General features: G+C 46.2%; 108 protein-coding genes and 2 tRNA genes (2 of these 110 running past the window's edge). 54 read left to right on the forward strand and 56 right to left on the reverse strand.

Going from position 1 to position 115,343, the window contains the following annotated elements; all coding sequences use genetic code 11:
* Nucleotides 1-145, forward strand: partial view of a peroxide stress protein YaaA gene (yaaA, locus tag FTU67_RS03240; RefSeq protein WP_180061399.1) — the 3' end only. 635 nt of this gene lie to the left of the window's left edge; the window shows 145 of its 780 coding nt (coding positions 636-780); its start codon lies off the left edge, out of view; it ends in the stop codon at nt 143-145.
* Nucleotides 146-162: 17 nt separating this feature from the next.
* Complete coding sequence (locus FTU67_RS03245; protein WP_180061400.1) at nt 163-807, forward strand: metal-dependent hydrolase; 645 nt, start codon at nt 163-165, stop codon at nt 805-807.
* Nucleotides 808-883: 76 nt separating this feature from the next.
* Here the strand turns inward: FTU67_RS03245 and slyD are convergent, their stop codons facing one another.
* The 3 genes from slyD to FTU67_RS03260 all read right to left on the reverse strand — a co-directional run bounded on the left by slyD (nt 884) and on the right by FTU67_RS03260 (nt 4,226).
* Complete coding sequence (gene slyD, locus FTU67_RS03250) at nt 884-1,366, reverse strand: peptidylprolyl isomerase (RefSeq protein ID WP_163170257.1); 483 nt, start codon at nt 1,364-1,366, stop codon at nt 884-886.
* 134 nt (nt 1,367-1,500) lie between these two features.
* Entirely contained in the window at nt 1,501-2,787 is a 1,287-nt protein-coding gene (locus tag FTU67_RS03255) for an NAD(P)/FAD-dependent oxidoreductase (RefSeq protein WP_180056551.1), read from the reverse strand.
* 128 nt (nt 2,788-2,915) lie between these two features.
* Nucleotides 2,916-4,226 carry a D-alanyl-D-alanine carboxypeptidase family protein gene (locus tag FTU67_RS03260; protein ID WP_228289045.1) on the reverse strand — a complete coding sequence of 437 codons (1,311 nt, stop codon included), beginning with the start codon at nt 4,224-4,226 and terminating at the stop codon, nt 2,916-2,918.
* A 179-nt stretch (nt 4,227-4,405) separates the two neighbouring features.
* Here FTU67_RS03260 and FTU67_RS03265 point away from each other — a divergent pair, with 179 nt between their 5' ends.
* Nucleotides 4,406-6,109, forward strand: coding sequence for a M61 family metallopeptidase (locus FTU67_RS03265; protein WP_180061401.1), 1,704 nt, complete (start codon nt 4,406-4,408; stop codon nt 6,107-6,109).
* A 95-nt stretch (nt 6,110-6,204) separates the two neighbouring features.
* Here FTU67_RS03265 and paaI read toward each other — a convergent pair whose 3' ends face one another.
* A complete protein-coding gene (gene paaI, locus FTU67_RS03270; RefSeq protein ID WP_180061402.1) occupies nt 6,205-6,597 on the reverse strand; it encodes a hydroxyphenylacetyl-CoA thioesterase PaaI in 393 nt (130 codons plus the stop codon).
* Nucleotides 6,598-6,774: 177 nt separating this feature from the next.
* Nucleotides 6,775-7,560, reverse strand: coding sequence for an rRNA large subunit pseudouridine synthase E (locus FTU67_RS03275; RefSeq protein WP_045794865.1), 786 nt, complete (start codon nt 7,558-7,560; stop codon nt 6,775-6,777).
* A gap of 406 nt (nt 7,561-7,966) precedes the next feature.
* On the opposite strand from FTU67_RS03275, the gene icd reads away from it, so the two are divergent.
* Nucleotides 7,967-9,223 (forward strand): NADP-dependent isocitrate dehydrogenase, encoded by a 1,257-nt coding sequence (gene icd / locus FTU67_RS03280; protein ID WP_016659160.1) that lies wholly within the window; start codon nt 7,967-7,969, stop codon nt 9,221-9,223.
* Between the two features lie 289 nt (nt 9,224-9,512).
* On the opposite strand, the gene FTU67_RS03285 is transcribed toward icd, so the two are convergent.
* Complete coding sequence (locus FTU67_RS03285; protein ID WP_168379929.1) at nt 9,513-9,683, reverse strand: hypothetical protein; 171 nt, start codon at nt 9,681-9,683, stop codon at nt 9,513-9,515.
* A 216-nt stretch (nt 9,684-9,899) separates the two neighbouring features.
* Here FTU67_RS03285 and FTU67_RS03290 point away from each other — a divergent pair, with 216 nt between their 5' ends.
* The gene (locus tag FTU67_RS03290) at nt 9,900-10,469 is read left to right on the forward strand and encodes a M23 family metallopeptidase (RefSeq protein ID WP_005178963.1); all 570 of its coding nucleotides are present in this window, start codon (nt 9,900-9,902) and stop codon (nt 10,467-10,469) included.
* A 6-nt stretch (nt 10,470-10,475) separates the two neighbouring features.
* Here FTU67_RS03290 and FTU67_RS03295 read toward each other — a convergent pair whose 3' ends face one another.
* Nucleotides 10,476-11,654 carry a YbfB/YjiJ family MFS transporter gene (locus tag FTU67_RS03295; protein WP_005178962.1) on the reverse strand — a complete coding sequence of 393 codons (1,179 nt, stop codon included), beginning with the start codon at nt 11,652-11,654 and terminating at the stop codon, nt 10,476-10,478.
* A gap of 107 nt (nt 11,655-11,761) precedes the next feature.
* Nucleotides 11,762-12,340, reverse strand: a complete 579-nt coding sequence (locus tag FTU67_RS03300; RefSeq protein WP_005178960.1) for a flavin reductase family protein — start codon at nt 12,338-12,340, stop codon at nt 11,762-11,764.
* A 135-nt stretch (nt 12,341-12,475) separates the two neighbouring features.
* On the opposite strand from FTU67_RS03300, the gene FTU67_RS03305 reads away from it, so the two are divergent.
* Nucleotides 12,476-13,303 (forward strand): PhzF family phenazine biosynthesis protein, encoded by an 828-nt coding sequence (locus FTU67_RS03305; protein ID WP_005178958.1) that lies wholly within the window; start codon nt 12,476-12,478, stop codon nt 13,301-13,303.
* Nucleotides 13,304-13,424: 121 nt separating this feature from the next.
* Nucleotides 13,425-16,187, forward strand: a complete 2,763-nt coding sequence (locus tag FTU67_RS03310) for a pitrilysin family protein (protein WP_180061403.1) — start codon at nt 13,425-13,427, stop codon at nt 16,185-16,187.
* Nucleotides 16,188-16,328: 141 nt separating this feature from the next.
* Here the strand turns inward: FTU67_RS03310 and FTU67_RS03315 are convergent, their stop codons facing one another.
* Both FTU67_RS03315 and FTU67_RS03320 read right to left on the reverse strand, forming a co-directional pair.
* Nucleotides 16,329-17,396, reverse strand: a complete 1,068-nt coding sequence (locus tag FTU67_RS03315) for an amidohydrolase (RefSeq protein ID WP_160241186.1) — start codon at nt 17,394-17,396, stop codon at nt 16,329-16,331.
* Nucleotides 17,397-17,520: 124 nt separating this feature from the next.
* Complete coding sequence (locus FTU67_RS03320) at nt 17,521-17,916, reverse strand: DUF3144 domain-containing protein (RefSeq protein ID WP_005178954.1); 396 nt, start codon at nt 17,914-17,916, stop codon at nt 17,521-17,523.
* Between the two features lie 108 nt (nt 17,917-18,024).
* Between FTU67_RS03320 and FTU67_RS03325 the strand changes: the two genes are divergently transcribed.
* Nucleotides 18,025-18,657, forward strand: a complete 633-nt coding sequence (locus tag FTU67_RS03325; RefSeq protein WP_016659155.1) for a hypothetical protein — start codon at nt 18,025-18,027, stop codon at nt 18,655-18,657.
* A gap of 22 nt (nt 18,658-18,679) precedes the next feature.
* Here the strand turns inward: FTU67_RS03325 and FTU67_RS03330 are convergent, their stop codons facing one another.
* A complete protein-coding gene (locus tag FTU67_RS03330; protein WP_180061404.1) occupies nt 18,680-20,155 on the reverse strand; it encodes a CYTH and CHAD domain-containing protein in 1,476 nt (491 codons plus the stop codon).
* 113 nt (nt 20,156-20,268) lie between these two features.
* Nucleotides 20,269-21,726 carry an inorganic triphosphatase gene (locus FTU67_RS03335; protein WP_180061405.1) on the reverse strand — a complete coding sequence of 486 codons (1,458 nt, stop codon included), beginning with the start codon at nt 21,724-21,726 and terminating at the stop codon, nt 20,269-20,271.
* Between the two features lie 236 nt (nt 21,727-21,962).
* Here FTU67_RS03335 and FTU67_RS03340 point away from each other — a divergent pair, with 236 nt between their 5' ends.
* The 4 genes from FTU67_RS03340 to FTU67_RS03355 all read left to right on the forward strand — a co-directional run bounded on the left by FTU67_RS03340 (nt 21,963) and on the right by FTU67_RS03355 (nt 25,329).
* The gene (locus FTU67_RS03340) at nt 21,963-22,346 is read left to right on the forward strand and encodes a DUF962 domain-containing protein (RefSeq protein WP_016659152.1); all 384 of its coding nucleotides are present in this window, start codon (nt 21,963-21,965) and stop codon (nt 22,344-22,346) included.
* A gap of 538 nt (nt 22,347-22,884) precedes the next feature.
* A complete protein-coding gene (gene thiE / locus FTU67_RS03345; RefSeq protein ID WP_016659151.1) occupies nt 22,885-23,505 on the forward strand; it encodes a thiamine phosphate synthase in 621 nt (206 codons plus the stop codon).
* A gap of 42 nt (nt 23,506-23,547) precedes the next feature.
* Entirely contained in the window at nt 23,548-24,849 is a 1,302-nt protein-coding gene (gene hemL / locus FTU67_RS03350; RefSeq protein ID WP_104498526.1) for a glutamate-1-semialdehyde 2,1-aminomutase, read from the forward strand.
* 63 nt (nt 24,850-24,912) lie between these two features.
* Nucleotides 24,913-25,329 carry a heme-binding protein gene (locus FTU67_RS03355; RefSeq protein ID WP_180061406.1) on the forward strand — a complete coding sequence of 139 codons (417 nt, stop codon included), beginning with the start codon at nt 24,913-24,915 and terminating at the stop codon, nt 25,327-25,329.
* Between the two features lie 205 nt (nt 25,330-25,534).
* Here FTU67_RS03355 and FTU67_RS03360 read toward each other — a convergent pair whose 3' ends face one another.
* On the reverse strand, nt 25,535-26,167 hold the full coding sequence (locus tag FTU67_RS03360) for a hypothetical protein (RefSeq protein WP_160241190.1): 633 nt from the start codon (nt 26,165-26,167) through the stop codon (nt 25,535-25,537).
* Between the two features lie 205 nt (nt 26,168-26,372).
* On the opposite strand from FTU67_RS03360, the gene FTU67_RS03365 reads away from it, so the two are divergent.
* The 5 genes from FTU67_RS03365 (at nt 26,373) to FTU67_RS03385 (ending at nt 32,196) form a co-directional block, all read left to right on the forward strand.
* A complete protein-coding gene (locus FTU67_RS03365; protein WP_168384629.1) occupies nt 26,373-27,071 on the forward strand; it encodes a phosphopantetheine-binding protein in 699 nt (232 codons plus the stop codon).
* Nucleotides 27,072-27,212: 141 nt separating this feature from the next.
* Complete coding sequence (locus FTU67_RS03370) at nt 27,213-27,857, forward strand: RluA family pseudouridine synthase (RefSeq protein ID WP_168383871.1); 645 nt, start codon at nt 27,213-27,215, stop codon at nt 27,855-27,857.
* Nucleotides 27,858-27,996: 139 nt separating this feature from the next.
* The gene (rapA, locus tag FTU67_RS03375) at nt 27,997-30,834 is read left to right on the forward strand and encodes an RNA polymerase-associated protein RapA (protein WP_075166923.1); all 2,838 of its coding nucleotides are present in this window, start codon (nt 27,997-27,999) and stop codon (nt 30,832-30,834) included.
* Between the two features lie 185 nt (nt 30,835-31,019).
* Nucleotides 31,020-31,286, forward strand: a complete 267-nt coding sequence (locus FTU67_RS03380; protein WP_005178913.1) for a PAAR domain-containing protein — start codon at nt 31,020-31,022, stop codon at nt 31,284-31,286.
* Between the two features lie 109 nt (nt 31,287-31,395).
* Nucleotides 31,396-32,196: an alpha/beta fold hydrolase gene (locus FTU67_RS03385; RefSeq protein WP_016659144.1), complete on the forward strand. Its 801-nt coding sequence runs from the start codon at nt 31,396-31,398 to the stop codon at nt 32,194-32,196.
* Between the two features lie 20 nt (nt 32,197-32,216).
* Here the strand turns inward: FTU67_RS03385 and fabR are convergent, their stop codons facing one another.
* A complete protein-coding gene (gene fabR, locus FTU67_RS03390) occupies nt 32,217-32,843 on the reverse strand; it encodes an HTH-type transcriptional repressor FabR (RefSeq protein WP_228151050.1) in 627 nt (208 codons plus the stop codon).
* Between the two features lie 207 nt (nt 32,844-33,050).
* Between fabR and FTU67_RS03395 the strand changes: the two genes are divergently transcribed.
* The 3 genes from FTU67_RS03395 to FTU67_RS14170 all read left to right on the forward strand — a co-directional run bounded on the left by FTU67_RS03395 (nt 33,051) and on the right by FTU67_RS14170 (nt 35,879).
* A complete protein-coding gene (locus tag FTU67_RS03395; protein WP_075174390.1) occupies nt 33,051-34,121 on the forward strand; it encodes a ferredoxin reductase in 1,071 nt (356 codons plus the stop codon).
* Nucleotides 34,122-34,136: 15 nt separating this feature from the next.
* The gene (locus FTU67_RS03400; protein ID WP_005178901.1) at nt 34,137-35,231 is read left to right on the forward strand and encodes an acyl-CoA desaturase; all 1,095 of its coding nucleotides are present in this window, start codon (nt 34,137-34,139) and stop codon (nt 35,229-35,231) included.
* A gap of 573 nt (nt 35,232-35,804) precedes the next feature.
* Nucleotides 35,805-35,879 (forward strand): hypothetical protein, encoded by a 75-nt coding sequence (locus tag FTU67_RS14170; protein ID WP_257221831.1) that lies wholly within the window; start codon nt 35,805-35,807, stop codon nt 35,877-35,879.
* A gap of 229 nt (nt 35,880-36,108) precedes the next feature.
* On the opposite strand, the gene FTU67_RS03410 is transcribed toward FTU67_RS14170, so the two are convergent.
* Together FTU67_RS03410 and FTU67_RS03415 are read right to left on the reverse strand one after the other, a co-directional pair.
* Complete coding sequence (locus FTU67_RS03410) at nt 36,109-36,756, reverse strand: HAD-IB family phosphatase (RefSeq protein ID WP_160241192.1); 648 nt, start codon at nt 36,754-36,756, stop codon at nt 36,109-36,111.
* Nucleotides 36,723-37,928: a DUF1615 domain-containing protein gene (locus FTU67_RS03415; RefSeq protein WP_160232414.1), complete on the reverse strand. Its 1,206-nt coding sequence runs from the start codon at nt 37,926-37,928 to the stop codon at nt 36,723-36,725. The genes FTU67_RS03410 and FTU67_RS03415 overlap by 34 nt, the downstream gene beginning before the upstream one ends.
* Before the next feature lie 439 nt (nt 37,929-38,367).
* Between FTU67_RS03415 and FTU67_RS03420 the strand changes: the two genes are divergently transcribed.
* The 5 genes from FTU67_RS03420 (at nt 38,368) to FTU67_RS03440 (ending at nt 41,314) form a co-directional block, all read left to right on the forward strand.
* A tRNA-Met gene (locus FTU67_RS03420) sits at nt 38,368-38,444 on the forward strand.
* A gap of 175 nt (nt 38,445-38,619) precedes the next feature.
* Nucleotides 38,620-38,841, forward strand: a complete 222-nt coding sequence (locus tag FTU67_RS03425) for a hypothetical protein (RefSeq protein WP_005178882.1) — start codon at nt 38,620-38,622, stop codon at nt 38,839-38,841.
* A gap of 200 nt (nt 38,842-39,041) precedes the next feature.
* Nucleotides 39,042-39,251, forward strand: a complete 210-nt coding sequence (locus FTU67_RS03430) for a cold-shock protein (protein WP_005178879.1) — start codon at nt 39,042-39,044, stop codon at nt 39,249-39,251.
* Between the two features lie 230 nt (nt 39,252-39,481).
* Nucleotides 39,482-40,501, forward strand: a complete 1,020-nt coding sequence (gene dusB, locus FTU67_RS03435) for a tRNA dihydrouridine synthase DusB (RefSeq protein WP_257219151.1) — start codon at nt 39,482-39,484, stop codon at nt 40,499-40,501.
* A gap of 222 nt (nt 40,502-40,723) precedes the next feature.
* Nucleotides 40,724-41,314 (forward strand): hypothetical protein, encoded by a 591-nt coding sequence (locus tag FTU67_RS03440; protein WP_180061408.1) that lies wholly within the window; start codon nt 40,724-40,726, stop codon nt 41,312-41,314.
* 70 nt (nt 41,315-41,384) lie between these two features.
* Here FTU67_RS03440 and FTU67_RS03445 read toward each other — a convergent pair whose 3' ends face one another.
* The gene (locus tag FTU67_RS03445) at nt 41,385-42,428 is read right to left on the reverse strand and encodes a nitronate monooxygenase family protein (RefSeq protein WP_180061409.1); all 1,044 of its coding nucleotides are present in this window, start codon (nt 42,426-42,428) and stop codon (nt 41,385-41,387) included.
* Between the two features lie 209 nt (nt 42,429-42,637).
* Between FTU67_RS03445 and FTU67_RS03450 the strand changes: the two genes are divergently transcribed.
* From FTU67_RS03450 to FTU67_RS03460, 3 genes are all read left to right on the forward strand, one after another.
* Entirely contained in the window at nt 42,638-43,897 is a 1,260-nt protein-coding gene (locus tag FTU67_RS03450; RefSeq protein WP_005178869.1) for a putative DNA modification/repair radical SAM protein, read from the forward strand.
* The gene (locus FTU67_RS03455) at nt 43,897-44,676 is read left to right on the forward strand and encodes a TIGR03915 family putative DNA repair protein (RefSeq protein WP_152342434.1); all 780 of its coding nucleotides are present in this window, start codon (nt 43,897-43,899) and stop codon (nt 44,674-44,676) included. Before FTU67_RS03450 ends, FTU67_RS03455 begins: the two co-directional genes overlap by 1 nt.
* A 62-nt stretch (nt 44,677-44,738) precedes the next feature.
* Nucleotides 44,739-45,257: a hypothetical protein gene (locus tag FTU67_RS03460; RefSeq protein WP_005178855.1), complete on the forward strand. Its 519-nt coding sequence runs from the start codon at nt 44,739-44,741 to the stop codon at nt 45,255-45,257.
* Between the two features lie 47 nt (nt 45,258-45,304).
* On the opposite strand, the gene FTU67_RS03465 is transcribed toward FTU67_RS03460, so the two are convergent.
* From FTU67_RS03465 to ahpF, 4 genes are all read right to left on the reverse strand, one after another.
* Entirely contained in the window at nt 45,305-46,006 is a 702-nt protein-coding gene (locus tag FTU67_RS03465; RefSeq protein ID WP_005178853.1) for a VIT family protein, read from the reverse strand.
* Between the two features lie 92 nt (nt 46,007-46,098).
* The gene (locus FTU67_RS03470; RefSeq protein WP_005178851.1) at nt 46,099-47,310 is read right to left on the reverse strand and encodes a YeeE/YedE family protein; all 1,212 of its coding nucleotides are present in this window, start codon (nt 47,308-47,310) and stop codon (nt 46,099-46,101) included.
* Nucleotides 47,311-47,486: 176 nt separating this feature from the next.
* Nucleotides 47,487-47,831 carry a hypothetical protein gene (locus tag FTU67_RS03475; RefSeq protein ID WP_005178845.1) on the reverse strand — a complete coding sequence of 115 codons (345 nt, stop codon included), beginning with the start codon at nt 47,829-47,831 and terminating at the stop codon, nt 47,487-47,489.
* Between the two features lie 193 nt (nt 47,832-48,024).
* Nucleotides 48,025-49,590: an alkyl hydroperoxide reductase subunit F gene (gene ahpF / locus FTU67_RS03480; protein WP_180061410.1), complete on the reverse strand. Its 1,566-nt coding sequence runs from the start codon at nt 49,588-49,590 to the stop codon at nt 48,025-48,027.
* Nucleotides 49,591-49,886: 296 nt separating this feature from the next.
* On the opposite strand from ahpF, the gene FTU67_RS03485 reads away from it, so the two are divergent.
* Nucleotides 49,887-50,108 (forward strand): DUF1653 domain-containing protein, encoded by a 222-nt coding sequence (locus FTU67_RS03485; RefSeq protein ID WP_005178842.1) that lies wholly within the window; start codon nt 49,887-49,889, stop codon nt 50,106-50,108.
* Nucleotides 50,109-50,132: 24 nt separating this feature from the next.
* Here FTU67_RS03485 and FTU67_RS03490 read toward each other — a convergent pair whose 3' ends face one another.
* A complete protein-coding gene (locus FTU67_RS03490) occupies nt 50,133-50,342 on the reverse strand; it encodes a KTSC domain-containing protein (RefSeq protein ID WP_005178841.1) in 210 nt (69 codons plus the stop codon).
* 281 nt (nt 50,343-50,623) lie between these two features.
* On the opposite strand from FTU67_RS03490, the gene FTU67_RS03495 reads away from it, so the two are divergent.
* Nucleotides 50,624-51,724 (forward strand): putative zinc-binding metallopeptidase, encoded by a 1,101-nt coding sequence (locus tag FTU67_RS03495; protein WP_180061411.1) that lies wholly within the window; start codon nt 50,624-50,626, stop codon nt 51,722-51,724.
* 47 nt (nt 51,725-51,771) lie between these two features.
* Here the strand turns inward: FTU67_RS03495 and FTU67_RS03500 are convergent, their stop codons facing one another.
* Nucleotides 51,772-52,248 carry a hypothetical protein gene (locus tag FTU67_RS03500; protein WP_005178836.1) on the reverse strand — a complete coding sequence of 159 codons (477 nt, stop codon included), beginning with the start codon at nt 52,246-52,248 and terminating at the stop codon, nt 51,772-51,774.
* A 156-nt stretch (nt 52,249-52,404) separates the two neighbouring features.
* Nucleotides 52,405-52,968, reverse strand: a complete 564-nt coding sequence (gene ahpC / locus FTU67_RS03505) for an alkyl hydroperoxide reductase subunit C (RefSeq protein WP_005178834.1) — start codon at nt 52,966-52,968, stop codon at nt 52,405-52,407.
* 467 nt (nt 52,969-53,435) lie between these two features.
* On the opposite strand from ahpC, the gene hrpA reads away from it, so the two are divergent.
* The 16 genes from hrpA (at nt 53,436) to FTU67_RS03585 (ending at nt 71,964) form a co-directional block, all read left to right on the forward strand.
* Nucleotides 53,436-57,353, forward strand: a complete 3,918-nt coding sequence (hrpA, locus tag FTU67_RS03510) for an ATP-dependent RNA helicase HrpA (protein WP_180061412.1) — start codon at nt 53,436-53,438, stop codon at nt 57,351-57,353.
* Between the two features lie 30 nt (nt 57,354-57,383).
* On the forward strand, nt 57,384-58,499 hold the full coding sequence (locus FTU67_RS03515) for a beta-ketoacyl-ACP synthase III (RefSeq protein ID WP_016659123.1): 1,116 nt from the start codon (nt 57,384-57,386) through the stop codon (nt 58,497-58,499).
* A 10-nt stretch (nt 58,500-58,509) separates the two neighbouring features.
* Nucleotides 58,510-59,271, forward strand: a complete 762-nt coding sequence (locus FTU67_RS03520; RefSeq protein ID WP_180061413.1) for a lysophospholipid acyltransferase family protein — start codon at nt 58,510-58,512, stop codon at nt 59,269-59,271.
* 127 nt (nt 59,272-59,398) lie between these two features.
* Nucleotides 59,399-60,820 (forward strand): cysteine--tRNA ligase, encoded by a 1,422-nt coding sequence (gene cysS, locus FTU67_RS03525; RefSeq protein ID WP_127798772.1) that lies wholly within the window; start codon nt 59,399-59,401, stop codon nt 60,818-60,820.
* A 65-nt stretch (nt 60,821-60,885) separates the two neighbouring features.
* Nucleotides 60,886-60,961: transfer RNA gene (locus FTU67_RS03530), tRNA-Gly, on the forward strand.
* Nucleotides 60,962-61,270: 309 nt separating this feature from the next.
* Nucleotides 61,271-62,248 (forward strand): SIS domain-containing protein, encoded by a 978-nt coding sequence (locus tag FTU67_RS03535; RefSeq protein ID WP_005178820.1) that lies wholly within the window; start codon nt 61,271-61,273, stop codon nt 62,246-62,248.
* Between the two features lie 3 nt (nt 62,249-62,251).
* Nucleotides 62,252-62,791 carry an HAD family hydrolase gene (locus FTU67_RS03540; RefSeq protein ID WP_005178818.1) on the forward strand — a complete coding sequence of 180 codons (540 nt, stop codon included), beginning with the start codon at nt 62,252-62,254 and terminating at the stop codon, nt 62,789-62,791.
* A gap of 40 nt (nt 62,792-62,831) precedes the next feature.
* Nucleotides 62,832-63,374, forward strand: a complete 543-nt coding sequence (lptC, locus tag FTU67_RS03545) for an LPS export ABC transporter periplasmic protein LptC (RefSeq protein ID WP_016659120.1) — start codon at nt 62,832-62,834, stop codon at nt 63,372-63,374.
* Nucleotides 63,364-63,930, forward strand: coding sequence for a lipopolysaccharide transport periplasmic protein LptA (gene lptA, locus FTU67_RS03550; RefSeq protein WP_045794900.1), 567 nt, complete (start codon nt 63,364-63,366; stop codon nt 63,928-63,930). The genes lptC and lptA overlap by 11 nt, the downstream gene beginning before the upstream one ends.
* Nucleotides 63,930-64,673: an LPS export ABC transporter ATP-binding protein gene (gene lptB / locus FTU67_RS03555; RefSeq protein WP_005178814.1), complete on the forward strand. Its 744-nt coding sequence runs from the start codon at nt 63,930-63,932 to the stop codon at nt 64,671-64,673. The genes lptA and lptB overlap by 1 nt, the downstream gene beginning before the upstream one ends.
* Nucleotides 64,674-64,815: 142 nt before the next feature.
* Nucleotides 64,816-66,357, forward strand: a complete 1,542-nt coding sequence (locus FTU67_RS03560; protein WP_168406176.1) for a TolC family outer membrane protein — start codon at nt 64,816-64,818, stop codon at nt 66,355-66,357.
* The gene (locus tag FTU67_RS03565; RefSeq protein ID WP_163145711.1) at nt 66,354-68,492 is read left to right on the forward strand and encodes a type I secretion system permease/ATPase; all 2,139 of its coding nucleotides are present in this window, start codon (nt 66,354-66,356) and stop codon (nt 68,490-68,492) included. Before FTU67_RS03560 ends, FTU67_RS03565 begins: the two co-directional genes overlap by 4 nt.
* Nucleotides 68,489-69,673: an HlyD family efflux transporter periplasmic adaptor subunit gene (locus FTU67_RS03570; RefSeq protein WP_005178811.1), complete on the forward strand. Its 1,185-nt coding sequence runs from the start codon at nt 68,489-68,491 to the stop codon at nt 69,671-69,673. The genes FTU67_RS03565 and FTU67_RS03570 overlap by 4 nt, the downstream gene beginning before the upstream one ends.
* Before the next feature lie 102 nt (nt 69,674-69,775).
* A complete protein-coding gene (locus FTU67_RS03575) occupies nt 69,776-70,375 on the forward strand; it encodes a YigZ family protein (protein ID WP_005178810.1) in 600 nt (199 codons plus the stop codon).
* Complete coding sequence (locus FTU67_RS03580; protein WP_163170229.1) at nt 70,368-70,985, forward strand: DapH/DapD/GlmU-related protein; 618 nt, start codon at nt 70,368-70,370, stop codon at nt 70,983-70,985. The genes FTU67_RS03575 and FTU67_RS03580 overlap by 8 nt, the downstream gene beginning before the upstream one ends.
* Before the next feature lie 136 nt (nt 70,986-71,121).
* A complete protein-coding gene (locus FTU67_RS03585) occupies nt 71,122-71,964 on the forward strand; it encodes a universal stress protein (protein WP_005178808.1) in 843 nt (280 codons plus the stop codon).
* A 142-nt stretch (nt 71,965-72,106) separates the two neighbouring features.
* Here the strand turns inward: FTU67_RS03585 and FTU67_RS03590 are convergent, their stop codons facing one another.
* The 4 genes from FTU67_RS03590 to mutS all read right to left on the reverse strand — a co-directional run bounded on the left by FTU67_RS03590 (nt 72,107) and on the right by mutS (nt 76,920).
* Nucleotides 72,107-72,772, reverse strand: a complete 666-nt coding sequence (locus FTU67_RS03590) for an O-methyltransferase (RefSeq protein WP_005178807.1) — start codon at nt 72,770-72,772, stop codon at nt 72,107-72,109.
* 132 nt (nt 72,773-72,904) lie between these two features.
* The gene (locus tag FTU67_RS03595) at nt 72,905-73,627 is read right to left on the reverse strand and encodes a D-Ala-D-Ala carboxypeptidase family metallohydrolase (protein ID WP_005178806.1); all 723 of its coding nucleotides are present in this window, start codon (nt 73,625-73,627) and stop codon (nt 72,905-72,907) included.
* A gap of 130 nt (nt 73,628-73,757) precedes the next feature.
* Nucleotides 73,758-74,081, reverse strand: a complete 324-nt coding sequence (gene fdxA / locus FTU67_RS03600) for a ferredoxin FdxA (RefSeq protein WP_005178805.1) — start codon at nt 74,079-74,081, stop codon at nt 73,758-73,760.
* A gap of 205 nt (nt 74,082-74,286) precedes the next feature.
* Nucleotides 74,287-76,920, reverse strand: a complete 2,634-nt coding sequence (mutS, locus tag FTU67_RS03605; protein WP_160243024.1) for a DNA mismatch repair protein MutS — start codon at nt 76,918-76,920, stop codon at nt 74,287-74,289.
* Between the two features lie 207 nt (nt 76,921-77,127).
* On the opposite strand from mutS, the gene FTU67_RS03610 reads away from it, so the two are divergent.
* Nucleotides 77,128-77,280, forward strand: coding sequence for a hypothetical protein (locus tag FTU67_RS03610; RefSeq protein WP_155756624.1), 153 nt, complete (start codon nt 77,128-77,130; stop codon nt 77,278-77,280).
* Nucleotides 77,280-78,353, forward strand: coding sequence for a maleylacetate reductase (locus tag FTU67_RS03615; RefSeq protein ID WP_180061414.1), 1,074 nt, complete (start codon nt 77,280-77,282; stop codon nt 78,351-78,353). Before FTU67_RS03610 ends, FTU67_RS03615 begins: the two co-directional genes overlap by 1 nt.
* A gap of 75 nt (nt 78,354-78,428) precedes the next feature.
* On the opposite strand, the gene FTU67_RS03620 is transcribed toward FTU67_RS03615, so the two are convergent.
* The 17 genes from FTU67_RS03620 to FTU67_RS03700 form a co-directional block, all read right to left on the reverse strand.
* Complete coding sequence (locus tag FTU67_RS03620) at nt 78,429-80,432, reverse strand: triacylglycerol lipase (RefSeq protein ID WP_206896936.1); 2,004 nt, start codon at nt 80,430-80,432, stop codon at nt 78,429-78,431.
* 113 nt (nt 80,433-80,545) lie between these two features.
* A complete protein-coding gene (locus FTU67_RS03625) occupies nt 80,546-81,454 on the reverse strand; it encodes an ABUW_2363 family tetratricopeptide repeat lipoprotein (RefSeq protein WP_005178801.1) in 909 nt (302 codons plus the stop codon).
* A gap of 107 nt (nt 81,455-81,561) precedes the next feature.
* Nucleotides 81,562-82,371 carry a serine O-acetyltransferase gene (gene cysE, locus FTU67_RS03630; RefSeq protein WP_005178800.1) on the reverse strand — a complete coding sequence of 270 codons (810 nt, stop codon included), beginning with the start codon at nt 82,369-82,371 and terminating at the stop codon, nt 81,562-81,564.
* The gene (locus tag FTU67_RS03635) at nt 82,364-83,218 is read right to left on the reverse strand and encodes an RNA methyltransferase (protein ID WP_180061415.1); all 855 of its coding nucleotides are present in this window, start codon (nt 83,216-83,218) and stop codon (nt 82,364-82,366) included. The genes cysE and FTU67_RS03635 overlap by 8 nt, the downstream gene beginning before the upstream one ends.
* 29 nt (nt 83,219-83,247) lie before the next feature.
* A complete protein-coding gene (dnaE, locus tag FTU67_RS03640; protein WP_180061416.1) occupies nt 83,248-86,814 on the reverse strand; it encodes a DNA polymerase III subunit alpha in 3,567 nt (1,188 codons plus the stop codon).
* Nucleotides 86,815-87,087: 273 nt separating this feature from the next.
* Nucleotides 87,088-87,783, reverse strand: coding sequence for a methionine ABC transporter permease (locus FTU67_RS03645; protein ID WP_005178793.1), 696 nt, complete (start codon nt 87,781-87,783; stop codon nt 87,088-87,090).
* Complete coding sequence (locus FTU67_RS03650; protein ID WP_075174374.1) at nt 87,780-88,805, reverse strand: methionine ABC transporter ATP-binding protein; 1,026 nt, start codon at nt 88,803-88,805, stop codon at nt 87,780-87,782. Before FTU67_RS03650 ends, FTU67_RS03645 begins: the two co-directional genes overlap by 4 nt.
* Before the next feature lie 75 nt (nt 88,806-88,880).
* Nucleotides 88,881-89,750 carry a MetQ/NlpA family ABC transporter substrate-binding protein gene (locus tag FTU67_RS03655; RefSeq protein ID WP_075166892.1) on the reverse strand — a complete coding sequence of 290 codons (870 nt, stop codon included), beginning with the start codon at nt 89,748-89,750 and terminating at the stop codon, nt 88,881-88,883.
* 507 nt (nt 89,751-90,257) lie between these two features.
* Nucleotides 90,258-90,809 carry a GNAT family N-acetyltransferase gene (locus tag FTU67_RS03660; protein ID WP_180061417.1) on the reverse strand — a complete coding sequence of 184 codons (552 nt, stop codon included), beginning with the start codon at nt 90,807-90,809 and terminating at the stop codon, nt 90,258-90,260.
* Nucleotides 90,810-91,072: 263 nt separating this feature from the next.
* On the reverse strand, nt 91,073-92,356 hold the full coding sequence (gene purD / locus FTU67_RS03665) for a phosphoribosylamine--glycine ligase (protein WP_016659107.1): 1,284 nt from the start codon (nt 92,354-92,356) through the stop codon (nt 91,073-91,075).
* A gap of 155 nt (nt 92,357-92,511) precedes the next feature.
* Nucleotides 92,512-94,086 carry a bifunctional phosphoribosylaminoimidazolecarboxamide formyltransferase/IMP cyclohydrolase gene (gene purH, locus FTU67_RS03670; protein WP_005178775.1) on the reverse strand — a complete coding sequence of 525 codons (1,575 nt, stop codon included), beginning with the start codon at nt 94,084-94,086 and terminating at the stop codon, nt 92,512-92,514.
* A gap of 91 nt (nt 94,087-94,177) precedes the next feature.
* A complete protein-coding gene (gene fis / locus FTU67_RS03675) occupies nt 94,178-94,447 on the reverse strand; it encodes a DNA-binding transcriptional regulator Fis (RefSeq protein WP_001086304.1) in 270 nt (89 codons plus the stop codon).
* Nucleotides 94,448-94,815: 368 nt separating this feature from the next.
* Nucleotides 94,816-95,685 (reverse strand): DUF3426 domain-containing protein, encoded by an 870-nt coding sequence (locus FTU67_RS03680; protein WP_104491618.1) that lies wholly within the window; start codon nt 95,683-95,685, stop codon nt 94,816-94,818.
* A gap of 18 nt (nt 95,686-95,703) precedes the next feature.
* The gene (prmA, locus tag FTU67_RS03685) at nt 95,704-96,606 is read right to left on the reverse strand and encodes a 50S ribosomal protein L11 methyltransferase (protein ID WP_005178769.1); all 903 of its coding nucleotides are present in this window, start codon (nt 96,604-96,606) and stop codon (nt 95,704-95,706) included.
* A 117-nt stretch (nt 96,607-96,723) separates the two neighbouring features.
* Entirely contained in the window at nt 96,724-97,611 is an 888-nt protein-coding gene (locus FTU67_RS03690; protein WP_016659105.1) for a bile acid:sodium symporter family protein, read from the reverse strand.
* Between the two features lie 77 nt (nt 97,612-97,688).
* The gene (locus FTU67_RS03695) at nt 97,689-98,573 is read right to left on the reverse strand and encodes a bile acid:sodium symporter family protein (RefSeq protein WP_156189179.1); all 885 of its coding nucleotides are present in this window, start codon (nt 98,571-98,573) and stop codon (nt 97,689-97,691) included.
* A gap of 162 nt (nt 98,574-98,735) precedes the next feature.
* The gene (locus tag FTU67_RS03700) at nt 98,736-99,095 is read right to left on the reverse strand and encodes a hypothetical protein (RefSeq protein ID WP_005178766.1); all 360 of its coding nucleotides are present in this window, start codon (nt 99,093-99,095) and stop codon (nt 98,736-98,738) included.
* A gap of 261 nt (nt 99,096-99,356) precedes the next feature.
* On the opposite strand from FTU67_RS03700, the gene mnmG reads away from it, so the two are divergent.
* Entirely contained in the window at nt 99,357-101,237 is a 1,881-nt protein-coding gene (gene mnmG / locus FTU67_RS03705) for a tRNA uridine-5-carboxymethylaminomethyl(34) synthesis enzyme MnmG (RefSeq protein WP_016659103.1), read from the forward strand.
* 325 nt (nt 101,238-101,562) lie between these two features.
* Here the strand turns inward: mnmG and FTU67_RS03710 are convergent, their stop codons facing one another.
* On the reverse strand, nt 101,563-102,561 hold the full coding sequence (locus FTU67_RS03710) for a YafY family protein (protein WP_016659102.1): 999 nt from the start codon (nt 102,559-102,561) through the stop codon (nt 101,563-101,565).
* Between the two features lie 245 nt (nt 102,562-102,806).
* Between FTU67_RS03710 and FTU67_RS03715 the strand changes: the two genes are divergently transcribed.
* From FTU67_RS03715 to FTU67_RS03735, 5 genes are all read left to right on the forward strand, one after another.
* A complete protein-coding gene (locus tag FTU67_RS03715; RefSeq protein WP_016659101.1) occupies nt 102,807-104,357 on the forward strand; it encodes a circularly permuted type 2 ATP-grasp protein in 1,551 nt (516 codons plus the stop codon).
* A 20-nt stretch (nt 104,358-104,377) separates the two neighbouring features.
* Nucleotides 104,378-104,980 (forward strand): alpha-E domain-containing protein, encoded by a 603-nt coding sequence (locus FTU67_RS03720; protein ID WP_045794921.1) that lies wholly within the window; start codon nt 104,378-104,380, stop codon nt 104,978-104,980.
* On the forward strand, nt 104,977-105,756 hold the full coding sequence (locus tag FTU67_RS03725; RefSeq protein ID WP_005178754.1) for a transglutaminase family protein: 780 nt from the start codon (nt 104,977-104,979) through the stop codon (nt 105,754-105,756). Before FTU67_RS03720 ends, FTU67_RS03725 begins: the two co-directional genes overlap by 4 nt.
* Nucleotides 105,757-105,786: 30 nt before the next feature.
* The gene (locus tag FTU67_RS03730) at nt 105,787-106,521 is read left to right on the forward strand and encodes a proteasome-type protease (protein WP_005178750.1); all 735 of its coding nucleotides are present in this window, start codon (nt 105,787-105,789) and stop codon (nt 106,519-106,521) included.
* Nucleotides 106,522-106,617: 96 nt separating this feature from the next.
* Nucleotides 106,618-107,052, forward strand: a complete 435-nt coding sequence (locus tag FTU67_RS03735) for a BLUF domain-containing protein (RefSeq protein WP_016659098.1) — start codon at nt 106,618-106,620, stop codon at nt 107,050-107,052.
* 68 nt (nt 107,053-107,120) lie between these two features.
* Here FTU67_RS03735 and alr read toward each other — a convergent pair whose 3' ends face one another.
* From alr to cyoA, 10 genes are all read right to left on the reverse strand, one after another.
* On the reverse strand, nt 107,121-108,191 hold the full coding sequence (gene alr / locus FTU67_RS03740) for an alanine racemase (protein WP_180061418.1): 1,071 nt from the start codon (nt 108,189-108,191) through the stop codon (nt 107,121-107,123).
* A gap of 45 nt (nt 108,192-108,236) precedes the next feature.
* Complete coding sequence (gene dnaB, locus FTU67_RS03745) at nt 108,237-109,682, reverse strand: replicative DNA helicase (RefSeq protein ID WP_180061419.1); 1,446 nt, start codon at nt 109,680-109,682, stop codon at nt 108,237-108,239.
* Nucleotides 109,683-109,891: 209 nt separating this feature from the next.
* The gene (gene rplI, locus FTU67_RS03750; RefSeq protein ID WP_005178742.1) at nt 109,892-110,338 is read right to left on the reverse strand and encodes a 50S ribosomal protein L9; all 447 of its coding nucleotides are present in this window, start codon (nt 110,336-110,338) and stop codon (nt 109,892-109,894) included.
* 9 nt (nt 110,339-110,347) lie between these two features.
* A complete protein-coding gene (rpsR, locus tag FTU67_RS03755) occupies nt 110,348-110,575 on the reverse strand; it encodes a 30S ribosomal protein S18 (protein WP_004719336.1) in 228 nt (75 codons plus the stop codon).
* Nucleotides 110,576-110,586: 11 nt separating this feature from the next.
* Nucleotides 110,587-110,976: a 30S ribosomal protein S6 gene (gene rpsF, locus FTU67_RS03760; protein WP_005178734.1), complete on the reverse strand. Its 390-nt coding sequence runs from the start codon at nt 110,974-110,976 to the stop codon at nt 110,587-110,589.
* 296 nt (nt 110,977-111,272) lie between these two features.
* Nucleotides 111,273-112,151 (reverse strand): heme o synthase, encoded by an 879-nt coding sequence (gene cyoE, locus FTU67_RS03765; RefSeq protein WP_180061420.1) that lies wholly within the window; start codon nt 112,149-112,151, stop codon nt 111,273-111,275.
* Between the two features lie 10 nt (nt 112,152-112,161).
* On the reverse strand, nt 112,162-112,491 hold the full coding sequence (locus tag FTU67_RS03770; protein WP_171065104.1) for a cytochrome o ubiquinol oxidase subunit IV: 330 nt from the start codon (nt 112,489-112,491) through the stop codon (nt 112,162-112,164).
* Entirely contained in the window at nt 112,488-113,108 is a 621-nt protein-coding gene (gene cyoC / locus FTU67_RS03775) for a cytochrome o ubiquinol oxidase subunit III (RefSeq protein ID WP_005178726.1), read from the reverse strand. Before cyoC ends, FTU67_RS03770 begins: the two co-directional genes overlap by 4 nt.
* Before the next feature lie 4 nt (nt 113,109-113,112).
* Nucleotides 113,113-115,095: a cytochrome o ubiquinol oxidase subunit I gene (gene cyoB, locus FTU67_RS03780; protein ID WP_005178725.1), complete on the reverse strand. Its 1,983-nt coding sequence runs from the start codon at nt 115,093-115,095 to the stop codon at nt 113,113-113,115.
* A gap of 3 nt (nt 115,096-115,098) precedes the next feature.
* Nucleotides 115,099-115,343, reverse strand: the 3' portion of a protein-coding gene (cyoA, locus tag FTU67_RS03785) for a ubiquinol oxidase subunit II (RefSeq protein ID WP_005178724.1). 832 nt of this gene lie beyond the right edge of the window; 245 of the gene's 1,077 nt are visible here — the last part of the coding sequence; the start codon falls outside the window, past its right edge; its stop codon occupies nt 115,099-115,101.

Below are 115,343 nucleotides of genomic sequence, written 5' to 3' on the forward strand. Positions count from 1 at the left end.
TGGTTTGATGGCGCGCTATATCATCGAAAATAAAATTGAACGTGCTGAAGATTTAAAAGGCTTTAATAGCGATGGCTATTATTTCGATGCTGACAGCTCCCTAAAAGGTGAGCTGGTGTTTAAGCGAGATGAGCAAGCCGCATAAACAGGGGAGTGCGTGCCATGCAATCAGAACTTGCTGATTTTCAGTTGTATTGGCAACGCTGCGCTCAGCAGTTTTCGATGAATCGCTGCCAGACGCAGCAGCTGTATGCGCGGCTGCTGGCGGCCTATAGTGAGCCGCAGCGGCACTATCATGGCGTGCAGCATATTCTGGAATGTCTGCAGCATTTCGATCAGATTCGCACACAGTTGCAGCAAGCATCGCTGGTCGAGCTGGCGTTATGGTTTCATGATGCGGTCTATCATCCTAAAGCGCAGGACAATGAAGCACAAAGTGCGACATTGTGCCAGCAGTTATGTGCAGATTTTTTAACGGCAGCACAACTGGAAACCGTGAGCCGCTGGATTCTCGCGACCCGGCAGCATCAGCCCAGTGATGAGCCAGATTTAAATGCCTTGCTGGATATTGATCTGGCAATTCTGGCTGCGCCGCCAGTACGTTTTGCTGAATATCAGCAACAGATTCGTCAGGAATATGCCTGGGTCGAGCAGAATCTTTATCAGCCCAAGCGCCGTGCGGTATTGATGCAGTTTTATCAGATGCAGCCGCTGTATCAGACCCGGTATTTCCAGCAGCATTATGAAGCACAGGCCAAACACAATCTGGCCCAGGCTTTGTCTACAACGGGCGAATCAGCATCGTGATGGTTCATTCGTCCGCTAAACTTCAGGCATAAAAAAAGGCAAAGTCAGACTTTGCCTTTTCCATCTTGTCACAAGATTAGTGGTGATGACCGCCAACACCATGTACGTGACCGTGGTCTAACTCTTCTTGAGTCGCTTCACGGATTTCTACGATTTCAACTTCAAACGTCAGGTCTTGACCAGCAAGCGGGAAGTTTGCATCAACGATTACGTTTTCGCCTTCAACTGCTTTAACCGTTACGATCTGTACGCCGTCATCAGTTTGTGCTTGGAACTGCATGCCAGGCTGAATGCTGTCTACGCCTTGGAACATTTGCGCTGGAACTTCTTGAACCAGGTCAGGGTTGTATTCGCCATAACCTTCAGCAGCAGGTACGTTTACAGTGAATTTTTCACCCACAGTTTTACCTTCTAGGGCTTTTTCAAGACCAGGGATGATGTTACCCGCACCATGCAAATAGGCAAGTGGTTCACCTTGAGATTGGTCGAGAGTTTCACCCTCTGCGTTAGTCAATGTGTAGTGGAAAGTAACCACGAGGTCATTTGCAATAGCAGTCATGTTATAGATCCATTTAGTTTTCTAAGGGTACATCATAAAGTGAAAAGGCAAATTTGTTGAATACTTTTACTCAAAAAACTCACATTTGGCTTTTTTATGACATTTTCCCAGATATTGGGGCAGTCGATAAAATTTCAATGCAATTTTATTTTAGGGCCAATTTTTCTGCCGAGCATATCTTTGGCGGTCAGCACCCCGGCATGGGTATAGCCATGAATGGTGGCCTGATGCAGCCGGTATAAAGACACATACATCGACTTGGCGACTATGCCCTGTACATTGACCCGACCGAGTAATTCACCCACGGCCGTATGCTGGCTTAAAGAAATCAGCGAGCCTTTGTCGGAGAATTTAAACATCGGCAGTGGTTTACCATTCACGTGCTGGCTCAGGGCACGAACCAGAAAGCTGGCCTGCTGACTGGCCACCTGCGCACGCGGACCCAGCACCGGTTCATCGGCTTTGGGCTGGCAATGGGCACAATCGCCAAAGGCAAAAATGTTGGGGTCGGTATAAGTCTGTAAGGTGGCATAGACTTTTAAACGGTGCAGATGATCTTTTTCAAAATCATCCCACTGTTTTAAAATTTCCGGGGCCTGAATTCCGGCAGCCCAGACTTTAATTTCTGCTTCCAGCGGATTGCCTGCAGCAAAATAAACCTGTTCTTCATCGACCTTGGCCACCCGATGCTGGGTCAGCACTTCAATGCCAAAGCGCTCCAGCTGGGCTTGAGTATGTCGGGAAATTTGTTGTGACAGGGCCGGTAAAATCCGGTCGGCGGCTTCAATGAGCGTAATCCGAACCTGCTGCGGATCAATCCGGTTTAAACCATATTGGGCAAAGGTCTGTTTGGCTTGATACAGCTCTGCCGCCAGTTCAACACCGGTGGCACCGGCACCGATAATGGCAATATTCAGGGCGCGGCTTTGCGGCTGATTTTGGGCTTCTAAATATAGGTGCAGCAGGTCCTGATGAAACACCGTGGCCTGAGGCAGGCTGTCCAGAAAATGACAATGCTGTTTCACCCCTTCGGTATTAAAGTCATTGGAAGTAGAGCCCAGCGCCAGCACCAGCGTGTCATAGTCTACGTCGATCTGCTTCGGTGGCTGCTCTTTTTTGGAAAATTGCGGTGCCTGCAGCTGGATTTTTTTCTGGGTCCGGTCAATGCCAACCAGTGTGCCTAATATAAACTGATAATGATGCTGGGCAGCATGCACAAAATAGTTGGTTTCTTCCTGATGCGGATTGAGCGTGCCGGCTGCAATTTCATGTAGCAGCGGTTTCCAGATATGGGTCAGTTTCTGATCGACCAGAGTAATCTGTGCTTTGCCCGATTTACCCAGACGATGACCGAGTTGGGTAGCAAGTTCCAGACCGCCGGCGCCGCCACCGACAATCACAATACGATGTAATACTGACATGATGAACCTATATTGTTATTTTTAATGCAAGAACAGGCTCAATTTATGCCATCTCCCGGTTAGGAAAATGACTCAGATTGTTCGACAACTTACATCATGTAGCATTTCCACTGTGCTTGTTCACAGGATTAAACCAGCGGATAAGTTTTTGCTCCGGTTTCATCCTTAGAGGAGAAGCTAAACAGGCTTTTTAGCCAGATCAGCAATTTTTCAAACAGGCTGGCTTCGGCAATATGTACTTCTTCTTCCAGATGAATGGTATTGATCAGGCGGTTATTCTGATAAACATGCACAGTGGCCAGCTGCATCACCTGTGCCAGCGGGGCCGTCAGTAATTTTTCTTTTAGCTCGACATTCAAATGGGTTTCGGTCTGGGTTAAGGGTTCAATCAGTCGGGTCTGACCGAAGGTATCGTTAACAAACAGGCGCTGCTGGGTCACATCAAACTGTTTTAAATTAATCGCGCTATTTTCGCCATATAAAGACGTGGTGACAATTTTCGGTTGCTGCACTTCAACCTTGAACATTTTCAGGGTCGACTTTACCACTGGCAACTCAGCAATCAGCTGCTTGTTTTTTAAAGCCACTTCGTTGCGGGTGTAGGCATAACTGATGTTCATCAGTTGCTGGGCAATTTCAGCGCGTTTAAATGCACTTTTGGCACCCAAAACCACCACAATTAAACGCCGGTTCGGATCATCAAAATTCTGGGTGAGACGGTTGGCCGTCAGCGCCAGGTTATAACCGGCGGCACGGGTATAACCGGTTTTCAAGCCATCCACCGTCGGGTCCTGTTTGAGCAGAATGTTAGTGGCACGGTGATAACGCTGGTTATAGGTAAAACTGGTCTGTTTGGAATAAGCGAGATAATCCGGAGTGTCATTGACGACCGCCTGTGCCAGACGGGCCAGATCGGCCGCGGTAGAATAATGTTCCGGCATGGTAATCCCGGACGGATTCTGGAAATGGGTATGCTGCATTCCCAAGGCCTGTGCTTCCTGATTCATACGTGCCACGAACTGCGGTACGCTGCCAGAAATCCGTTCGGCCAGAGTTAGGGCGGCATCATTGGCAGACATCACAATTAAACCAGCTAGCAGCTGATCAACAGAAATCTGCTCACCTTCTTTCAGGTACATCTGGGATTCATCCCACATCACCTGTTTCACCACCGGCGTTGCAGTCAGCACATCTGCCGCGTTCAGCTTGCCGGCCTGAATGTCCTTGAGCACAATATAGGCCACCATCATCTTGGTCAGCGAGGCCGGGGCGCGCTGAATCTGGCTATTGTGTTCTGCAATGACCTGACCCGATTGTGGATCAAGCACGGTCCAGGCTTCTGCTTCAACCGTTTCAGGATTAAAAGATAATAAGGTGGCATGCGCAAGCGAGCTGCATAGCCAGCACAGCAGCGCAATCAGGTAGATGACACGTTTCAAGGGGATTCCTTTTTTAACCAGTCCGTTGGTCATAAACATAAAAATTTTAGGCATGCTATGCTTTTTTTTGCCGCCTGACTAGCGATAATTTTCGACAATGAAGACGACTGCGCATTGCATGACAAAAAAATGTTAAGCTAATTGATAAGTTATCTCTTTGATCTTTTATATCGCCCATTATGTTGCATTATCAAATCGAATTTGACGATTATCGTCAGCATCTTATTCATGTCACTTTGCGCTTTCTGGCCAATCCGACACAGGTTCTAGCTTTACCGACCTGGATTCCGGGCAGCTATCTGATTCGTGAATTTTCCAAACATATTGAAGCGGTCAAGGCCTATGATGAAGCCGGGCGTATTTTAAAAATCCAGAAATTTGAAAAGAACAAATGGCGTTTGTTTAATACCGATCATGAACTGATTACGGTGGAATATGATGTTTATGCCTACGACCTGTCGGTGCGTGGTGCCTATGTTGATCAGACCCGGTTATATGTCAATCCGGCCTGTGCCTGTTTAGGACTGGAAGGTCAGGAAGATAAAGCGATTGAAGTCGAAGTGTTCCTGCCAAACGAACTGAAACATTTCCAGCTGGCGACCGGACTGGTGGCCAAAAGTCTGGTGAAAGGGCGTTATACCTTAAAAGCCAAAAACTATGCCGAACTGATTGATGCGCCGTTTGAGCTGGCCGAGCAGACCCGTTTTAGTTTTGATGCAGCAGGCATTCCACATGAATTTGTGGTGTCGGGCAAACATGCCATGAATGCTGCGAGAATGCAGCAGGACCTGGAAAAAATCTGCGCCACTGAAATTGCCATGTTCGGTTCTGCACCGTTTCAGGATTATACCTTTATGACCATGGCGACCGGGAACAGTTATGGTGGTCTGGAGCATCCAAACAGTACCAGCCTGATTACCCCGCGCGATGACTTGCCAAAAGCCAATGAGCCGGAAGAGCCGTCGAAAGAATATCAGCGTTTTCTGGGGCTGTGCAGCCATGAATATTTCCACTCCTGGCTGGTGAAATTTATCCGTCCGGACAGCTTTGTCAATTATGACCTGAACCGGGAAGGTTACACCTCTTTGTTGTGGATTTTTGAAGGTTTCACCTCATATTATGATGACCTGATTTTATTACGCAGCGGTGTGGTTAATCAGGAGTCTTATATTGCTTTATTAAAAGCGCAGATTGACCGTTATTTGCAAAATCCGGGTCGGGCAATCCAAACCGTGGCTGAATCAAGCTTTGATGCCTGGGTGAAATTCTACCGTCAGGATGAAAACTCCAACCATGCCGGCACCAGCTATTACAACAAGGGCTGTCTGGTGGCCTTGTGTCTAGATCTTGGTTTACGTCTGCGTGGCTCCAGTCTGGATGAGTTAATGCGCAAGCTGTATGACAATGCGCAGCAGGGGATTCAGGTGCATGAGCGCACGATTTATGAATTGTGTCAGGAATTAACCGGTGATAGCTGGGCTGAGCAGATTAACCATCTGATTAACACCACTGAAGAGTTACCGCTGGATCAGCTGTTCCCGGAATTTGGTCTGAGCTACAATTTAAAAAATGACAAGCGTTTGCCATTGGGGCTAAAACTGGCCGATAAACCGGAAGGCGTACTGGTGCAAGCCGCACGCCGTGATGGTCAGGCAGCGCAAGCCGGTCTGTCGGCGCATGATGTGATTATTGCCATTGATGGTCTCAAAGCCAGCAGCAAACTGATCGAGCAGTATGCCAAACAGAGCGGCAGTTTTACAGTACATGCTTTCCGCCGTGATGAACTGATGCAGTTTGAAGTGAATGCGGCAGGTTCTGAGCTGACTGAAGTTGAATTAAAAGTCGAAGATCAGGCCAAACTGGATCGCTGGTTAAAAGTGTAAAATCACAGTCTGAAATCTATACTATAAAAAACCGATGCTCAGGCATCGGTTTTTTTATGCAGATCTATCGTCATAAACCCTATCGTAATCACACCTTATTTGATGATCAGGCGGGAAGTACCGCGAAACTCCGCCACAATCTGCTGCTTCTGGTTCGTGACCCGAATATCATAAATGCCGCTGCGGCCACTGCTGGCCTTATGTTCTGCCACCGCAGTCAGGGTATCGCCGAGCAGGCCCGGTTTTAAATAATGAATACCGCAGTGCTGACCCACCGCCGGATGTTCGCCGGTGTTGCAGGCAATGGCAAAAGCCGCATCCGCCAGCGCAAAAATCACCGCACCGTTACAGGTTTGATGGCCTTGTAAATGCTGCACGGTAATTTTTAATTCAATCTGTGCGCTGTGTTCACCAAACGACACCAAATGGGCGCCCAGATGCTGCATTAATCGGTCCTGATGAAACATGGGATTAACTTGCTGATCCATAGCAGACTCCTTTTTTAAGATACGTTTTATTTTAAATTTAAAATTATGTGAATCATAAATAGCATTGTGATGCTGAAAATACAAGCAAAAAAATAAGGCCCCGTTGGAGCCTTATTTTCATCGTCTATTCAACGCATCTTTGCAACAGCTTTTTTAGCTATACAGATGCCAGCCCCATTAACGGGCACGACGACCACGTGATTTGGTGTTGGGACGGGTGGTGCCATTGGTCTTGCGACGTGGCTTTTCACCTTCTTCCATTTGCCAGATGCGTGGTGTGCCGGATTTTTTCTTGGCGGTACCATCTTTGTTGACTTTTTTCTGCATCGGTTTGCCACCAGTGCCGCCCGGTTTCTTCACATAAGAACGTGAGCGATACGGCTGTTCGGCTGGTACATCTTTAAAGTCGCTATAGAGCAGTGGTTCAATTTCACGGGTTTCACCCGGTTGCAGGCCCAGCTGAACCAGATCAATCGAACCGATTTTGGTGCGAATTAAACGCAAAGTTGGGAAGCCGACCGCAGCGGTCATGCGGCGCACCTGACGGTTACGGCCTTCACAAATTGAAATTTCAGCCCAGGAGGTCGGCACTGAAGCGCGGTAACGTACCGGCGGATGACGTTCCCATAACCACTCCGGTTCAGCCACTTTAATCGCTTTGGCCGGCAAGGTCATGCCATCATTCAGTTCTACACCTTTACGCAGCTGTTCTAGCGCTTCTTCGGTAATGTCACCATCGACCTGGACCAGATAGGTTTTAAACTTTTTATTGGCCGGGTTGGTAATAAACTGGTTTAAACCGCCATGATCGGTCAGGAACATTAAACCTTCTGAATCCATGTCCAGACGACCGGCAATCCGCAAATCCGGATCGTCAATGAAGTCGGCCATGGTTGGGTGCTTTTCATCGGGACGAAACTGCGACAGCACATCATAAGGCTTGTTAAGAATAACTATTTTCACTGTAACCTGCTAAAAAATATAAAAAAATCTGGGTGTGATTCTTATGCTAACTGTAATAAAACCCGGCATGGGAGAGAAAGGGTGACAATGAGCAAAAAGAAGGTCCACAATATCCGGCTACTATAGCAGATTCTGTCTGATCTGCCTGAACTTTATGGCAAAGCTGAGCAGATGATTTTGATTGGAAATGTAAAACTTGCTGAGAGATGCCACAGGATATATGCCGATTTATTAAGCACAGAAATAAGGCCATTTCCCTTATAAATCCCGGGCTGGTTAAATTTTGATTAAACTGAAAAGATCATCGAGTTAAAAATACAATTAAGCAGACAGCCAAAAAAGACCGGTGCCGGGCAAGAATAGTATGGATTTGCCCGCCCACCAATCACAGGGAGTAGCAAGGATTATGGGTTATCAGAAAATCGTCGTGCCTGCAGATGGCAGCAAAATTACGGTAAATGCAGATTTATCCCTGAATGTGCCGAACAATCCGATTATCCCTTTTATTGAAGGTGACGGGATTGGGGTGGATATTACCCCGACTATGAAAGCCGTGGTGGATGCGGCAGTACAAAAAGCCTATGGTGGCAAACGTGCGATTGAATGGATGGAAGTGTATTGCGGCGAAAAGGCCAACAAGATTTATGGCACCTATATGCCGGAAGAAACCTTTGAGGTCTTGCGTGAATTTGTGGTGTCGATTAAAGGGCCGCTAACCACACCAGTTGGTGGTGGGATCCGCTCATTGAATGTGGCCTTGCGTCAGGAACTGGACCTGTATGTCTGTGTGCGTCCGGTACGCTGGTTTGAAGGCGTGCCTTCACCGGTGCAACATCCGGAACTGACCGATATGGTGATTTTCCGGGAAAACTCGGAAGATATTTATGCCGGGATTGAATGGAAAGCCGATTCACCGGAAGCGAAAAAAGTTATTAAATTCCTGAAAGAGGAAATGGGTGTCACCAAAATCCGCTTTGAAGAAAACTGTGGTATTGGGATTAAACCGGTCTCCAAAGAAGGCACTCAGCGTCTGGTGCGTAAAGCCATCCAGTTCGCGATTGATAATGACAAGCCGAGTGTGACCTTGGTACATAAAGGCAACATCATGAAATATACCGAAGGCGCCTTTAAGGAATGGGGGTATGAAGTGGCGCTGGAGCGTTTTGGCGGCGAATTGCTCGATGGCGGGCCGTGGGTGAAGCTGAAAAATCCGAAAACCGGCAAAGAGATTATGATTAAAGATGTAATTGCCGATGCCTTTTTACAGCAGATTTTAATGCGCCCGGCAGATTATTCGGTCATTGCCACCTTAAACCTGAACGGGGATTATATTTCCGATGCACTGGCGGCAGAAGTCGGCGGGATTGGCATTGCACCGGGAGCCAATATTGGCGGGGCAATTCATATGTATGAAGCCACCCATGGCACTGCGCCAAAGTATGCCGGGCAGGACAAGGTCAATCCGGGGTCGATTATTCTGTCTGCGGAAATGATGCTGCGCGATATGGGCTGGACTGAAGCGGCCGATCTGATTATCCGGGGTGTATCCGGTGCGATTGCAGCCAAAACGGTGACATATGATTTTGAACGCCTGATGCCAGATGCCACCTTGCTGCGCTGCTCTGAGTTTGGTCAGGCGATTATTGACAAGATGGACCAATAAAAACACTATCTATTCGGTGTAACCGCCCGCGTTTAACGCGGGTTTTTTATGCCTTATCTTCTCATCCATTTGTGTCAATGTAATGACAAGTAACCACAGTGATGCTTTGGGTGACTAAGGTAAAATAGTAAAACTATTTTCACTTGATTTGTAATGGATAATCCTGTGCCCAATTACATTGAGGCAATTTGATACAGCTTATGACTTGGGCAAAAAACAAAACCCGGTAGAGTAATACCTGTACATATTGTGCGACATATCGAACTGATACAGGAGTGATATGAAATGGCTAATCAACAAAACCAGCAGAATCAACAGAATCAGCAAAACCAACGTCAACAAAATCAGCAGCAGAATGACAATCAACGTCAACAGCAGCAACAGCCTCAGCAACAAAATCAAAAACAGAAAAACCAACGTCAGCAATGATGTCGCACCCCCAATTTAAAAACTTTTTCATCGCCTAAAGGCGCAGATAGGTTTTTAAATTGATTTACTGACAAAGGCTCTCATGATGAGAGCCTTTGTCATATCTATATAGCCCATGACGATCTAGATCGGAAAGCAGCGAGGAATCATCTCCAAACCCAGATCAGCAAAACCTGTACAAAAACCGTGTTTTATCTACCCCTGAGCAGACCTTAAGATCAAGTCATCCCTTGATGATGCAGTTGCCATGAATATCTTGATTTCTAAACGGCTCGCCGGTCTGGCGCTTGGCTTAAGTTTGAGTGTGCTGCTGGTCGGCTGTCAGCCACCGCCTTCGGGTGATGCCGCCGGTATGCGCTATCCGATGCTGTATCTGAAATTGCAACAGCAGGAATTCATGGCGCCTTTACCGGTCCCGGTAGAAGGTGTGCAGGCCAGGCAGATCAGTGATACCTGGGGTGCGGCGCGCAGTGAAGGGCGTCGGCATGAAGGCACTGATATTTTTGCCAAACGCGGCACGCCGGTACGCTCAACCACGGCTGGAATTGTATCGCGGGTGGGCACCAACAACCTTGGGGGTAAAGTGGTCTGGGTGATTGGTCCGGGCTTAAGCCATCATTATTATGCGCATTTAGAGGATTATGCAGCGGAGATTCAGGAAGGCGACTGGATTGAAGCCGGTGAAATCATTGGTTATGTCGGTAATAGCGGCAATGCTCAAAATACACCGCCACATTTGCATTATGGGATTTATCTCAGTGGTCAAGGCGCCGTGAATCCTTATCCCTATTTGGTACAAGAGCTGACCGATGAATAAGCTAAATCAGTTTACCTCGGCTGTGGAAACCGGTGTTTTGGTGGCCGGCAGGCTGCAAATAAAATATAGATTTCCCAGTGCCAGAACCGCACCGGCCAGTAAAAACTGCTGCGGATAGGACCAGCCGGCGACTTGTAAGCCGCTAAAGCTTAAGCCTCCTATCAGCTGCACGCTGGCAAAGCATAAAGTAGCCATGCCCCATAATTTTTTATAGGCCAGACCATACAGCTGGAGCAGGGTATAAGAGGTCAGAAACACCACCGCCGGATTCAGCAGGCCAGTAAAAAAGGAAGACAGAAAGGTCATCACTGACCAAGGGGCGATTGCCGCTAAAATGGCCGCCACATACAGGCAATACAGGATTTTCAGGGCTTTGAAATTGCCGAGCTGTTTTGCCAGAAAATAGGCACAGGCCGCTCCGCAGGCACTGCCCAGGCCATATAAAATCCAGTGGCTATTGATCCAGAACAGGCTGAGTTGTTGCACCTGACTTAAATAGTCAATCCAGAAGAGTGAGTGTGGTACATAGGAAAACGCGCTACAGCTATACACCAAGAGCAGGCTGGCAAAGACCTTTTTATTGATGGGCACAGCAGCAGCGCTTTGAGGCTGGCTTTGGATGTTAACCGGTAGGGCTTTGGGTTTGAGCAGGATTAAACCCAGACTGCACAGCACGGCAAAGGCACATAAAATCAGCCAGGCGCTTGAGGTGGAGATATGATCTAAATAGGGCAAAAATAATGTGGCGAGCAGCACACCAAGTCCGATGCCACTAAAACCAATCACATTAATTTTAAACCGATGCTGCAATTCACAGTGCTGCGCAACCACGCTCGGCGCCAGAATCATCAGCCAGCCACCGCAGATGCCGGACAATATTCGCCAGAACAGATACCAGCTGCCCTCAAAACCGGCGAACGCACAGCAGAATAAACTTAAACTGCCGAGAAAGGCCGCGGCCTGAATCCAGCTTAATAGCTGCCGGTTTAAGCGCATGGCCCAGACCGCACCAATTAAATAACCGAGTAAATTGGCGCTGCCTAACAGGCTGGCAAACTCGCTACTCCATTCAAAAGCCAGACGGGTACTGGGTAATAAGGCGGTATAAGAAAAACGAAAAATACCGATACCTAAACAGGTGGCCAGCAGTAAAAACAGGCTGAGGCGGCGTTGCTGTGCATCCATGCAGATTCCTTGCGCTTTTTATTATGCGTAAAATATTGTTGTATGGCGCGCGGGCTATTACAGTTGCGCGCTGATCTGGCCAATTTGTTTGCTAATCTAACAACTGTTTATTCCACTGAAACCGGCTGACCAATGCTATAAAAATGCCCGCCGGCAATATGGTGGATACTTTTCCATTCATCGGCCACTTCATGATAATACCAGTGCCCGTCACGAAATACCCGCTGATCGGCATAGGCTGTAATGACTTTGCCTATAAACAGGTCATGGGTTTGCTGGTTGTGCGGCTCCGGAATAAGTTCACAGATCAGCCAGGCGGCGCATCCGGCCACTGTCGGCACAGGAGAATGCTCAAACTGGAACAGCTCGACCCCACAGCGGTCCAGCTTGTTCGGCTCCTGAAACAGGCTGATGCTTCCCAGTTGATGCACCATCCTGAGCTGTTTTAAGGTCGGCACCTGCAAGGCAAAATAACCTGACTGTTCAATGATGGCACGGGTTTTGGTGCTTTTATCCAGCACCACTGTAACTTTGGCGGGATTAAACTCAAGCGCACAGGCCCAGGCTGCAGCCATGACATCGGTTTCTTGCTGATCTTGTGCAGACACCAGCACGGTCGGACCATGATTGATCAAACGATAGGCCTTTTCCAAAGGCACGGCTTGCAGATCAGCAGGGAGCGTCATATTTTTTATTCCTCAATCAGAGATCATTCCAGAGATATGCAGGAAAACAACAATTCTGCATTGTACCGGGTGTTAAAACTTATATCATTGATGCATGCTTGGGAAAAAGCACAAAATACAGCGGGAGACAGATTCATGAAAATGTATCAGGTTGATGCATTCACAACAGCATTATTTAAGGGAAATCCGGCCGCAGTAATAGTGGTCGAAGACTGGCTTGATGACGCTTTAATGCAGAATATTGCACTGGAAAATAACCTTTCCGAAACTGCCTTTGTCAAGCCGATGGATGCTGAAAATTTCGAGATTCGCTGGTTTAGCCCCACAGTCGAAGTGGATTTTTGCGGCCATGCCACTTTGGCCAGCAGCTTTGTACTGTTTAAGGATTATACCCGCGCCAAAACCATTCATTTTCATGTCAAAAATTTAGGTCTTTTTATTGTCACGCAAGATGATGATGGCAAAATCCGCATGAATTTTCCAACCCGTGTGCCGGTACTGCAAGATGAATTTCCGGCGCAATTGCTGGATGTGATTGATCAGCCGGTTAAGGAAGTCTATTTAAATGCACAGGCCTATATTCTGGTACTGGAATCTGAGCAGGCAGTGTTAGCCGCCCAGCCCGATCTGGCCAAAATCCGGCAGATTGCAGAGCTGCATCAGGTCAGCACCGCAATTACCGCGACAGACCTAGATGTGGCCTTGACCGCGCCCTCTCAGGACTATGACTATATTGCTCGCTACTTTGCCCCGCATAAAGGGATTGATGAAGATCCGGTGACTGGTTCCATGCATACCGGTCTGGCGCCGTTATGGGCAGAAAAAACCGGCAAAACTGAACTGGTGGCTTATCAGGCTTCGGCGCGAGGTGGAATGCTGTACTGTGCCTTACAAGCAGAGCAGCGTATTGAAATTTCCGGTTATGCCAAATTATATCTGGTGGCCGAGTTATTTTTAGATTAAAACAGAACAGGGAAATCACGCTGGGTATGCCGGTGATTTTCAAACATAAGTCACAACAACAAACAATTTAATGCTGCAGTCATGCAAGCGGCTGCAGCAGGTAAAAGGTATTGAAAAAATTATGTTAATGCGGTTTAAACAGCTCAGCCTGTCTTTGCTGATCATGGGTGTGGGGGCTACGACATTTGCCCAGCCGGTGTTGGTAAAATCTGAACAGCAGATTGAAGAATACCGGCTGGATAATGGTTTTCGGGTGATTCTGGCGCCGAATGCCAAAGAAAATAAAGTGGTGATGAGTACCATCTACTTTACCGGTTCCCTGAATGATCCCCAAGGCAAAGGCGGTATGGCGCATTTACTGGAACATCTGGCGTTTAAAGGCACCCAGAATGTCCCGGGAGATGAATTCCAGCGCCGTTTAAACCAGTACACCTTAAGCAATAATGCCAGCACCGATTACTACTCGACCAAATATCTGAACACCATCCGCCCAGATCAGACAGCCATTAATGAGATGATTTATCTTGAAGCCGAGCGTATGGACAAGCTGGTGCTGCAAGAAAAATTTGTGCCGGCAGAAATTGCGATTGTGAAGCGTGAACGCGAAGTGCGTATGGATCAGCCCTATGCGGTGTTAATGGATCAGGTCTGGAAAGCGGCCTATGGCAACCAGTATCTGGGCCGTTTACCGATTGGTGATCTGAATGAGTTGCAGTCGATTCAGATGCCGGAATTGCAGCGTTTTTATCGTAACTGGTATGCACCGAATAATGCCGTGATGGTGCTGACCGGCAAGTTTGATAAAGCGCAGGTACTCAAGCAGATTGATCAGCATTTTAGTCCGCTGGCCAAACGCCAGATTCCGGCACAGGTCAAGGTGCCAGTGCTGGATGCCCGTACCATCAAAAACCGGGATTTTTTAGTGCAAAAAGGCAGCCAGCTGGCCAAGTTCAATATCTATTTAAATGGTCAGAACGGCCAGCATAAAACCGCTCTGGCGTTGGCGCCGTATTTATACACCATGCAGCCGAGCGGGCATTTGTATCAGGGCATGGTTGAAACCGGTATCAGCACCATGGTGCAATCGACCACCTGGCTGGATCAGGATTTTAATCTGGTCTTTATGGGTGCCTTGTATGCACCGACTCATAATGCCAAGCAGGTTGAAACTGCCTTGCAGCAGGGTGTCGAGCAGGGCAAAAATTTTAATCAGACCGAGCTGAACCGGGTCAAAACCCTGATTCGTAATAGCCAGGACAGTCTGTTTAGCAATGCCAGTGCTCTTGCCGGTATGCTAAGTGATTATGTGGTATCGGAGCAGGGCAACTGGGCACAGTATTTTGTCCATCAACAGGAATTACAGGCCTTAACGGTGGATCAGGTCAATACACGTTTACAGCAATTCCTGATTCCTGAACATCGTATGCGCGGGCATATTCAGCCGACACCAGAAGAGCAGAAAAAGGCCCAGCAACAGCAGGCTGCTGAACCGCTGAAAACCCTCGATCAAATGGATGTACAGGCCGAGCCACTCAAAGACATCAGCAGCTATGAGCAGGAAATTCAGCAGTATCTGCACACATCCAAACAGGCCTTAAGCCAGACTGAAGCCAAAATCCAGCGTGGCACACTGGCCAATGGCATGAAATATGCACTGTTTCCCACCTCGACCCGGGACGATAAAACCTACGCCACCATTATAGTCGATTTTGGCAATGAAAAATCGCTGTTTAATCAGGGCGAGATTATTGACCTGATGGCCTATTTAATGCTGCGTGCCTCAGATCAGTACAGCCTGCAGGATATTGCCGACAAATCCATTGAAGCCGGCGGTTCGGCTTCGGCACAGGCCAATAGCAATGGTGTGGCCATTTCGATTGTGGCCAAAAAAGATAAATTTGATGAGTTTTTCAGATTTGTCTTGGAAATCATGAAAAAGCCGCTGTTTGAACAGGCCCAGTTTGATCTGATCAAGGCACAAAGTCTGGCCAGTCTGGACCGGCCGTATACCGAGCCGGAAACCGTGGCTGCCTTAAATATGGCACGTTTGATCGAGCGTTATCAGCCGGGAGATTTGCGTTATCACTTCGAGCCGGAATTTGCCAAGCAGCAGTTGACCCAGGCCAGCAATGAGAAAGTCAAACAGCTGTATCGGCAGTTTTTTGCCATGGATCATGCCCGGATTGCCATTACCGGCGATTATGAGGCCAAGCCGGTTCTCAAGCTGTTGCAACAGCAGTTTGCCACTTGGAACGGAGCACAGCCGTATCAGCGTTTAAGCGTGCCGTATAATAGCTATGCGGCGCAAAAACAGCATGTACTGTCCGAACAGCGTGAGTTTGGCAGTTATCAGGGCGTGATGACCCTGCCCATGGGAAATGATCATCCCGATGCAGCCGCATTAATGGTCATGAGTCATATTTTAGGGGACTCACAACTGACCTCACGTCTGGCGCAAGAGCTGCGTGAAAAAAATGCGCTGGTCTACAGTTTTGGCAGTTCGCTCAGTTTAAGCAGCTTTGAAAATTCCGGTGCCCTCAGTGTGAGTGCCAACTATACTGCCGGTAAAGCGGCGCAGTTGTCGCAGGCGGTACATAAAGTCTTTCAGGAGTTGCGCAAAAATGGCGTGACTGCACAGGAAGTAGCGGCGGCCAAGGCTGACATTCTGAAACAGCGTGTCACAGCGCTGGAAGATGAGCGCCGTATTCACCGGATGCTGGTGGCACAGCTGGAACTTGACCGTGATTTACCGTATAGGGAAAAACGTGATCAGGCCATTGCCCGACTCAGCAAAGCCGATATTGATGCGGTGATCCAGAAATATCTGCTGCCGCAACATTGGGTCGAAGTCATGGCTGATCAATATGGTCAGCCGGTAAAATAAGTGCTGATTACAGATCATTCATATAAAAAATCTTCCTAAACGGGAGATTTTTATGAAGCCGGTTATGTTGGCACTGATCCCATCTGCCAGCAATCCTTATAGGTGCTATGAGTAAGTATGAGGTGAATTTATCATAGAGAATTAGAGCCGATAGAATTGTTTGGCATTATCATGGAATACCTGCGCTAATGCCTGCGGATGATACGTCGCCACCACATCGCTAAAGGCATCAATAATCGTGACTAAGTCGCTACTGACCCGATCCATCGGGAAATTGGAACCAAACATCACCCGATACATACCAAAACTTTTTAGCGCATGCTGAATCAGCGGGGCAGTTAAATCAATGATTTCCTGTTTTGAGGCCAGCCGTTGCTGCTGATGAAACTGATGACCCAGTACCGGCATGAACAGCCCTGACAATTTGGTATAGACATTCGGGCAGCGCGCCAGTTCTGCCAGGTCTTCCTGCCAGCGAAACAGGATATTGTCGCGCGCAGTTTGGGTAATACCGGTATGCGAGCCGACCGGACCAAACAGACCGGCCGGTGTACCGAGGTGATCCAGCACAATTGAGGTTTCCGGAAACTGTTTTGCCAGGGCAATCACATCTTCCAGCTGGCTGGAATAGACCCAGGCATCAAAACTTAAATTATGCTGTGCCAGTAGTTCAAAGCCTTTCAGAAATTTTTTGTCACGGTATAAATGCGGATCATCGGCCCAGGCATAAATGTCTTTATCTTCATGAACCGCAGCCATTTTACGAATCCCGCGAAAATGTTGCGGCGCCGCTTTCTGATGCATTTTCAGAATCTGCTTGAACTGGCTGTCACGCGGGTCGGCCGTGGCCACCACTGCACCCAGCTGGATACCATTTTTGGTAAAATCCAGCGACTCAATAAAACGGGTTTCTCCAACCACACCTTTGCCTTTGTGGTCATGCCAGCTGGCCTCCACATGCACCACTTTTTCAACCGGATAAAAGCCGACATCGCGGCAATAATGCTCGGGCAAATAGGGGGCAGTGACATGCTGGGTATGTCCCAGGGTGTCAATCAGCGCTTTGGATTTTAGCGTACGGATGGTTTTATCCAGTAAGCGTGGATATTTCCCCAGCAGCTTGACCGCCAAGCGTGCGCTGTGTGGTGTGTTATACGGGTCCCATTGATGAATATGCGCATCAATCAGTGCAAATCCAAGATTTTGCATAGCAGGTTGGTTTGATCCTTGAAGATGTCTATTTTATTCAAAGCCAAGTCTGCAAAAAAGAAAAGGGTATTTATCGAAAAGATGACATTAAAAAAGCCCAACAGGGTGGACTTTTTTTAGCAATTTAATGATCGTGATCATGTTTGTGTTTATTGCTGTGAAATTCTTCATTACGACGGAAACGTAAATAGTTCTCGAACTGTTCACAGTATTCATCATAATTGTCTTCCAGCATCATCTGGAACTGCTGCAAAATGTAGGACATGACCTGATCTTTGGCAGCACGCATTTCCTCACCATCTTTGAAGTTATTGGCTGCGACCCAGGTATTAAAACGCGCCGTGCCAAACAACATGGCAGCACTGACCTGACCGCGTTTTTCCGCCGGTTGTTCCTGTGAACCTTTTTCGACGCGACAAAATTCGTTGGCCTGTTTGATAAATTCATCAGCACGTTCAAAGAAAGCAGCATTTAACGCTTCTTCTTCGGTAACATCGGTTGCTTCAATCTTTTGAACCATGAATTTTTCCTAAGCTAAAATCATAAACAATAATTATAGGCAAAGCCTTGCAGAAACTAAACCTTTGTCTTACTCTAAAAATAGCCTAAGCAAGAAAAAGGAATCACGATGCAAGATGCAATTGCGGTTCAAAGTCTAAAAAGTGATATTGCGCTGCTGCGACAAAACATCTGGCCGCCGGCACATCTGGCCAATGTAGAAGGGCTGCCAATTTATTATGGCAATCCGGCTGAAGTTGAAGCCTATTTCCAGCAATGGTCCGGATTGATTGAGCGGGCACAAGAGCTGTTTCAGCCCTTTATGGAAGATGAAGTGCTGGATGCCATTCATCTGCCAAGTCACTTAAACCTGCCTTTATTTTTCTTTCATGTTGACCGAATCCGGATTAATAAAACCCGGGCCAAAGAATCAAAAACTTTTCGCGGTCTGGCCAGCTTGATGGAAAAGTGCGGCCAGTTTGATGCTACGCAGATGCTGGCGATGAAACAGTGGCTGGAGAGTGACGACAGCGCCGCACTGGTGGCACACCGTGAGTTTATTGATTTGCGTACCTATGTGTTTCAGCATGGGCAAAGTGAATACACCCGCACCCGTTTTTATGTCAACGGTATTGTGCTGAGTGTCGAACCGCATTTTCAGCTGGTGGATGCCCGGGAAAAACCGCGCAAGCAGCGGAGCGATAGTTATCATGATCCGCTGGCCGATAACGGTACCTGGAAGGTATTTGGCAAGTACCGCTAAATGATTATCTCCGTGCTGGGCTTTAGTCCGACCAGAAGGTTTTGCTGCGGGTAAATTCCAGCAAATGCTGCTCGGCTTCGGCCAGAACATGCTCTTGCTCGGCAGCAATCCAGCCCAGAACAAACCAGGCCTGTGGGTTTTGCTGAACCTCATGTTGAAACAGGGCTTCGGCCACTACCAGATCATTAAACTGACCCAAAGATTCCTGTGCCGGTTTCAATGCTTTCAGATACTGTTTGACGGCATCGGCTTCAAATAAAGAGGCAATAAACTCGACCGAATAACGCAGGCGTTTGACCCGTTTACGGGTACGATGCTTCTGTTCACTGTCCAGATGTGCAAACTGCACGGCATCCTGACAAATTTGCCGGTGCATTTTTGCAAGCTGTTTCCGTACCTGCTTTTTCAGCGATTGATCATCTTCATGTGCTGTGCACTGGCTAAACTGTAGCAGCTCCAGCAAGAGGCGCACTGTTTCTGGCGCGCGAAATAGTGCATCAATTTCATCGCTGCTTTCGCTACTTGCTGGCAGTTTCGCGAGGGGAGAGCCGGCCTTGGCCAGACGTGGCATCAGGCTTTCACTCAGCGCATCGCGGTCGCGGGTGGAACCAAGTTGCCGGAACAGTTCTGCCAATTGCGCTTGCCATTCGGGTTGTACCTGTTCGGACCAGTGACCAAAGATTTTCAGCGCGCTGCGTAAACGGCGAATGGCCACACGGGCCTGATGTACATGACCACTCTGATAATGATTGTCGGCAATCGCCGTGGCATTTGGTAATAAATGAGTCAGACAGTTGCTGACAATTTTGGCCAGCGCGCGGCTACTCGAATCATGTTTATCGAGGCTAAAAGGTGTTTGATGTTGAACGGGCAAGATGTCCTGCTGATTCTTGAGCATCTGACCGCGCTGTGATTTGCTGCGAACATCAAGCCAGAGCTGATAGCGTTTTACCCATGGCTGCACAAAATCAATCAGGTCGCTAACATCGCCATGTTTCAGTTCAAACTCGACTTCGTAAATATCGCTTTGTGCTGTTGGTGTGCGGACTTCGCCCTGATCAAAGGCCAGTTCAATTGCACTGTCTTTGACTTGTTCAAGCACAATCAGGCGTTGCACATCGGTTTCAAATTGCAGCTCCAGACCGGTATTTTTTAAATCGGCCTTTTTCAGCTCCAGCGCCTGTTTTAGCAAGGTTTGCGCCTGTTTATGTTCCTGATACAGGCTTAGATCCAGCTGCTCCGGTTCATCCGGGCCGAGGGCCAGTTCCAGTTCAAAACGCTCAAAATGATACTGCCCCGGTGCTTTTAAGGTCTGACACCAGCGTTGACCTTCCAGACGCTGACGCAGGGCGATGGCATGCTGTGCCAGCTGCTGCTCAGGACTGTCATAATATTTGGCCCACAGCTGCATTGGCACGGCTTTTTTCTTGGCAATGGCTTTTTCAAAGGCGCGGCGCTGATGCACCGGCACCTGAAATTTCAGTTCGATTTCCGCCATAACCAACTCCTGCAATTTTTATTCTTGATTGACCTTACTATAGGCCAAGCCATGCATAAAAAGTAGCCATAAAGCGTATTCCTTTGTCTGGCCGGAGCGGGGAGTGGCTGAACTTACTTAATAAACTTGCGACTCACCAGGAATTGTTCGGTGGCATCCAGCAAGGCTTGCGCATGGACTTCCTGTTTTGCGGTCAGCCAGCCGAGTACAAACCAGTCGCTGGCTTCCAGCTCGGTTTGCTGGATATACAGCGCAGCGGAGGAAAGAACCTGATATTCCTGCGCGGCCAGCTGGGCATCGTTCAGGGCTTTGCTGTACTTTTGCAGGTTTTTAACATCATAGATCGTGGTGAGTACCGGGAAAATAAATTTCAGGGCATTAATTTTCTGCGCCAGCTGATCCAGACTGTCAAAATCGGTCTGACTGGTCTGGTTTAGCTGTTCTTGCAGTAATTTATATTGATGCTGCAAAGTCTGCTGAGCGGCCTGTTTTAAATCCTGCGCAGGGTGGGAGGCATCTTCATCCAGGCTAAACATCAACAGTTCCAGATAATGATGTACATTCTGGGTCGATTTCACCAGATTGGCCAGTTTCTCTTTAGCATATAAAATATCTTTGGCCAGATTCGAGGCGGTATTCGGATTCTGCAAAAAGGTGCCGAGGGTATTTTGCATGTGCTCTAAATGTTGCAGCTGGTCAAACTGCTGTCTAAACGCCAGTAACTGATTGGCCCATTTTTCCGAAATAGACGCACTCCAGTCTTTGAGCAAATGCACGGTTAAATACAGCTGATTCAGTGCATTTTGCGCCTGTACAATATGCTCGGCTTCATTAACACCCGCTGAAATAGCCGCAATGTTCGGTAGTAAATGCTGCAATTGCTGGGCAATTAACAGTCTTAAATTCTGATCGGCTGAGGCTTTTTTATTTAAACGGAATTCTTCAGCCAGACGCGGCGGGCTGACTTGTAAGTCTAAAGCCAGCAAATTGCCCATTTCGGCCTTGCTGCGCACATCTAACCAGAGCTGGTATTTCTTGACCCATTCAAAACAGAAGGCCAGCAGTGCCTGCACCGAACCAGATTTTAATTCAAACTCAATTTCATGGACGGGATATTCACGTTCACCACTGCGAATACAGCCCACATCTAAACTGGCTTCAATCTCCACTTCATCTAGCTGGATAACACGCGAAGTACGCGTAATATCGGTTTCAAATTGCAGTTGCAGCGGGCTTTCAGTCTGCGTGAGGACTGTATCTAGTAGCTGTCTGGCTTCAGGAGCGGCATCGTAAATGCTTAAATCAAGCGCAGGTGGCTGTTGCAGTTCGCCCAGGTCATGATTATGTTCAAAACGTTCAATATGGGTTTTACCGGCTTTTAGTGTCTGTACCCAGCGCGTGCCTTCCAAGCGTTGTCTCAGAGCAATACCATGCTGTGCCAGCAGGCGATCGGTAGTGTCATAATATCGGGCTTGCAGCGAAATGCTTTCAGATTTCTTAGGATCCAGCGCTTTAAGTAAGGCATTACGGCGCGCATCAGGAATTTGAAATTTTAATTCAATCTCGGTCATTCAATTGGTCCTAAAAAATTGAGCAATACAGCAAAAAATTAGCTTTCTGGCAGATGACGCCGCTATACCAAATTATTATCAAGCGTCCAGAAAAGGCGTTCATTGTTTAAGGCTTCTGATTGTAACCAAAATCTGTCCTGAAAAAAGTAGCCAGAAAAATAGCGCGAACAAAGTGGCTTTTATTTGTACAGAAAATGCGGTAATTTGAGCAAGAACAGAGCATCAGGATGATGAACATGAACGCACCCCTCAACACCGAATGGGCGAAAAAACCGGATGACACGCCTCAAGGTCCAATTCAAAATTATCACGAGTTTTATCGTTTTTATTTAACCGAACACCGCAATATCATGAGCCGGCGTCTGCATATGCTGGGCAGTGGTATCGGCCTGATTTGCCTGACGCAAATGGTCAGGCAGCGTAAGCCACGTTACTTTGTCTATGGACTGGTGGCCGGTTATGCCTGCGCCTGGGTCGGTCATTTTTTCTTTGAAAAAAACAAGCCGGCCAGCTTTAAACAGCCGCTGTATAGCTTTATTTCTGACTGGCGAATGTTTGCCGACATTCTGCGCGGCAACCTGAGTCTTAAAGACCGCGCACTGGATAAAATTGACAGCTAATCTTCATTTTTCGAGCAAAACTAAAACTTTCGGTCAAAAATAAGATGAATGGTCAAAAAATTCATTGAAATTGTAGAGTGAATGTTCTATTAATTGAAGCAATGCAGAGTGTATGACACTTTGATGACATCAGTTTTTAACTTTCCAAGCCTGGAGTGACCTTTCTCCGGGCTTTTTTTATAGCTGGAATCATTGAAATAAAAAGAATGAAGAGAGTCAAAAGAGTGTGGACGTGCTAGCGTTTGATCACATTTCCCCAAATGCGTCCTGGCATCAAATTCTAGTACGTCCATGAGACCATGAATGCACGTTGGTTGTTATTGATATAAAAAAAATAAAAAACAACAACTTATATCGTTATTATTGTGAGTCCTAGTAAATACCGAAACCGGCGCTGACTCTATCCCCAATACTAGGGATTTTGCATAAAAATCTGAACTGAAACAAAGCATCAGCGAAAATACAGGCAAGGCCTGCTCTTGAGCTGTAACTATGTAATAATGAGAGCCAATTTTTTGAGGTGTTTCAGGCAGGCAAAATGCGTGGCTTATATTTAATTACCAATGATGATCCGATTGAACTGCTCTTGGCTAAACTTGAAGGTGCAATGGCGACCTATGAAGTTGCAGTCTTGCAATATCGCCGTAAAAAGGTGGCAAAAGAAGATCAGGCTTATGAAATTGAATATATGAAATCATTGTGTGCACAGTACAAAGTGCCATTTGTGATTAATGATGATTTGGAAGCTGCGGTAAAATATGGTGTTGGCGTGCATTTGGGTCAAGATGATGGCTCAATTGTCGAAGCCGCGGCACGTTTACCAAAGAATGTCCTGATTGGCCGCAGCTGTAACAATTCACTTGAGCTGGCAGAGCAGGCCATTGCCGATGGCGCTAACTATGTGGCATTTGGGGCAATTTTCGCCACCGATACCAAGCCGGAAGCCGGCAATATTGGTCTGGAAACCTTAAAGCAGGCCAAAGCAAAACTGAATGTACCGATCTGCGCGATTGGGGGGTTAACCGTTGAAAATGGTCAGCAGGTGATTGATGCCGGTGCAGACCTTTGTGCGGTGATTAGTGATATATTAGGTCGTCCGATGCATACCGTTGCTCAACGCGTATATGACTGGTCTGAACTATTTAAAAAGGCGGTTTAAGCCGAAATTTTTGTCTGATTTTATTTTGAGTTGAGTCGATTCATGAGCCTATCTCCAAAGCAAGAACAATTATTTAAACAAGCCAGCAAACATATTCCAGGTGGCGTGAACTCACCGGTACGTGCGTTCAATGGTGTAGGCGGCACGCCGGTCTTTATTGAAAAAGCCCAAGGCGCATATTTATATGATGTAGATGGCAAACGCTATGTCGATTATGTCGGTTCATGGGGGCCAATGATTTTGGGTCATGCCCATCCAGCGATTATTAAAGCGGTGCAGGATGCTGCAGTAGACGGTTTAAGTTTTGGTGCGCCAACTGTTCATGAAACGACGCTGGCCGATATTATCTGCGAAATCATGCCATCAATTGAACTGGTGCGTATGACCAACTCCGGTACTGAAGCGACCATGACCGCGATTCGTCTGGCACGTGGTTATACCGGCCGTGACAAGATCGTGAAATTTGAGGGCTGTTACCACGGTCACTCAGATTCATTACTGGTGAAAGCCGGTTCTGGCCTGTTAACCAAAGGTGAGGGTGAAGCGACCTCTGCCGGTGTTCCTGCGGATTTTGCCAAACACACCTTAACCCTGCCATATAACGATATTGCCACCTTAAAAGAATGCTTTGCCAAGTTTGGTTCAGAAATTGCCGGGGTGATTGTGGAACCGGTTGCCGGTAACATGAACCTGGTTGCGCCAATTGATGGTTTCTTGCAAGCCATTCGTGATGTCTGTGATGAACATGGCTCGGTGTTTATTATTGATGAAGTGATGACCGGTTTCCGTGTTGGCTTAGGCGGTGCGCAGGCGCATTATGGCGTTACCCCAGATTTAACCACCTTGGGTAAAATCATTGGTGCCGGCTTACCGGTCGGTGCTTTCGGTGGTAAACGCGAAGTGATGGAATGTATTGCACCACTGGGTAAGGTGTATCAGGCCGGAACATTGTCGGGGAACCCGCTGGCGATGCGTGCCGGTATCGAGATGTTTAAACATCTGCGTGAGCCAGGCTTCTATGAAAAATTAAGTACACAACTGGAAAAACTGCTGGCCGGTTTACAGGCAGCGGCGGATGAAGCCGGTATTGCGTTTAAAACCCAGCAAGTGGGCGCGATGTTTGGTCTGTACTTTACCGATCAGGACGATATCACCAGCTTTGACTCGATGCTGAAATGTGATGTCGATGCTTTCCGTAAATTCTTCCACGGCATGCTGGAGCGTGGCGTGAACCTGGCACCATCTGCATTTGAAGCCGGCTTTATTTCAAGCGCGCACAGCGATGAAGATATCGAGTTTACCATTCAGGCGGCAAAAGCCACTTTTGCTGAGATGAAAGCGTAAATTTGACCTCTCCCTAACCCTCTCCTAAAAGGAGAGGGAAGCTTCAGTTAATTCGAGATCAAAATGAAAACCAAACATTATTTGACTTTAAGTGATGCTGAATTTCTATTAAATGAAGCGCATCAATATGCGATACAGCATAACTTTAATGTCAGTATTGCGGTGGTGGATGAAACGGGCAGTTTACTGGCCATGAAACGTATGGATGGGGCAGCGCCTATGACTGCGAATCTGGCGGTTGAAAAAGCACAATGTTCTGCCATCAGTCGCCGTCCGTCTAAACTGTTTGAAGATATTATTAAAGGCGGCCAGATGGGCTTTTTAACCATGCAGAGTTTTTCAGGCATGTTAGAAGGTGGTGAGCCACTGATGTATGAAGGGCAACTGGTCGGTGCGATGGGTGTGTCTGGTGTAAAGTCTTTTGAAGACGCAGAAATTGCACAGGTGGCGATTGGGAATTTTTTGGCACAGCAAAGTTAATTCAAGAAAAAAATTGATTAGCTCAACTCAATAAATTCATCCAAAGTTGTACCAAAATGAAGCGTGGAACGTTAAATATGAATTAAAAAGCCCAATCGCTAATGATTGGGCTTGCCTATATACAATAAAATTATGATTTAAAAAGGAAATCAAAAGAATTTCGTATAACGTGTATTATGTTAATTTAAGGAAATCTTAAAGTTAATTAACTTATTTCCTTTATTTCCTTTATTTCCTTTATTTCCTTTATTTCCTTTATTTCCTCATTGAGTATTTTCAATACTGTTAAACATATATCTAAACGCTGCCTATCTGAAAGATTAGGTACATCACTCGGGTATATCCGAACATTTATTCCATTCCAAATAAACCAATCATTTCCATTTTTGCATGGCTCTACATTTAGAAATTTATCATTACCTGCATAACCTGTAGATGCATTAAATTGTCGTGACTCCATCAAGACTCGCACAATAGGGTATTTTTTATTAGATTTATTTTCCCAATTTCTTTTTAGTAGCCTATTTACCGTATTTGGCCACCTTATATGAAAACCATTATCACTAAAATATTCTCTAGGTATTAACCAGAATCTGCTATTACGTTTAATTAGGGCATATTTACGGGAATCATATTTTGGCAATCGTGCTTGTTCCTCTAGAGTGTACCTATCAAATTCTTGAGCCAATCGAAGCCGTTGTCTTTCCATTTTGCTACTAATTTTTGCATTTTGTTCTTGCTCTGATAGAGGAATGCATTTAAGTACAAACCATGCCATAAATATTATGAGCAATAAAACTCCGATAAAGCCTTTAGAAGAGTAAGTTTTTATTTTCATTGTTTCAAATAGGGTTAATGATTTAACTACCTAAATTAATCTATAGTTCGATCAATTGCTTGTATTGAATTATGCTTATTTAAGATAATGGCGATTATACGAAATTAGAACAATAAACGTCTGTGAAATCAAAGTGTTTTTTAAATCGATGCTAAACTAAAATAGCATGAATCATCATGCTATTTTGTATTTATAAGAGCCTTCCATGCTGTACCTCATGCCCAAAAAAATCCAACTCGTACCATCTCAAGCCAAATGGCAGCTTGCATCAAATGAATCTGTTTTGGTACTGGTAGGACTGCAAAACCTAAGGATGATGGTAGGTATACAGGACAGCGACCTGATGACTCATCTGATCCAGATCAGCAATAAAGCCAAAGCACTGGACATTCCTATTGTCGATCTATACGGCGATGATGTCCTGCAAGGCATGCAGCAGCTGGGTGAATACGCTTCAACCCATCCCCAACTGATTTTTGCCGGACAGATCACTCCGATGCTAAAACAGATTTTACCGCATCTGTATAGCGTGACCGAACAGCTCTGTGTGGTGGATGATGCGATTCTACTGGCCAATCAGGAGCAGCATATCCAATGGATTGAAAATATCTCCCAGCAGGGGCTGCATCATCTGACTAGCTATAGCCTGAACCGGCTTTGGAGTCTCAGTGCGCCCTTGGCATATATCCTGTCCAGCAAAGGCATTTTACTGGCCATAGCCGAACAGCTGGATATGGATGCGCTGGATATCGACCCGCATGAAGATCTGCGTCACTATGGTTTGGACTCGGTAAGTATGGTCAGTCTGGTCGGTTTATGGCGTGCCAATGGCGCCAATATTCGCTATGAAGATATGCAGTCCAAACCCACACTACACGGATTGCTGCAGATTTTAACGGGCTAAATTTGCCATTTTCAGAAAATTGACATTTTTATTCAGCAAAATCGGAAAAAACGTCTGCAATTTGCGCAAATTGCATTGTAATTGTGGTGCAAGGTTTTTATCATTGCCGCCTTATTTTCGCGATCAGCCTGGAAGTGTACTTTGAGTAATTTTCTAACCGAACACCTGATTTATCGAGATGAAGATTTTATGCTCATCCATAAACCGGCCGGCTTACTCACAGTGCCAGGAAAAACAGCAGATTTACAAGACTGCCTGATCAGCCGTTTGGTCGCCATTGAGCCTAAAACCCTGTTAATTCATCGTCTGGATCGTGACACCTCAGGTATTTTGGTGTTTGGTCTTAGCCGCTTGGGGCAAAACAAGATTTCACGCCAGTTTCAGGAACGCCAGACCGATAAGCATTATCAGGCAGTGGTGGCCGGGCATCTATACGGCGAAGGCACCATTGATGTGCCGGTGGTCTATGATCCAACCCGTCCGCCGTTGCATATGGCCGATCCTTCTCATTCGAAACCGGCGCTTACCCACTGGCAGGCGCTGGAACAGTTTGAAATAAATGGACAGGCGGTTACGCGGGTCAAACTTATTCCAATTACCGGCCGTTCGCATCAGCTGCGGGTGCATATGCAATATCTGGGTCATCCAATTATTGGCGATACCTTATATGCCACGCCAGAGCAGCAACAGCTGTCTTCACGCCTGTGTTTGCATGCGGCGTATTTAAGTTTTCAACATCCTCAAACGGGAGAAACACTGGAGTTTAATTGCCCGGTGCCGTTTTAAGGGAAACATATCCTCATGAATTTAAGCTCACTTTTTGGTGGGCTTTATGTCAAAATATATTGCTTTACGATGTCAAATTTTGCTCAAATGGCAAGCAGTCCTTGAGTGATAACGCGACAGTCCTAACTTCTAGAAAAAGGTGGAAAAATTGCAGCAGTTTGCTATTGGTCAACGTTGGTTGTCAGATACAGAAACAGAACTGGGCTTAGGCGTTCTTATTGATGTAGATGAACGTTCAATCAGCATTTTATTCCCCAAGAGTGACGAAACCCGTGTCTATGCACGTAACAATGCACCTTTGTCCCGTATCGTGTTTAATGCGGGCGATGAAGTACAGGACCAGGAAGGCTTGAAATGGACGGTTCAGAGTCTGGAAGATCGCGGTGGCGTGGTGCGTTATAACGTGGTACGTCAGCTGGAAGATGGTTCAGAAGAACAGAAATCGCTGAATGAAACCCGAATTGGCGCGCAAATCCAGCTGTCTAAACCCTTAGACCGTTTACTGGCCAGCCAGATTGACTATAAAGAATGGTACGACCTGCGTATTGAAGCGCTGTTGATGCAGGCCAATATGCACAGCAGTCCGCTGCGTGGCCTGATTGGTTCACGCGTTGGCCTGATTCCGCATCAACTCTATATTGCCCACGAAGTCGGTAAGCGTTTTGCACCGCGTGTATTACTGGCCGATGAAGTGGGTTTGGGTAAAACCATTGAAGCCGGTCTGATTATCCATCAGCAGCTCAAAACCGGCCGTTCTGAACGTATTTTAATTTTGGTGCCAGATTCACTGCAATATCAGTGGATGATTGAAATGCGCCGCCGTTTCAACCTGCAGTTCTCTTTATTTGATCTGACCCGTACAGCGTCAATTAAAGAACATGACCCGGATTTAAACCCGTTCCTGACCGAGCAATGTATTATTGCTTCTATTGACCTGATGATTGACCACGAAGATCTGCGTGAGCAGGCACTTGAAGCTGGTTTTGACTTACTCGTGGTTGATGAAGCGCATCACCTGATGTGGTCAGAAGAAGAAGGCGGCAATGACCGTTATGATCTGGTCGAAGAATTCGCTGAACAAACGGCGGGTGTGCTGCTCTTAACTGCAACACCAGAACAGTTGGGTGTTGAAAGTCACTTTGCCCGTTTACGCCTGCTCGATCCGCAGCGTTTTAGTTCGTTGGACCGTTTCCTGGATGAAGAAGCGCAGTATCAGCAAACAGCCAAAATTGCTGAAGTACTGATGTCCGACATGCCACTGGAAGAAGGTCATCTGGCTGCTTTGGAAGGCTTGCTCGGTCATCGTATTGAAGACCATCCGGAACAGCGTTTTCGCGCCATTCATGAACTGTTAGACCGTCATGGTACCGGCCGTATTTTATTCCGTAACACCCGTGAAGCGATTCAGGGCTTCCCGGGCCGTGACTGTCAGCCAGCACCACTGCCAGCCCCAGACCACTGGGCCAAAGAGGGCAAGTTGCGTGAACAGATGTGGCCAGAAGAAGGCCAGCTTGATGGTGCGTGGATGGAAACCGATCCGCGTGTAATGTGGCTGATGGAAAAGCTGCGCAGCGATTTAAAACACAAAAAAGTGCTACTGATTGCACGTAGTGGTCCGGTGGTGGAAGCGCTAGAAAATGCACTGCGTTTACACGCCGGTATTCGTACTGCGATGTTCCATGAAGGTATGAGCCTGCTGGAACGTGACCAGGCGGCGGCGTATTTCGCAGAAGATTCCTATGGTGCGCAAATCCTGCTCTGTTCGGAAATTGGTTCAGAAGGGCGTAACTTCCAGTTTGCATCAGATTTAATTTTATTTGATTTACCGGCGAATCCGGACGTACTGGAACAGCGAATTGGCCGTCTAGACCGGATTGGTCAGGAAAACCGGATTCAGATTCACGTGCCGTATTTACTTGGCACGGCGCAAGAACGCATGTTCCGCTGGTATAACGAAGCGTTGAATATATTCAGCAATATTTCCCCAACGGCGCAGACCTTGCAGGAAAACTTCATTGTTGAATTAAAAGACTGCTTACTGGCAGATCAAGGCCAGCAGTTTGAAGAATTGCTGGAAGCGGTTAGCGTACAGCGCGAAGCTTTGGAAGCTGAATTGCAGGAAGGCCGTGACCGTTTACTGGAATACAACTCTTGCCGTCCGGTGGTGGCACAGGAAATTGTCCAGGCGCTGGAAGATTATGATGACAACACTACCTTGCCAATGTTCATGAAGCGCTTTATGGCTTCAACCAACATCGACTTTGATGAACAAAGCAATGGCACAGTCATCATCAAGCCAACAGACCAGATGCAGGTGCAAGGTCTGACTTTAGATGAAGAGGGCATGACTGCGACTTTCTATCGTGATCAGGCTCAAATCCGCGAAGATGCACAATATCTGACTTTGGAACATCCATTTACCGAAAGCGTGATGGAAATGATCAATACCCAAAGCTTTGGTAGTACCAATGTGGCGGTGTTAAAGTCAGCTGCATTACCGCAAGGTTCGGTGCTGCTGGAAGTGTGGTTCAAGGTTGATGTGATTGCACCAAAAGCATTGAACCTGCCATCAAGCTTGCCGCAGCAATTGATTCGTGTATTGCTGAGTGAAAAAGGTCAGGATCTGTCGCAAAAAATTGCCCCTGAAATCTTAAAACCGTATTTACATCATTTAGATGGCAATAGCTGCCGTCAGGTGGTAAAAGCACGCCGTGAAGTGATTGAGCAGCGTTATGCACAGGCGCTGGACATTGCCAAAACTGCCTTGCCGGGCTTAAAAGAGCAGGCCAAAGAGATGTATGGCGCGAAATGGCAATATGAAATTGACCGTCTAACGTATCTGAAGCAATTTAACCCAAGCATCCGTGAAGATGAAATCAGCCGTTTGCAGAAATTGCAAAAAGAAGGTTTAAGCCTGCTTGACGGTATTGCGGTTACCCCGGAAGCAATTCAGGTGATGGTGGTGGTTAAACCATAACAGTCGTAATTTTTAGAAAAGCACCTTCTGAACTGCACCCCGAAAGTTGGACACTTTTAGTCTAATTTGAAGGGTGCTTTTTTAATACTGATTTGCCGGACATGAACAGCCCGGCGATCAGTGCACTAGAGTCCGGTAAAATGTTCATGCTAAGATGAGCCAAATTTTTAAAAGATATAACAACGATGGGTAAAGCATTAGTCACTTTAGGCTCTAAAACTTCACATGGCGGTGTGGTTGCTGAATGTGAAAGTTCATTTGTTATTAATGGCATTGCCGTGCATTTAAATGGCATGAAGCATTATTGTCCAAAATGTAAAACCACTGTAGCTGCCATTGCGGCTGATCCAACCACCCAGGTCAAAGGGCGTGGCGTGGTGATTGTTGGTGATAAAACCACCTGCGGTGCAACTTTCTTGCCTAGCCAGAATCTGGTGGTGTCGGCCAAATAAATATATTGGTCAGGCGTAGAGTGTTGAACCAGCCTGGCTGATCTTGAGAATCGCAGCAAAAAATTAAAATTACCTCCTGCAAAATGGATTATCTGCTTCAAATACCTTTATGACCAAAACTGTTGTTTATTTTGCCCATGCCAATGGCATCGCCAGTCCTTGCTATCAGACCTTTTTTGATTATTTTGATGCCGATATTGAGCTGAAATATATTCCGGTCATTGGCCTGAATCCGGACTATCCAGTTGAGCCAAAATGGGAAAAACTGGTGGCGCAGGTCATTGCCGATATCGAATTACAAACACCAAAACAGGCGGTGGTCGGTTTGGGGCATTCTTTTGGCGCGCTGGTGTTGCTGATGGCATCTTATCAACGGCCAGATTTATTTAGCCAGCTGATTTTAATGGACCCGCCTTTTGTGATTGGTAAAACAGCGCCGATATTCGAGTTATTGCAAAAGCTGGGTTCAAAACAGATTGACCGTTTAACCCCGGCCGGGCTGAGTCTGAAACGTAAAGACGCCTGGTCTAGCCGTGAGCAGGCTTATCAGCAGTTACGTGGCAATGCCTTGTTTAAACAGTTTGATGAGCGCTGTTTTCAGGATTTTATCCGGCATGGTCTTAGAGAAGATGAGGCCGGCATCAGCTTACAGATTCCAAAACAGGTCGAGGCAGATATTTTTAGAACTGTACCAAGCTGGTGGTGGCGTTGGCCGCGTAAAGCCCCAAATTTACCGGTGCATTTAATCACGGCAGAGCAGAGTGCTTTTTATAAGCAAGGTTTCCCGCAGGGACTAAAAAAGATATATGGCATTGAGTTTAGTGTTGTAGCGGGTGGGCATATGTTCCCGCTGGAATCTCCTGAGCAGAGCGCACGCGATGTGCAGCAGCGGATTCGATCAACACTTTAAATAAGCAGTTTAAAATCCAGTTAACGGATTTGTGCTTCATCTAAATGGCGTGCGCCTTCGAGCAGCATCCGGATCATGATCATGGTTTGCTCGGCAATGATTTTACGTTCATTGGCGGGCATATCAATCACTTTGGCACCCATATTAAACACCAGCTGGGTAATGGCTGAAGAAACAATCTCCGGATGGGACAGTTTGCTGTTATTCAAACGCTCCAGACGAATCAGGTCATCTTTCAGTTCCTGCTGGAAATAGTTCAGCTGACGTTCCACTGCCTGCTTATAAGACGTCGATCCGGTATAGCCTTCACGCAACAGCAGACTTAAATTACCTTCATCAGCATCTAGCTGTTCAATAAAGACTTCAACCGAGGTGCGGATAATGCTGTTCTGTTTGGATGCTTTTAAACGTGCCTGATTCAGAATCTGACGCAGCACATGGCCGGCCCGGTCAATCAGGGCAATGGCCAGCTCATCAATATCTTTAAAGTGACGATAAAAACTATTCGGTGCAATACCGGCTTCGCGCGCGACTTCACGCAGGCTTAAAGAGGCAATACTTTTCTGGGGTCCGATCAGATTCAGTGCAGCCTGAAACAGCTCTTCCTTGGTAATGGTCGCTTTCCTGCCGACCGTACGCACCGTCATGGGTTCACGGATGTTGGGAACATCTTGGGCAAGAACATCATTACTTATTTTCATGGCAGGCTGAGTCATAGGGTCCAGAGCTGAAAGGCTTTTCAGTAGTATAGCCGTTGTGTGTGAACTTGTGAAATGAATAGAAACAATACAAGCGTATATACAAATATATATACATGTGTATAATAATTGAGAATTCATCGCGTGGTGTAGGCTATGCACGTTATCGAAAAGTCGAAATCTCCCCTCAAATCTCTTGCGAGTGCGATTGTTGATCCGTACTCGGCAAACTTCTGGTTACAAAAAATCAATCCGTTGTGGTCTGTGAATCAGGCATTGGGCAAGATTGTGCAAAAGCAGCAGACCGCGCAGGACACGGTCAGCCTGATGGTGCAGTTCAATCAGAAATTCCAGCTTGGACAGGCGGGCCAACATCACCCGGTCTTTGTCACCATTGAAGGAATTCGCTATGAGCGTACCTACAGCCTGACGCAACTGGATACTCAGCATGTGCTGTTAACCGTTAAAAAAGTCGATCAGGGTAAAGTCAGCAGCTGGTTGGTCAATCAGGCCAATGTGGGCGATATTCTGGAATTTGGCCAGCCTTATGGCGATATGTTGTTGCCTGAAGCGACACAACCACTCATTTTGCTGGCTGCCGGTAGTGGTATTACCCCAATGTATAGCCTGGTCGATGCTTTGGCCAAATCGGGTCAATTAAAGCAGACCCCGGTTAAACTGATGTACTGGGTAAAAACCTTTGCCGATGTTGCTTTTAAAACCCAGTTTGAACAATGGGCGACACAATATCCACACTTTAGCTTTGACGTGTTTTATACCCAGGCAGGGGAAACACCGGCACAGCGTCTGAATGAAAGCCATCTGCAAACCTTTGAGCAGATTGAACAGAGCGCAGTCTATGCCTGTGGTCCATCGGGTTTTGCTGCAAGGGTAGAAGAACTGTTTGCGCATGCACAGCAATTAAAAACTGAAGCCTTTAGCATGAGCCCAATGCTCAATGAAGAAGCTGGTTTTGTGCAGGTGACCTTAACCCAATCGAATAAAACCGTGACCATTCCCAAAGGCCAATCTATTTTGACCAGCCTGGAGCAGCAGAATATTCAACCGAAGCATGGCTGCCGTATGGGAATTTGTAATAAATGTGCCTGCAACAAAGTCGAAGGCTCGACCAAAAATCTGGTGAATGGTGCGCAAAACACCGAACCGGGTAATTTGCTCAAGCTTTGCGTGAATTCGGCACAAACAGACTTAGTTATTGACTTATAAGCGGGTACACTCACTATGAATATGCCAGTCAAATTTGAATATTTTAAAAATCCTAAAAACCGCGAATTAACCCAATTAGAACTGGATGAATTGGCGCGTGAATTAGACGCCATCAAGCAGGAAGTGCTGGATGATTTAGGCGAAAAAGATGCCAAATACATCCGCCGTGTATACTCAACCATCCGTTATGCTTCTATTGCGGGTCGTGCCTGCCTGTTTGCTGGCTGGTTCCCGCCAGCCTGGATTTTGGGTACTGGTCTGCTCGGCTTTGCCAAAATCATGGAAAATATGGAACTTGGCCATAACGTCATGCACGGTCAATATGACTGGATGAACGATCCAAAATTCAACGGTCAGACCTATGAGTGGGATATTGTCGGTACTTCTGAAAACTGGCGTCAAACCCACAACTACAAGCATCATACCTATACCAATATTAAAGGTATGGATGATGATATCGGCTATGGTCTGGTACGTCTGTTCCCAGAACAACGCTGGAAACCGGGTCATCTGCTACAACCGATTTACAGTATTCCATTCTGTTTACTGTTCCAGTGGGGTGTGGCGATTCAAAACCTGGAACTCGGTAAAGTGTGGATGGGCCGTAAAACCAAGGCTGAGCTGAAAGAAGAGTGGAAACCTTTACAGAGCAAAATCTCTAAACAGCTGTTTAAAGACTATGTGTTCTTCCCGCTGATTGCTGGTCCTGCTGCGTTACCGGTATTCACTGGCAACCTGGTGGCCAACGGGATTCGTAACATCTGGACCTTCAGTATTATTTTCTGTGGTCACTTCACCAAAGATGTTGAGGTATTCCCAAAATCGGTATTGAAAAATGAAAGCCGTGGTCACTGGTATATGCGTCAGATTCGTGGTTCTTCTAACCTGACTGGTTCAGAAGCGTTCCATATTCTGACTGGCCATTTAAGCCATCAGATTGAACACCATTTATATCCGGATGTACCGGCACGCCGTTACCGTCAGATGGCACCAAAAGTACAGGCAGTATGTGAAAAATATGGTTTGCACTACAACAATGCCAGCCTGTTTAAACAATATGGCAGTGTACTGAAACGGATTGCCAAGTATGCGTTTCCGTTTAAAAAATAAGCATAAAATGCGTTAAGACAAAAAAGGCAATTTTTATAGGAAATTGCCTTTTTTATTGAATAGAAGAGTTACAAAAACTAAAACCAAGCCGCTAACTCGGAAATCTGGAGAAAAAGGTTATTTGGTATGATTTTTTTTAATTCTTTATAAAATAATTCACATAAATGATTAACTTTGAGCATTTATGCCAATTACTTGATAAGTACAATGATATCCAAGCTTATATACTCTATGTGAGTATAAGTATATAGTTTTGATGAAAATTTAAAGCACAACAAGATTGATGACACTCAGTTAAATATGTATATGAAAAATATGTTAATTATTTACACATTTTAACAATTGGTAAAAATATTTAGAATTAAACATTTTTTAATTGAAAATCATAATCATAATTAAAATCAAAATGCAGTGAATTATTGCTAAACAATTTGGAGGTTATACAACATATACTAAACAAATCCTATGCTAGTTTTATAGAAGTAAGTATGCTTTTGGTAAAGAAAGAAAATGTATAAGAAACAAGGCTCGAACTTCCACACGTCTAGCGCAGGTTTTACGCTCCTGGAATTAATGGTGGCTGTCATTATTTTGGCTATTCTCGCAGCTATTGCCATGGCTTTGTTGCATAAATATGTAAGCATCTGATTTAAATAAATTTAATTTTGGATCAAAAAAATAATCAAAACTTTTAAAATCATATAGTTATGAAATCTTTGTGCAACAAAGCCGTATGAAATTAAGCAATGCTGATGAAGCAGGGAATTATATCCCTGTTTATAAAAAGGTATTTAATATTGGCGGCATCCGCTACATGTAACCCCAATCCACTAAAAACCCACAATAAATTGTGGTTTTTTTTATTGTCTATTTAAAATCAAGCTAATTTCTTATAGAGCGTCACTTCAGGTAAAGCTTGATCTGTGCCCACCATATAAGGATAAGTTGCCATATTCAGCATTGGCTCATCTTCATAACTATTGCCATAAGCATAAATAGCATTGTACTGCTCTAAATCATAACGCTTTATAATTTGTTGTTTCTTTTCATATAAACTGCAATCTGCCGTTAAATATTCACCGCTAAAGATAGAGTTCTCTAAAGCCACCTGAGAGCAGATTAAATCAATATTTAATAACTCACATACCGCTTCCAAATAAATATTAATAGAAGCAGAGACCAACACAATATCATCTCCATGGGCTTGATGCTTTTGTAGTTGATTGAGTAATTTCGGATTTAAAGCTTGAACCAATTGTGCTGCATAGCTTTCTGCTTTTTCCTTAATTTGATGCTGCGGTACCGACTTAAACATTCCCTTAAATAGTCGGGGCCGCATTTTATGCGCCGGATAGAGCTTTAAATAATAAGCCATAATCCAGGGGAGGGTGATCAGTCCACGCTTGAGAATATGCCGTTTGCCCAGACTGTAGAAAATAAAGCCGGTAAAACTGTCATGCTCATACAGGGTTCCATCAAAATCGAATAAGGCTAGATTTTTATATTTTTGGCTTTTTGCATGCATGTGGTATATCGCCCGTTGACCCGAGTAGCAAACCAGTTGGTATTATAATCACGGCTGAGTTTTGGCCCGGAAATTACCACCTCTGGCATTATCGCATAAAATGGTTCTTTGCTAGTTTGTTCCTGATACAGTTTTAATAAGGCGCGATACGAGGCGGTATCTTCAAAATCCTGCTCTTTTTCTTTTTTCAGATCGGAGCGGATTTGACGTGGGGTGAGCACAATATTATGTTTGGCAAAAACACTAATCAGCTCGCGTTCAGATTGGCTCTTGGCACTGCGAACACCGCCATCTTTGCTATAGAGCAGTAAATCACCATCTAGAGATAATTCGGCTTCGGTTAAATCATTCAGCATGCTCTGAAAAGCGGCATTGCGGCTGGAATACATGCCCGAGTTATAATCGGCAAAGCGATATAGCGGTTTATCATAATCAGCCGGATACATCATCAGGCGGTGAATACCATAATACAGGCCACCATATTGGCTGTATAAATCGGTGCGTAATTCTGCAATATTGCCGCCTTGGCGTTTATGTTCCTTGGCATAACTGATATGCACCTGCATTGAACCTAAGGTGGTAATCGGATTCAGCTTTTCTCCGATATTTTGACCAAACAGCTTGGCGGCGCCGGTCAGGGCCGACACATGATAATGCTTGGCCATATAGTCAAAAATTTCACGATAAAGTTCATCCAGTTCCCGTTCGGTTTTGACCCGGCGCATCTGGCTTAAATAGTTATCTTCCGGGCTTGGATGGTTTTTCAGTACATCCTGAAAATAGCCGGCAATGGTGCCACCAATGGCTTCACCGAGTTTATCTTTAAATTTCTCGTCTAAACGTTCTTGGACTTCTTTAACTGCTTTTTCACCTAAACCATAGACCTGTGGATCGGCAACAAAGTTGGATTCCTGATCGACCACGGCGACAATGGTGCACATATTTTCCTTGGTCTGCGGAATGCCCAATTGTTCACTAATATCGTAAATATCTTTGGCCCATGAATCACGATCTTTCACGCGGGAAGGAATTAGTCGTTTGATCTGATCTGCATCTAGACTTGGCTCATCGCCTTTATTCCACCAGGCGCTGTCGCCACAGGCAGCTAAACTTAAAGATAACGCAATCAGGCTTAAAGGTTTGATTACAGATGACAGGAAGGTGTGTTTCATAAACAGGAAAACTCGGTCCAGACGGGTCAGCCTACAGGGCAGATGAAGTATACAGAAATTCGGCTATACAAGTGTGAATATATATGTATACGGCCTACGTTGCACTGTCAATTTTTATCTGCAAGATGCCAGAGAATTGAGTGGCTCAAAAAGCGGATACTGTAGGGTTAGATACTAAATTCTATTTCAAAATAAAGCGCTGATTTTAATTTGATGATCTTCTGTTATTTTAAGGAAAAAATTTAAATAAATAAGGGTGATGCTGGATAAAATCATCTGAATTGTTTTTAAAATATTATCTGTTGTTTTTTAATAATTCCAAAATTTTCTACTCAAAATAAAGGGAATTATTTTAGCGTAGAACCGTGGTTATTTTAGTGTGTATTTTAAATAAACCTTGTGTTTAGCAAATATAGAGCGTATAAAGCTAACTCTCCTTTGCGGGGTGGAGCAGTCTGGTAGCTCGTCGGGCTCATAACCCGAAGGTCGTTGGTTCAAATCCGGCCCCCGCATCCAACTTTTAATGCTTATAGTGATTGAATATTTGTCCATAATTGTGAGAATTGGGACAGTGAAAAGTTTAAAATAATCAAATTTGATTGTGTTTTTATCCGATTTTTGAAAGATGAAATTTTAATAAAATTGAACAGCTTTCTTAAATGATCACCTAAGCTCATATAATGAGTCAGTTATGTTGAATAATGTAGAAAATTGGCAGTTGGCCACTGCAGTCAATGGTCAGGAAATTTTTGTAAAAGTAATGCCGCTGAAAAAGAAGCAGCGCTCGAGCCAGGGTTTTATCTGGGTGGAAGTCGGTAAAATGATTGAGCTTCAGTCCGGACAGCAGGTAGAATTTAACCTGGATGGTAAAAGTTTTTATATTGCTTTAAATCAGTTATATAAATTGAATTAATTTATTTTTATTGCATTCAGAACAGAAGTCTGTATAGTGGTCGTTAACTAGAAGAATTACTATTGTTTCAGCAAATCTTTTCCCTCCGTCGTTTTTTAATATCCTTCGTAGTATCAGATTTTTAGTTTCAAAGTCATTTTCCAGTTAATTATTGGTTTATCTATGACCAATTTAAAAGTTTTTTAATACAGGATTATCTTATGTCAAATACAGTTACTGGTACTGTGAAATGGTTTAATGAAACTAAAGGTTTTGGTTTTATTCAGGCAGATTCAGGTCAGGACGTTTTTGCTCATTACAGCGAAATTACCAACCAGGGCTTCAAAACTTTACATGAAGGCCAGCGCGTTGAATTTACCATCGTAGCGGGTAAAAAAGGCGACCAGGCCAGCGGTATTACTGCAATCTAATTGCCGGTTTCCCTGCAAAAAGCTCATCTTCTGATGGGCTTTTGTTTTTTAGCATCTGCTAAAAACAGATGTGCTGTGGTTGGTACAGATGCATAGAAATTTTAGTCAGAAGGCTTTAAACTAGCCCGGTTTTTAGCGCCGTATCCAGTTTTCTCCCATCTGAAAGATTCGCTGCGCATTTTCTGTTTCCCGAGGTTCCTACATTGAGTTCACATCCTGTCATTCAAGAACTGTTTGATCGTCCTATTGAGCGAAAGCTGTGGGTGGCACCAATGGCAGGCGTCACGGATCGGCCGTTTAGAACGCTGTGCAAATATTTTGGCGCAGGCCATGCAGTCAGTGAAATGATGACCTCGGACAAGACTTTGCGCATGAGCAAAAAAAGTCTGTATCGGGCCAATTTTGATGGCGAAATCGCCCCGATTTCTGCACAAATTGCCGGCTCCGATCCGGCTGACCTAGCCGAAGCCGCGCGTTATCAGGTGGCCAATGGCGCACAGATTGTTGATATCAATATGGGCTGTCCTGCCAAAAAAGTATGTAACAAGCTGGCTGGTTCGGCGTTGTTGCAAGATGAAGATCTGGTCGCCCGGATTTTAGATGCAGTCGTAGAAGCAGTCGATGTGCCGGTGACCTTAAAAACCCGACTCGGTTTTTTAAACGGTCAGGAAAATATTCTGCGTGTGGCCAAGCGTGCGGAGCAGGCCGGTATTGCAGCGCTGGCCCTGCATGGTCGTACCCGCGAAGATATGTACCTGAACACGGCGCGTTATGAGTTAATCAAGCAGGTTAAGGCCGAGCTGAATATTCCCCTCATTGCCAATGGCGACATCGACAGTCCGGAAAAAGCTAAAATGGTGCTGGATTATACCGGTGCAGATGCGATTATGATTGGCCGTGCGGCACAAGGCCGTCCCTGGATTTTCCGTGAAATTGCCCATTATCTGACGACCGGTGAACATTTGGCTGCACCGAGTATTGAAGAAGTCAAACAGGTATTGCTTGGGCATTTATCTGAACTTTATAGCTTTTATGGAGAATATTCAGGCTGCCGTATTTCACGTAAACATATTGCCTGGTACACCAAAGGACTGCGTTCTAGCAATGAATTCCGCCAGAATATGTACCGTGTGGAAAGCACGGCCGAGCAGTATCAGGTGGTGGAAAACTATTTTAATCAACTGTTAGAACATGGCAACATCATGAGTGATGTGCAGGTTGAGCAGGTGAATCTGTTAGAAACCAAATGATTAAATATCTATCATAATTATGGCGCTTCAGAGCGCCATTTTTTATTCCTGATTTTATCCGTTTACAATCTCTACAGACCTGAACACAGGGCAACATACGCTCACTGAACACGGACAGGACTTGGACATTGCAGAGCTTGGCTTGCTCTATGCTAGGTAAGTCTTCACTTGGCAAGATGATATTCCAGTCTTGTTAATAACAATGATCCAGGGAGTTTCAACATGACCAATACTAATCGTCCTGTGACTGAATTTAGCCATAAGACCTCAACAGAATTACCACAAGAACGAAGCCAGGGTTTAAATGTCGACCCGACCGATGTCAACGCACGTCCTGATTTGGACACCAATCGTGTCCCGGATATGAATGAAGCAGGCGATCATCCTGTTGGCACCAGTGTCGGTGTATTAGGGGGCGCGGCAACCGGTGCGGCCGTGGGTGCTGCAGCTGGACCGGTCGGTGCCGTAGTGGGCGGTATTGCCGGTGGTGTGGTCGGTGGATTGGCCGGTAATGAAATTGCCGATGCGATTGATCCGACTGCAGAAGATGTGTACTGGCGTGATCAGTACCAGAACCGTCCATATTATAATGAAACCCGCAGTGTCTATGCCGATGTCGACTATGATCGTGATTATCGCGGCGCCTATCGACTGGGCTATGAAAACCGTCCTTTATATGAACAAAATGTCGATTTTGACCGGGCCGAGCCAGAACTGCGTACCAAATGGGAACAGATGAAAGGCGATTCCCGTCTAAACTGGGAAGAAGCTAAATTTGCAGCTAAAGATGCCTGGCAACGTGTGAGCCGTTAAAGTATTCAAGACACTATCAGGCCAATAAAAAAACATCTCCGCGGAGATGTTTTTTGTTTATTGTTCGCGCTTAGTGACTGGTCATTTCCAGCACCAGTTGATTAATTAAATCACCGGCTTCCATGTCACGAATCAGACCGACATTGGCACCGGCCCAGAATGCACCAAATCCCTGTTCACCTTGCTGGCTAGCTGCGGCATGTAACTGCTTGCCAATATCATAAGTATACGGATAGGTCGGTACCGGCGGACGGTTTGGCGTATCCACCAGACGGTGCCACTGATTGACCAGACCACGTGCCGGACGGCCGGAAATTGAATCGGTAATTTGGGTACAGCTCTGGCTAAATAAAGCCTTGCGATACGCCTCATTGGCATTGGAAGATTTACATTGCACAAAGGCGGTCCCGAGCTGTACCGCGACTGCGCCAAGGTTCATGACACGTTGTGCATGTTGACCATTCATAATTCCACCAGCCGCAACCACCGGAATCTGACAGTGCTGGGTCAGTAAAGTCACTAAATCTACCGTGCGGATACCGCCATCAATAGCGGCATTAAACAGGCCACGATGACCGCCAGCCTCTACGCCTTGGGCAATAATAATATCAATACCCGCCGCTTCAATGGCTTGTGCTTCGGCCAGATTGGTGGCAGAGACCATGGTGATAATCCCGGCCTGTTTTAGCGCCTGAATCTGATGCGCGTGCGGAATACCAAAATGAAAACTCACCGCCTGAGGACGGGTTTCCAGCACCAGATTCAGATAATCATCATTGCTTAAAAAACTAGGATACAGATTTTTGAGCTGGGTCGGCAGCGTTACGCCATAATGGACAAAATGCGGACTTAAATAATCCAGCCAGACCTGAGCAGCAGCTTCATCCAGCGGCTCGGGTTGATGACAGAAGAAATTGACCTGAAAAGGGCAGTCGGTCAGGCCTTGGGTTTTTAAAATCTGTTCTCGGGCAGACGCCACTGAACTGGCCCCTAAACCCAGTGAACCCAAGCCGCCCTGGTTGGAAACTTCGGCAGCCAGTTCAGGTGTCGAAACACCGGCCATCGGCGCTAAAAAAATAGGATGTTTAATGCCGAGCTGTTCCAATATAGACATGCGATTTCTCCTTATTCTTCCTACACTTTGCCCAAGCTGAACAAAATTAGCAAATCATAATCATTATTTATTTTTTAAATAATCTGCCGGTTTTTACACAGCAGTTACATTCGTTGCGACAAGCTGGGTCGTGCTAACGCATCGGCTTGCTAGGCGCAACATTTTCGCTTTTTTATAATCAGCTTATCTCCTGATTTCTGCTGAAACGCATGTCTGAACGTATCCGTGAAAAACTGCAAATTTTAGCCGATGCTGCCAAATATGATGTGTCCTGCTCATCGAGTGGCAGTCGGCGCAAAAATAAAGACCAAGGGCTGGGCAATACCGGTAATGGCATCTGTCACAGCTATACCGAAGATGGGCGCTGTGTTTCGCTGCTTAAAATCCTGTTCTCCAATGTTTGCATTTATGACTGTGCCTATTGCGTGTCGCGGCGTTCCAATGATGTGAAACGCGCAGCCTTTACCGTACAGGAAGTGGTCGATCTGACCATAAATTTTTACCGGCGCAATTATATTGAAGGGCTGTTTTTAAGTTCCGGTATTTTTAAATCGGCCGATTACACCATGGAACGAATGCTACAGGTGGTGAAAAAGCTGCGGCTGGAAGAAAACTTTAATGGATATATTCATTTAAAAACCATCCCGGGCGCATCTCAGGAAATTATTACCGAAGCCGGTTTATATGTTGACCGGATGAGTATTAATCTGGAAATGCCGACCGAAGCCGGACTACAGCAGTTTGCCCCGGAAAAAAGTCATGCCGAAGTGCAGAAGGATTTGGGTATTGTCCGCGATCGCCTGATTCAACTGAAAGATGAATCGAAAATCATCAAATCGGTACCGAAGTTTGTTCCGGCCGGACAAACCACGCAGATGGTGGTGGGTGCACATAATGAAACCGACCAAGACATTATTATGATGGCCGATCGGCACTACAAAGAATTCAAGCTAAAACGGGTTTATTTTTCTGGTTATATTCCAATTAATACACAGGAAAAGGCCTTGCCCGCTGTCGGTTCAGCGCCGCCGTTGCTGCGTGAAAACCGGCTCTATCAAAGTGACTGGTTAATGCGTTTTTATGGTTTTGCTGCGCATGAACTGGTGGATGATCAACATCCCAATTTAGACCTGGATGTCGACCCGAAATTGGGCTGGGCACTGCGTCATCCAGAGGCTTTTCCGGTAGATATCAACCGTGCCGACTACCAGTTGATTTTACGGGTGCCGGGTATAGGCGTGCGTTCGGCGCAGAAAATTGTGCAGGCGCGCCGGTTTGGGCACATTCATATAGATCAGCTAAAACGCATGGGCGTGGCCTATAACCGTGCCCAGCATTTTATTCGCTGTGCCGACAGCCCGAAATTTAAAAAAGAGCCGCCAGCGCAGCAGATTCGCCAGCAGATTTTACAGTCGGGGCAATCCAAATATCAGCAGCAGCTCTCGCCACAACTGGGCTTTGCTTTTTAATGGCCACCTACTGCTTTGATGGCACGCTCACCGGCTTGCTTTGCTGTGTGTTTCGGGCATTTCGCTTTCAAGAGTTTGATGTACACATTACCGCCAATCCGCAGTCCCAGCATGGCCTGTTTGATGAGTTTATTGTCGTGTCTTCACAGGATGTGCAGGGGCAGCGGGTCTGGCAGGGCTTGAAACAGAAAATCCAGCCCGGCAGCTTGCGTCAGTTTTATCTGTGCTTTTTGTCGGAGCAGGAACAGGCCTTTCAGCATCTGTTTGATTTTTGCATTTATGTTTTTCAACACGGCCATGCGGTGGATGGTAATTATGGCCATCCGGCGGTGTTGGGCATGGCACAGTGGGCCAAGCAGGTGGGCCGGGAAAAACATCGCATGGAAGCTTTTGTACGCTTTAAAAAATGTCAGGATGGTCTGTTCTTAAGTCTGGTGCGGCCAGATTTTAATGTATTACCGCTGATCGAGCGGCATTTTAAGGCGCGTTACCAAGATCAGCGCTGGTTGATTTATGACGAACAGCGTGATTACGGCATTTATTATGATCTGGATGATGTGCATCAGGTTCAGATGAATGCCCGGCAGCTGGATCTCCAGCTGGACAGTGGCCACAGTCAGGCCTTTAGTATCGAGCTGGATGCTGAAGAATTTTTATATGACCAGCTGTGGAAAGATTATTTTCACAGCGTCAATATTCAGGCACGGCAGAACATGAAGCTGCATATTCAGTATGTACCGAAACGTTACTGGCGCTATATGAATGAAAAGTCGCTCTAACTTTCATCCCGGCCGGTTTCATCAGTATAATGCCCGGGTTGTATCGTGGAAAAGGTAAAAGCATGAAGGGGTATGTAGGGGCTGTTTTGCTCACAATAACAGGTTTGACAGCATGTGGACCACATGAGGCAGAGCAGGTACAGGTCCAGCCTGAACAGTACCAGGTAGCCAGTGCAGAGCAGCTACAGCAGCGCTTTAGTGCCTTAAACCGTCAATTGGAAGCCGATTTTCAGCAGTTTAAGCAGCTGGAAAGTATTGCCTTTGCCCAGCAGTTTCCTTTAGATGCCGATAATCTGATGACCTTGAACCAGCATCTGGTCAGCAGTACCGCCTTAAAGCCGACCAAAGCCGGCTATTGCGATATGATGAATGGCTATTTTGCCGAGATGTATCGTCTCGGACATTATAATCTGGAACTGCTTGATCAGATCCAGCTGCCCCAGGCTCAACAGGAAAATTTAAAGCAGAATTTTGCCAATGCCGACAATTTTTATGATTTTATTTTAAACCGCTATACCAGCTATCGTCAGGTGCAGCAAACCATGAATTATGGCTGTAACCTGAAAGCGGCTTTACAGTAAACACAGCCCTAAGGTAAAAAAATCGCCCGATTTGCTTGGCGGTTTTTTTATAAAGGTGTGACATGGAACAACGAGCCAATCCAGTGTGCGAATAGCATGGCCACCACGCCCCAGACCGTGACCCGCAAGCTGCCTCTGAGCATGGAGGTGCCGGCAAAATAGCTGGACAGGGCACCGAGTAAGGCCAGCGATAAGACACCTACAATCACAATGCTTCGGTCCAGATATTCCACCGGACTAAAGACAATGGTCAGTAAAGGCAACAGCGCCCCTAAAGAAAAAGCAATCGCCGAGGATGCCGCCGCCTGTACCGCATTGGCGGCAGTATTTTCATGAATGCCGATTTCATCGCGGGCGTGGGCGGCTAGGGCATCTTTGGCGGTCAGCTGTACCGCCACTTCATGCGCTAGCTCAGGCGTCAGGCCGCGCAAGGTATAAATATGGGTCAGTTCTTTTAGTTCCAGATCGGGGTTTTTACGCAGTTCTCTGGATTCCATGTGCAGATCAGCCTGCTCGATATCTTCCTGGGATTTGACCGAAATATATTCGCCGGCAGCCATGGAACTAGCGCCTGAAATCAGGCCGGCAATACAGGTAATCAGCAGGGTCTGGCTGGAAGCACCACTGGCCGCCATCCCGATCACCAGACTGGTCACCGAGATAATCCCGTCATTGGCCCCCAACACCGCAGCACGTAACCAGCCCGTTCTTAAAATATAATGTTTTTCATGATGATGTGAATAACTCATAGCCCGCCTGAATTTTTATTGTATGCGGCTATCTTAACCCAGAGATGAAAAAAGCCCCAACTTTTGGGGCTTTTTTAACAGCGAGTCAGGAATTAACAGCCGGTCAGCTTTTCCGGTTGTGGGCGTTCTTCCGGGAAGAAGAATGGACGCAGTTTGACCCCAATGCCATTGCCAATAAAGGCAAATACCAGCCACAGCCAGCCATGTAAACTGCCAGAGGCAATACCACTGAAATAGGCGCCAATATTACAGCCATAAGCCAGGCGTGCGCCATAACCTAACAGCAAACCGCCAACAATCGCTGCCATCAGCGAGCGTTTTGGAATATTAAAGTTCGGTGCGAATTTACCGGCCAGACTGGCTGCCAGCAGGGCGCCGAGCATAATCCCGAAGTTCATCATCGAGGTAATATCAAACCATAACGACTCTGTCAGTGCTTTGGCATTGGCTGGTTGCTGCCAGTAGCTCCAGGAGGCTACATCAACACCCACAAAACTGGCCGATTTGGCGGCCCAGACGGCCAGCGCAGAGGTTACGCCCCAAGGACGTCCAGCCAACGCAAGAGTAGCGAAGTTCAGCAGGGTCAGGATGATACCGCCCCACACCAACGGCCACGGACCACGTAAGAAGCGTTTCCAGCCCTGATACTGTGCAGCCGGTTCAACCTCCAGACTGCCATGACGTTTCTTTTCATACCATACGGTAACCAAGGCAATCAGGGCAAACAGCACAAAGTTCAGCAATAACGCCGGCATCACACCTAAGCTGGTGACCAGTGAAATAGGTGCCAGATGCGGCAGGTTAAACCACCAGTCTAAATGCGTGGTGGCAATCAGTGAGCCTAAGCAGAAGAATACCAGTGTTACCAGCATGCGTGCGCTACCACCACCCACGGTATACAGCGTACCAGAAGCACAGCCGCCGCCGAGCTGCATGCCAATACCAAAAATAAAGGCACCAATCATCACCGACATTGACACTGGGCTAACAAAACCATTGACCGGATTGCCAAACAGTTCACCTGCACCTAAGGCTGGGAAAAACAGCAGTACTGCCAGACCAAGCATGATCATTTGTGCACGCAGACCGCGACCACGACCTTGCTTGATAAACACCCGCCAGCTTGAGGTAAAACCAAAAGAAGCATGGTACAGGGTCATCCCCAGTGCACCACCAATCAGGAATAATAGTGCCTGGTTAATGCCCACCACCTGATAGGCGCCAATACAACCAATAAACAATAACACCAGCGCGACCCAGATCGAGCGATTCGACCGGTCGGCTTTTGCAGCAATAATAGACATAGACAATAACAGGGAGAGAAATCAGAATCCTGAGTATTTTAGTGGAAATTTAAACTTTTAACCTGACAGAAACAGTCATTTAAGCTATTTTTAATTTGAAATTTCTAATTTCAAATATTAGTAAAATGAATAATAAAAAAGCTCCCGGAAGGGAGCTTTTAGCGAGGAAGTGAATTTTATTGCTGGGCTTCTTCACGCACGTTCGCAGCACCTTGTTCAACAGCACCGGCTGCGGTTGCAGTTGCATCTTTGGTGGCTTCCTTGGTTTCATCCCAAGCCTGACTGGTTGCCGCAGCGGCATTATCCGCGGCCTGATCTAACTCTGCAGCAGCTTCATCCGTTGCAGCATCCATTTCAGCTGAAGCTTCTTCAGCAGCACCGGAAATATCATGACCTGCCTGTTCAGCAGCATTTTCCAGATGCTCGCCAGTGGTTGCACCTGTTTCAGGCGCCTGATCACGGTTACAGCCCACTAAAGCAACGGTAGCAGCAAGACCTAAAGCAACAAGTAATTTATTCATTGTCATATTCCTTTTAATTCTATTCTCAAGGCAAATATCCACAACAGCAGTGAATATTCAAAAATATAAACCAGTTTCGATCTGGCAATAGATAACAAATTGTTGATTAAATGTAAGAAAATGAAATACAAAAAAAGCCTATAGCGTAGTGCACGCTATAGGCTTGTGGTGTTCTAGAGTTAATTCAGCAGAATTATTGCCCCGAACGGATGATGTAATCAAAGGCAGACAACGATGCTTTCGCGCCTTCACCTGTGGCAATAATAATCTGCTTATATGGGACTGTAGTACAGTCACCCGCCGCAAATACACCTTTGACGTTGGTTTCGTTGCGGTCATTAATCACAATTTCACCACGGTTGCTCAGCTCAACTGCTGTTTCTTTCAAGAAATCGGTATTTGGTAACAAACCGATCTGTACAAAGATCCCCGCCAGTTCAACCGTATGCTCTTCATCCGTTGCACGGTCTTTGTATTTCAGCGCTGTCACTTGTGAACCATCACCCACGACTTCTGTTGAAAGTGCATTTTTGATGACAGTCGTGTTTGGCAAGCTGTTTAGCTTGTCTTGCAATACCTGGTCGGCACGTAATTTGGTATCAAATTCTACTAAGGTTACATGCTCAACAATACCGGCCAAGTCAATTGCGGCCTCTACACCCGAGTTACCCCCACCAATGACTGCAACACGTTTGCCTTTGAATAAAGGACCATCACAGTGCGGGCAATACGCCACACCACGGGTACGGTATTCTGCTTCACCCGGAACGTTCATCTCTCTCCAGCGTGCACCGGTTGAAAGCACCACAGTTTTCGATTCCAGCTTGGCACCGTTTTCCAAGGTCACTTCAACTAAACCGTTGGCTGTTTCATCTGCACCTTTAATGTCAGATACACGTTGTAGGTTCATGATGTCGACACCGTATTCACGTACGTGTGCTTCCATTTCAGCGGCAAATTTTGGACCTTGGGTTTTCTTGATTGAAGTGAAGTTTTCAATGTCCATGGTGTCCATCACCTGACCACCAAAACGTTCTGCCACGATACCGGTGTTAATGCCTTTACGTGCTGCATAAATCGCTGCAGTATTCCCGGCAGGACCACCACCAATCACCAAGACATCAAAGGCAGCTTTGGCATTCAGCTTTTCAGCTTCTTTGGCTGCAGAGTTGGTATCCAATTTGGCAATGATTTCTTCCAGCGTCATACGACCCTGACCGATGTGATTGCCGTCCTGGAACACCATCGGTACCGCCATGATCTTACGTTCTTCCACTTCATCCTGGAAGAATGCACCATCAATCATGGTGGCAGTAGTACCCGGGTTGTAAATCGCAATAAGGTTCAATGCTTGCACCACGTCTGGACAGTTATGGCAGCTTAACGATACGAACACATCAAAGTCCGATTGGATACCCAAGTCTTTAATAGAAGCTAATACTTCATCAGACACTTTTGGTGCATAGCCCGAAGTTTGTAACAATGCCAGAATCAAAGAGGTGAACTCATGGCCCATTGGCAAACCTGCGAAGAATACACGCGGTGGCTCACCGGCTTTGGCGACACCAAAGCTTGGTGCACGTTTGTTGTTACCATCGAAGCGTGCAGTCACCTGATCAGACAGGGCGGCAATTTCAGTTACCAGTTCTTTGATTTTGTCTGATTTGTCAGAGCTATCTAAAGTGGCCACTAATTCGATTGGACCTTCAAGGCGTTCTAACAAGGCTTTTAATTGGGCTGTGGTATTTTGATCTAACATTGCTAACGTCTCCAGAGGAGTAAAATGTATTTGATAAAGACATGATAGGAGAAAATATTTAATTGCTGAAACGGTTTGTTTTTATCAAAACAATCGGTTTTTTAAATCAAATAATAAAAATCATGTATTTATGCAGAAGTTGCACATAAAAATGTATGGCTTTATCTTCTAAGATGTGGCTTGTCACTGGAATTTTCAAGAATTGACAATAAGAAAATCAAAGATTTGCTATTTGTGACTAAAACTAGGCATTATCCTGAGCAATGGCATTTAAAATTACAAAGGTGAGTATCAAGATGAGTTTAAGCCGAGGCATTTATCAGCATTATAAAGGGCAGTTGTATCAGGTGTTGCATGTGGCCACGCACAGTGAAACCGAGGAAAAGCTGGTGGTCTACCAGTGTTTATATGGTGATTATTCCATTTGGGTTCGACCACTGAGCATGTTTACCGAATCGATCAGTCTGGAAGATGATCGTGAATTACCGCGTTTTAAACTGGTTCAGGAAATGATGTGAGAGGTGAAATTGCTGCACCTCAATTCAAGGTCGCAACGAGACCTTGTTAAAGTGTAAATCGTACTCCAGATATTTTTGCACAAAAGCAGCTTTATCATGACTGCGTAGCAGATTGTTATAGATAAATTCTGGCACAGGATGATAAAGCTCTGCCAACCCATTGTTATAAAATATTTTTAAGTAGCGTGTTGAAGTATTGTATTTGCAGAAGGTTACAGTCAGGACAGTTTCCATTAGCCATTCCTCCTTTATTGTGTTTGGAATCGTTATAGTTTGACCATATGCTAAATGCAGAGCCGGATGTATTACTGATTTGTAAGAATTTTCAACTTTATCCGCGAAAGTCTAGTGTTGTGTGCCAACACTCCCGGTCAAAGCGCAGCGTATGGGGACAATCTGCACCACGGTTGCAGCAACACTAAACATTCACTGCAAAAAAACTACACTCAGAAAAATCAGAATCTTCTAAGCTTAGCGGCATCTCTGTAATAAAAACAATCGACTGAGCCATTCTCATGCAACTTTTTCAGTGCAGTTATTGTCAGCATCCGATTTATTTCGACAATACCCAGTGTACCGTGTGCCAGCATTATTTAGGTTTTGATGCACAATATATGCATATGCTGGCGTTGCAACCGGGTCAGCGGGCAGGGGAATTTGTTGAACCGGTCACGCAAAAGGCTTACCGTTTTTGCCAGAATCATCAGCATCAGGTCTGTAACTGGATTATTCCGTTTGACAGTCTGGAGCAGTTTTGTCCGGCCTGCCGTTTAAACCGGATTATCCCGGATTTAAACCAGCCGCAATATTACTGCCGCTGGCAAAAAATCGAGTTGGCCAAGCATCGCCTGGTCTATGCCTTGCTGCGCTGGAATTTGCCTTTACTGAGCAAGCTGGAAAGTCCTGAACGTGGGCTGGTGTTCGACTTTAAGGCCAATCCGAATGATGATCGTGCTCCCAAAGTCATGACCGGCCATGCCAGCGGGGTGATTACTTTAAATATTGCCGAAGCCGATGATGTCGAGCGGATGATGGCCAAGCAGAATATGGCCGAAGTGTACCGGACTTTGCTGGGGCATTTCCGGCATGAAATTGGCCATTATTATTGGGATGTTCTGGTGGCGAACAGTGATTATCTGGCACGCTTTCGGCAACTTTTTGGGGATGAGCGCGCCTGTTATCAGCAGGCGGTGAAGGACTATTATCAGCACGGCGCACCAAGCAACTGGATGGATGCCTATATTAGTGCCTATGCCACCATGCATCCGTGGGAAGACTGGGCGGAAAGCTGGGCGCATTATTTACATATTGTTGATGTGCTGGAAACGGCAACTTCTTTTGGCATGAGTATTCATCCGCAAATTGTGCATGAAGAGCAGCATTTTATGTACTTCAAGCAACGTGAAAATCCGTATTTTTTGACCGACTTTAACGAGATTTTTCAGGCCTGGTTGCCAGTGGCTTTTGCCATGAATAGTGTGAATCGGAGTATGGGGCAGGAAGATTTTTATCCCTTTGTGATTAGTCCGAAGGTGATGGAAAAATTACAACTGATTCATCAGGTGATCCATGGTTTGCCGCCAGTTTCGGACAATCCAATTCCTGTAGATGGTTAATGCTTGATCCATCATCAAACCCTCATCTATCATAAAATCATCCCACCTTATAAACGGCGGCATTGTCCTGTTTTATCGCCCTGTACCGTGTTACGTCCACCCACCGGTGGTGTCGCGTTATTTTCACATTCCAGATTGCCATCGACCTGATTACGGCTAATATTCAGCGTACCCCGATTGTTTTTGAGCTGGATATTGCCATTTACACGGTTATTGTGCAGCTGGGTCAGCTTGCCGCGTTCCAGTTGAATATTGCCTTCAATGCGGTTATTGGTCGCCACCAGCTGTGCAAAACGGCCTTTGGATTCCAGATTGCCATCAATATGGCTGTTTCGGAGAATGGCTTTGGCACCATCGGCCAGCATGACATTGCCATCGACCTGCACATTAATTAAGGTGCATTGCTTGCCAACGAAAATATTGTCGGAAATCGAACGATCTTTTAAGCTGCCGCTACACTGCACATCAGCCCAGGCCGGCAGGGACAGGGTGGTGAATAAGGCTGCAATTAATAGGGTTTTCATCGGTCTATCCATAGCGCATTTTTCAGTAGCTTAATCAACGCAGATGAAAATAAAAAGAATCTACAGCAGCTAAAATTGAGTAAAAATGTAAGCGCATCAATAAAAAAACCACGCGATCAAGCGTGGTTTTTTTCAATCAGTTTAATCTAATACAGATTAGATTTTACCAACTAGGTCGATTGAAGGAGCAAGTGTTGCGTCGCCTTCTTTCCATTTTGCTGGGCAAACTTCACCTGGGTGAGCGTGAACGTATTGAGCAGCTTTTACTTTGCGAAGAAGTTCTTGCGCGTCACGGCCGATACCACCCGCGTTGATTTCGATGATCTGGATTTTGCCTTCTGGATCGATGACGAAAGTACCACGATCAGCAAGACCGTCAGCTTCAATTAATACTTCGAAGTTTTTAGACAGTGTCCAAGTTGGGTCGCCAACCATTACGTATTGGATTTTTTTGATTTCTTCTGAAGAATCGTGCCAAGCTTTGTGCGTGAAGTGAGTGTCAGTAGAAACTGCATAGATTTCAACGCCTAATTTTTGGAATTCAGCGTAGTTGTCAGCAAGGTCACCAAGCTCAGTTGGGCAAACGAAAGTGAAGTCAGCTGGGTAGAAGAATACAACTGACCATTTGCCTTTAAGATCAGCTTCAGTTACTTCAACGAATTGACCGTTGTGGTAGGCATTTGCTTTAAATGGTTTAACTTCAGTATTAATTAAGCTCATCATTGTCTCCATGATTGAGGTTTGTTTTGAATTTCAATTAGATTATAGAAATTTGCTTTATTGCTGAAATGGTATTTTTACATTACCACCATCGGAAAAACCGAATTGATGATTGTTTAAGCCATATTCAGGCGGTGTGTATTATTATGTAGCCGAAAAATATGATGACCACATGACAATTAAAAAGTACACCTTTTTCATTCCTCATCAAACATGATGTCAAGCTCGGTAAAATTCAAGGGTAAAGCAAAAATATTTTTTATTTTTAGGCAGACTGCTTGGAAATGTTCGTCATCGTCACAATCTAGAAGCCACCGTACTCAGTTTGCGGACAGCGGATTCGCTGCAAAAGCAGACAGGTTGGAGGGTCTGTTCGTTCATTTCATGGGCGGATTCTTCCGCTGGCTGTCATTACAGCGTAAAATAGCCGATTGATATTTTTTTATTTAAATTAGGAATCTTGTTCTGTGCAGAGTCATTTAAATGTAGATCAACTCGTTATGGCGCGTGACCGTCATCGTTTAAATCGACTGCGTAAAGGAAAAGATGCAAATGAAAAACAATATTCTGAGCTATTTGAAAAATCCAATCTGAAAGTTCGGGAACGCCTGGGCCGTATTCCAAACATCAAACTGAATCAGGATTTGCCGGTCACCCAATACGCCGACAAGCTGGTTGAGGCAATTCAAAAACATCAGGTGATTATTGTGGCGGGGGAAACCGGTTCGGGGAAAACTACCCAGTTGCCGCAAATTGCCATGCTGGCCGGGCGCGGTTTAACCGGTCTGATTGGTCATACCCAGCCGCGTCGTCTGGCCGCGCGCAGTGTCTCGCAGCGGATTGCCGAAGAAGTCGGTGAAAAACTTGGTGAATCCATTTCCTTTAAAGTCCGTTTTAATGAACAGGGCTCGCAGGATTCGCTTGTCCGCTTAATGACTGATGGTATTTTACTGGCAGAGCTGGCCAATGACCGTTACTTAAGCAAATACGACACCATTATTATTGATGAAGCGCATGAACGTTCCCTGAACATTGACTTTATCATGGGCTATTTAAAGCAGCTGTTGCCACGGCGTAAAGATCTCAAAGTGATCATTACCTCAGCGACCTTGGACGTAAACCGTTTCAGCAATTACTTTAATGGCGCGCCGATTTTTGAAGTCGAAGGGCGCAGCTATCCGGTTGAGGTACGTTACCGTCCCATTTCCGAACTGAGCATTGGCGGCAGTGATGATGATGAGTTTGATGACTTTGAAGAAAACCTGCCGCGTGCAGTGGTGCAGGCGGTGGAAGAATGCTTTGCCGATGCACAGGAAAAAGGTCATCCTGAACATGCCGATATTCTGGTGTTTGCCAGCACCGAGCAGGAAATTCGTGAATTACAGGAAACCTTAATCAAGCATGGCCCGCGCCATACGGAAGTGTTGCCGCTATATGCACGTCTGGCCCTGGCCGAGCAGCAGAAAATCTTTAATCCATCGGGCGGTGGCCGACGGATTATTATTGCTACCAACGTCGCGGAAACGGCGTTAACTGTACCGAATATCCGCTATGTGATTGACAGTGGTTTTGCCCGGATTTCACGTTATAACTATCGTTCACGTGTACAGCGTCTGCCCATTGAAGCAGTTTCGCAAGCCGCAGCCAACCAGCGTAAAGGCCGTTGTGGCCGTATTGCACCGGGTGTCTGTATCCGTCTGTATTCGGAAGAAGATTTCTTAAGCCGTCCGGAATTTACCGAACCGGAAATTAAACGCACCAACTTAGCTTCGGTGATTTTGCAGATGCAAAGTCTGGGCCTCGGTTCGCTGGAAGATTTTGATTTTATCGAGCCCCCAGATCATCGACTGGTCAATGATGGTCGCAAGCTTTTGATTGAGCTTGGCGCAATGACGGAGAAGAAAGCGAATCCGTCTAAAGCGACTGACGAAAATAATAATCTCCCTCTGTCTAAAAGAGGGGTTAGGGGAGATTCCTTAACCAAAATTGGCCAGCAAATGGCAAAAATGCCGATTGATCCACGTCTGGCACGAATGATTCTGGGCGGGGCACATTTTGGTGCCTTAAATGAAATTCTGGTAATTGTGGCGGCACTGGCGGTGCAGGACCCACGGGAACGCCCGGCCGACAAACAGATGCAGGCCGATCAAAAACATGCCTTGTTCCGTGAAGCCGATTCCGATTTCCTGTTTTATCTCAAACTCTGGGATGCCTTGCTGGCCAATCGTGACTTGAGTGAAAACAAGCGCCGAAGCTTTGCCCGTAACCATTTCCTGAGCTGGTTACGTTTACGTGAATGGAAGAAAACCCATGAGCAGCTGGTCGATCTGGCACAGGGGTTAAAACTGTCTTTCAATGAAAAGAAAGCCAGTTATGAAAATCTGCACCGGGCTTTATTAACCGGACTGTTATCGTTTATTGCCAATAAAACCGATGAACGTAATGTGTTTATGGCGGTGCGTCAGCAAAAAGCGCGGGTTTTCCCAGCCTCAACCTTGCATAAGACCAATACCCCGTGGGTGATGGCCTTTGAGATGGTGGAAACCTCACAGGTGTATTTGCGAACCCTGGCCAAAATTGAGCCGGAGTGGATTCTTCTGGCGGCGCGTGATCTGTTAAAACATCATTATTTTGAACCGCACTGGTCGAAAAAAGCCGGAGTGGTCAATGCCTATGATCAGATTTCACTGTTTGGTTTAATCATTGAACCGAAACGTCAGGTGAATTATGAAAAGGTCGATCAGCCGGCGGCGCATGAGATTTTCCTGCGCGATGCCTTGACTACCGGTAACTTGGGAATTATGCCGCCGTTCTTAAAGCATAATTTACTCAAACTGGAAGAAGTGGAGCGGGTCGAAGACAAGCTGCGCCGCCGCGATCTGGTGGTAGATGAAGAAACCATCTATCAGTTCTATGCCGCAAAAGTGCCGACAGATGTGGCCAGCCGCCGTTCTTTTGAAGACTGGCGCGCGACCGTCGAGCCGAAAGAGCCACGTTATTTATTTGTTGATGATGATGCCTTGTGGCTGAATGATCGCCCGACCACGCAGCAATTCCCGGATTATCTGCGTAATGGCGAATTGCGTCTGGCGGTCAGCTACCGTTTTGATCCGAGCCATGATGAAGATGGCGCAACGGTAAAAATTCCGGTTCAGGCCCTGCCACAGGTCGATGAAAATATCTGGTCATGGGGGATTCCGGGCTGGCGTGAAGAGCTGATTGAAGCGCTACTGAAAGCCTTGCCGAAAGATAAACGCCGTAACCTGGTGCCAATTCCGGATACCGCGCGCAAACTGACTGCACGAATTGATGCGACGCATCTGCGTGAGCATATTTTCAGCTTCCTGGCTTTTCAGCTGCGCGGCGATCAGATCACTGAAAAAGACTTTAGCTTTGAACGGGTCGATCAGTATTTGCTGCCGTTTATTAAAGTGATTGATGAAAAAGGCCGAGTCATCGAACAGGGACGTGACCTGAGCGAGCTGAAAGCCCGCTGCCGTACCGAAACCCATAGTCCGGTGAAACAGCTGAAAGGTGAATTTAAAACCTTCCCGGACAACTTTGTGTTTGAAGCCTCGCAAAAAGTCACTGGTGTGGTGGTCAAGCAGTATCAGGCGCTGGTACCGACCAAAGACTTTGCTGCGCTGGAACAGAAAGATGAATCGGGTGTGGTGATTCAAACCTTTAATGATCAGGCAGAGGCAATTAAACAGCATCGGGCCGGGGTGATTCGCCTGATTCATATGCAGCTGGGTGATTTAATCCGCCAGCTGAAAAAACAGATTTCTAAACCGCTGGCGCTGGCTTATTCTCCGTTGGGCGATAAAGCACAGCTGGAACAGATGCTGGTCTATGCCACCTTGCAGATGTCAATTGATGACTTGCCAGTCAACGCTGAACAGTTCCAAACGCTGCTACTTGAGGTAAAAAAATCATTCCTCAGTCATGGACAGAAAGCGCTGTTCAGCTTTAATGAGATTTATATTCAATGGCAGGATATCCGCCGTAAACTGCTGATGCTGGATGAGTCGGTCTTTGCCAAAAATATGGATGATATTGAAGATCAGCTGGACCTCATGAACCTGGCCGATTTCGTGTATAACAAGCCAGCAGACGTCTGGAGCGAATATCCACGTTATCTGAAAGCGCTGGTGCTGCGTTTGGAACGTTTGCCGAATAACCTGCAACGTGATGATGCCGCCATTGTGCAGATTGACCCGTGGATGGACAAACTGTTCAAGTTTAAAAATGACAGCCGCTTGAAAGAATTGTACTTTATGGTGGAAGAATTGCGCATCTCGTTATTCTCGCAGCCAATGAAGACCAAGATGCCAATTTCGCCAAACCGGCTACAAAAAGTATGGGAAAAGCTGGGAATCGGTTAAGATAGAGAGAATTTCAAAAAGGAGTTTTACATGGGCATTCGCATTACCGGTACGGGCTTATTCCATCCTGAAGATGTCATTACCAATGAAGAGTTAGTTGAAAGTTTAAATGCTTATGTGGAACAGTATAACTCGGCCAATGCTGACAAAATTGCAGCGGGCGAGTTAGAAGCACGCCGTGGCTCAAGTGCAGAATTTATTGAAAAAGCCTCTGGCGTGAAACGTCGCTACGTGTCAGAGAAAACCGGTCTGCTTGATCCAAACCGTTTACGTCCACATTTAAAAGAACGCGCTGATGATGAAATCTCGCTTCAGGCCGAGTGGGGCGTAATTGCAGCCAAACAGGCAATGGAAAATGCCGGTGTCACGGCTGAAGACATTGATGTGGTGATTCTGGCCTGCTCGAATATGCAGCGTGCCTATCCGGCGGTGGCCATTGAAATTCAGACTGCACTCGGGATTCAGGGCTATGCCTATGACATGAACGTGGCCTGTTCAGCAGCAACCTTTGGTTTAAAACAGGCGTATGATGCCATTAAAAGCGGTGCGCGCCGTGTCTTGCTGGTGAATGTCGAAATTACATCGGCACACAATGATTTCCGTTCGCGTGACAGCCACTTTATTTTTGGCGATGTTGCCACTGCGTCAATTATTGAAGACACCGACAGCAAAACCGGTTTTGAAATTGTGGACACTCAGTTATTTACCCAGTTCTCGAACAACATCCGTAACAACTTCGGTTTCCTGAATCTGTCTGAAAATGCCGATATTGATGACAAGCGTTTCCGTCAGGACGGCCGTAAAGTCTTTAAAGAAGTGTGTCCACTGGTTGCGAAAATGATTACCGCGCAGCTGGAGAAAAATGCGATTGCACCAGCCGATGTAAAACGTTTCTGGTTGCATCAGGCCAATGCCAGCATGAACGAACTGATTCTGAAACTGGTGGTTGGTAAAGCGGCTGCGGAAGCAGATCCGGCGTTGGTGCCAATTATTCTTGATGAGTTTGCCAATACTTCATCTGCCGGGGTCATCATTGCCTTGCATCGTACTGCGCATGAAGTGAATGATGGCGAATATGGCGTGTTATGTTCATTTGGTGCCGGCTACTCGGTGGGCTGTATCCTGGTACAAAAACACGTGGTTTAAGGGGCAGAGATTGCAGGTCCAGCATGATGCAAAATGGATCAAGACGCTGAGCGCCTTATCTAAACGCTATTTCACGCCGACCTTTTTAGGCAGTGAATATATTGATGCATCCCGACCTGCCATGTATGTGGGCAATCATTCCCTTTACGGGATTTTTGATGCCCCCGTTATTATTGATTATCTGTTCAATGAACATCAGGTGGCTGTGGTTAGTATTGCCGACCACAGCCATTTTTATTTGCCAATCTGGCGCGATATTGTCAAAAAGTTCGGCGCAGTCGATGGCCAGCGTGAATATGTGCGTGCCTTGATGCAGCAGGGCTATTCGATTCTGGTCTTTCCGGGTGGCGGACGTGAAGTGCTGAAACATCCGGGTGAGCAGTATCAATTGATCTGGAAACAGCGCTACGGCTTTTTACAGTTGGCACAGGAATTTCAGTACGACATTATTCCTTTTGCTGCCTTTGGCCCTGATGATATTTTCGAGTTTGGTTTTGATGCCAGAACCGTGGTGCAGCATCGTCTGTTTCAGAAACTGCTCAAAGTCCCTCAACTGGATAAATTATTACGTCATGGCGATGTGATTCCATCATTACCGAAACACCTGATTCCCAAGCGGGTACCTTTTTATTTTCAGTTTTTGCCACCGGTAGAGGTCGGGCAGAGATTAGGTTCTGAAGATTTGACCATGCTGCGAGAGGAAATCGCTCAGCAAATTTACCAGAGCTTAGCGCAGCTAAAAGCCCGTTCAACTGGGCACTCATCCTCATAATAGCCGGGTTGTGCCTGAGTTTAAGCCCGCATAAGTGATTTTTGATAAAAATAACGAGAAAACTTTATGAAAAATAATGCTTAGGTTAAGATGAACCATCCTTTTATTTGAAGTCTTTTGAACAGCTATGCAACCATTTGTTCTCTATAACTCAGAGCAGCGCAAAAAAGTAGAATTCGTGCCACGCGTCGATGGACAGATCGACATGTATGTCTGCGGTATGACCGTGTATGACTACTGTCATATTGGTCACGCGCGTGTCATGGTTGCATTTGACTACATCATCCGTTTCTTGCGGAGTCAGGGCTGGAAAGTCAAATATGTACGCAATATCACCGATATTGACGACAAAATTATCAAACGTGCCAATGAAAATGGCGAGAGTATTACCGCTTTAACCGACCGCTTTATTCAGGCCATGAATGAAGATGCAGAAAACCTCGGCTGTCTGGCTCCGGATGAAGCACCGCGTGCCACTGACTATATCGACCAGATGCAAAATATGATCGGCAATCTGGTTGACAAGGGCACCGCTTATCCGGCTTCAAATGGTGATGTTTATTTCCAGGTTGAAAAATTTGCAAAATATGGCCGTTTGTCTGGTCGTAAACTGGAAGATATGCAGGCTGGTGCTTCAGAGCGTGTCGATGTCGAAGTGGAGAAAAAACATCCATTTGACTTTGTGCTCTGGAAACATGCCAAAGAAAATGAACCGGCCTGGCCATCACCGTGGGGCAAAGGTCGTCCGGGCTGGCATATTGAATGTTCGGCGATGTCGACCTGCTGCCTGGGCAATCATTTTGATATTCATGGTGGTGGTTCAGACCTGATGTTCCCGCATCATGAAAATGAAATTGCCCAGTCTGAAGCCTCTACCGGTGAGCAGTATGTTAATTACTGGATGCATGTGGGCTTTATTAATGTCGATGGCGAGAAAATGTCAAAATCGCTCGGCAACTTCTTCACCATTCGGGATGTGATGGAGAAATTCCATCCGGAAGTGATCCGTTATTTCATCGTGTCTTCACACTATCGTAGTCCGGTGAACTTCTCGGATGTAGCACTAAAAGAAGCCAAGACGGCGCTGTCCCGTTTCTATCATTCATTTAAAGCCTATCAGGCCGTGTATGGCGACAAGCTGTTAGAAACGCTAGATGACACATTGGTCGAACGTTTTAATACCGCAATGCGGGATGATTTTAATACCGCGGAAGCGATTGCAGTGCTGTTTGAAGTCAATAAAGAACTGAACCGCGCGGTGAAAGAAGAAAATGCCGAACAGGCAGCAATCTTCTATGCTACCTTGCGTCATCTGACCAATATTCTTGGTTTGGTACAGCACAATGTCGATGAATTCCTGAAGTCAGACATTGGCCAGGATGCACTTGGTTTATCTGAAGAACAGATTGAAGATCTGATTCAACAGCGTAAAGATGCCAAAAAAGACAAAAACTTTGCCCGTGCCGATGAAATCCGTCAGTCTTTGCTCGATCAGGGCGTGGTGCTGGAAGATACCCGTCAGGGTACCGTTTGGCGTCGTGCTGATTAAATCACCACTTGGAAGCATAAAGAGTTGACAGTTGTATGAAACTCTCTATAATGCACTTCCATATTGCGGGAATAGCTCAGTTGGTAGAGCACAACCTTGCCAAGGTTGGGGTCGCGAGTTCGAGTCTCGTTTCCCGCTCCAAAATTTTAAAAGCCTCAGTCAAATGATTGAGGCTTTTTTTATGCGTTTTTATCCAGATATGAAACATTATCCATTATCTACACTCAAACTTAGCTTAACTGCCTGAGCTAAAAAATGAGACTCATGTTCACCATCTTCCTGTGCTGTGGTTTATCAACAACAGGCGGAATCATGAAGAAATCGTGTGAAATCTTATACATTTAAAAACGTGACATTTGCATAGATATGCTAAAATTGCGAAAATTAATTTCTGCTTGAATGAAGACCGTTCAGCCCTGAACGAAGGTTAAAAATTTGAATTCTGAAAACATGTCAAACCCGATTGATTTTCAAGGTGTGGCGCTCAGTACCTTGCGTATAGAAGAACAAGCTCTGCAAACACTGGCCACACAAATTGACGAGCGCTTTAGCCGCGCCTGCGAAATTATTTTGCAATGTAAAGGCCGTGTGGTGATCACCGGTATGGGGAAATCCGGGCATATTGGCCGTAAAATGGCGGCGACTTTTGCCTCGACCGGTACACCTTCATTCTTTATGCATCCGGGCGAAGCAGGACATGGCGATTTAGGCATGCTGGTACGGGGTGATGTGCTGATTGCCATCTCCAATTCTGGCAAAAGTGATGAAATCATGATGCTGATGCCGCTCATCAAACATCTGCAAGTGCCGTTAATTACCATCAGCGGAGATGACAGCGGCCCAATGCCACAAAATGCCGATGTGGCTTTAACTTTAGGGAACATTCAGGAAGCCTGCCCACTGGGTCTGGCACCGACCTCGAGCACCACCGCAACATTGGCCTTAGGGGATGCACTGGCTGTGGCCTTACTTGATGCGCGTGGGTTTACCGCAGATGATTTCGCCCGTTCCCATCCTGCGGGTGCTTTGGGTAAACGCTTGCTGTTGCATGTCAAACACTTAATGCATACCGGCGCCGAGCTGCCAAAAGTCGCGCCAGAAACCCCAATGAACAAAGTGCTGTATGAAATTTCCGACAAGCGTTTGGGGCTGACCACGGTGGTGGATGAACAGGACACCTTATTAGGAATTTTCACTGATGGTGATTTGCGCCGTTTAATCGACAAACAGCAGGGCTTTGATATTCATCTGCCGGTGGCTGAAGTCATGATCAAGCAGCCTGCGACCATTTCTCAGGAAGCCCGTGCGGTTGAAGCACTGGCACAGTTACGCGATAAAAAAATTAATCAATTTGTAGTGGTCAATGATGCACATCAGGTGATTGGTGTGATCAGTATGCATGACCTGATTCAGGCCGGGGTAAATTAAAAAATGGCATCGTATATTTTATTGGAACAGGCACGTCACGTTGAGGCTTTGGTTTTAGATGTCGATGGTATTTTAAGTGATGGCTTTGTTACCTTAACCAATAGCGGTGATGAAATTAAAAACTTTGATATTCGTGATGGTCTGGGCATGAAACTGGTGCAGCAGGCCGGGGTGAAAGTCATCATCATTACCGGGCGTACCAGCCATATTGTTGAAAAACGTATGAATGCCTTGGGTGTGGACCTGATTTATCAGGGCCGTGAAGATAAAGGCGTAGCTTTACGTGAAGCCTGTGCCCAGCTGAATCTGGCACCAGAAGACTGTCTGTATATGGGCGATGACTGGCCAGATTTATCTGCCTTTGCCATTGCCGGGATGAAAGTCACGGTGCCGAATGGTCATGTTGAAGTGCGTCGTCGTGCTGATCTGGTGACTCAGGCGCAGGGTGGCCGCGGTGCGGTACGTGAAATCTGCGATATGATCCTAATGTCAAAAGGCGTATACGAACAGTTACTTGAAAAGTATACCGCGATCCCTCATTAATAAGATATTCCTCTGATTGAGTTGAGTTAAAACCCCACTTATGGATACCCGAGTTTTATATATTACTGCGATTGCAATTGCAGCTGTAAGTGGTGGTTATTACTATTACAGCGGTAAAGGCAATAAACTGGATACCGAGGGTTCCAGAAGTATGACCTATACGGCGGAGCAGATTAACCTGACTCAAACCGATGAACAGGGGAATTTATATGTTCGCGCTCAGGTTGACCGTTTAGAGCAGGATATGCAAAAGCAGACCTCTCAATTACAGAACCTGAATGCGTCCATGTATAAAGACGGGAAAGTGGATGCCACTTTTTATGCCAAGCAGGCGCATGGCTATAATGACAATGAAAAAGTGGTGTTATCTGACCAGGTACGTGCCACCAAAATTTTAGCGCAAGGTCAATTAGAACTGCAGACGACAGAATTGACGGGCTATCCGGACAGTCGGGAAATTGAAACCGATAAACAGGTGATGGTGCAGTCTCCACAAGCTGAATTTGTAAGCCAAGGACTGAAAGCCAATTTGAATGATGGTCAATACGAATTTTTTAATATTCGAGGAACATATGAACGTTAATCCGAAGCTTGCAACACCTCGTACTTTCCTGCAGAAAGCCGCGCTTGTAGGTTTGGCAGTATTGTCCTCAGCTACAGCTTGGGCCTTGCCTTCAGACCGGAACCAGCCAATTACCCTGGTGGCCGACCGTGCGACATTTAATGAGCGTACCGGCATTACCACCTATACCGGTAATGTGATTATCGAGCAGGGCACAATGCGCTTGCAGGCCAATTCAATTGTGGCCAATCTGAACAGTAAAAAAGAAATCAGCACCATTACCGCCAACGGCAGTCCGGCACAGTTCCAGCAAAAGACTGACCCGAATAAAGGTCTGGCCAAAGGTCAGGCGCAGAAAATTGTCTACAATGCGGAAACCGGTATTATTACCTTGTCGGGCGGGGCATTTTTACAGCAGGATGGGGCCAGCATTCGCGGCAATACCTTGCGTTATAGTATGAACAAAGGCGATATTGAAGCCATTGGTACGCCAAACAACACCGGATCATCTTCAGGTCGCGTACAGATTGTGATTCCACCATCCAGTTCAAAATCATTCCCGGGAGCACGCGATTAATGGATCAGGTCGTACAGCCACAAACTCTGACAATCAAACACCTGGCCAAAAACTACAGTAAGCGCTGGGTGGTGAAAGATGTTTCTTTCTGTATGCAAAGTGGCCAGATTGTTGGACTGCTTGGCCCAAATGGTGCTGGTAAAACCACCAGCTTCTATATGGTGGTTGGCTTGGTACGTATGGACAAGGGGGAAATTCATCTGGATGAACTGGATTTATCTGACCTGGCCATGCATGAACGTGCGCGCAAAGGCATTGGTTACCTGCCACAAGAGGCGTCAATTTTCAGAAAACTGACCATTGCTGAAAATATCATGTCGATTCTGGAAACCCGTAAAGACTTAAACAAGCAGCAGCGTCAGCAGCGTTTAACCGAACTGCTGGCTGATTTTAAAATTACCCATATTAAAGATTCACTGGGCATGAGTGTCTCCGGTGGTGAGCGACGTCGTGCGGAAATTGCCCGTGCTCTGGCTGCCGATCCGAAATTTATGTTGCTGGATGAACCTTTTGCCGGGGTGGACCCGATTTCTGTCGGGGATATTAAAGATATTATTAGCACCCTTAAAGATCGCGGAATTGGTGTATTAATTACCGATCATAACGTGCGCGAAACATTGGCAATTTGTGAGCGTGCTTATATTGTCAGTGAAGGTGCAGTGATTGCCGAAGGAACCCCACAGGAAATTCTGGAAAATGAAACTGTGAAACAGGTCTACTTGGGCGAAGATTTTAAGGTGTAGTTGGTGAAAAACACATATAATTGTTATTTGTTGTATGTGTTTTATCCTGAAAGCGTTTTATAATTAACAAAAGTATAAAAAACTAGCTTAAAAACATTTACAATTTTAAAAATATTTCAAAATATTAGTTTGAATGACGACAATGATGGGTTGCAAGAGCTTAACAGTTCATAAAAATAAATTATTCAGGCAGACGCTACTGTGGCAGGCTTTATTGCTGAGTGGACTGCTGAGCCAGTCGCTTTATGCTGAAACGACGACTTCAGAACGGCAAACACTTCAACAGAGCGTGGCACGTTTATTTACCCCGCAATCTGACCAGAATTTTACTCGTGTCCGTATTAGTGAACTGAGCCAGTTTCAGCTCGATACACAAAATATTCAGGAAATGCCCCGGGCAGTACCAGCATCATCTGTTTCAGAAACAGCGGCATCAGCCCGATCCTCTGTGCAACAGCCTTTAAGTTTTAATGACACCATTCGGACCGCTGTTCAGCGTCATCCTGAAATTTCCCAGGCCATTTCCACTTTGGCAGCCCAGAATGCCAGTATTGATGTGGCGAAGTCCGGTTATTATCCGCAATTATCTGGTGGTATTTCCACAGCAGACCTGACCAAAGGCGAGCGCGGCCGTCAGCTGCTGAGCCTGAATGCCACGCAAATGCTTTATGATTTTGGCAAGGTCAAAAGCAGTGTCAACTTGGAACAGGCCCGTTTGGCCGCAGAGCAGGCCAATGTGCTGGTCAGTATTGATGATATTGCTTACCAGACTGCCAATGCCATGATTAATATCAAACGCTATCAGGAAATTACCCGTATTGCTGAAGAGCAGATTCAGGGGATTGCCCGCATTGCGGAAATCACCAATTTACGTGCCGAGGCCGGGATTAGTACCCAGGCCGACCCGATTCAGGCCCGTTCCAATCTGGAAGCTGCGGAAGCCAATTTAATTGTGCAGCAAACCCAGCTGCGCCAATTTCAGCAAAAGCTGCGCACCTTGGTCGGGTTTGAGGTTCATCAGCGTAACTGGCAGATTCCAGAGCGGCTGGTGAAAGAGGCGCAATTATATTCAGAGCCGGTTTTTCAGCAGATTCCCGGACTAATCGCTGCTCAGGCTGAAGTTGAAGTGGCCAAATTACGCAAGCAGCAATCACGTTTAAGTGCTTATCCTACTTTAAATGTGAAAGGTTCTATAAGTCAGGCCATCAATGGTCGTAATCCAAATAACAATGAAGATGATGGCCTCTATAATTCGATCATGCTGGAAGCCAATAGCAACTTTTATCAGGGCGGCGCAATTGCGTCACAAACCCGGGCGGCCAGTTATGCAGAAGAAGCGGCCAAGGCACGGGTCAATAGTGTGTATCTAGAGGTGCTGGATGAAACCCGCATGCTGCGTGAAGAAATCCAGAACAAGCAGCGCCAGATGAATATTCTGGTCAAGCGTCAGGCCACCACCATCCAGACCAAAGAGCTGTATCAGGAACAATATAAATTAGGCACGCGCTCAGCTGTCGATTTACTGAATGCCGAACAGGCAATTCATAGTGCCGCCCAGGAAATTGAAAATACGCGTTTTGATATTTATGCCGCCATTGCGCGCTATATCTCCATTACCGGACGGACACGCGATATTTATGATTTAAACCATATATCCATTCAGGGGCTTGAAGTTCAGCCATGAGTACTAAAATAAATTATCAACCGTGGCTTCAAGCAGTGCTGAGCATTGCCAAGCATTACCGGATTGAACCATCCGCAGAACGTATCCGCTTGCAGTTGGACTGGAATCCGAACCAGAATATTGATGATATTTTAAATCTGATTGCCCGTCAGGTGGGCCTAAGTCTGCGCAAAACCGACTTTAGCGCCGAAGTGATCAATCCCTGGCGTTTGCCGGTACTGGTTGAATTCCAGGATGGTCAGGTGGGCGTAATTGACAAGGTCGATGCTGAGGGTAACCTGAGTATTCAGTTCAGTGGTGATCAGGGTTTGTCACAAATGCTGGCCAGCGACACCTTGGCTGAGCATGTGCGGCATGTCTATATCCTGCGTCCGGAAAAATCGGTTCCCGATGCGCGGGTAGATGAATATGTCAAACCCTATGAAGACAACTGGTTCTGGTCAATTGTGCTGCGGGACTGGAAACGTTATATCGATGTAATGTTTGCCTCCCTGATGGCCAATATTCTGGCGCTGGCCACCATCCTGTTTTCGATGAATGTCTATGACCGGGTAATTCCGGCACAATCGGTTCCCACTTTGTGGGTGTTGGCAGGTGGGGTGCTGATTGCGGCCATTTTCGAGTTTAGTTTAAGGGTCGCACGGATTTACCTCTCCGATATTATCGGCAAGCGCGCTGATCTGCGTATTTCAGATCGGGTATATGGACATGCGCTACGGATTAAAAACAGTGAACGCTCTAAATCGACCGGGACCTTTATTTCACAAATTCGTGAACTGGAAGGGGTGCGTGAACTGGTGACGTCGACCACCATTTCTGCAATCGCTGATTTGCCTTTCTTCCTGCTGTTCCTGGGCGTGTTCTGGGTGATTGGCGGGAACCTGTTCTGGGTGATGCTGATTGTGGTACCGCTCATGATTATTCCCGGTATTCTGGCGCAAAAGCCTCTGGCTAAACTGGCTAATGAGGGGATGCGTGAAGGAGCAATCCGCAATGCCATGCTGGTGGAATCGGTACAGGGCATTGAAGACATCAAGTTATTACGCGCCGAAGCCCGCTTCCAGAACCAGTGGAATCATATGAATGAAGTCTCCGCCGATATTGCTATGCGTCAGCGTAAAATTGTTGGGGTGATGACGGCCTGGACCCAGAAAATTCAGGGGCTGACCTTTGCAATTGTGGTGCTGGTCGGCTGTTTTGCCGTGATGGATGGAGAAATGACCACCGGTGCTCTGGTGGCTTGTTCAATTTTATCTTCACGGATGCTGGCACCAATTTCACAGATTGCCGGCGTGCTGGGCCGTTTGCAACAGGCCAAAGTGGCGAAACAGGGACTGGATGAATTAATGAAAAAACCGGTTGATCAGCCGGAACATAGCCACTTAATTCATCGTCCGGTGTTAAATGGTCATTATGAATTAAGCGGGGTCAGCTTTAAATATGGCGAAGATGATCCTAAACCGACCTTGATGGTGCCCAAGCTCGAAATTAAAGCTGGTGAAAAAATTGCCATTCTGGGTCGTAATGGTGCCGGGAAATCTACCTTGTTGCAGCTTTTTTCCGGCATGCAAACCCCGAATCAGGGCAAAATTAAACTCGATGGCGTAGAGTTGGGCCTGATTGATCCTGCTGATGTACGCCGTGATATGGGGCTATTGAATCAGAATGCACATCTGTTTTTTGGCACGGTACGGGAAAACCTGACTTTGGGTGCACCATTGGCCAATGATGACGATATTTTACAGGCACTTCGAATTACCGGTGCGCTGGCCTTTGTGCAGGAAAAGAAAGAAGGGCTGGACCATCTGATTCTGGAAGGTGGTGTGGGGTTCTCTGGCGGCCAGAAACAGGCCTTGCTGCTGGCACGTTTGCTGCTACGTCAGCCGAATATTTTATTGCTGGATGAACCGACGGCTGCAATTGATGATGTCTCCGAGAAACAGCTGATTGATCATTTGAAAATGTGGCTTGGGCACCGGACTTTGGTGGTGGCCACCCATCGCCGTGCAGTGTTAGAGCTGGTGGACCGGATTATTGTGGTCAATGATGGAAAAATTGTGATGGACGGGCCACGAGATCAGATTCTTAATCAGTCTGCATCTCAACCACGTCAGATGGCAGGAGCGAAGTCATGAGTGAACAATTAAGCAAACGTTCAATGCAGGTGACCGAGCTGGAGCCACCTTTACCTAAAGCCAGTCTGTTTATCTGGATTATCTGTATTGGACTGGCAGTTTTGCTACTCTGGGCCTGGCTGTTCAAGCTGGAAGAAGTATCCACCGGCACTGGTAAAGTGGTGCCATCTTCGAAAGAGCAGGTGGTACAGTCTTTAGAAGGCGGGATTCTCACCACCTTGAATGTCCGTGAAGGGGAAATTGTCAATCGGGGTCAGGTGCTGGCCCAGCTGGACCCGACCCGGTTTGCTTCTAATGTGGGTGAATCGGAATCTTTACTGGTATCTTCCTTGGCCACTTCGGCCCGGTTACGCGCTGAAGTAAATGGCACGCCTCTGGTTTTTCCTGAAGAAGTGCTGAAAGAGCCAAAACTGGTACAGCAGGAAACTGCTTTATACAATTCGCGCCGGGCCAACTTAGAAGAATCGCTGGCCGGTTTACGGCAGGCTCTGGTGCTGGTCGAGCAGGAATTGCGTATGACTGAACCCTTGGTGGCCAAAGGTGCGGCCAGTGAGGTGGAAGTGCTGCGTCTGAAACGCGAGGCCAATGACCTGCGTAACCAGATGAATGATATTCGTAACCAGTATTATGTCAAAGCGCGTGAAGAGCTGTCCAAGTCCAGTACCGATGTACAGACCCAGCAACAGGTGGTACGTGGCAAGTCCGACACTTTGAACCGCACAGTATTCAAGTCGCCGGTACGGGGTGTGGTCAAGGAAATTGATGTGATGACCATTGGAGGGGTCGTACCGCAAAATGGCAAGTTAATGACCATTGTGCCTTTAGATGAACAGCTGTTAATTGAAGCGCGGATCTCGCCGCGAGATATTGCATTTATTCGCCCAGACCAGGAAGCACTGGTCAAAATTACCGCCTATGATTATTCGATTTATGGCGGTTTAAAGGGTAAGGTCACGGTGATTTCACCGGATACCATCCGTGATGAAGTCAAGCAGGACCAGTTTTATTATCGGGTCTATATCCGGACTGATACCGATAAACTGACCAATAAATCTGGCCAGCAGTTCAGTATTACCCCCGGAATGGTGGCCACGGTTGATATTAAAACTGGTTCTAAAACCGTACTGGATTATCTGATTAAACCGTTTAACAAGGCCCAGGAAGCATTACGCGAGCGTTAATCGTCAACTCAACATAACCTCCCAGTTTGGGAGGTTTTTTATTGCCAAAATTTGCCTGAAAACACGTTATAATTTCAGAGATTATTGCATTTTAGCTGTGTTATGCCATTTACCATTGCCTCCCTTGTTCGCTTTGAAGAAGATATTAAAAAGAGCCGTTTTGAGGCCATTGCCGTACCGGTAGAAAACGAACAGGCGGTTAAAGATTTTCTGGAAGCCAACAAAGACCTGACCACTACCCATCAATGCTGGGCATGGAAAATTGGCCATCAGGTGCGTTTTAATGATGATGGTGAACCTTCTGGCACTGCCGGCCGACCTATTCTGGCTACCATTGAGGGCAATGAGCTGACCAATGTGCTGGTGCTGGTCAATCGCTGGTATGGCGGGATTAAACTTGGCACCGGTGGCCTAGTGCGTGCCTATGGCGGTTGTGCCGGGCAATGCCTGCTGCTGGCAGAAAAAATTGAACTGATTGAAAAGAAAAAAGTCGAGTTTCAGTGCCAGTTTAATGAATGGGCCATTTTTCAATATGAACTGAATAGCCAGAATATCGAGTTTCAGGAACAGTACGGGGCAGATGGCGTGCAGGTCAATGCCTTATTACAGGTGCATCAGATTGAGCCTTTGGCCTTAAAAATTCAGGACGTTACCCGCGGCCGGGAACAGCTCAAAGTCATGGAGGAGCCAGCAGATGACTGAACATGATCCTTTGCTGAAATATCGGGAACAGCATAAACATCGGCTGAATTATATGCCATGGCTGTACTGGTCGCTGAAACCGAAAAACCGGGTTTGGGCCGAAGCCTGGCAAAAAGACTATCAGGCCTATTTGATGGAGATGGAAACGGTAGAAATTGGCGAGAACTGCTTTATTTCACCGCTGGCGCATATTTTTGCCGAACCGGGACGTAAAATTAGCATCGGGGATAATACTTTTATTGCTGCAGATTGTACCTTGCATGGTCCGCTGCATATTGGCAGTGAAGTGGCGATTAATCATCATAGTATTCTAGATGGTGGTCGGGTCGGCATTAAGATTCACGATCAGGTGCGTATTGCCGCCTATTGCCATTTATATGCCTTTGATCATGGCATGGATTTGGCTCAGCCGATTTACCAGCAGCCGGTGCGTTCGCAGGGCATCGAAATTGAACGCGATGTCTGGCTGGGTGCTCATGTCGGCGTTAAGGATGGTATTAAAATTGGCGCCCATGCGGTTGTCGGCATGCACAGTATGGTCACCAAAGATATTGAAAGCCAGGCCATTGTCGCGGGGAATCCGGCACGTTTGATTCGTTATCGTGATTAATCTCATACATAGCTCTCTATCTTCAAATGTCTGTGTTTTATTTACATTTTGTCATGTCATCCGCTGAGGACTTATGCTAAGTTTTAGATAACAATTAAAACGAAAGCCTGGCAGACAGGCAACAAGAGAGGCGACAATGAAACGAGTAATTGCCTGTATTGATTCTTCACCCTGTATCAATGCACTCGCGGAAGCCGCAGCGTGGATAGCCAAGCAGACCCAGCGGGAATTGGTGCTGTTACAGGTGCTGGACTATTATCCGGCCAGTTATCACTTAGGTGAAATTAGCGGGGTCATTGGTTTTGAAAGCAATGCCATGTTATTGAAGGAACTGGCCGAGCTGGAACAGAAGCAGAGCGACATTGCGCTGGAATATAGCAATAATCTGCTGCGTCATATTTCCGAGATGGTGCAGCAAAAATATAATATCGTGCCGACCCAGATTCAGGAAAAAGGCGATTTTCTTGAACAAAGTTTTAATGTCTTGCAAGAAGATGATATTGCGGTCATCGGCCGGGTTGGGGAGCGTTCCGCCGAACGCAATAAAGCCCTGGGCAGTAACGTCGAAAACTTTATCCGCGGGGCCAATTGTGCCGTTATGACCGTGGGCGAGCAGTTTAAGCCGCCAACCCGTTTTATTTTCGCTTATGAATATTCACCAACCTGCTTAAAAATCATGAAGCGCATCACCCAAAGTGATTTGCTGCGTCTGCTGCAATGTCATTTGCTGTATGTGGGTGATCATCCGGAAATATTAAATGAACCGACCCAGTATTTAAAAGCCGCTGGTTTAGATGTGGTGGTGGAATATCGTTATGGAGATGTGGCGGAGAATATTCTGGATTATCAGCGTGAACATGGTATTCAGCTAATTTTGCTTGGGGCCTTTAGCCACAGCAAAATCCATCAGTTTTTCTTAGGCAGTATTACCACCACCATTTTCCGGAATTCCAATGTGCCGTTACTGGTGGTGAAATAAAGCCCAAATATCTTACACGCATCTGATGAATTACTGTCCAAGGTTATCCGCATTTATTGTGGATAACTATATGGACAGTATATGTAAGTTTATAAAAAATAAAATAAATATTATTTTGTGTGTTTTTTGTTCTGTTTGGGCCTTATTTAACGATGGCCAAGGCAAAGCCATCATGCCCTTTGCTGCCTACCGTTTGTAAGGCAGTTGAGGACAATAAACGTGGATGCTCCTGCATCAGCTTAAACATCTCGCGAATGCCTTCAATGCTGGGCTTGTGATTGTCCGGATTGATGATGTCACCGGCGCGAATTACATTGTCCAGAAAAATTAAGGTGCCGGAGCGTGACAGATTCAGGCTCAGTTCCAGATATTCCGGATAGCTCTGTTTATCCGCATCAATAAAAATAAAGTCAAACGGGGCAGTATCAGCCGGCAGGCTCTTTAAAATATCGGCGGCACGGCCAACACGCAAATCAATAGTCTGTTTCAGCTTGGCCTGATCAATATTTTCCTGCGCCACGGCGGCGTGTGCATCACGACCTTCAATAGTCAGAATATAGCCATCTTCCGGCAAGGCACGCGCCAGCCACATGGTGCTATAGGCAGCAAAGGTACCAAGTTCCAGAATACGTTTACAGCCGTTCATCTGAATTAACATCTGTAACAACATGCCCTGGTTGGGCGCAACAGCAAGGTGATCCGGATAACCCCGATCATCGGTATGTTTTAAGGTTTGGGTCAGAATCGGATCTTCAGGAATTAAATGTGTTTCGATGTAGTGGTCGAGGTCGGTCCACATTTGTTTCATAGTCGGGGGCACCTTTGTTGCAATGCATGCATTTTAAACTTTTCCCCCTAGAGTGCAATTTTTATCGGGAGAGTTGCAGAATTAATAGACATAAAAAGAGGTGCCGCAGCACCTCCGTATTCAGATCCGGATTTATTCGTAATAGCACATTGACGAATAGCGGCTTAAATCCGGTCCCCAGGTACGATAGCCCTGCGTATCAATATGGATTTGCCCTGAAGCATACAGTCCCAAGCCCATATTCAGGCTTTGACCATACTGGGTCCAGAACTGGCACAGTCTGAACTTGGTATTTTCAATAAAGGCATAATCTTGCGGCTGTGGAAATTCCGGCCCAATCCGGAAATCAATAGCGGAATTATATAAATGCCGTGAGGAACTGGCACCACCGGCGCACTGGTTCAGCGGTAAATCGCGATAGACTGAAGTGACTTCAAAATCGGTCAGGACTTTGGAGGCAACCAGATATTTAAAGACTTTTAAGGTTGGAATCTGATTGCGCCATAATTCGCGGTTTGGCACCATGTATTGCGAGCGGCCACATTTTTGCCAGTCACGTGCGGTGCGCAGTAATTCAAAACTTGGAATAATATTGCCGACGCCTTCAGCATTCAGGAATTTTTCATATTCGCGGACCTGGCGCAGGTTATCGGTCACGGCAATCCAGCTGTTATAGGCATAGGGCACCACTTTTGGTGCGACCTTGCGTTCATAGCTGATTTTTTCTTGTGGGATATAAATCCGTTTTCCATCAGGCGAATGAATCGTTTTCCCTTTCTGCGGTGTGGTTGTACATCCGAGCATGATCAGGGGCACGATGCTGAGCGAGAGCACCGCCTTGAGAAATTGCGTCATTATGCAAATCAAACGTTTACTAAAATCCTAAGCATTCTAATCTAAAAGCTTCGGTAAAAATTGAAAATATTGCAATCAAATGTGTGTTTTAGGTATAAAAAAAGATCAGCTTTTGCTGATCTTTTTAAAATTACTTTTCTAAGTATTGTAATTTGTCCGGCTTGCCATTCCATTCTTCACGGTCAGCAGGCTGTTCACCAATTTGCGTGATATTTGGCCATTTTTCTGCCAGTTCAGCATTCAGCTCGATAAATACTTCCTGACCTTCTGGTAGCTCATCTTCCGAGAAAATCGCATTGGCTGGACACTCAGGTTCACACAGTGCGCAGTCAATACATTCATCCGGGTTAATCACCAGGAAGTTTGGACCTTCATAGAAACAATCTACAGGACATACTTCTACACAGTCTTGATATTTACATTTAATACAGTTTTCAGTGACAACAAATGTCATGGCGACAGCTACCTAAAAATATGGTTCTAATAACTAAGCTGTATTTTAGGCAAAAATGATGTGAACTAACAATTGCTTTTACTGATATTTGATATAGACAGTGCTACTAAATTTGATAAAAGTGCTATAAAACCATCAAAAAAACTTATAAATGAAAAAGACTCTCAAATGAGAGCCTTTCCATATATGAAATTCAAGTCTTGAATCAGGCGTTTAGCTGCTCTTTCAGGGCATACAATTGCTCTAGAGCCTGACGTGGGGTGAGATTATCGACATCCAGTTGGCGTAAGGCTTCGAGGGCCGGTGATGGTTTTTCAACTTCGACAATCCGTTCAATCACTTCAGTTTCTACCACCGGTTCACTGAATAAATCATGCTGGACCGATTTTTGTACCGACTGATGTGACTGCTTTTCCAGAATCTTCAGGCGATTTTGTGCTTCTTTAATCACATTGGCAGGAATACCGGCCAGTTTGGCCACCTGCAAACCATGACTCTGGCTGGCCGGACCCTGCTGGACTTTATGCAGTAAAATCAGGTTGCCATTGAGTTCTTTGGCCGTAACATGATAATTATCAATACCTGATTCTTTGCCCAGCTCGGTCAGCTCGAAATAATGCGTAGCGAACAGGCATAAGCATTTGATCCGTTTGGTTAAATCCAGCACACAGGCCCAGGCCAGGGACAGGCCATCATAGGTACTGGTGCCACGGCCGACTTCATCCATCAGCACCAGTGACTGATTGGTGGCATGATGCAGAATCTGCGAGGTTTCGGTCATTTCCACCATAAAGGTTGATTTACCGGTAGACAGGTCATCGGCCGAACCAATCCGGGTGAAAATCCGGTCAATCGGACCTAGCACCGCAGCTTGAGCCGGCACATAACTGCCACAATAGCCAAGCAGGGCAATTAGTGCGGTCTGGCGCATAAAGGTCGATTTACCACCCATATTCGGCCCGGTAATAATTGCCATACGATGGTTAAAATCCAGTGTGGTGTCATTTGGGGTAAATGCGGTTTTGCTCAAGGCTTCCACCACTGGATGACGGCCGGCGACAATCTTGACTCCAATTTCCGGTGAAAATTCCGGACGGGTCCAGTTTTTCAGGCGGGCCTGATGGGCAAAGTTGGCCAGCACATCAATCTGGGCAATGGCGCTGCTCATCATCTGCAAATTGCCAATGTCCTGACGCAGCTCATCCAGCAGCATTTCAAACAGCATTTTTTCCCGTGCCAGCGCGCGTGATTCACTCGACAATACCTTATCTTCAAAACTTTTCAGTTCTGGGGTGATATAACGCTCGGCATTTTTTAAGGTCTGACGACGGATATAATGCTCCGGTGCCTGTTCGGCCTGCGCACGGGACAGTTCAATATAGTAGCCACTAACGCGGTTATAGCCAATTTTAAGCGTGTTGATGCCAGTACGTTCACGCTCCTGAATTTCCAGATCAATCAGGAACTGACCGGCATGATCACGGATTTGACGTAACTCATCCAGCTCGCTGTCAAAGCCTTCGGCAATAACATTACCATCACGCAGCAACACCGGTGGCTGTTCCACAATGGCCGCCATTAAACGCTGGTAAAGGCCCTGAAAATCGCCCAGTTCTTCATTCAGCTGTTGTAAATATTTGGATTGGCCGGCACTGACAATCGGCTGCACGGCATGACGTAAATACGGAATCTGGGCACAGGCCTGACGCAGCTGCACCAGATCACGTGGGCGCGCACTGCCTAAAGCGACCCGGCTCAGCACACGTTCAATATCACTAATTTCTTTCAGTACCAGACGAATTGGTGCATCGTGATAACCGGTTAAAATCGCTTCGGTCGCATCCAGCCTTGCATCCAGCAGTGCGGTATCACGTAGCGGTTGCATTAAGGTGCGGCTAAGTAGACGACCACCCATCGCGGTCTGGCAGTCATTAATCAGCTGAAACAGTGAGGTGCCGTGTTCAAATAAAGGTTCAATCAGTTCCAGATTACGCCGGGTCACCGGGTCTAGCGCAATAAAATCGCTACTTTGTTCCAGCTGAATCGAGCGGATATGCGGCAACGCCGTTCTTTGGGTTTCTTTGGCATAGTGAATCAAGGCGGCGGCGGCGGCTTTGGCCAAAGGCAAATGATCAATCCCAAAGCCAGATAGGGTAGCTACGCCTAGCTGGTCACACAGGGTTTTCTGGGCATTATTCAGGTTAAAATCGACATTTGGACGTTTGGTAACCGGGCAATCCAGCTGTTTTTTAACAGACTCGATGATATTCGGATCGACAATATCTTCATCGACCACAATTTCGCTTGGCATGAGACGCGACAGTTCAATCGCCAGCTGTTCCGGTTGATACTCCTGCTGCTGGACCTTGAAAATACCGGCACTTAAATCTAGCAGTGCAATCCCGATCTGGTTCTGCTGTAAACAGAGCGCGACCAGATTGGAAGATTGATAGCTGTTGAGCAGGGCATCGTCGGTGAGTGTGCCGGGGGTAATAATCCGTACTACGCCACGTTCCACCGGGCCTTTGCCAGTTACCTCGCCAATTTGCTCGCAGATCACCACGGTTTCGCCTTTTTTGACTAGTCGCGCCAGATAACCTTCGGCAGAATGATAGGGCACGCCGGCCATCGGAATTGGCTGGCCATTGGCCTTACCGCGATGGGTCAGGGTAATGCCTAACAGTTTGGCCGCCTTGTGCGCATCATCAAAAAATAATTCGTAGAAATCACCCATTCGATAAAACATTAAAGAATGTGGATGTTGTATCTTCACTTTTAAATATTGTTGCATCATCGGGGTATGCGAAGATAAGTCAGCCACAATTTCTTGCATGTTCATGTACATTCAGTTCCTTCAATTAACGCATGGGTGTTGGAATGGCTTTCACCGCGTGGATGTCATTTGGGCCAGCTGGAGCAGATAAAACATCGTGTTTAAATCCTGCACGTCGATGCTGTTGACGACCCAACAAGCGCTTCATCTTAACAAATTTAGCTAGGCGGAAAAAACCGATTCTGGAAAATCTGTGCTGAAACTGAGCAGCTTATGGCGGAGAAAATTAAGCGAGCAATACAGCTGATGAAGATTGCAGCAGAGAAGACCAGGAAATATGGAAAGCAGCGTTGCAGCAATGCGCTCGAAGCAGCAGGAGAGGCACTCTATACTGGGGTAAAGAACAACATGAAGATGAGCCCATGATGCCCAAATTCTATTATCAGGCTTTGCCGGTACAGGTGTATTTTGGTGCGGGGGAAGCCAAGCGCACGCAGGATATTCTCAAGCAGGCCGGTTATCACAAGATTCTGCTGATTGCCACGCCCGGCCAGCAGAAGGCCGCTGAGCAGCTGGCCCGGCAACTCGGTGATTTGACCGTTACGGCTTATGCACATGCGGTAATGCACGTGCCGGTAGAAGTCGCACGACAGGCGATTCAGGCCGCCCAAGAATTGCAGGTGGATTGCTGTCTGGCTTTGGGTGGCGGTTCGGCTATTGGTTTAGCCAAAGCCATTGCTCTGAACACCCATCTGCCGATTGTAGCAATTCCGACCACCTATGCGGGCAGTGAAATGACCCCAGTATATGGTATTACGGAAAATCAGCTGAAAACCACCGGCAAAGCTGCACAGGTGTTACCGAAAATCGTGATTTATGATCCAGCGCTTAACCTGAATCTGCCGGCAGAGATTTCTGCCTGTTCGGGCATGAATGCCATGGCGCATGCGGTGGAGGCTTTGTATGCAGAAAATAAAAACCCGGTGATTAGCCTGATGGCGCTGGAGGCGATTCGCTGTCTAGCCACCGCTTTACCGGAACTGGTACAGCATCCGAAAGATATCCAGCTGCGTGAACAGGTCAGCTATGGCGCGTGGCTGGCTGGGATTTGTCTGGGTTCGGTGGGTATGGCGATTCACCATAAAATCTGTCATAGCCTGGGGGGTACCTTTAACCTGCCTCATGCACAAACCCACGCGATTATACTGGCCTATTCGGTGCATTATAACCGCCATGCCGATGTACAGGCGATGGATCAACTGGCCGCTGCACTGGGTGTTGACAGTCGGGAGGAGCTGGGCCGTTTTATCTATCAATTAAACCAGCGCCTGCAAATTCCTTTGGCCTTAAAAGACTTAGGGTTACCGGAACATGCCCCGGCGGACATTGCCCGGATGATTTGTGATTCGCCGTATTATAATCCGCGTGAATATGACGATGACGAATTAAAGCAGCTGTTGCTGCAGGCTTATGCCGGTTTGCCTCCTGCCACACTTTAATATGTGGCAATATGTAGCCATCTTCCAGAGATAAAAAACCGAAGCGGTTGAAGGCTTCGGTTTTTTATTGGCAGGTTAAGGTTTATATAAACCCAGCTCCTGCAAATGTAAGCGTAAAATCCGGCGCAGTTCTAATACCGCCTCCGGGGTTTCCTGAATCGAGTGGCCGCCGGTAATAATTTTTTCAGACTGGGCCTGTTTCAGATGTGCACTTTCATAGGCCACAATATCATCGGTGATGAGGGCAGGGTCGTTACTCTGACTGGTATTGCCCATAATGCTATGATATTTCAGTCCTTTACGTGGTTGAATATCCTGAGTTAAGGCAATAAATTTGGATTGATGGCTTAAATCGCTCGGGCCATTTTGAATTAGACCCTTATCCAGTTCATTGACCAGATCTTTCAGGCTCGGATCTTCATTTAACAGCGAATCGGTGGCCGCATTTAAAAATGCCCCCGGTAAACGGATAATTTTACGCGCCACTTTGGTAAACCAGCGGTCGGCATATTCGGTACCGCGGTGCGGAGCGGCCAAGAAAATCGCCCGGTTAAAATTAGGAATATCCTGCATAATCAGGCGCTGCTGAATCACGGGAATACGGCGATATTTGGCCAGTTGCCGGTCACTCATCATCGACAGGGCTTCTTTGGATACATCGGCATCACTGACCAGGAGTCGGGCAATAATCCCGCCCATACTGTGGCCGACCAGCACCGCATCTTTTTTTGCTGCGGCTTTAGGGTTGACCTGCTGGAAGGCTTGGGTCAGCAGGGCATGAATCTGGAAACGGCTTTCAATAATTGGCATATTGGTCGAATAAAACACCTGCCAGACCTGATAATGCTCGCGTAACACTGGATCACCCATAATATCGTTGGTTAAGCGAATCCAGGCTTCCGGACTACTGGCCAGACCATGCACCAAAACCAGCACTTTTTTATTCGGATTATATGGTTCCAGAAAATATAAATGCGGCATGGTCAGCTTGTCATCACGGTCAATCAGTGACAGATAAGCCGATTTCAGCAGATTATTTTCCGCCAGCCACAGTCCATAAGGCGCAGAAAAATTAGCCGCCAGCGGATAGTTTTTATTGGCAATGCGGGCCTGTTCATATTTGTAGGGATCATAGGCGCGCAGACGAAAATCCTTGTTCAGGATATCCTCTACATTGCCAAACTGCTGCGGTTCTGCCACCAGGGTCGCTGCCAGATAACGCGCCTGATGGATATTCGGATTCTGATTGTTTGGATAACGATGGCTTAAAGGATCAATAATATAACGGGTTTTCTCTGGCTGATCTGCGCGCTGCTCCGGCAGAATGACCAGAAATTCCGAGCCAAAACCATCACGACGGGTAATGGAACGCAAGCCTGAAAAGTTCAGGTCATAGGTGGCTCTTAACTGCTCGATTTTTTGCTGTTTTAAGGTTGGAAAATAATTGAAATCAATATGATAGGTGCTTTCACCGACCTGAATCTGGCTGGCCACTACATCTGGTTGATAGCGCAGGGTATAGCTGGACACCAGTTTGGCAATGGCCTGATTATAAAAGTCGCGGATTTGTACCTGACGGTTGTCAAAAATCCGGTCTTGTGGCGCCCGTTCGGTCTTGAACATATAGGCATAGCTATAACGGATACTTTTATCCAGCATAAACAGCTGCTGGTCGAGGCATTTTTGATAGTTCTGCTGCTGTAATTGCTGTTTTTCTTCGGACTGGTGTTTGCTTAAAATTCCGATTTTACAATTGGAAGAATCGGCCAGTTGCATGGCTTTGGCCAGATAAACTTCGCTGGCAGTGGACAGCAGCTGTTCATCCAGAATTTCCGGAATCTGCTTCAGTTCATCAATACACTGTTTCGGGTTTTCGGTACAGATTTGCGCTTCACGGCCAGTCATGGACAAGACATTGAGGCTGGCCTCGCTCAAGCGGTCACGAGATAAAATACTTTCCCGTTCGTTGGCAATGCTGACATTTAATGCTTGCTGTTTAACACTGACCGTTTGGCAGCCAACGAGAATGGAACTGCTGAGCGCGGTGGCCAGCATCATCTTATACGTCATAGTGGTCATGTGAATTCGCATCGTATTTTATAAGTTTTTTTTAATCATACTGAATTTCTTGGTTTTTTCAATTGACAAAAAAATAGGCCATCTAACATGACCTATTTTTTCTTGCACCGGGCTTAAGCCTTCGGTGTCATGATTTGCCAGACATTCCAGCGGCCCTGTTTTTCAATTTCAGTAATTAAACGGTCTGCCACAGCTGCTTCTTGCGGATACTTGATCTTGTAGTTTTTCAAGGTCTGTACCGCATTTTTCTTTTGCTCTAAAGCAATATAGTTGTTGGCAGCAGCCAGATAGGCTTCCTGTACGCCGGCTTTCATGGCTTTATCTAAATAAGAAATTGCTTCACGATGACCACCACCTTCAGACAGGGCAAAACCAAACCAGAAATTGGCTTCGGCATCTTCCTTGTTAATTTTCAAGATGCGCTGCGCATAAGCCAGAGAACGGGTGGTATAAATTGAACCTAAGTCCAGGTTACGTGCCATTACGCTGGCTTTAAAGGCACGAATCAGCACATCAAAAGAGGCATTTTCCTGTACCGCCAGGCTGTCCAGTTGTTGGGTGACTTCTTTGAGTTTAGCTTCAAAACCGCGGCGTTCCTGACGGTCAGTAAAACGTGGTGGATAGTGACGTGCTTTACCTTCGACCATCTGTAAAAAGTCATCAATTTCGGTGATGTCAATTTCATTTTCACCGGCCAGCACCGCAAACTTCAAGCTGCGCTGGTTGTTGTTGATGGTCGGAATAATCAGACGGTTGGTGTCTAAAGTAATTTTTTTCGATGGATTATCCGGGGCAGTTACTTCCATTTTAGTCACTGGCTGGGCCGCAGCCTGTTGCAGGTTCAGTTCAAATGGAGGAGGTGCATCATAATTAAACGGATTTAAAGCATAAAATGGAGGGGTCAGATCAGGCTCGGTAAACACAATTGGTGCATTGGCTGGGTTTTGTTGTTTTGGTGCAGTGGAACAGGCTGAAACTAAAGTGGTCGCAATCAGAGCAAATGCCAAAGGCTTAAGCGTCATAATATTCATCCGTTAATTTATTTTAAAATGGCTGAGCATGTTCGTCAGTCTAAAAAATCTGTGACGAACATGCAAGAGAAGGCAAGAAGTTTGCTGTTACCGTGTTGTTAAGCTTTGGACTGGCTGCTTTGTGCTTCACATTCACGGCGCACATCTTCAATAATTTTTAATTCTTCAGCACTAAACGGCTGTTCGTTTTGCTGCTGCTTTTTAAAGCTTGGGTCGAGTAAAGACAGACGCTGACATAAGGTATTCATGCGTTTTTCATTGTGCTGAATACGGTCGAGCAAGACCCGCATACCGTCTAGAATCGGATCAGACTGATCCTGGGTAGCCGCATACGGCTGGAAACCGATGCTTTCGGCATAGTCACGGCGGCGTGCTTCGGCTTCATCTTTTGGCTGATCTTTGGTAATAAAACGTGCCGGATTGCCGACCGCAGTGGTATTGGCCGGTACCGCTTTGGTTACCACTGCATTGGAACCGACTTTGGCATTTTTACCCACGGTAAATGGCCCGAGAATTTTCGCGCCAGCACCGACAATCACGCCATCTTCTAAAGTCGGGTGACGTTTGCCTTTGTTCCAGGTGGTCCCCCCAAGGGTCACGCCATGATACAGGGTCACATCATCGCCAATTTCGGCTGTTTCACCAATCACCACACCCATACCGTGGTCAATAAAGAAACGGCGACCAATTTTCGCGCCCGGATGAATTTCAATACCGGTGGCAAAGCGGCTAAATGAAGACAGCAGGCGCGCCGAACCCTTGCAGTCTTTGTTCCAGAGTTCATGTGCAACCCGATGCATGATCAGGGCATGAATGCCGGGATAGGTAGTTAAGACTTCCAAGGTATTGCGTGCAGCAGGATCGCGCGCAAAGACAGCTTGTATATCTTCTTTGAGCTGTTTAAGCATTATCTTGATCCTCGTCCTGTGTCGATGTTGTTGATGATTTTTTCCATGAACCGTTATTCAATGCCTGTACGCGACTAAAAATGCCACGTAATAAGTGATATTCCATACGATCTAATTGTATACGTCCAAAAAGCCGACGCAAGCGCAAAGGTAATAATCTTGGATTTTTCGGATCCATAAATTCAATCTCGGCCAGCATTTTTTCAATATGCGGATAGAACTGTTCCATCTGGGCATGGGTCACTAAAGGTTCATCCCATTCCATTTCGATACCATCAAGAACTTGCATGGTGGCTTTAGGGTCTGGCTGCTGTTCTACCCGGGCCATGGCTGCCATCCGCATTTCATAACAGATAATCTGAATGGCCTGGGCCACGTTTAACACGCCGTAATCGCTATTCACCGGAATGGTGACATGGTAATTGGCTAGGGCCAGTTCTTCATTGGTCAGACCACGATCTTCACGGCCAAAAATCACCGCAATTTCCTGATGCGATACCGTGACGGCCTGCATGGCTTTTTCCGCAGCCGGGCGGACATCCAGCAGCGGCCAGGGAATGGTGCGGCTGCGCGCACTGGTACCAAACACCAGATGACAGTCCTGAATGGCCTGTTCCAGGGTGTCGACAATTTCAATCTGTTCAATCAGATCGGTGGCACCGGCCGCCAGTGCGTCAATATCCGGATGCGGATAGGTCTTCGGTGCGACCAGCACCAGTTTGGACAGGCCCATGGTTTTCATGGCGCGTAAGGCGCTGCCGATATTGGCGGGCAGAGTGGTATTGACCATGACAATACGCACATGGGAGAGATGTGCTGACAAGGCAGCATTGTCGACTTGACTCATACAAGGTCCAGAATAAAGAAAATTTTAAATTAAGAATATTGACCCATTTCGGCCTGATATAAATCGAGCGCATCATCCATGCTCATGTCCGCTGGAGGTGCCGGAACGTGGGCAGGCTTGGGCTCATGCGCAACCGCTTGGGCGGCTTTAGATTTCACCTGATATTCGATATGCAGAGCATCTTTACCAAAATAATCACGTAGCTTGATCAGCAGTTCATCCATTGGCGCGACTTTCCATTGCACGCCTAAATGCAGTTCAGCAGTGGCATAACCATAATCTACATACAGAATCACAGGAATATGCGTGCTCATATCAATATTGGTATACGGCATCAAAATCTGCTGTACATCACGACTCAGCGTTTTACTGTCATGTTCGGCAGATAGCGTAATCTTGATACTGTTAGCCCGTTTCTGACGGATTTCATTCAGGCTAAAGGCTTTGGTCAGACGCCCCATTGGACGGTCAAAACCTTCGCGCTCATAAATTTCGCCTTCAATCACCACCACTTTTTCAACCTGGATGATGTCTTTAAAGCGCTGGAAACGCTCGTGATTGGCCGATACTTCAATTCGTGCGGTACCATCATCTAAGGTCACCACCACCCGGTTCGGGAAGTTGGCCACATCCAGCACCAGTCCGGCAAAGACTGTGGTGACCCCACGGCGGGTTGGACTCAGTTCATTAATGCGAGCCGGAATAAAGGATTTCAGCTCAGCCCGGTACACATCAATCGGGTGGCCGGTCAGGTACAGACCTAAGGTATCTTTTTCACCTTTTAAGCGGACTTCATCGGACCACGGTTTGACCGGTTTTGCCGGTTTGCGCTGTACTTCTTCGACTTCACCAAACAGGTCCATAATCCCGGTTTCACGGTTAGAACGGGCCTGTTCTGCGGCTTGCACCGCTTCTGGTAACTGCGCCATCAGGCTGGAACGTTCAATGCCTAAGCAGTCTAGCGCACCGGCACGAATCAGGGCCTCTAAGGTCCGTTTATTAATTTTTTTCAGGTCAATCCGGTGACAGAAATCAAACAGGTCTTTATATGGTCCTTGCTGGATACGCGAATCAATCACCGATTGCATGGCCTGTTCACCCACGCCTTTAATTGCGCCTAAACCATACACAATGGTTTTGTCATCGGTGGCATGGAAATGATACAGCGACATATTCACCGACGGTGGTAATACTTCCAGACCATTGTGACGGCAGTCATCAATCAGGAACACCACGTTATCGGTGTTCTGCATTTCCGAGGACATGACGGCAGCCAGGAACTCGGCCGGGTAATGGGCTTTGAGCCAGGCGGTCTGGTAGGCCACTAACGCATAGGCAGCGGCGTGTGATTTGTTAAAACCATAGCCGGCGAATTTTTCCATATAGTCGAAAATATGGTTGGCGGTGGCTTCATCAATATCTTTTTGGGCCGCACCTTCAATAAAGATTTTACGCTGCTTGACCATTTCTTCGGGTTTTTTCTTACCCATGGCACGGCGCAGCAAGTCCGCACCACCAAGCGTATAGCCGGCACAGTACTGTGCGGCCTGCATCACCTGTTCCTGATACACCATAATGCCGTAAGTCGGTTCCAGTACACCTTCGAGCAGCGGATGCAGGTATTCAAATTCACCGCCATGCATACGGTGAATAAAGTCCGGAATCAGGTCCATTGGACCCGGACGATACAAAGATACGAAGGCAATAATTTCTTCAAACTTGCTTGGGCGTGCTTCTTTCAGCATCTTTTTCATGCCCACGGATTCAAACTGGAATACCGCAGTAGTATTAGCATTGGCAAAGACCAAATAGGCATCTTTGTCATCCAGCGGAATATGGGCAATATCCAGCGGGACCTCGGGTTTAACCCGTTTATTGATATTCTGCACCGCATCTTCAATTACGGTCAGGTTACGCAGCCCCAGGAAGTCGAACTTGACCAGACCAGCGGCTTCAACGTCATCTTTATCGTACTGGGCCACCCGGCCGGTGCCATCGGCATCACACAGCACCGCAGAGAAGTCGGTAATTTTGGTCGGTGCAATGACCACACCACCGGCGTGTTTACCAGTATTTCGGGTAATGCCTTCCAGCTTTAACGCCATTTCCCAGATTTCAGAAGCATCGTCATAGTCGGGGTTGCCCGGATTGGTGACAATATCTTTTAACTGCGGTTCAGCCGCCAGCGACTCTTCCAGACTCAGACCCAAAGGTTTGGTCGGAATCATTTTGGAAATACGGTCGGCCAGACCATAAGATTTACCCAAAACTCGGGCCACGTCACGAATCGCACCTTTAGCCGCCATGGTACCGAAGGTGGCAATCTGTGATACCGCATCACGGCCATAGGTACGGGCCACGTAGTCAATCACGCGGTCACGGCCGGCAATACAGAAGTCGACGTCAAAGTCGGGCATCGAGACACGTTCCGGGTTCAGGAAACGTTCGAACAGCAGTTCATAGCGCAGCGGATCCAGATCGGTAATTTTTAAACTGTACGCCACCAGCGAGCCGGCACCCGAACCACGACCCGGGCCGACCGGCACGCCGTTGTTCTTCGACCATTGAATGAAGTCCATTACGATCAGGAAGTAACCCGGGAATCCCATCGAGTTAATAATATTAATTTCGTATTCAATCCGCTCATCATAGGGTTTACGGATTTCAGGCCAGTCTTCATCGCGCTGCGCTACCGGATAAAGATGGTTCAGACGTTCTTCTAGACCTTCCTTGGATAAATGCGCAAAGAAGGTTTCAATGGTATGACCTTCCGGAATCGGGTAATCCGGCAGGAAGTATTTGCCCAGTTGCAGCGTCACATTACAGCGCTTGGCAATGTGATAGGTGTTTTCAATGGCAGACGGAATGTCGGCAAACAGCTCGGTCATTTCTGCAGCGGTTTTAAAATACTGCTCCGGGCTGTAGTTTTTTGGTCGGCGGCTATCGCCCAAAACATAACCATCGGCAATACAGACGCGCGCTTCATGCGCTTCAAAATCTTCACGGCTGATGAAGTGCACATCATTATGTGCCACCACGCCAATATTATATTTTTTCGCTAGCTGTACCGCTTCATAAATGAAGTCTTCTTCATTCGGGCGATTGGTGCGGGTCAGGGCCAGATAAACCCGGTTTCCAAACTTGGCAATCCATTCTTCAAGTAAAGGTTCGGCTTTTTGCGGGTTCGAGGTACAGAGCATTTTACCGACATCGGAGTGAATGCCGAGCAGGGCGATTAAATCGTCATGCTGCTCCAAGACCCAGTCTTTCTGTACGCAGGGAATATCCAGCTGCTGGCCTTCAATAAAACCGCGCGACACGATTTCGGTCAGATTACGCCAGCCATGATTGTTCATGGCCAGTAAGGTCATGCGATGTTCGGCATCATTCAGGCGGATTTCTGAGCCCATGATTGGCTTGATGCCTTTGCCCAGACATTTGCCATAGAATTTGACGGCGGCATGCAGGTTAGACAGGTCGGTGATGGCCAGGGCAGGCATTTCTTCGCTGGCTGCGGCTTTGACTAAATCAGGTATACGTACGATAGATTCTGTAATCGAAAATTCAGTATGAATACCAAGATGAACAAAGTGCATAAATCAGTCCCTGCAAAAACCACTGCACATTTTAGCACGGGATTTTGGCTTTCAGTTTGAAATTAAGAGGAAATGGCGAAGTTTTAGATATGTAAACCAACGTAGCGGATTGGTTTCTCATCACTTGAACAGTAATCTGAATGGGCTGAAAACCGGCGTTTCCGGGCTGCTATGAGGGTGATTAACAGCCAAAATAAAACCCTCCGTAGAGGGTGATTGATTTGAGGACGAGTAATCTATCTCGCTTTGGATAGAGAATAGAGAGGTGAACCCTTATCTGAGTTTAGCCAGCCATTCACCCAGCATCTGCACAATTTGCACCAGAATCAGCAGCACAATGACGGTCAGAATCACCACGCTGGTATCAAAACGCTGGTAACCGTAAGAAATCGCCAGATCACCAATCCCGCCGGCACCGACGGCACCGGCCATTGCAGTTGCACCAATCAGGCTGATGGTGGCGGTGGTCAGGTTTAGAATCAGCGAGCTACGTGCTTCCGGCAAAATAAACTTGAAAATAATCTGCAGCGGTGTCGCACCCATGGCTTGTGCTGACTCAATAATCCCTTCATTCACTTCCAGCAATGAGGTTTCCACCAGACGGCCAATATATGGACCGACATAAATGGTCAGCGGGACAATCGCAGCCCAGGTGCCAATTGAGGTACCGACCAGAAACTTGGTTAAAGGAATAACGGCAATTAACAGGATAATAAATGGCAGGGAACGTAGCGCATTTACAATCGGGTTCAGGCCATGATAAATCGCGCGGTTCGGTAAAATACCGCCCGGACGGGTGGCGACCAGGGTAATCCCCTGAATAAAGCCCCAGATACAGCCAAACAGCATGGCAAAAAACACCATGTGGAAAGTTTCTTGTAAGGCTGTGACAAACTGGTCCATCGACAGGGCGCTTTTCCAGAACGGCGCGGTCAGGCTGGTGAGCCACTGGACAATTAAATCTCTCATCCTTGTACTCCTGCTTGTTCAACCTGAACCCCATTTTGTTCGAGGAACTGAAGTGCTTGCTGAATAATGGCCGGGTCCCCTAGCAACTGAATAAACATCTGCCCAATCACCGCGCCATTAATTTCAGTCATGTTGGCAAATAAAATATTCAGGCTTAAATCAAACTGTTTAATTACTGCCTGAATCACGGTTTCCTGCGCCGATTTCCCTAAAAATTTCAGGCAGTAAATACTGTGCTGATTCTGGTTTTCCAGATTGTTTAAAATATTCACCGGTAACTGCTGTTGCAGCACGGTTTGAATAAAATTCTTGGTGGTTGGATGCTGCGGCTGGCTAAAAATGTCCAGGGTAGAACCGGTTTCAATCACCTGGCCATGTTCCATAACGGCCACATAATCACAGACTGATTCAATTACATCCATTTCATGGGTGACCATGACAATGGTAATGCCTTGTTCACGATTAATTTTTTTTAGCAGTTCCAGCACCGATTGCGTGGTTTGCGGATCCAGCGCACTGGTGGCTTCATCACAAAGTAAGATTTTAGGATGATTGGCCAGGGCACGGGCAATCCCGACCCGCTGTTTTTGACCGCCAGACAGCTCATCTGGATAGGCATCTTTTTTATGTTTCAGATCAATAAATTCGAGCAGTTCATTCAGGCGTTTTTCACGCTCTGCCGCTGACCAGCCGAGCAGTTTCATCGGCATTTCAATATTGGCCGCTACGGTTTTGGTTTGCAGCAGGTTAAAGTGCTGGAAAATCATGCCGATATTGGCACGTTCCTGACGCAGCGCCTTGGCACTTAAAGCGGTAAAGTCAGTGTTATTGATGATTACCTGACCTTCATTCGGGCGCTCCAGCAAATTAATCAGACGAATGAGGGTACTTTTTCCTGCACCACTATAACCAATAATTCCAAAGATACTGCCATCTGGAATTTGCAAATTGACCTGATCCAGCGCGCGAATGGTCTGGCCTTTAAGCTGATAATGTTTGGAAATATTCTTAAATTCGATCATAGCGTCAAGAAACTGTACAAAAATGAAAAACAGGCAAAGTACACTTTGCCTGTTTGGTAACTCAGCATTATATGCTTAATTGGTTTCAGTTAAATAGCTGACAGGTTTATTTACCGCAACTTTTGTGCCACCGAAGTTTTGATCTACATACTGTTTCACCGCTTCAGTGTGATAAAGCTCACCGACTTTTTTCAGGATCGGGTCATCTTTACGTGCTTCTGCAACTGCCAATACGTTAACGTTCAGCTTGGTGCTCTGGTCAATTGGTTCGTAGAAGATTGAATCTTTCAGTACGTTTAAACCGCCTTCCATCGCTAGGGTATTGCCTAGCACAATGGCATCCACTTCATCTTTAACACGAACTGCAGTCGCCATTTGAATTGGCTTGATGACAATTGCTTTGGCATTTTCAGTAATGTCATTTGGAGTGCCCGTTGCAGGAGAGAAGCCTGCTTTCAGCTTGATCAGACCTGCAGATTGCAATAACAGCAGGGCACGCGCTTCATTGGCTGCATCATTCGGAATAGCAATGGTCGCGCCGTTCTGGAACTCTTCCACTTTTTTCACTTTGCTTGAGTAAATACCCATTGGCTCAAGATAGGTGGTCGAAACCGGCGCAATCTTCTGCTCATTGTTGGCATTGTAAGCCACCAGATAAGCATAAGACTGGAATGCGTTCACATCAATTTCGTTGTTTGCCACAGCGGTGTTCATTGAAACGTAATCGGTGAAGTTTTTCACTTCCAGCTTGATACCCGCCGCTTCAGTTTCAGGCAAAGTCGCAATATAGCGCCAGATGTCAGCATCGGAACCGGTAGATGCCATGGTGACGGTTTGTACAGTTGCAGCATCAGTTTGTGCGGCGTCAGTTGCCGGCGTTTCCTGTTTTGCACAGCCAGCTAAACCAACAGAAAGACCTAGAACCAGGCCAAGGAACTTTTTCATGTGTCCATCCCAAATAAAGTGAAGCAGCCAAGCTGTTACTTTATTGATAATTTTAAGCGCCGGGATTTCACTTGAGCCGAAAGAGGCGAGATTCAAGTCCATCCAGTGCGCGAATTCGTTTAGGCTTTTAGCTATCTGCTGTATTTTTCAATTGACTTTAAAAGCGCTTAAAGCCATGTAATTGAAAACTTTATTTTTAGAAGATAGCGAAAAAATGGTCTACATCATAACAATAAATTGATATACAAAATAGTGTATAGAAACTAGACCTTTAGCCGTATTCTTTCATAAGTAAAGTTCATAAAATAAGAAAAGAATAAATAAATCAATTTACTATTTTGAATTGAAAGGGCTAAATCTATGAAAAAATCTTATAGATGTTTATATAAAAAATTATCCAATCTAAATCGTAAAAATAGATATAGCACAGATGGGGTAGGATGATAGATCTTTATAACGATTATTTCCTTCAATCCTATGACAATTCTCATCCAGCCTTGAGATTTTTTAATGAGTTTGCAGATAGCTTTGGCGATCAATCTGATAGAGCACATGCATGAGTAAAGGATGATCTGCCGGCACTAGCGGATGCGCAAAGGTTTTGACTTTGCTTAAGCCAATTTTTTGCATGACTTTTTCCGAGGGCGTGTTGAGCACGGTAGTAAAGGAAACTACGTTGTCCAGCTGTAGCTCACGAAAAGCATAATCCAGTACGGCTTTTGAGCCTTCGGTGGCATAACCGTTGTGCCAGTATTGCTTGGCCAGTCGCCAGCCAATTTCAATACATGGGGCAAAGTCATAGTGTTCCAGATGCTGATGTAAGCCAATAAACCCGATAAATTCACTGCTGCTTTTTAGTTCGACAGCAAACAGGCCCCAGCCGTGTGTGGCAATAAAATTTTGGATACGTTGCATAAAAGCCAGACTTTGCTGCTCGGTCAAGGGATTGAGGAAATAGCGCATGACTTCAGGATCGGCACACATTTGGATAAATGGGGATGCATCACTGTCTTGCCATTGGCGGAGGATCAGGCGAGGGGTTTGGAGGTGGATTTTCATGTTAAAATGATTAATAAGCTCTTGATACATCATAAATGCATTTATCAAGAAAAGAATGATAATTTCCGTAATGAGATAAGACATGAAATCCCTTCTCTTGCGCTATATATGGCTCAGGGAGAAGGTGAGGCGGAGGGTTGGCTTCATAATGAAAAATTAAAGCACCTCTCCCTAACCCTCTCCTGAGAGGAGAGGGAAAATTTAGAAGCATAAAAAACCCCGCATTCAGCGGGGTTTTTTTACTTAATCAATCTAAGAGAGAATTAAGCATTTTCACGCGCAATCGCACGGTAACCAATATCTTTACGATATTGAACGCCGTCGAAGGTTACTTTTTGGCAAAGTTCTAAAGCTTTTGCTTGTGCTTCACCAATGGTGTTGCCTAGTGCAGTTACGCAAAGTACACGACCACCAGCAGTGACAATCTCACCATTTTCATTGGCTTTAGTACCGGCATGGAACACTTTGGCATCGGTCATTTCGGTGTTTAGACCAGAAATCACATCGCCATTGCTAGACGTTTCTGGGTAGCCTTTAGATGCTAAAACAATACCGACAGTCTTACGCTCATCCCATTCAGCTTCTGCTGGCAAGTTACCTGCAATACCAGCCTCAACCAGATCAACCAAAGATGATTTTAAACGCATCATGATTGGTTGAGTTTCAGGATCACCGAAACGACAGTTAAACTCGATTACCTTTGGTTGACCTTGTTCATCAATCATCAAGCCAGCGTACAAGAAACCGGTGTATACGTGACCATCTGCTTTCATACCGTCAACGGTTGGGCGCATTACTTCTTTCATCACGCGCTCAAATACGTCTGCAGTCACCACAGGCGCAGGAGAGTAGGCACCCATACCGCCTGTGTTTGGACCTTGGTCGCCTTCAAAAATACGTTTATGGTCTTGAGAAGTGGCCATTGGCAAGATGTTGTCGCCATCAATCATACAAATGAATGATGCTTCTTCACCTGCAAGGAATTCTTCGATGACTACGCGAGAACCGGCATCACCAAATTTGTTGCCTGCCAGCATGTCATCAATGGCTGCAAATGCTTCTTCGTTGGTCATCGCCACGATTACGCCTTTACCTGCAGCAAGACCATCCGCCTTGATCACAATCGGCGCACCATTTTTTTCAACAAAGGCTTTGGCTGCATCAACTTCAGTGAATACGTCATAGAATGCAGTTGGAATGTTGTGGCGTTTTAAGAAATGCTTGGCAAATGCTTTAGAGCCTTCAAGCTGCGCTGCAAACTGGGTTGGACCCCAGATTTTTAAACCTGCTTCACGGCAAGCATCCACCACACCATTGACCAGCGGTGCTTCAGGACCAACCACGATTAAATCTACCGCATTGTTTTTTGCAAAGTCGATAATCGCCGCATTGTCTAAAATGCTTAAATTGATGTTTTCACATTTAGCTTCGGTTGCTGTACCTGCGTTGCCTGGTGCAACAAAAACTTTAGCAACTTTTTCATCTTGTGCGATTTTCCATGCCAATGCATGTTCACGACCGCCATTACCCAAAACTAAAATGTTCATTTAAAAAATCCCTCAAAATTGAATCCCTCCCAACCTCCCTTTAAGAAAGGGAGGGGAATCGCGAAAAACACTGTTCTCTTACGCGAAAAGTCCCCCTTTTTACAAAGGGGGATTTAGGGGGATGATTAAATACGACTTCTAATTAATTTAGTTAATTAGTGACGGAAGTGACGCATGCCAGTGAACACCATGGCAATACCAGCTTCGTCAGCTGCTGCAATGGTTTCTTCATCACGCATAGAACCACCCGGCTGGATAATGCATTTGATCCCTGCTTTCGCAGCGTTATCAATACCATCACGGAACGGGAAGAATGCGTCAGATGCCATCACTGCACCTTCAACCACGAGGCCTGCATGTTCAGCTTTAATTGCTGCAATACGCGCAGAGTTTACACGGCTCATTTGGCCTGCGCCCACACCGATGGTTTGACGGTTTTTCGCATACACAATCGCGTTAGACTTCACGTATTTCGCCACTTTCCAGGCAAAGATCATGTCGTCAATTTCTTGCTCGGTTGGAGCACGTTTGGTCACCACTTTAAGATCATCTTTGGTGATCATGCCCAAGTCTTGGTCTTGCACCAGCAAACCACCGTTGACACGTTTGTAGTCCATTTGTGGCGCACGTTCGTCAATTGCTGGTAATTCGCCACAGACCAGTACACGTACGTTTTTCTTCGCGCCAGTCACGTCCAAAACACCTTCAGCAACGCTTGGTGCAATAATCACTTCAACGAATTGACGGTCAACAATGGCTTGTGCAGTTGCAACGTCTAATTCACGGTTGAATGCAATGATGCCACCGAATGCAGATTCAGGATCGGTTGCATAAGCCAAGTCGTAAGCCGCTTGAATGCCGTCTAAAGATACCGCAACACCACATGGGTTGGCGTGTTTTACGATCACACAAGCAGGTTTCGCGAATGATTTCACGCATTCAAGCGCAGCATCAGTGTCGGCGATGTTGTTATAAGAAAGTTCTTTACCTTGCAGCTGTTTAGCTGTTGAAACAGATGCTTCAGTTGCCGCTGGGTCTACATAGAATGCAGCCGATTGATGCGGGTTTTCACCGTAACGTAAATCTTGTGCTTTGTTCAATTGTGTATTGAACGTACGCGCAAATTTGTCTGCTTCGCCTTGTTCTTTACCTACGCGAGCGCCTAAGTAAGATGCGATCATGCCGTCGTATTGTGCAGTATGTTCAAATGCTTTCACTGCCAGGTCAAAACGGGTTGCGTATGACAGGCTGCCTTCAGCTTTAAGCTCGGCAATAACAGTCGCATAGTCAGATGCGTTGACGACGATACCGACAGACGCATGGTTTTTCGCCGCAGCACGAACCATGGTTGGACCACCGATGTCGATGTTTTCAATCGCATCTGGCAGGGTGCAGTCAGGTTTTGCAACCGTTGCTGCAAATGGATAAAGGTTCACTACCACCAAATCGATTGCATCGATGTTGTGTTCTGCCATTACAGCTTCGTCTAGACCGCGACGAGCCAGAATGCCGCCATGAATTTTAGGATGTAAAGTTTTTACACGACCATCCATCATTTCTGGAAAACCGGTGTGCTCTGAAACTTCAACTACAGCGATATTGTTGTCTTTAAGCAACTTATATGTACCGCCTGTAGATAAAATTTCTACCCCAAGAGCCACTAGATTTTGTGCAAATTCAACAATTCCAGTTTTGTCAGAAACAGAGATTAAAGCGCGTTTAATAGTCATGATTTTCGTCACAGTTATCAAAAAACAGATTAAAACATTAGCAAAATGCGGTTAAAAAAAATGCCCACGAAAGCCGCGAGCATTTTATCATTTATTCACTCATTAAACCGTGAGCTTTTAACTTTTTACGTAAAGTACCACGGTTTAAGCCTAGAATCTCGGCAGCACGTGTCTGGTTACCACGTGTATATTCTAGAACTACAGATAAAAGAGGTTTCTCCATTTCTGCTAGCACCATGTCATACACCTGAGAAGGTTGCTCGCCTTGCAATTGAGCAAAGTAATGGCGAACTGCGCGATCAACGTGGATACGAAGAGCGACATCAGATTGTGCAGTAAAAATAGGAGATTTGCTATTCATGCGAATTAATCCGAAAAATCAGATATCACTTGGGTAAAGTGATATATAAATGTGGTCTATAAATAAATGAACCCCGTTTTAGATCCTAAAACGAGAGTTCTAAAACTGGAACATTTAGCTTGCCACAACTCACAGCGCTGGTCGAAAAATAAGCGTAACAATAGATTAATAATTGTTACAGACCAAAAATCGAAACGAAAAAACCTGCTCAATACGCGTTATTGAAAATAAGGCGCATTCTGCGAGTTTCTATTTGTTTTGAATTACTGAGGAGTATGCAGCACTAAGCTTACGTGGCGCGTATCATACCATTGTCTTAGAAAAAGTGAGCAAGAAAACTGCACTTTTTTTACATTTTTTTTTAATTTTTAAGGCTTGATAATTTCTAAATTATAGGTATCAAAGCTTTTTCGGGTCACTGGCAGCTGAATTTCAAACTTGAAGGGGGTGTTTTTCGGAATCCGCTCAATGCTGGCCAGACTTTTAATTAAATACTCTTTCGGTTCGAGTACATAGGACGCCACTTCTTCATTATCATCTTTTAAGGTGATTTTCAGTTTTGGCAATACCAAACTCTTGTCATGAAAATTGATCAGCTCGCCGGAGAACAGGGTATGTTCATGGTCATAGCGTTTCACCCGCACGCGGTTAATTGAAATCAGGCTGTACTGCTTTTCAAAGGTTTCACAGTTAAACAGCTGGCAGACCCCGTTAAAAGCCACAGTCAGGGCAGGGCTGTTGTTCATGAATTTCGGGTTAAACCACAGAATCTGGAAAATCAGCAAACCGACCAGACTAAAATTGACAATGCCCCATAGCGTATAATAGCCCGCACCATGTTTTTTGCGTTCTTGCTGCAGCTCATTTTCAGACAGATTCATCGAGGGAATACTGGCAATCGGTTCGGTGCTGAAATAATTCAGATTGTTTAAGTAGGTCTTTAAATCAATATTGGAATGTTCAACCTTACGGTCAAAAATATCCAGCAGATGGGTTTCATGTGTGTCGTCAAAAGCCAGACCATGATCGGCCAGAACCGGCGAACTGACCTGTCCACCAGTAAAACCGTTGTATTCGAGCTGGGTTGGCGCAGGCTTTGGCTGCACCAGATGCGAGAGTGCATTAAAGGTAGAGGCACATTTGGGACAGCAAACCATGCCCTGAGCCACTGTAAGCTGTGCAACAGAAACTTTATAGGTGGTTAAACACTCGGGGCACTTGGTCTGCTTTTCACTCATAAGATCTATAGAGGTTGATTAATGCGGCTGGCGCTTCCCGGAAATTCGGCACCAGTTTTCTTCACGTTTTTCGACCTCTAATATATCAAAAAATTCAGAATAAACACTAGAAACTTCAGCAACTTGCTCTTCGATTACACCTGCAAGTGCGAACTCTCCCTCAGATTTGGTTAAAGTTGCGAATTCAGGCGCAAGCATCATTAACGGGCCAGCCAGAATGTTGGCAACCAATACATCGGCTTTCTGATCTTTTAAGGTTTCATTAAACTCTTCAGGCAGACCGACAAACAGACGATCCAGTACGCCATTCAATTCAGCATTTTGCTGGGTGGCTAAAACCGCCTGCGGGTCAATATCAGTGGCATAGACTTTTTTCGCACCTAAAAGTAGGGCAGCAACACCTAAAATGCCAGAACCGCAACCATAGTCGATGACGATTTTATCTTTAACATCGGTTTTACCTAACCATTGCAGGCACAGGAACGTTGAGGCATGGTTACCGGTACCAAAGGCCAGACCCGGATCCAGTTTAATATTCACCGCATCTGCTTCAGGGGGTTCCAGCCATTCCGGTACAATCCAGAATTTTTCAGCAATCTGGATTGGCTCGTAATAATCCATCCATGAGCGTTCCCAGACCTGATCTTCCAGGAATTCGCTACGCATTGGTGCATCTGGCAGTTGAGTGCGAATGAAAGTTTCCAGCGCAGCCACATCAATTTCTTCGTTTTCGTCCTGTGCATAAATACCGGTCACAATCACCTTGTTCCACAGCGGTGTTTCGCCTGGAAGTGGTTCAAGCAAGTCCTGATTTTCAGCATCATCCAGCGTTACACTCACGGCGCCAAGTGAGCTGAGTAATGTTTCAGTAAAGTCGACTTGAGCTTGATCAACAGTAATATGTATTTGTAACCACTTCACAGGAATAACCTAATTTGTTTTTTCAAAAGGATATTGTAGCGGAAGGCAATCGGTTTCGCCTACCAATGTACAAAATAAAAAGGATGCCAGCGCGACATCCTTGGGTGAAAAAAGTACTTAACTGTTTGCCACCACAGGCTTGGGTTCGGCAATCGGCACAAAGCGGTTTAATAACATGCCAAAGATGGCGGCGAAGATATACATGAAAATAGAATAGACTGCCGCCGGCATGGCCACGGTTGAACTGGCCATAACGGTTAAGGCAATGGTCATGGCAAGCGTGCTGTTATGAATCCCGATTTCAAAGGCACTGGCGCGGGCCTGGGCGCTATTAATCCCAAACAGGCGTGGGACGAAGTAACCAATCACCAGACTGGAAATACAGAACAGTGCGGTAGCCAGGCCAATATCACCAATATAATTCAGGATATTGTGTCGCTCCTGCACAATGGCCCCAATGATAATTAAAATCAGAAAGATCACTGCAAAAATCCGTAAGGGCTTGTTCAGTTTCTCGGTCAGTCGCGGGGCATAATGACGAATTAACATGCCAATAATCACCGGCACAATAATAATCCCGAATACCTGCAAGATTTTACTGAATTGCAGGCCAATGCTTTGGTCAGCCTGTAAAAAGTGGGCAATTGCGAAATTGACGATAATGGGTAAGGTCAGTGCTGCAATCACCGAGTTAATTGCGGTTAAGGTAATGTTGAGCGCCAGATCGCCCTTAAATAAATAACTGAACAGGTTGGCGGTACTGCCACCCGGCGAAGCAGCCAGCAGCATCATGCCGACGGCCAGTAACGGCGGTAGTGCCAGAATTTTACATAATAAAAAGGCAATCCCGACCAGCAATACCAGCTGGCAAAATAGTGCGACCAGGACTGCTTTGGGGTGTTTGGTAACGCGTGCGAAATCTTTGGGCGTGAGTTCCAGCCCCAGCCCAACCATAATAATGGCCAGCGCCAAGGGCAGCATAACGGTAATAATGCCTGAATCCATATGACCTTCCTGTCAAATTTATCCTTGTGAGAAAAGACAGTTGCTTCATGCAAAATATCTTTTACTGTTTATTCAAATTACTCTATGACTTTCTGTTTTACCGAATTTAACGGCATTCGTCTAGCCAGTAAATGTCCAAAGATCAAGGCAAACATATACATGAAGATGGTGTAAATGGCGGCAGGAATGGCAATCTGGGTGCTTTGTAGTACCGACAGTGCCAGGGTTAAAGACAGCGCGGTGTTATGAATACTCATAAAGAAACCGCAGGAGCGCGCCTGCTGTTCGGAAATGTCCATCAGCTGTGGCAGCACATAACCGGCCACCAGACTGACAAAAGCATACAGGGCGGTGGCCAGTCCAACCTGTTCCATATACTGCCCCAGTTGATAGCGCTCCTGAAAGAGCGCGAAAAAGAACAGGGCAAAAATAAAATATACCGACATGCGCCGAATCGGTTTACTCAGCCGTTTGGCCAGCTCTGGAAAAGACGAGCGAATGGCCATTCCCAGACAGACTGGTACTAAAATTAGCAGGAAGGTATAGGCAATCCGCTCAATTGGCATGTTGATTTCGGTCTGATCGGCCATGAAATAGCGCATGGCAATACTAATCACAAAAGGCAGGGTTAAAATGGCCATCACCGAATTGATGGCGACCACAACAATATTTAAAGCCACATCGCCTTTATAGACATAGCTGAACAGGGCAGAGGTGGAACCACTAGGGGTAGCTGACAGCAACATTAACCCCACTGCCAGCAAAGGAGGTAGTTCTAAAAACAGGCAGAGAATAAATGCCAGTCCAACCAGCAAGACCTGCCGGGTAAACAAGGCAATAAAAATGACTTTCGGTTGCTGATTGACCCGAATAAAATCTTTAGGGCTGAGTAGCAAGCCCAAACCCATCATTAATACCGCCAAGGTTAGCGGTAGAAAGAAGGTAAAAATGCCGCTTTGCATGGCATCATCCTATTTAATTCTTATTTTCCCCAGTTTCAGTGTAATTGAGTTGAGTTTTAAATCAACCATAAAAATAATAAAAACAGCCATTTACTTGGTAATAAATGGCTGTTTTCTTGATTGAGTTCACATATTTTGGCTAGATGTGAATCGGGTTGGAGTTTACATTTGAGCAGGACGCGGCGGGGTAAATCCAAGGGCACATTTACCACGAACTTCTGCACCGGAAATGGTTGCCGTGGTTGCATTCATGTCTTGGCCACAGGTGGTATACAGTGCAGCTTCATCACCGTGAATATCGAGTTTTCTGTCTGCCGGGAAGAACTGTGGCTGGCAGGTACCGTTCCAGATAATGCCACGATAGGCAAAGCTGACCGCAGCACCTTGAGATTTGCCTTTACAGACATTCTGATAGCGCTGTGAATCGTACACTTTTTCAACTTTGTCATTTGCCTGTACAGCTGCAAATGGAGATAAACATAAACCGCAGAGGATGGATGAGAGGAGTATCTTCTTATTCATAATTCGTACCTGTGCTTGTTTGTAATGAGTACATGATTTAGGATAAAAAATAATCAAAATAAAACAACCTATATCTGGTTAATTTTTAATATGAAATGTTTTTATTTGCGGTATATCTGCAACGTTCATTTACATTGCCAGCCAATCAATCAGGTGAAAAACCACGAGAAAATCCAAATAAAATTGACTTAATCTGTCAACTTATACGCCGGCTTTTGCTATAATATTCTGTCATTTCTTTTTATCTCTCAATTTACCACTATGCATTATCCTAAAGTTTACGATGTCATTGTTATCGGCGGCGGTCACGCGGGTACGGAAGCGGCTTTGGCTGCGGCGCGTATGGGCCGACAAACCTTGCTCTTAACTCATAACATTGAGACTTTGGGGCAGATGAGCTGTAACCCGGCCATTGGTGGTATTGGTAAATCGCATCTGGTGCGTGAAATTGATGCCTTGGGCGGTGCGATGGCGCTGGCTGCCGATAAAGGCGGGATTCAATTCCGTATTCTGAACTCGCGTAAAGGTGCTGCAGTGCGTGCCACACGTGCACAGGCTGATCGGGTTCGCTATAAAGCTGCCATTCGTGAGACTTTGGAAAACCAGGCCAATTTGGATATTTTCCAGCAAGCGGCGGATGACCTGATTGTAGAAGGCGATACCGTTAAAGGTGTGGTCACCCAAATGGGCATTCGCTTTGATGCCAAAACGGTAGTATTGACTGCCGGGACCTTCCTGGGTGGTGTGATTCACGTCGGTCTGGAAAAATCCAGCGGTGGTCGTGCCGGTGATCCGCCCTCTATTTCTCTGGCACACCGTTTACGTGAATTGCAGCTGCCGGTGGGCCGTTTAAAAACCGGGACTCCACCGCGTATTGATGCACGTTCAGTTGATTTTTCGGTGATGACGCCGCAGCCGGGTGATTTCCCGTCTCCAGTGATGTCATTTATGGGCGATGCGTCGATGCATCCTGAACAGGTTAACTGTTATATCACCCATACCAATGAAAAAACCCATGACATTATTCGTGGTGGTTTGGATCGTTCGCCAATGTATACCGGCGTGATTGAAGGGGTAGGTCCACGTTACTGTCCTTCGATTGAAGATAAAATTCACCGTTTTGCCGACAAAGATTCGCATCAAGTGTTTTTGGAGCCTGAAGGCTTAGATACCCACGAGCTGTATCCAAACGGGATTTCAACGTCACTGCCATTCGACGTGCAGTTTGAACTGGTGCGCTCAATCCGCGGTATGGAAAATGCGCATATTCTGCGTCCGGGTTATGCGATTGAATATGATTACTTTAACCCGCAAGCGTTGAAATTCACTTTGGAAACCAAAGCGATTAATAACCTGTACTTTGCTGGTCAAATCAACGGTACCACCGGTTATGAAGAAGCGGGTGCGCAGGGTTTACTTGCGGGCTTGAACGCTGCACGCCGTGCCTGGGATCAGGAACAGTGGACACCAAAACGTGATGAAGCGTATATGGGCGTACTGGTTGATGACCTGATTACCTTGGGAACCAAAGAACCGTACCGTATGTTCACCTCACGTGCTGAATACCGTTTAATGCTGCGTGAAGACAATGCGGATCAGCGTTTAACTGCAATTGGTCGTGAACTGGGTCTGGTGGATGATGCACGCTGGAATGCTTACTGTGAAAAAATGGATGCAGTTGAGCGTGAGAAAGGCCGTTTACAGCACTTGTGGGCTGCGCCAAATAACCCGATGGGTAAAAAATTCGTTGAAATGACGGGTGCAGACCTTTCTAAAGAGTGTTCTGCAATTGACCTACTAAAACGTCCAAACATCACTTTTGCGCAAATTGCCGAACTGACTGGTTCAGAAGTGTCGCAGCAAGTCGGTGACCAGATTGAAATTGCGGTGAAATACGAAGGGTATATCAACCGTCAGCATGAAGATGTAGCGCAGATGAAACGTCTGGAAGAAACCAAAATCCCGGCTGATTTTGATTATGACGGCGTATCCGGTCTGTCGCGTGAAATCACCATGAAGCTGAAACAGGTATTGCCGGAAACTCTAGCGCAGGCCAGCCGTATTCCGGGCGTGACCCCTGCGGCGGTACAGCTGGTGATGATCACCATCCGTAAAAATGCCCAAGCCCGTAAATCTGCTTAAAAGATCCTAATTTGTGAGAAAGCCCGCGGTTGAGATCGCGGGCTTTTTTATGTGCTGAATAAATAAAGTGGAAATTGAGTTTAAGAAAAAAACAGATTTAAGCTGCAGATCTTATGATTTCACAGATGATGTTGGAAGCGTTACAGTCATCTTATCCAAACAGAGAGGAGTACACGATGACCTTAAAAACCATTCGTTATAATACGGCTGAATTGGCATGCTAACAGTAATCGCATCCTGTTCAACTTCCCTAAAAATCAGCAGCGATAACAAAAAAATTGAAAAAATGATAAGCAAATGTTAGGTCCCGGACTTGGGACCTTTTTTATTCATTGACTTGATGCACAGCGTCAGACACTTCTGCCGGTTCAATCTGTACCAGTTTTTTGCCAAAACTGCGCAGCCACCACACCAGTTGCGAGGTAAATGGTACATTGGAAATGACCTGATACAAGCCATTGTCCAGCTGGATAATCTGCTGGTCTTTGCTTAAACGGGTTTCTTCAAAATAATGCGCATCGGCTTCTGACATGGTCAGTTTCAACTCGATATTTTCAGTCGGCTTGCTGTAATCGACTCTAAAGCCCAGCGCGCCGGATTCAATATAGGCATCAATATCAAAATTAACCGGATGCAGGGCGCGGGAATTTAATACCTCCGCCGATTTAAAGCGATGCAGGGCAAAGGTCTGAATATCGGTTTTGTCGTGTCGGGTGCAAATCAGATAAATCACTGCACCTTTTTGTACCAGCGCCAGCGGATTCAGAATATAGGTCTTTTCTTCCGAAGCGGTGGTACGTGGATGGTAAACACATTCCAGCTGTTTATCCTGCAATAAGCCTTCATAAATGGCCTGTTGTGCGCTTTTATCGACCACTGGCGGAATCAGCGGCTGAATGGCCGGCACAATCCGCACCCGGTTAATCCACTGGCGGACATTGTTCTGGGTCGACAGGCTGCGCCGTGCCAGATCAAACCACGGAGTCATTTCCTCAATCAGGCTAGGTGGTAACAGATGTTTGAGATGTTCTTCCACCATCATAAAGGTGACTGCCTGTGAGCTGGTCATGTGCGGCAGGCTTTGTAGCGGTGCATCGGAGCGCCAGCGCCAGCCTTGCGGGACGGTGCCATTATTTTCAATCGGGAAGCGCTGCGAAATCTGGTTTAAATCACGCTGGATGGTACGTAGGCTGATATCAATGCCTTCACGTTGCAGAATTTCCTGTAATTCACGGGTGCCCATCCATTTTCCGGTAGAAAGGCGGGACAGGATTTGCCACTGGCGATAGAGGCTATTGGACGTTTCTTTTTCTTGTGTCGACATATTGGAATCAGCGCTGAGATAAATATTGGAGAGTACATGGCTATAGTCCACACAATAAGAAATGTCATGCTTTTTGGCAAGTGGCAGGCACGAGGTCTGGCGATAAATTGATACAAGATGAAGCAAAATAAGATTTGTTTTATCTGTACAGATCGGCGATAAAGAAAGAGTGAATGCTAAGTCACAATTATTGGCACTGGAATTGCTTATATAAAATTAGAAAGGATAACAATGATGAGGTTTGTATGCTGAAAGAAAATCAAGATACAAATTCAATAGATACAATAACATCAGACCATCTTTTAGAGCGGGTGCAGGTCTCGGTGACCGATATTTCGCTGCCGCAGCAAAAATCATCTGTATTATTCGAACAATTGAAATCTGAATTTTTTAATGAATTGTCGGGCGAACAGAGCCTTGCCGATAGTGCCGCGCAGAAAATCGAACAATGGCTGACCCAGCACAGTTTAGAAGAACTGACAGCACTGAATGATGCCGCCAAAGCACATTTTCTGTATCAGGGAATTACCTTTACCGTGTATGGCGATCAGGAAGGCACCGAGCGCACCATTCCTTTTGATATTATTCCGCGAGTTATGGCCCGGCAGCAATGGAATACAGTGGCCTTGGGCTGTGCCCAGCGTACCCGGGCGCTAAATCTGTTTTTACATGATATTTATCATCAACAGGATATTCTAAAAGCCGGTATCGTACCGGAACTGCAGGTGCTGACCCACGAAGCCTATCAGCCACATATGCTTGGTCATGGTCTGAAGGGTAAGGTCTATAGTCAGATTAGTGGCATTGACATTATTCGTGATCAGCACGGTGAATTTTTTGTGCTGGAAGACAATTTAAGAACGCCATCGGGTGTGTCTTATATGCTGGAAAGCCGTAAGATTAGCCAGAAACTGATTCCCCAGCTGTATCAGCAGAATAATATTCAGGGCATCGAGCATTATCCGCAGCTTTTAAAAGAAATTCTGGCCGAAAATGCCTATGTCGATCAGCCTTTTATTGTGGTGCTGACACCGGGGCGCTATAACAGTGCCTATTATGAACATGCATTTTTAGCCCGTGAGATGGGTGTACCTTTGGTAACATCGAGTGACCTGTTTGTATTAAATGACAAGGTTTATGTGAAAACGGTGCGGGGCAAACAGCAGGTTGATGTAATTTATCGCAGGGTAGATGATGCATTTTTAGACCCGCTCTGTTTCAGACCGGACAGCACCCTGGGTGTGCCGGGCCTGATGTCGGCCTATTTACAGCATCACGTCGTCATCGCCAATGCGCCGGGTACCGGGGTGGCCGATGACAAATCCATTTATCCTTATGTCGATAAAATGATTCATTTCTATTTGGGTGAACAACCAATCTTAAATAATGTCCCGACCTATCAATGCCGCGAAGCAGATGATCTGGCCTATGTGCTGGAACATCTGGAACAGTTGGTGGTGAAAGAAGCACAAGGTTCAGGTGGATATGGCATGCTGATTGGTCCTCAAGCCTCCGAGGAGCAACTGGCCGAGTTTAAAATGAAAATTCTGGCCGCACCGCAAGCCTACATTGCCCAGCCGACCCTGAATCTGTCGGTGAGTCCGACCTTAACCGAACAGGGCATTGCCGAACGGCATATTGATTTACGTCCTTTTGTGCTCAGCTCGCCTTATCGTACTGAAATTGTTCCCGGTGGCTTAACCCGTGTGGCCATGCAGGCCGGTTCGCTGGTGGTCAATTCATCTCAAGGTGGTGGCATTAAAGATACCTGGGTGGTTGATCCCTTACATTCATAACAACTCCCAAGGAGAATCATGTGATTTTACTGAGTCGTAATGCACAGCAGATTTTCTGGTTGGGTCGTTATTTGACCCGCATCCAGTATTTATGCAGTCAGTTTCCATTTAAATATAATGATGATGCCTTGCAGTATGCACACGCCTTCTGTTTGCCAGCCTTTGATGCGGCATCTTTAAATGAGCTGATTCTAAATCCGGAACAGCCCGCCTCTTTTCATCAGCAGTTTCAGTATGCCAAAGATAATATTCAGGATTTACGCGGGGTCTTGTCGGCACATGCCTATGCCGAATTAAACCAGTACATTAAAAATGCCAAAGAAAATCCAGCCTATATCTGTGATGTAGTTGGAGATTGTCATGAAGTCTTAGAAGCTGAAGCATCTGATATTTTCCTGTTCTTTAAACTGGGCCAGCATCTCGAGCAACTGGACCGGCAATTGCGCTTAAAGCAGGATATTCAGGGCACGGTCTATTATATTGAAGTGGTGGTGGGATTATTGACCCAAGCCGGCTGGGATTCTTTATCCGAAATCTGGATGAAGCTGAAGCAGCAGCCCGACAGCATGCATTTTTACCAGTTTAGTGACCATATCCAGCAACTGTTCGAGGCCGATGCATGAGGCTCATGATTAATCACCAGACCCATTATCATTATTCGGCACCGGCCTGTAACAGTATTCAATATATTAAAATGACCCCGCCGAACAATGCCCATCAACAGGTTCATCATTGGGCGATTAGTGTGCCAGGGGAATCCGAGATTAAACAGGATGCTTTTCAGAATATCTGGATGACCAGCACCCAGCGCTTTAGCTATCAAAGTCTGAGTATTATGGCGCAGGGCATTGTCGAGTTGCGTCCGCAGATGCGATGGGGCCTGCAAGATCAGCTGAATCCCTATCTATTTTTACAACCAACAGCCAGCACGCTGTGCAGCCCTGAAATGCAGTGTTTTGCACGGCAGTATGTGTTGCAGGTGAATCGTGACAACCTGATCCGTTTGTCAGAAGCGATTTTAAGCCATATGCCATACCGTCCGGCCCAAACTTCGGTGCAGACCACCGCCATTGAAGCCTTTCAGGCCAAACAGGGCGTCTGTCAGGACCATGCCCATGTGCTGATTGCCATGTGTAAATCTTTAGGCATCCCGGCACGTTATGTTTCCGGTTATTTATATAGCAGCAACAGTTCACATCTTGCCAGCCATGCCTGGGTAGAGGTATTTTTAGAACAGCACTGGTACTGTTTTGATGTCAGCAATCTGGCTTTTCAGCCAGACTCGCATGTCTATCTGGCCGTCGGGCGGGATTATTGGGATGTGGCGCCGGTCCGTGGCGTAAGAGAAAAAGGCGGCATCGAGCACATGCAGACCATGGTGCAGGTTCTGGCCTGCTAAGTAATGGATGACAATTAAAAGGATAAAGCTATGACGTATTGCTGTGCGCTGCGTTTAAAAGATGGTCTGGTGTTTATTAGTGATTCGCGTACCAATGCCGGGGTCGATCACATTTCGGTATTTCGCAAGCTGTATACCTTTGGCGTGGAAGGTGAGCGCCTGATTACCATTCAGACCTCGGGCAACCTGGCGACCACGCAGGCAGTCATCGGGCATTTAAAAAATCATCTGACTTTAAACCAGGAACCGCATTTATATAGTGTCAAAACCATGTTTGAAGTGGCAGAATTGGTGGGTTGTTTGCTGAAAAAAGTCATTCAGGATGTTACCGACGATAAAGACGAGCAGCATAATTATTATTGCAATTTGCTGGTGGGCGGGCAGATTAAAGGCGAGCCGATGCAGCTGTATCATATTTATCCGCAAGGCAATTTTATTTGCGCCACGCGTGATACGCCGTTTTTCCAGATTGGAGAAAGCAAATATGGCAAACCAATTCTTGACCGGGCCTTACGCTATGATATGTCGCTGGAAGATGCCTTACGCTGCGGCCTGATTTCTTTTGATTCCACTTTACGTTCCAATGTGTCCGTGGGTATGCCACTGGACTGTATGGTTTATCATAAAGACAGCCTGCATATTCCTTTGGGCAAACGTATTTGCGAAGAAGACCCGTACTTTGAATATATCAGCAAGCAGTGGTCCGATACCTTAAGACGCGGGTTGCAGGAATTGCCGGTGCCAACCGAAGATTATTTGACTTAAAAGCTCAGTCCCTTTATTTTAATCAAGTTTTCCTTGAATGATAAATCCTTAAGAAAATCAAAAAATATTCGTACAGATCATGATGAGGACTTGAATATGTTTCAGCTTTGCTATGCCAGCCAGAGTACCTCGACGGCTGAAAATTTACTGCAAGATTTACGCAATATTCTGATCGAAGCGCGCAATGCTAATACCCAGCATCAGGTATCGGGTGTGCTGTGCTATGCAGAGGGTTATTTTTTTCAATGTCTGCAAGGTGATGAACAGGCCGTTCAGGAAATTTTTGCCGGGATTGTTGGTGATCCGCGTCATCAGAATATCCAGATTTTTACCGAGAATCATGTTGCCCAGCAGCGTTTTCAGGATTGGGCCATGAAATATGTGATGCGTAATAGCGAGATCAAAGCCTATTTTCAGCAACTCGGTCATGCGCAATTTTTACCGCATCAATTAAATGCCACACAGGTTGATGGATTGCTTCAGGTGCTATATGAGGCGCTAAATCATTCGGTGGTAGATGAGGTGGCTTAAATCTGCTGCCTGCGTTATAAAAAGAATAAAAAAAGAACCTCCATTGAGATTCTCTTTTATTGAAAAGATTAAATAACTTTACGGTCCGGACGCTGGGTTAAACGGCACAACAGCTCATAACCAATGGTGCCATTGGCTGCTGCGACATCATCCACTAATCGTTGCTTACCCCAAAGCTCGACTTCCGTGCCTAACTGAACATCCAATCCAGTTACATCAATAGCAATCATATCCATGGCAACACGACCGACTACAGCTGCTTTTTGGCCTTTAATGGCGACAAAATTCTGCGCAAAGAAGGCACGTGGATAGCCATCACCGTAGCCAATGGACACAATAGCCAGTTGCATAGCTTTATCGGCAGTAAAGGTCGAGCCATAACCAACCTGTTCACCGGCCTGAATCTCATTTAAGGCAATAATTTCTGCGCTAAAGGTCATCACCGGTTTTAAATCTAGTGCATAAATATCTCGGTCTGCAAACGGAGTTGCGCCATAAAGCATGATGCCGGGACGGACAAAATCAAAATGCAGTTCCGGATATTTATAAATAGCAGCAGAATTACAGCACGAAGCTAAAATCGGTGCGCAGTCGTTTTTTACTTTCAGAAACTGACGGATCTGTTCATCATTCAGTGGATGATCAGCATCTGCATTGGCAAAGTGCATCGCCAGAACACAGGTAAAGCCGGCCGATTTTAATTGCTGAATGACCTCTTTAATCACCTCAAGTTTAAAGCCCAGACGGTTCATGCCGCTGTTGAGCTTAACCCAGACTTTCAGATTTTTAGAGATATAGGCATCTTTGTGCGCAATGAGCCATGCAACCTGTTCAGGCTGATGCACCACAATCTCGATATTCCGTTCAATGACAATTGGCATTTCATCTTTAGTGAACACGCCTTCAATCAGGGTGATGGGTTGCTGGAACCCCAGTTCACGAATTTCCAGTGCTTCTTGTAAACAGGCGACACCAAAGGCATCGCTGTCTTGTAAGGCTGCTAAGCAGTCTTTAACGCCATGTCCATAAGCATTGGCTTTGACCATACTGACAATTTTGGCAGTTGGGGCAAGTTGTCTGACACGGTTTAAATTATATTGAAGCGCAGCGCGATCAATATAAACTGTAGCTTGGCGCACCCTTATTTACTCCTACAGGGTCATGGAAAGGCAATGATGGCTGAATTATTCATCATCATCGTACTGAGCATAAAACTCAGGGGAAAGGTTACTAAAGCGGGTGTATTGGCCTTCAAACGCCAGACGCACGGTGCCAATCGGGCCGTTACGCTGTTTACCAATAATAATTTCGGCAGTACCGGCTTCTTTAGATTCCTTGTTATAGACCTCATCACGGTAAATGAACATGATCAAGTCGGCATCCTGCTCAATCGCACCCGATTCACGAAGGTCGGACATTACTGGGCGTTTGTTGGGACGGTTTTCCAGCGAGCGGTTGAGCTGGGAGAGGGCAATGACCGGACACTGCATTTCTTTGGCTAAGGCTTTCAAGCTACGCGAAATTTCTGAAATCTCGCCGACACGGTTATCGCCCATGCCCGGTACCTTCATCAGCTGCAAATAGTCGACCATGATACAGCCGAGTTTGCCGCCGTGCTGTTTGGCAATCCGGCGCGCACGCGAACGTACTTCGGTTGGAGGGAGCGCTGATGAGTCATCAATGTATAAATGCTTTTCTTGTAGCTGTAAAATGGTGCCGGTGACTTTGGACCATTCATCGCCGCTGAGTTTGCCGGAACGTAAATTCCCCTGATGCACTTTGCCATACGAGGAAATCAGACGCATGGCAATTGAATCGGCTGGCATTTCCATGGAGTAAACCAGCGCCGGCAGGTCGTTATTGAACAGTACACTTTCAACCAGGTTCATGGCAAAGGTGGTTTTACCCATTGACGGACGGGCCGCAACAATAATCAGGTCGCCAGCTTGCATCCCCGAAGTTTTATTGTCCAGCTCGACAAAGCCGGTGGTCAGACCGGTAATGTTGCCATCCATTTGCGACAGTTCATTTAACTTGTCGAAGACATCGGCCACGACGGTATTAATGGCTTTCGGACCGGCATTTTTCTTGTTGTTATTGTGCTGCTCGGCAATCTGGAAAATATTGGTTTCAGCGAGGTCTAGAATTTCACTGACAGTGCGGCCTTTGGTGTCATAGGCATTTTGCAGAATTTCCGAGCTGACTTTAATCATGTTTCTTAAGGTCGCAAACTCTTTAATTTTAGCCGCATAAGTTTCCAGGTTATAGAAACTCGATGGTGAATCGGCCATCAGCTGCATGAGATATTCTTCACCACCAATGGCATCAAGCAGATTGTGCTTGATCAGCCAGTCATTGACCAGAACGGCATCATAAGGGGAGTTTTCTTTGGCCAGGGTATCAATGGCACGGTAAATATATTTGTGTCGCGTGGCGTAGAAATCGGATTCCTGTAATACATCTCCGACCTGTTCCAGTGATTCGGCCACGGTCATGAGGGCAGCCAGAACGGCCTGCTCAATGGCCAGGTTATGCGGCGGGGTGCGAAACTCTTTGAGCGCACCGGAATCGTTGCTGGAACTCTCTGTTTTGACTGGAGTTGGTTTGGTGTTGGCCAGCGCCTGTGACATATAATTCCCTGATTTTAATACGATGAATACCAAATAAAACCGGTGGTCTTATAGCATGAATTCAATAAACGGTGTAACCACAAATCATACGCGCTCTGGCAAAAAAAGCGAGCAGATTTTAAGAACGGATAGCTTACAAAAAGGTGAGGAGATTTTTACAGAAATAAAAAAAGAGCATGCCAAGGCATGCCCTTTTTTCTTGCGAGAAATTACTCAGATACGATAGTAACGAGAACTTCAGCAACAACATCATGGTGCAATTGGATTGCGATGTTGAATTCACCAGTGTGACGAAGCGCACCGTTTGGTAAACGAACTTCTGAACGGTCTACTTCTAAACCAGCGTTCGTTAACGCGTCAGCGATGTCACGAGTACCGATTGAACCGAATAATTTACCTTCATCACCCGCTTTCGCAGTGATTACGATATTTACTTCGTTCAGTTGGTCAGCACGTGCTTGAGCAGCAGCCAATACTTCAGCTTCTTGCTTCTCAAGTTCAGCACGACGAGCTTCAAAAGCAGCAGTGTTTGCTTCAGTCGCAGCAACTGCTTTACCTTGAGGGATAAGGAAGTTACGGCCGTAACCAGCTTTAACTGATACTTTATCGCCTAATTTACCAAGGTTTTTAATGCGTTGTAATAAGATAATATCCACAGCTCAACCTCACTTATGATTGTCAGTGTAAGGGATCAACGCTAAGTAGCGAGCTTGTTTGATCGCAAGCGCTAATTGACGTTGGTAACGAGCTTTAGTACCTGTAATACGGCTAGGAACGATCTTGCCGTTTTCAGTGATGTACTGTTTTAAAGTATCGATATCTTTGTAGTCGATGTACGTAACGTTCTCAGCTGTAAAGCGGCAGAACTTGCGACGACGGTAAAAACGTGCCATTGATGTTCTCCTTATGCTTCAGCAGAGTCTTGGTTAACTTGTTGTGCTTCTTCACGTTGAGCTTTACGCGCACGTTTTTCTTCAGCACTCTTAGCCAGTAAAGACTCTTCAGTGATAGCGTTTTCACGACGGATGATTAAGCTACGAAGGATCGCGTCGTTATAACGGAACAATTCTTCAAGTTCATCAAGAGTCGTTTGACCACATTCAACGTTCATTAAAATGTAGTGCGCTTTGTGAATTTTGTTAATTGGGTAAGCCAATTGACGACGGCCCCAATCTTCTAAACGGTGAATTTGACCTTCAGCTTCTTTGATGTGAGTCAGGTAACGTTCTACCATACCCACAACTTGATCGCTTTGGTCTGGGTGTACCAAAAGTACGATTTCGTAGTGACGCATTGTCAGCTCCTTACGGTTTATGCAGCCCCTGACCAAATAGCCAGAAGCAAGGAGTCACAACCAGGGTTGTGTCGCAAAATTGCGAAGCGTGAATTTTAGTGCTTTTGCTAACGAAATACAAGCCATTGAACAAAGAGCTTGATCACTTATTTCAACAAAAGAGTGAGGTGGGGAATTATGGTAATAAGCTTACTAATAGAGAGTAAGTATCTATAAATCAGAAAAAGAGATCGAAGAAAAGAAAACTGGAATTAGAAGGGGAGTCCCATCTTAAAAGATAGAGAGGGCTCTATCTTTTAAAAGAGGATGATTGAATTTGCAGGAGCTTGCGCAGTAATGCTGAAGCTTAAACTGATCACGGTAATTAAAATTACAGAGAACAGGAACAAGCGTTTTGCCCACAGCTGATCATTTTCTGCTTTAAAGCCGAGGATGGCAATGTACAGCCAGTAAATACACAGGGCATTTAAAATCAGCAGATATAACCAGTTGGCATATCCAAATACAAATAAGGCATTCATGACCACTGTAAACAGAATCACATAAATTAGCGACTCTACTTTGGTGCGATACACAGAACGCGCCACAGGTAAAATTGGAATACCTGCATTTTTGTAGTCATCGAAGCGGTAAATGGCAATCGCCCAGGAATGCGGCATTTGCCACAGTGCATAGCCCAGAAAAATAAGCAGGGCAGCCAGGTCAAACTGGTTTGCAACCGCAGTATAACCAATAACCGGTGGGCTTGCGCCCGAAATACTACCAATAATGGTCTGATGAATGGTGGTGCGTTTGGTCCATAAGCTATAAAAGCCGACATAAACTACAAAACCAATCACGGCAAAAAGGAAAGCGTACGCATTTACCCCAAACCATAAAATGCTAAAACCCAGTACACCCAGCACTAAAGCAAACGCTAAAGCAACCGGAACTGAAATGGTTTTTTTTACCATCGCACGATTTTGTGTACGTTGCATTTTTTGGTCGATGTCTTGGTCAATTACGTTATTAACCACACATCCAGATGCCACTACCAGGGTAGTGCCCAGAAGGGTAAGAAGCAGGAGAAGGAAATCTACAGAACCTTGAGTGGCTACAAAGTAGCCACCCAAAGTGGTAACGAAGTTACCGAAGAGAATTCCTGGCTTAGTCAGGAATAAATACTTTTTCAGCATGACAACCAGTTTAGATCATCATGTTGTAGTGAAGGTAGTTCATAATCCATACTGAACCCACTAACAGAATAGCGATACAGAGGATTGTATAAATAAACGCAATCACGTTCCAGCGTTGTTCTGAAGACGAGTTCATGTGCAGGAAGTAAACTAACTGTACAAGAACCTGAGCAACCGCAGTAATCGCAATAACTGTGACCAGCAGACCGCGGCTAAAACCACCTGCCATAACCATACCAAAAGGAATAACGGTTAAAATAACAGACAGGATAAAGCCAACAGAGTACTGCTTGAAGTTACCGTGTGATGCGCCAGCAGCGTTGTGATCGTGACCCATTATAGAACTCCCATCAAGTAAACGACGCTGAATACACAGATCCATACGATGTCAAGGAAGTGCCAGAACAAGCTTAGGCAAGCAAGACGACGCATGTTAGGTAGAGTCAAACCATATTTCTTGATTTGAATCATTAACACGATCATCCATACCAGACCAGAAGTAACGTGAATACCGTGCGTACCAACTAAAGTAAAGAACGCAGATAAGAACGCACTAACGCTTGGGCCATGACCAGCGTGAACTAAATGATTGAACTCATATAGTTCCATGCCAATAAAGATCGCACCGAAGATCCATGTGATGCCTAACCAAGTTAAAACTTTAGCAACATCTTTTTTGTATGCAGCCAGAACTGCAAAACCAAAGGTTACTGAAGAGATCAGCAGGGCGAAGGTTTCAGTTAAAACGAAACCTAAAGACTCGCCAAAAAGATCTTTTGCACTTGGAGTACCAACTGGAACGTGGCTGCTTAATACAGCGAATGCAATGAAGAGTGTACCGAAAATGATCAAGTCACTCATCAAGTAAGTCCAGAAACCAAAGACAGTGATGTCAGTATCATCGTGATGATGATGCTCATCGTGTCCGTGGTTGTCGTGATGAAGTACCTCAGCCATTGTCTTAGTCCTTCTTCAAGTGTTTTTCAAGTAAGGCATAACGTTCGTTTTCAATGCGTTCTACTTCTGCTGCAGGAACATAGTAGTCCACTTTCTTCGTGAACGAGCTCACGATGAACGAAATGATAGACGCGATAAACGTTACAACTACTAACCACCAGATGTGCCAGATAAGTGCAAAGCCCATTACTGTGATAAACATAGCAATCACAAAGCCCGCAGCACGGTTGGTTGGCATGTGGATGTCTTCGTACTTCGCTGGTTTCGCGTAAGCTACGCCATTCTCTTTGTCAGTCCAGAAAGTATCAATACCATTGATCTTTGGAAGATGCGCAAAGTTATAGAACGGAGCAGGAGATGAAGTCGCCCATTCAAGGGTACGGCCATCCCAAGGGTCGCCAGTGTGGTCAAGACGCTGGTTACGTTGCAAGAAGCCAACAATGATTTGCATTAAGAAGCATGCAATACCAATGGCAATCATTACCGCACCCACCATCGCGATCATGACATATGGGTCCCAATCTGGGTTGTCATATGTGTTCAGACGACGCGTCATACCCATGAAACCAAGGATATACAGCGGCATGAACGCAAAGTAGAAACCTAAGAACCAGAACCAGAATGCAGCTTTACCCCAAGTTTCATTCAGTCTCCAACCAAACATTTTTGGCCAGTAGAAAATGATACCTGCGAACATCGCGAATACTACACCACCAATAATTACGTTATGGAAGTGAGCGATCAGGAATAAAGAGTTGTGTACCAGGAAGTCCGCTGGTGGAACTGCCATTAATACACCTGTTAAACCACCGATACCGAAAGTCACCAGGAAGCCAAGTGTCCACAGCATTGGAGTTGTGTAGGTGATGCGGCCCTTGTACATGGTGAATAACCAAGAGAAGATTTTCACACCCGTCGGGATCGCAATAATCATGGTCATGATACCGAAGAACGCGTTAACGTTGGCACCTGCACCCATGGTAAAGAAGTGGTGAACCCATACAACGAAAGACAATACAGTAATTGCTACAGTTGCATACACCATTGATTTGTAGCCGAACAACGTTTTACGAGAGAACGTCGCAACAACTTCTGAGTAAATACCAAATGCTGGTAATACCAAGATATAAACTTCAGGGTGACCCCAAGTCCAGATCAGGTTTACATACAACATTGGGCTACCACCCATGTCGTTTGTAAAGAAGTGGAAACCGAAGTAACGGTCAAGCGTTAACATTGCAATTGTTGCAGTTAACACAGGGAACGCAGCAATGATCAGTACCGCTGTACATAAAGATGTCCAGGTAAAGATCGGCATGTCCATTAACTTCATGCCAGGCGCACGCATCTTGATGATGGTAACGAAGAAGTTAACACCCGTTAGAAGCGTACCTAAACCGGAGATCTGTAATGCCCAGATGTAGTAGTCCATACCTACGCCTGGAGAGTATTCAATACCTGACAGTGGAGGATAAGCCATCCAGCCTGTTGCAGCGAACTCACCAAGTGCAAGTGAAACCATCATCAGACCCGCAGCACCAGCGAACAGCCAGAAGCTTAAAGAGTTTAATAATGGGAAGGCAACGTCACGAGCACCAATCTGTAAAGGTACAGAGATGTTCATCAAGCCTACTACAAGACCCATTGCCACGAAGAAGATCATGATCACACCGTGCGCGGTGAAGATCTGGTCGTAGTGCTCAGGGTGTAAATAACCTTCGCCACCACCTCGTGCAAGGAATTGCTGAAGACGCATCATGATCGCATCGGCGAAACCACGCAGTAGCATGACCACAGACACGATGATATACATGATACCAATTTTTTTATGGTCTACAGATGTGAACCATTCATTCCACAGGTAACCCCATTTCTTGAAGTAGGTAATACCCGCAACAAGAACGAGACCGCCCAGGATCATCATTACAACTGTAGCCTGTACGATTGGATCGTACGGAATTGCATCTAGTCCTAACTTACCAAACATGTCTTATTCCTCTACAGAAGCAGTCGCATGTTCAACGTTTACATGAGCTTCTGAAGCAGGCGCTTCAAGCGCAGTTTCAGCTTGAGCTGAATGGTCTGCACCATGATAGTTACTCATGTATTTATTGATCACAGATTCAAACAAGCCTTGCTCTACAGAAGAGTAATAAGTCACAGGATGTGGCTGAGTCTTATAAGGACCTTCTGCTTCAGCAGTTGCAGCAAGTTTTTTCTCTAGTTCTGTTTTCG

The sequence above is a fragment of the Acinetobacter sp. YH12132 genome (assembly GCF_013418645.1).
GTDB classification, from domain to species: Bacteria; Pseudomonadota; Gammaproteobacteria; order Pseudomonadales; family Moraxellaceae; genus Acinetobacter; species Acinetobacter indicus.

What these genes read in the sequence shown, in the direction of transcription:
- FTU67_RS03245 (WP_180061400.1), top strand. Translation starts at nt 163, where the DNA reads ATGCAATCAGAACTTGCTGATTTTCAGTTGTATTGGCAACGCTGCGCT.
- slyD (WP_163170257.1), bottom strand. Translation starts at nt 1,366, where the DNA reads ATGACTGCTATTGCAAATGACCTCGTGGTTACTTTCCACTACACATTG.
- FTU67_RS03255 (WP_180056551.1), bottom strand. Translation starts at nt 2,787, where the DNA reads ATGTCAGTATTACATCGTATTGTGATTGTCGGTGGCGGCGCCGGCGGT.
- FTU67_RS03265 (WP_180061401.1), top strand. Translation starts at nt 4,406, where the DNA reads ATGTTGCATTATCAAATCGAATTTGACGATTATCGTCAGCATCTTATT.
- paaI (WP_180061402.1), bottom strand. Translation starts at nt 6,597, where the DNA reads ATGGATCAGCAAGTTAATCCCATGTTTCATCAGGACCGATTAATGCAG.
- icd (WP_016659160.1), top strand. Translation starts at nt 7,967, where the DNA reads ATGGGTTATCAGAAAATCGTCGTGCCTGCAGATGGCAGCAAAATTACG.
- FTU67_RS03285 (WP_168379929.1), bottom strand. Translation starts at nt 9,683, where the DNA reads ATGAAAAAGTTTTTAAATTGGGGGTGCGACATCATTGCTGACGTTGGT.
- FTU67_RS03290 (WP_005178963.1), top strand. Translation starts at nt 9,900, where the DNA reads ATGAATATCTTGATTTCTAAACGGCTCGCCGGTCTGGCGCTTGGCTTA.
- FTU67_RS03295 (WP_005178962.1), bottom strand. Translation starts at nt 11,654, where the DNA reads ATGGATGCACAGCAACGCCGCCTCAGCCTGTTTTTACTGCTGGCCACC.
- FTU67_RS03300 (WP_005178960.1), bottom strand. Translation starts at nt 12,340, where the DNA reads ATGACGCTCCCTGCTGATCTGCAAGCCGTGCCTTTGGAAAAGGCCTAT.
- FTU67_RS03305 (WP_005178958.1), top strand. Translation starts at nt 12,476, where the DNA reads ATGAAAATGTATCAGGTTGATGCATTCACAACAGCATTATTTAAGGGA.
- FTU67_RS03310 (WP_180061403.1), top strand. Translation starts at nt 13,425, where the DNA reads ATGTTAATGCGGTTTAAACAGCTCAGCCTGTCTTTGCTGATCATGGGT.
- FTU67_RS03315 (WP_160241186.1), bottom strand. Translation starts at nt 17,396, where the DNA reads ATGCAAAATCTTGGATTTGCACTGATTGATGCGCATATTCATCAATGG.
- FTU67_RS03320 (WP_005178954.1), bottom strand. Translation starts at nt 17,916, where the DNA reads ATGGTTCAAAAGATTGAAGCAACCGATGTTACCGAAGAAGAAGCGTTA.
- FTU67_RS03325 (WP_016659155.1), top strand. Translation starts at nt 18,025, where the DNA reads ATGCAAGATGCAATTGCGGTTCAAAGTCTAAAAAGTGATATTGCGCTG.
- FTU67_RS03330 (WP_180061404.1), bottom strand. Translation starts at nt 20,155, where the DNA reads ATGGCGGAAATCGAACTGAAATTTCAGGTGCCGGTGCATCAGCGCCGC.
- FTU67_RS03335 (WP_180061405.1), bottom strand. Translation starts at nt 21,726, where the DNA reads ATGACCGAGATTGAATTAAAATTTCAAATTCCTGATGCGCGCCGTAAT.
- FTU67_RS03340 (WP_016659152.1), top strand. Translation starts at nt 21,963, where the DNA reads ATGAACGCACCCCTCAACACCGAATGGGCGAAAAAACCGGATGACACG.
- thiE (WP_016659151.1), top strand. Translation starts at nt 22,885, where the DNA reads ATGCGTGGCTTATATTTAATTACCAATGATGATCCGATTGAACTGCTC.
- hemL (WP_104498526.1), top strand. Translation starts at nt 23,548, where the DNA reads ATGAGCCTATCTCCAAAGCAAGAACAATTATTTAAACAAGCCAGCAAA.
- FTU67_RS03355 (WP_180061406.1), top strand. Translation starts at nt 24,913, where the DNA reads ATGAAAACCAAACATTATTTGACTTTAAGTGATGCTGAATTTCTATTA.
- FTU67_RS03360 (WP_160241190.1), bottom strand. Translation starts at nt 26,167, where the DNA reads ATGAAAATAAAAACTTACTCTTCTAAAGGCTTTATCGGAGTTTTATTG.
- FTU67_RS03365 (WP_168384629.1), top strand. Translation starts at nt 26,373, where the DNA reads ATGCTGTACCTCATGCCCAAAAAAATCCAACTCGTACCATCTCAAGCC.
- FTU67_RS03380 (WP_005178913.1), top strand. Translation starts at nt 31,020, where the DNA reads ATGGGTAAAGCATTAGTCACTTTAGGCTCTAAAACTTCACATGGCGGT.
- FTU67_RS03385 (WP_016659144.1), top strand. Translation starts at nt 31,396, where the DNA reads ATGACCAAAACTGTTGTTTATTTTGCCCATGCCAATGGCATCGCCAGT.
- fabR (WP_228151050.1), bottom strand. Translation starts at nt 32,843, where the DNA reads ATGACGGTGCGTACGGTCGGCAGGAAAGCGACCATTACCAAGGAAGAG.
- FTU67_RS03395 (WP_075174390.1), top strand. Translation starts at nt 33,051, where the DNA reads ATGCACGTTATCGAAAAGTCGAAATCTCCCCTCAAATCTCTTGCGAGT.
- FTU67_RS03400 (WP_005178901.1), top strand. Translation starts at nt 34,137, where the DNA reads ATGAATATGCCAGTCAAATTTGAATATTTTAAAAATCCTAAAAACCGC.
- FTU67_RS03410 (WP_160241192.1), bottom strand. Translation starts at nt 36,756, where the DNA reads ATGCATGCAAAAAGCCAAAAATATAAAAATCTAGCCTTATTCGATTTT.
- FTU67_RS03415 (WP_160232414.1), bottom strand. Translation starts at nt 37,928, where the DNA reads ATGAAACACACCTTCCTGTCATCTGTAATCAAACCTTTAAGCCTGATT.
- FTU67_RS03425 (WP_005178882.1), top strand. Translation starts at nt 38,620, where the DNA reads ATGTTGAATAATGTAGAAAATTGGCAGTTGGCCACTGCAGTCAATGGT.
- FTU67_RS03430 (WP_005178879.1), top strand. Translation starts at nt 39,042, where the DNA reads ATGTCAAATACAGTTACTGGTACTGTGAAATGGTTTAATGAAACTAAA.
- FTU67_RS03440 (WP_180061408.1), top strand. Translation starts at nt 40,724, where the DNA reads ATGACCAATACTAATCGTCCTGTGACTGAATTTAGCCATAAGACCTCA.
- FTU67_RS03445 (WP_180061409.1), bottom strand. Translation starts at nt 42,428, where the DNA reads ATGTCTATATTGGAACAGCTCGGCATTAAACATCCTATTTTTTTAGCG.
- FTU67_RS03450 (WP_005178869.1), top strand. Translation starts at nt 42,638, where the DNA reads ATGTCTGAACGTATCCGTGAAAAACTGCAAATTTTAGCCGATGCTGCC.
- FTU67_RS03455 (WP_152342434.1), top strand. Translation starts at nt 43,897, where the DNA reads ATGGCCACCTACTGCTTTGATGGCACGCTCACCGGCTTGCTTTGCTGT.
- FTU67_RS03460 (WP_005178855.1), top strand. Translation starts at nt 44,739, where the DNA reads ATGAAGGGGTATGTAGGGGCTGTTTTGCTCACAATAACAGGTTTGACA.
- FTU67_RS03465 (WP_005178853.1), bottom strand. Translation starts at nt 46,006, where the DNA reads ATGAGTTATTCACATCATCATGAAAAACATTATATTTTAAGAACGGGC.
- FTU67_RS03470 (WP_005178851.1), bottom strand. Translation starts at nt 47,310, where the DNA reads ATGTCTATTATTGCTGCAAAAGCCGACCGGTCGAATCGCTCGATCTGG.
- FTU67_RS03475 (WP_005178845.1), bottom strand. Translation starts at nt 47,831, where the DNA reads ATGAATAAATTACTTGTTGCTTTAGGTCTTGCTGCTACCGTTGCTTTA.
- ahpF (WP_180061410.1), bottom strand. Translation starts at nt 49,590, where the DNA reads ATGTTAGATCAAAATACCACAGCCCAATTAAAAGCCTTGTTAGAACGC.
- FTU67_RS03485 (WP_005178842.1), top strand. Translation starts at nt 49,887, where the DNA reads ATGAGTTTAAGCCGAGGCATTTATCAGCATTATAAAGGGCAGTTGTAT.
- FTU67_RS03490 (WP_005178841.1), bottom strand. Translation starts at nt 50,342, where the DNA reads ATGGAAACTGTCCTGACTGTAACCTTCTGCAAATACAATACTTCAACA.
- FTU67_RS03495 (WP_180061411.1), top strand. Translation starts at nt 50,624, where the DNA reads ATGCAACTTTTTCAGTGCAGTTATTGTCAGCATCCGATTTATTTCGAC.
- FTU67_RS03500 (WP_005178836.1), bottom strand. Translation starts at nt 52,248, where the DNA reads ATGAAAACCCTATTAATTGCAGCCTTATTCACCACCCTGTCCCTGCCG.
- ahpC (WP_005178834.1), bottom strand. Translation starts at nt 52,968, where the DNA reads ATGAGCTTAATTAATACTGAAGTTAAACCATTTAAAGCAAATGCCTAC.
- FTU67_RS03515 (WP_016659123.1), top strand. Translation starts at nt 57,384, where the DNA reads ATGGGCATTCGCATTACCGGTACGGGCTTATTCCATCCTGAAGATGTC.
- cysS (WP_127798772.1), top strand. Translation starts at nt 59,399, where the DNA reads ATGCAACCATTTGTTCTCTATAACTCAGAGCAGCGCAAAAAAGTAGAA.
- FTU67_RS03535 (WP_005178820.1), top strand. Translation starts at nt 61,271, where the DNA reads ATGTCAAACCCGATTGATTTTCAAGGTGTGGCGCTCAGTACCTTGCGT.
- FTU67_RS03540 (WP_005178818.1), top strand. Translation starts at nt 62,252, where the DNA reads ATGGCATCGTATATTTTATTGGAACAGGCACGTCACGTTGAGGCTTTG.
- lptC (WP_016659120.1), top strand. Translation starts at nt 62,832, where the DNA reads ATGGATACCCGAGTTTTATATATTACTGCGATTGCAATTGCAGCTGTA.
- lptA (WP_045794900.1), top strand. Translation starts at nt 63,364, where the DNA reads ATGAACGTTAATCCGAAGCTTGCAACACCTCGTACTTTCCTGCAGAAA.
- lptB (WP_005178814.1), top strand. Translation starts at nt 63,930, where the DNA reads ATGGATCAGGTCGTACAGCCACAAACTCTGACAATCAAACACCTGGCC.
- FTU67_RS03560 (WP_168406176.1), top strand. Translation starts at nt 64,816, where the DNA reads ATGATGGGTTGCAAGAGCTTAACAGTTCATAAAAATAAATTATTCAGG.
- FTU67_RS03565 (WP_163145711.1), top strand. Translation starts at nt 66,354, where the DNA reads ATGAGTACTAAAATAAATTATCAACCGTGGCTTCAAGCAGTGCTGAGC.
- FTU67_RS03570 (WP_005178811.1), top strand. Translation starts at nt 68,489, where the DNA reads ATGAGTGAACAATTAAGCAAACGTTCAATGCAGGTGACCGAGCTGGAG.
- FTU67_RS03575 (WP_005178810.1), top strand. Translation starts at nt 69,776, where the DNA reads ATGCCATTTACCATTGCCTCCCTTGTTCGCTTTGAAGAAGATATTAAA.
- FTU67_RS03580 (WP_163170229.1), top strand. Translation starts at nt 70,368, where the DNA reads ATGACTGAACATGATCCTTTGCTGAAATATCGGGAACAGCATAAACAT.
- FTU67_RS03585 (WP_005178808.1), top strand. Translation starts at nt 71,122, where the DNA reads ATGAAACGAGTAATTGCCTGTATTGATTCTTCACCCTGTATCAATGCA.
- FTU67_RS03590 (WP_005178807.1), bottom strand. Translation starts at nt 72,772, where the DNA reads ATGAAACAAATGTGGACCGACCTCGACCACTACATCGAAACACATTTA.
- FTU67_RS03595 (WP_005178806.1), bottom strand. Translation starts at nt 73,627, where the DNA reads ATGACGCAATTTCTCAAGGCGGTGCTCTCGCTCAGCATCGTGCCCCTG.
- fdxA (WP_005178805.1), bottom strand. Translation starts at nt 74,081, where the DNA reads ATGACATTTGTTGTCACTGAAAACTGTATTAAATGTAAATATCAAGAC.
- mutS (WP_160243024.1), bottom strand. Translation starts at nt 76,920, where the DNA reads ATGAACATGCAAGAAATTGTGGCTGACTTATCTTCGCATACCCCGATG.
- FTU67_RS03610 (WP_155756624.1), top strand. Translation starts at nt 77,128, where the DNA reads ATGGCGGAGAAAATTAAGCGAGCAATACAGCTGATGAAGATTGCAGCA.
- FTU67_RS03615 (WP_180061414.1), top strand. Translation starts at nt 77,280, where the DNA reads ATGCCCAAATTCTATTATCAGGCTTTGCCGGTACAGGTGTATTTTGGT.
- FTU67_RS03620 (WP_206896936.1), bottom strand. Translation starts at nt 80,432, where the DNA reads ATGACCACTATGACGTATAAGATGATGCTGGCCACCGCGCTCAGCAGT.
- FTU67_RS03625 (WP_005178801.1), bottom strand. Translation starts at nt 81,454, where the DNA reads ATGACGCTTAAGCCTTTGGCATTTGCTCTGATTGCGACCACTTTAGTT.
- cysE (WP_005178800.1), bottom strand. Translation starts at nt 82,371, where the DNA reads ATGCTTAAACAGCTCAAAGAAGATATACAAGCTGTCTTTGCGCGCGAT.
- FTU67_RS03635 (WP_180061415.1), bottom strand. Translation starts at nt 83,218, where the DNA reads ATGAGTCAAGTCGACAATGCTGCCTTGTCAGCACATCTCTCCCATGTG.
- dnaE (WP_180061416.1), bottom strand. Translation starts at nt 86,814, where the DNA reads ATGCACTTTGTTCATCTTGGTATTCATACTGAATTTTCGATTACAGAA.
- FTU67_RS03645 (WP_005178793.1), bottom strand. Translation starts at nt 87,783, where the DNA reads ATGAGAGATTTAATTGTCCAGTGGCTCACCAGCCTGACCGCGCCGTTC.
- FTU67_RS03650 (WP_075174374.1), bottom strand. Translation starts at nt 88,805, where the DNA reads ATGATCGAATTTAAGAATATTTCCAAACATTATCAGCTTAAAGGCCAG.
- FTU67_RS03655 (WP_075166892.1), bottom strand. Translation starts at nt 89,750, where the DNA reads ATGAAAAAGTTCCTTGGCCTGGTTCTAGGTCTTTCTGTTGGTTTAGCT.
- FTU67_RS03660 (WP_180061417.1), bottom strand. Translation starts at nt 90,809, where the DNA reads ATGAAAATCCACCTCCAAACCCCTCGCCTGATCCTCCGCCAATGGCAA.
- purD (WP_016659107.1), bottom strand. Translation starts at nt 92,356, where the DNA reads ATGAACATTTTAGTTTTGGGTAATGGCGGTCGTGAACATGCATTGGCA.
- purH (WP_005178775.1), bottom strand. Translation starts at nt 94,086, where the DNA reads ATGACTATTAAACGCGCTTTAATCTCTGTTTCTGACAAAACTGGAATT.
- fis (WP_001086304.1), bottom strand. Translation starts at nt 94,447, where the DNA reads ATGAATAGCAAATCTCCTATTTTTACTGCACAATCTGATGTCGCTCTT.
- FTU67_RS03680 (WP_104491618.1), bottom strand. Translation starts at nt 95,685, where the DNA reads ATGAGTGAAAAGCAGACCAAGTGCCCCGAGTGTTTAACCACCTATAAA.
- FTU67_RS03690 (WP_016659105.1), bottom strand. Translation starts at nt 97,611, where the DNA reads ATGGATTCAGGCATTATTACCGTTATGCTGCCCTTGGCGCTGGCCATT.
- FTU67_RS03695 (WP_156189179.1), bottom strand. Translation starts at nt 98,573, where the DNA reads ATGCAAAGCGGCATTTTTACCTTCTTTCTACCGCTAACCTTGGCGGTA.
- FTU67_RS03700 (WP_005178766.1), bottom strand. Translation starts at nt 99,095, where the DNA reads ATGAATAAGAAGATACTCCTCTCATCCATCCTCTGCGGTTTATGTTTA.
- mnmG (WP_016659103.1), top strand. Translation starts at nt 99,357, where the DNA reads ATGCATTATCCTAAAGTTTACGATGTCATTGTTATCGGCGGCGGTCAC.
- FTU67_RS03710 (WP_016659102.1), bottom strand. Translation starts at nt 102,561, where the DNA reads ATGTCGACACAAGAAAAAGAAACGTCCAATAGCCTCTATCGCCAGTGG.
- FTU67_RS03715 (WP_016659101.1), top strand. Translation starts at nt 102,807, where the DNA reads ATGCTGAAAGAAAATCAAGATACAAATTCAATAGATACAATAACATCA.
- FTU67_RS03725 (WP_005178754.1), top strand. Translation starts at nt 104,977, where the DNA reads ATGAGGCTCATGATTAATCACCAGACCCATTATCATTATTCGGCACCG.
- FTU67_RS03730 (WP_005178750.1), top strand. Translation starts at nt 105,787, where the DNA reads ATGACGTATTGCTGTGCGCTGCGTTTAAAAGATGGTCTGGTGTTTATT.
- FTU67_RS03735 (WP_016659098.1), top strand. Translation starts at nt 106,618, where the DNA reads ATGTTTCAGCTTTGCTATGCCAGCCAGAGTACCTCGACGGCTGAAAAT.
- dnaB (WP_180061419.1), bottom strand. Translation starts at nt 109,682, where the DNA reads ATGTCACAGGCGCTGGCCAACACCAAACCAACTCCAGTCAAAACAGAG.
- rpsR (WP_004719336.1), bottom strand. Translation starts at nt 110,575, where the DNA reads ATGGCACGTTTTTACCGTCGTCGCAAGTTCTGCCGCTTTACAGCTGAG.
- rpsF (WP_005178734.1), bottom strand. Translation starts at nt 110,976, where the DNA reads ATGCGTCACTACGAAATCGTACTTTTGGTACACCCAGACCAAAGCGAT.
- cyoE (WP_180061420.1), bottom strand. Translation starts at nt 112,151, where the DNA reads ATGCTGAAAAAGTATTTATTCCTGACTAAGCCAGGAATTCTCTTCGGT.
- cyoC (WP_005178726.1), bottom strand. Translation starts at nt 113,108, where the DNA reads ATGGCTGAGGTACTTCATCACGACAACCACGGACACGATGAGCATCAT.
- cyoB (WP_005178725.1), bottom strand. Translation starts at nt 115,095, where the DNA reads ATGTTTGGTAAGTTAGGACTAGATGCAATTCCGTACGATCCAATCGTA.